The organism is Pseudorhizobium flavum (assembly GCF_044142885.1).
Taxonomy (GTDB): Bacteria; Pseudomonadota; Alphaproteobacteria; order Rhizobiales; family Rhizobiaceae; genus Neorhizobium; species Neorhizobium flavum.
The window spans coordinates 57,672-165,000 of sequence record NZ_JBIOKZ010000010.1; the positions used below are offsets into that span (position 1 = coordinate 57,672).

98 protein-coding genes, 1 tRNA gene and 2 riboswitches (2 of these 101 only partly in view) are annotated in these 107,329 nt (G+C 60.4%); of the genes, 43 read left to right on the plus strand and 56 right to left on the minus strand.

From position 1 onward, the window contains the following. From ACEPP2_RS17640 to ACEPP2_RS17710, 15 genes are all read left to right on the plus strand, one after another. Positions 1-546 carry the 3' portion of an ANTAR domain-containing response regulator gene (locus ACEPP2_RS17640; RefSeq protein ID WP_052640003.1) on the plus strand. 42 nt of this gene lie to the left of the window's left edge, so the window shows 546 of its 588 coding nt (coding positions 43-588); its start codon lies off the left edge, out of view; its stop codon occupies positions 544-546. Between the two features lie 36 nt (positions 547-582). After that, positions 583-1,866, plus strand: coding sequence for a CmpA/NrtA family ABC transporter substrate-binding protein (locus ACEPP2_RS17645; RefSeq protein ID WP_395517357.1), 1,284 nt, complete (start codon positions 583-585; stop codon positions 1,864-1,866). Between the two features lie 368 nt (positions 1,867-2,234). After that, the gene (gene nirB / locus ACEPP2_RS17650) at positions 2,235-4,691 is read left to right on the plus strand and encodes a nitrite reductase large subunit NirB (protein ID WP_395517358.1); all 2,457 of its coding nucleotides are present in this window, start codon (positions 2,235-2,237) and stop codon (positions 4,689-4,691) included. Then, positions 4,688-5,041, plus strand: coding sequence for a nitrite reductase small subunit NirD (nirD, locus tag ACEPP2_RS17655; protein ID WP_281978597.1), 354 nt, complete (start codon positions 4,688-4,690; stop codon positions 5,039-5,041). Before nirB ends, nirD begins: the two co-directional genes overlap by 4 nt. Before the next feature lie 30 nt (positions 5,042-5,071). After that, entirely contained in the window at positions 5,072-5,917 is an 846-nt protein-coding gene (locus tag ACEPP2_RS17660) for a formate/nitrite transporter family protein (protein ID WP_077545946.1), read from the plus strand. A 59-nt stretch (positions 5,918-5,976) separates the two neighbouring features. Further along, positions 5,977-7,716 carry a protein kinase domain-containing protein gene (locus ACEPP2_RS17665; RefSeq protein ID WP_395517359.1) on the plus strand — a complete coding sequence of 580 codons (1,740 nt, stop codon included), beginning with the start codon at positions 5,977-5,979 and terminating at the stop codon, positions 7,714-7,716. A 241-nt stretch (positions 7,717-7,957) separates the two neighbouring features. Continuing rightward, positions 7,958-8,401, plus strand: a complete 444-nt coding sequence (gene cynS / locus ACEPP2_RS17670) for a cyanase (protein ID WP_395517360.1) — start codon at positions 7,958-7,960, stop codon at positions 8,399-8,401. Positions 8,402-8,444: 43 nt separating this feature from the next. Beyond that, entirely contained in the window at positions 8,445-9,944 is a 1,500-nt protein-coding gene (gene cysG, locus ACEPP2_RS17675; RefSeq protein ID WP_395517361.1) for a siroheme synthase CysG, read from the plus strand. Positions 9,945-10,366: 422 nt separating this feature from the next. Next, positions 10,367-11,575, plus strand: coding sequence for a glycine betaine/L-proline ABC transporter ATP-binding protein ProV (proV, locus tag ACEPP2_RS17680; protein WP_395517428.1), 1,209 nt, complete (start codon positions 10,367-10,369; stop codon positions 11,573-11,575). Between the two features lie 24 nt (positions 11,576-11,599). Further along, the gene (locus ACEPP2_RS17685; RefSeq protein WP_077545941.1) at positions 11,600-12,481 is read left to right on the plus strand and encodes an ABC transporter permease; all 882 of its coding nucleotides are present in this window, start codon (positions 11,600-11,602) and stop codon (positions 12,479-12,481) included. A 61-nt stretch (positions 12,482-12,542) separates the two neighbouring features. Further along, the gene (locus ACEPP2_RS17690) at positions 12,543-13,412 is read left to right on the plus strand and encodes a glycine betaine ABC transporter substrate-binding protein (RefSeq protein WP_395517362.1); all 870 of its coding nucleotides are present in this window, start codon (positions 12,543-12,545) and stop codon (positions 13,410-13,412) included. 343 nt (positions 13,413-13,755) lie between these two features. Continuing rightward, the gene (locus ACEPP2_RS17695; RefSeq protein ID WP_152339126.1) at positions 13,756-14,016 is read left to right on the plus strand and encodes a DUF4212 domain-containing protein; all 261 of its coding nucleotides are present in this window, start codon (positions 13,756-13,758) and stop codon (positions 14,014-14,016) included. A 15-nt stretch (positions 14,017-14,031) separates the two neighbouring features. Beyond that, a complete protein-coding gene (locus ACEPP2_RS17700; RefSeq protein ID WP_152339127.1) occupies positions 14,032-15,798 on the plus strand; it encodes a sodium:solute symporter family protein in 1,767 nt (588 codons plus the stop codon). Between the two features lie 85 nt (positions 15,799-15,883). Continuing rightward, positions 15,884-17,710 (plus strand): DUF294 nucleotidyltransferase-like domain-containing protein, encoded by a 1,827-nt coding sequence (locus ACEPP2_RS17705; RefSeq protein ID WP_395517363.1) that lies wholly within the window; start codon positions 15,884-15,886, stop codon positions 17,708-17,710. 15 nt (positions 17,711-17,725) lie between these two features. Beyond that, the gene (locus tag ACEPP2_RS17710; protein ID WP_152339129.1) at positions 17,726-18,250 is read left to right on the plus strand and encodes a hypothetical protein; all 525 of its coding nucleotides are present in this window, start codon (positions 17,726-17,728) and stop codon (positions 18,248-18,250) included. A gap of 110 nt (positions 18,251-18,360) precedes the next feature. On the opposite strand, the gene ACEPP2_RS17715 is transcribed toward ACEPP2_RS17710, so the two are convergent. The 6 genes from ACEPP2_RS17715 to ACEPP2_RS17740 all read right to left on the minus strand — a co-directional run bounded on the left by ACEPP2_RS17715 (position 18,361) and on the right by ACEPP2_RS17740 (position 23,549). Continuing rightward, positions 18,361-19,668: a TRAP transporter large permease gene (locus ACEPP2_RS17715; protein WP_281978592.1), complete on the minus strand. Its 1,308-nt coding sequence runs from the start codon at positions 19,666-19,668 to the stop codon at positions 18,361-18,363. After that, the gene (locus ACEPP2_RS17720) at positions 19,665-20,180 is read right to left on the minus strand and encodes a TRAP transporter small permease (RefSeq protein ID WP_395517364.1); all 516 of its coding nucleotides are present in this window, start codon (positions 20,178-20,180) and stop codon (positions 19,665-19,667) included. The genes ACEPP2_RS17715 and ACEPP2_RS17720 overlap by 4 nt, the downstream gene beginning before the upstream one ends. Positions 20,181-20,244: 64 nt before the next feature. Then, positions 20,245-21,360 carry a C4-dicarboxylate TRAP transporter substrate-binding protein gene (locus tag ACEPP2_RS17725; RefSeq protein WP_395517365.1) on the minus strand — a complete coding sequence of 372 codons (1,116 nt, stop codon included), beginning with the start codon at positions 21,358-21,360 and terminating at the stop codon, positions 20,245-20,247. 41 nt (positions 21,361-21,401) lie between these two features. Then, positions 21,402-22,277, minus strand: a complete 876-nt coding sequence (locus ACEPP2_RS17730) for an amidohydrolase family protein (protein ID WP_395517366.1) — start codon at positions 22,275-22,277, stop codon at positions 21,402-21,404. Then, the gene (locus ACEPP2_RS17735; protein WP_395517367.1) at positions 22,277-22,744 is read right to left on the minus strand and encodes a MarR family winged helix-turn-helix transcriptional regulator; all 468 of its coding nucleotides are present in this window, start codon (positions 22,742-22,744) and stop codon (positions 22,277-22,279) included. The genes ACEPP2_RS17730 and ACEPP2_RS17735 overlap by 1 nt, the downstream gene beginning before the upstream one ends. 1 nt (position 22,745) lies before the next feature. Next, on the minus strand, positions 22,746-23,549 hold the full coding sequence (locus ACEPP2_RS17740; protein ID WP_281978587.1) for a crotonase/enoyl-CoA hydratase family protein: 804 nt from the start codon (positions 23,547-23,549) through the stop codon (positions 22,746-22,748). A gap of 110 nt (positions 23,550-23,659) precedes the next feature. Between ACEPP2_RS17740 and ACEPP2_RS17745 the strand changes: the two genes are divergently transcribed. The 4 genes from ACEPP2_RS17745 to ACEPP2_RS17760 all read left to right on the plus strand — a co-directional run bounded on the left by ACEPP2_RS17745 (position 23,660) and on the right by ACEPP2_RS17760 (position 28,802). Then, on the plus strand, positions 23,660-25,516 hold the full coding sequence (locus ACEPP2_RS17745) for a feruloyl-CoA synthase (RefSeq protein WP_395517368.1): 1,857 nt from the start codon (positions 23,660-23,662) through the stop codon (positions 25,514-25,516). Next, positions 25,513-26,274, plus strand: coding sequence for an SDR family NAD(P)-dependent oxidoreductase (locus ACEPP2_RS17750; protein WP_395517369.1), 762 nt, complete (start codon positions 25,513-25,515; stop codon positions 26,272-26,274). Before ACEPP2_RS17745 ends, ACEPP2_RS17750 begins: the two co-directional genes overlap by 4 nt. Positions 26,275-26,280: 6 nt before the next feature. Continuing rightward, positions 26,281-27,864 carry an acyl-CoA dehydrogenase family protein gene (locus ACEPP2_RS17755; protein WP_395517370.1) on the plus strand — a complete coding sequence of 528 codons (1,584 nt, stop codon included), beginning with the start codon at positions 26,281-26,283 and terminating at the stop codon, positions 27,862-27,864. Between the two features lie 107 nt (positions 27,865-27,971). After that, positions 27,972-28,802, plus strand: coding sequence for a phosphatase PAP2 family protein (locus ACEPP2_RS17760; RefSeq protein WP_395517371.1), 831 nt, complete (start codon positions 27,972-27,974; stop codon positions 28,800-28,802). A 31-nt stretch (positions 28,803-28,833) separates the two neighbouring features. Here ACEPP2_RS17760 and ACEPP2_RS17765 read toward each other — a convergent pair whose 3' ends face one another. From ACEPP2_RS17765 to ACEPP2_RS17780, 4 genes are read right to left on the minus strand one after another with little or no spacing between them, the layout of a single operon-like run. Further along, positions 28,834-29,901, minus strand: coding sequence for a 4-oxalomesaconate tautomerase (locus ACEPP2_RS17765; protein ID WP_395517372.1), 1,068 nt, complete (start codon positions 29,899-29,901; stop codon positions 28,834-28,836). After that, on the minus strand, positions 29,894-30,565 hold the full coding sequence (locus ACEPP2_RS17770; RefSeq protein WP_395517373.1) for a 4-carboxy-4-hydroxy-2-oxoadipate aldolase/oxaloacetate decarboxylase: 672 nt from the start codon (positions 30,563-30,565) through the stop codon (positions 29,894-29,896). The genes ACEPP2_RS17765 and ACEPP2_RS17770 overlap by 8 nt, the downstream gene beginning before the upstream one ends. 1 nt (position 30,566) lies before the next feature. Continuing rightward, the gene (locus ACEPP2_RS17775) at positions 30,567-31,523 is read right to left on the minus strand and encodes a VOC family protein (protein WP_395517374.1); all 957 of its coding nucleotides are present in this window, start codon (positions 31,521-31,523) and stop codon (positions 30,567-30,569) included. An 11-nt stretch (positions 31,524-31,534) separates the two neighbouring features. After that, positions 31,535-32,272 carry a PIG-L deacetylase family protein gene (locus ACEPP2_RS17780; protein ID WP_395517375.1) on the minus strand — a complete coding sequence of 246 codons (738 nt, stop codon included), beginning with the start codon at positions 32,270-32,272 and terminating at the stop codon, positions 31,535-31,537. A gap of 153 nt (positions 32,273-32,425) precedes the next feature. Here ACEPP2_RS17780 and ACEPP2_RS17785 point away from each other — a divergent pair, with 153 nt between their 5' ends. Together ACEPP2_RS17785 and ACEPP2_RS17790 are read left to right on the plus strand one after the other, a co-directional pair. Further along, on the plus strand, positions 32,426-33,313 hold the full coding sequence (locus ACEPP2_RS17785; protein ID WP_395517376.1) for an NAD(P)-dependent oxidoreductase: 888 nt from the start codon (positions 32,426-32,428) through the stop codon (positions 33,311-33,313). Continuing rightward, positions 33,310-34,485: a LysR family transcriptional regulator gene (locus ACEPP2_RS17790; protein WP_142589246.1), complete on the plus strand. Its 1,176-nt coding sequence runs from the start codon at positions 33,310-33,312 to the stop codon at positions 34,483-34,485. Before ACEPP2_RS17785 ends, ACEPP2_RS17790 begins: the two co-directional genes overlap by 4 nt. Positions 34,486-34,491: 6 nt before the next feature. Here ACEPP2_RS17790 and ACEPP2_RS17795 read toward each other — a convergent pair whose 3' ends face one another. The 14 genes from ACEPP2_RS17795 to rplU all read right to left on the minus strand — a co-directional run bounded on the left by ACEPP2_RS17795 (position 34,492) and on the right by rplU (position 46,523). Then, on the minus strand, positions 34,492-35,019 hold the full coding sequence (locus ACEPP2_RS17795; protein WP_142589245.1) for an RNA pyrophosphohydrolase: 528 nt from the start codon (positions 35,017-35,019) through the stop codon (positions 34,492-34,494). Beyond that, a complete protein-coding gene (locus ACEPP2_RS17800) occupies positions 35,016-36,221 on the minus strand; it encodes a divergent polysaccharide deacetylase family protein (protein ID WP_142589244.1) in 1,206 nt (401 codons plus the stop codon). Before ACEPP2_RS17800 ends, ACEPP2_RS17795 begins: the two co-directional genes overlap by 4 nt. Before the next feature lie 63 nt (positions 36,222-36,284). Next, a complete protein-coding gene (locus tag ACEPP2_RS17805) occupies positions 36,285-37,610 on the minus strand; it encodes a S41 family peptidase (RefSeq protein WP_281978574.1) in 1,326 nt (441 codons plus the stop codon). Next, a complete protein-coding gene (locus ACEPP2_RS17810; protein WP_281978573.1) occupies positions 37,600-39,000 on the minus strand; it encodes a murein hydrolase activator EnvC family protein in 1,401 nt (466 codons plus the stop codon). Before ACEPP2_RS17810 ends, ACEPP2_RS17805 begins: the two co-directional genes overlap by 11 nt. 62 nt (positions 39,001-39,062) lie before the next feature. After that, positions 39,063-39,545 (minus strand): 23S rRNA (pseudouridine(1915)-N(3))-methyltransferase RlmH, encoded by a 483-nt coding sequence (rlmH, locus tag ACEPP2_RS17815; RefSeq protein ID WP_142589241.1) that lies wholly within the window; start codon positions 39,543-39,545, stop codon positions 39,063-39,065. 104 nt (positions 39,546-39,649) lie between these two features. Further along, positions 39,650-40,036: a ribosome silencing factor gene (gene rsfS / locus ACEPP2_RS17820; protein WP_395517377.1), complete on the minus strand. Its 387-nt coding sequence runs from the start codon at positions 40,034-40,036 to the stop codon at positions 39,650-39,652. Between the two features lie 165 nt (positions 40,037-40,201). After that, positions 40,202-40,786, minus strand: coding sequence for a nicotinate-nucleotide adenylyltransferase (locus tag ACEPP2_RS17825; protein ID WP_281978631.1), 585 nt, complete (start codon positions 40,784-40,786; stop codon positions 40,202-40,204). A 42-nt stretch (positions 40,787-40,828) separates the two neighbouring features. Next, complete coding sequence (locus ACEPP2_RS17830) at positions 40,829-42,115, minus strand: glutamate-5-semialdehyde dehydrogenase (protein WP_395517378.1); 1,287 nt, start codon at positions 42,113-42,115, stop codon at positions 40,829-40,831. Continuing rightward, positions 42,108-43,286, minus strand: coding sequence for a glutamate 5-kinase (gene proB, locus ACEPP2_RS17835; RefSeq protein ID WP_395517379.1), 1,179 nt, complete (start codon positions 43,284-43,286; stop codon positions 42,108-42,110). The genes ACEPP2_RS17830 and proB overlap by 8 nt, the downstream gene beginning before the upstream one ends. Then, positions 43,283-44,344: a GTPase ObgE gene (gene obgE, locus ACEPP2_RS17840; protein WP_395517380.1), complete on the minus strand. Its 1,062-nt coding sequence runs from the start codon at positions 44,342-44,344 to the stop codon at positions 43,283-43,285. The genes proB and obgE overlap by 4 nt, the downstream gene beginning before the upstream one ends. Positions 44,345-44,564: 220 nt before the next feature. After that, the gene (locus tag ACEPP2_RS17845; RefSeq protein WP_395517381.1) at positions 44,565-45,143 is read right to left on the minus strand and encodes a GNAT family N-acetyltransferase; all 579 of its coding nucleotides are present in this window, start codon (positions 45,141-45,143) and stop codon (positions 44,565-44,567) included. Continuing rightward, positions 45,140-45,772, minus strand: coding sequence for a GNAT family N-acetyltransferase (locus ACEPP2_RS17850; protein ID WP_142589235.1), 633 nt, complete (start codon positions 45,770-45,772; stop codon positions 45,140-45,142). Before ACEPP2_RS17850 ends, ACEPP2_RS17845 begins: the two co-directional genes overlap by 4 nt. A 133-nt stretch (positions 45,773-45,905) precedes the next feature. Beyond that, positions 45,906-46,175 (minus strand): 50S ribosomal protein L27, encoded by a 270-nt coding sequence (rpmA, locus tag ACEPP2_RS17855; protein ID WP_093001793.1) that lies wholly within the window; start codon positions 46,173-46,175, stop codon positions 45,906-45,908. Between the two features lie 36 nt (positions 46,176-46,211). Beyond that, positions 46,212-46,523, minus strand: coding sequence for a 50S ribosomal protein L21 (gene rplU, locus ACEPP2_RS17860; protein WP_395517382.1), 312 nt, complete (start codon positions 46,521-46,523; stop codon positions 46,212-46,214). A 292-nt stretch (positions 46,524-46,815) separates the two neighbouring features. Between rplU and ACEPP2_RS17865 the strand changes: the two genes are divergently transcribed. After that, a tRNA-Ser gene (locus ACEPP2_RS17865) sits at positions 46,816-46,905 on the plus strand. Positions 46,906-47,108: 203 nt separating this feature from the next. Next, the gene (locus ACEPP2_RS17870) at positions 47,109-48,911 is read left to right on the plus strand and encodes a site-specific integrase (RefSeq protein WP_395517383.1); all 1,803 of its coding nucleotides are present in this window, start codon (positions 47,109-47,111) and stop codon (positions 48,909-48,911) included. Between the two features lie 125 nt (positions 48,912-49,036). Here the strand turns inward: ACEPP2_RS17870 and ACEPP2_RS17875 are convergent, their stop codons facing one another. Then, complete coding sequence (locus ACEPP2_RS17875) at positions 49,037-49,396, minus strand: hypothetical protein (RefSeq protein ID WP_395517384.1); 360 nt, start codon at positions 49,394-49,396, stop codon at positions 49,037-49,039. Further along, positions 49,393-50,310 carry a hypothetical protein gene (locus tag ACEPP2_RS17880; RefSeq protein WP_395517385.1) on the minus strand — a complete coding sequence of 306 codons (918 nt, stop codon included), beginning with the start codon at positions 50,308-50,310 and terminating at the stop codon, positions 49,393-49,395. Before ACEPP2_RS17880 ends, ACEPP2_RS17875 begins: the two co-directional genes overlap by 4 nt. Before the next feature lie 1,196 nt (positions 50,311-51,506). On the opposite strand from ACEPP2_RS17880, the gene ACEPP2_RS17885 reads away from it, so the two are divergent. Further along, on the plus strand, positions 51,507-51,737 hold the full coding sequence (locus tag ACEPP2_RS17885; protein WP_395517386.1) for a hypothetical protein: 231 nt from the start codon (positions 51,507-51,509) through the stop codon (positions 51,735-51,737). Between the two features lie 87 nt (positions 51,738-51,824). Here ACEPP2_RS17885 and ACEPP2_RS17890 read toward each other — a convergent pair whose 3' ends face one another. The 3 genes from ACEPP2_RS17890 to ACEPP2_RS17900 all read right to left on the minus strand — a co-directional run bounded on the left by ACEPP2_RS17890 (position 51,825) and on the right by ACEPP2_RS17900 (position 55,932). Next, entirely contained in the window at positions 51,825-52,592 is a 768-nt protein-coding gene (locus ACEPP2_RS17890; RefSeq protein WP_395517387.1) for an FtsH/Yme1/Tma family ATP-dependent metallopeptidase, read from the minus strand. After that, positions 52,585-54,504: an AAA family ATPase gene (locus ACEPP2_RS17895; RefSeq protein ID WP_395517388.1), complete on the minus strand. Its 1,920-nt coding sequence runs from the start codon at positions 54,502-54,504 to the stop codon at positions 52,585-52,587. Before ACEPP2_RS17895 ends, ACEPP2_RS17890 begins: the two co-directional genes overlap by 8 nt. 546 nt (positions 54,505-55,050) lie before the next feature. After that, a complete protein-coding gene (locus ACEPP2_RS17900) occupies positions 55,051-55,932 on the minus strand; it encodes a hypothetical protein (protein ID WP_395517389.1) in 882 nt (293 codons plus the stop codon). A 533-nt stretch (positions 55,933-56,465) separates the two neighbouring features. Between ACEPP2_RS17900 and ACEPP2_RS17905 the strand changes: the two genes are divergently transcribed. The 9 genes from ACEPP2_RS17905 to ACEPP2_RS17945 all read left to right on the plus strand — a co-directional run bounded on the left by ACEPP2_RS17905 (position 56,466) and on the right by ACEPP2_RS17945 (position 67,015). Then, on the plus strand, positions 56,466-57,692 hold the full coding sequence (locus tag ACEPP2_RS17905; protein WP_395517390.1) for a glycosyltransferase family 4 protein: 1,227 nt from the start codon (positions 56,466-56,468) through the stop codon (positions 57,690-57,692). Next, positions 57,685-58,575, plus strand: a complete 891-nt coding sequence (locus ACEPP2_RS17910) for a dTDP-4-dehydrorhamnose reductase family protein (protein ID WP_395517391.1) — start codon at positions 57,685-57,687, stop codon at positions 58,573-58,575. The genes ACEPP2_RS17905 and ACEPP2_RS17910 overlap by 8 nt, the downstream gene beginning before the upstream one ends. Then, entirely contained in the window at positions 58,568-59,578 is a 1,011-nt protein-coding gene (locus ACEPP2_RS17915) for a polysaccharide biosynthesis protein (RefSeq protein ID WP_395517392.1), read from the plus strand. Before ACEPP2_RS17910 ends, ACEPP2_RS17915 begins: the two co-directional genes overlap by 8 nt. Positions 59,579-59,620: 42 nt before the next feature. Beyond that, positions 59,621-60,790 (plus strand): non-hydrolyzing UDP-N-acetylglucosamine 2-epimerase, encoded by a 1,170-nt coding sequence (wecB, locus tag ACEPP2_RS17920; protein WP_395517393.1) that lies wholly within the window; start codon positions 59,621-59,623, stop codon positions 60,788-60,790. A 68-nt stretch (positions 60,791-60,858) separates the two neighbouring features. Then, positions 60,859-62,613 (plus strand): glycosyltransferase family 2 protein, encoded by a 1,755-nt coding sequence (locus ACEPP2_RS17925; RefSeq protein WP_395517394.1) that lies wholly within the window; start codon positions 60,859-60,861, stop codon positions 62,611-62,613. 3 nt (positions 62,614-62,616) lie between these two features. Beyond that, positions 62,617-63,426, plus strand: a complete 810-nt coding sequence (locus ACEPP2_RS17930) for an ABC transporter permease (RefSeq protein WP_395517395.1) — start codon at positions 62,617-62,619, stop codon at positions 63,424-63,426. Further along, a complete protein-coding gene (locus ACEPP2_RS17935) occupies positions 63,404-64,771 on the plus strand; it encodes an ABC transporter ATP-binding protein (protein WP_395517396.1) in 1,368 nt (455 codons plus the stop codon). Before ACEPP2_RS17930 ends, ACEPP2_RS17935 begins: the two co-directional genes overlap by 23 nt. A gap of 103 nt (positions 64,772-64,874) precedes the next feature. After that, entirely contained in the window at positions 64,875-65,696 is an 822-nt protein-coding gene (locus ACEPP2_RS17940; RefSeq protein ID WP_395517397.1) for a methyltransferase domain-containing protein, read from the plus strand. Positions 65,697-65,734: 38 nt separating this feature from the next. Further along, positions 65,735-67,015 carry a tetratricopeptide repeat protein gene (locus ACEPP2_RS17945; RefSeq protein ID WP_395517398.1) on the plus strand — a complete coding sequence of 427 codons (1,281 nt, stop codon included), beginning with the start codon at positions 65,735-65,737 and terminating at the stop codon, positions 67,013-67,015. Here the strand turns inward: ACEPP2_RS17945 and ACEPP2_RS17950 are convergent. The 5 genes from ACEPP2_RS17950 to cobA form a co-directional block, all read right to left on the minus strand. Then, on the minus strand, positions 67,012-67,995 hold the full coding sequence (locus tag ACEPP2_RS17950) for an NAD-dependent epimerase/dehydratase family protein (protein ID WP_395517399.1): 984 nt from the start codon (positions 67,993-67,995) through the stop codon (positions 67,012-67,014). The genes ACEPP2_RS17945 and ACEPP2_RS17950 overlap by 4 nt on opposite strands. Positions 67,996-68,006: 11 nt before the next feature. Further along, complete coding sequence (locus ACEPP2_RS17955; protein ID WP_395517400.1) at positions 68,007-69,950, minus strand: polysaccharide biosynthesis protein; 1,944 nt, start codon at positions 69,948-69,950, stop codon at positions 68,007-68,009. A 65-nt stretch (positions 69,951-70,015) separates the two neighbouring features. Beyond that, a complete protein-coding gene (locus ACEPP2_RS17960) occupies positions 70,016-70,582 on the minus strand; it encodes a sugar transferase (protein WP_395517401.1) in 567 nt (188 codons plus the stop codon). 318 nt (positions 70,583-70,900) lie between these two features. Beyond that, positions 70,901-72,223 (minus strand): cobyrinate a,c-diamide synthase, encoded by a 1,323-nt coding sequence (locus tag ACEPP2_RS17965; protein WP_395517402.1) that lies wholly within the window; start codon positions 72,221-72,223, stop codon positions 70,901-70,903. Further along, positions 72,220-73,011, minus strand: a complete 792-nt coding sequence (gene cobA / locus ACEPP2_RS17970; protein ID WP_395517403.1) for a uroporphyrinogen-III C-methyltransferase — start codon at positions 73,009-73,011, stop codon at positions 72,220-72,222. Before cobA ends, ACEPP2_RS17965 begins: the two co-directional genes overlap by 4 nt. Before the next feature lie 53 nt (positions 73,012-73,064). On the opposite strand from cobA, the gene ACEPP2_RS17975 reads away from it, so the two are divergent. Continuing rightward, on the plus strand, positions 73,065-74,174 hold the full coding sequence (locus ACEPP2_RS17975; RefSeq protein ID WP_142589218.1) for a cobalt-precorrin-5B (C(1))-methyltransferase: 1,110 nt from the start codon (positions 73,065-73,067) through the stop codon (positions 74,172-74,174). Here the strand turns inward: ACEPP2_RS17975 and cobM are convergent. Genes cobM through cbiE form a run of 3 tightly spaced genes read right to left on the minus strand, consistent with a single transcriptional unit; the run spans position 74,150 to position 76,580 of the window. Beyond that, a complete protein-coding gene (cobM, locus tag ACEPP2_RS17980) occupies positions 74,150-74,932 on the minus strand; it encodes a precorrin-4 C(11)-methyltransferase (RefSeq protein ID WP_142589217.1) in 783 nt (260 codons plus the stop codon). The two genes, ACEPP2_RS17975 and cobM, sit on opposite strands and share 25 nt — an antisense overlap. After that, the gene (locus tag ACEPP2_RS17985) at positions 74,929-75,315 is read right to left on the minus strand and encodes a cobalamin biosynthesis protein (protein WP_281979003.1); all 387 of its coding nucleotides are present in this window, start codon (positions 75,313-75,315) and stop codon (positions 74,929-74,931) included. Before ACEPP2_RS17985 ends, cobM begins: the two co-directional genes overlap by 4 nt. Then, a complete protein-coding gene (gene cbiE / locus ACEPP2_RS17990; RefSeq protein WP_395517404.1) occupies positions 75,312-76,580 on the minus strand; it encodes a precorrin-6y C5,15-methyltransferase (decarboxylating) subunit CbiE in 1,269 nt (422 codons plus the stop codon). The genes ACEPP2_RS17985 and cbiE overlap by 4 nt, the downstream gene beginning before the upstream one ends. Here cbiE and ACEPP2_RS17995 point away from each other — a divergent pair. Next, positions 76,567-77,319, plus strand: coding sequence for a cobalt-precorrin-6A reductase (locus ACEPP2_RS17995; RefSeq protein WP_281979005.1), 753 nt, complete (start codon positions 76,567-76,569; stop codon positions 77,317-77,319). The genes cbiE and ACEPP2_RS17995 overlap by 14 nt on opposite strands. On the opposite strand, the gene ACEPP2_RS18000 is transcribed toward ACEPP2_RS17995, so the two are convergent. From ACEPP2_RS18000 to ACEPP2_RS18030, 7 genes are read right to left on the minus strand one after another with little or no spacing between them, the layout of a single operon-like run. Beyond that, on the minus strand, positions 77,298-78,062 hold the full coding sequence (locus tag ACEPP2_RS18000; protein ID WP_395517405.1) for a precorrin-3B C(17)-methyltransferase: 765 nt from the start codon (positions 78,060-78,062) through the stop codon (positions 77,298-77,300). The two genes, ACEPP2_RS17995 and ACEPP2_RS18000, sit on opposite strands and share 22 nt — an antisense overlap. Continuing rightward, on the minus strand, positions 78,059-78,784 hold the full coding sequence (locus ACEPP2_RS18005; protein ID WP_395517429.1) for a precorrin-2 C(20)-methyltransferase: 726 nt from the start codon (positions 78,782-78,784) through the stop codon (positions 78,059-78,061). Before ACEPP2_RS18005 ends, ACEPP2_RS18000 begins: the two co-directional genes overlap by 4 nt. 8 nt (positions 78,785-78,792) lie before the next feature. Further along, positions 78,793-79,422 carry a precorrin-8X methylmutase gene (locus ACEPP2_RS18010; RefSeq protein ID WP_077546126.1) on the minus strand — a complete coding sequence of 210 codons (630 nt, stop codon included), beginning with the start codon at positions 79,420-79,422 and terminating at the stop codon, positions 78,793-78,795. After that, entirely contained in the window at positions 79,419-80,732 is a 1,314-nt protein-coding gene (gene cobG, locus ACEPP2_RS18015; RefSeq protein ID WP_395517406.1) for a precorrin-3B synthase, read from the minus strand. Before cobG ends, ACEPP2_RS18010 begins: the two co-directional genes overlap by 4 nt. Further along, the gene (gene cobN, locus ACEPP2_RS18020; RefSeq protein WP_395517407.1) at positions 80,729-84,052 is read right to left on the minus strand and encodes a cobaltochelatase subunit CobN; all 3,324 of its coding nucleotides are present in this window, start codon (positions 84,050-84,052) and stop codon (positions 80,729-80,731) included. Before cobN ends, cobG begins: the two co-directional genes overlap by 4 nt. Positions 84,053-84,063: 11 nt before the next feature. Beyond that, positions 84,064-85,101 carry a cobalamin biosynthesis protein CobW gene (cobW, locus tag ACEPP2_RS18025; RefSeq protein WP_152339198.1) on the minus strand — a complete coding sequence of 346 codons (1,038 nt, stop codon included), beginning with the start codon at positions 85,099-85,101 and terminating at the stop codon, positions 84,064-84,066. Continuing rightward, on the minus strand, positions 85,098-85,541 hold the full coding sequence (locus ACEPP2_RS18030; RefSeq protein WP_395517408.1) for a DUF1636 family protein: 444 nt from the start codon (positions 85,539-85,541) through the stop codon (positions 85,098-85,100). Before ACEPP2_RS18030 ends, cobW begins: the two co-directional genes overlap by 4 nt. A gap of 49 nt (positions 85,542-85,590) precedes the next feature. Continuing rightward, positions 85,591-85,793, minus strand: a riboswitch (cobalamin riboswitch). Between the two features lie 58 nt (positions 85,794-85,851). After that, positions 85,852-86,042: riboswitch (cobalamin riboswitch) on the plus strand. A 36-nt stretch (positions 86,043-86,078) separates the two neighbouring features. Here ACEPP2_RS18030 and ACEPP2_RS18035 point away from each other — a divergent pair. The 4 genes from ACEPP2_RS18035 to ACEPP2_RS18050 are packed head-to-tail and all read left to right on the plus strand — an operon-like array spanning position 86,079 to position 89,083. After that, positions 86,079-86,255, plus strand: a complete 177-nt coding sequence (locus tag ACEPP2_RS18035; protein ID WP_142589206.1) for a CbtB domain-containing protein — start codon at positions 86,079-86,081, stop codon at positions 86,253-86,255. Positions 86,256-86,266: 11 nt separating this feature from the next. After that, on the plus strand, positions 86,267-87,013 hold the full coding sequence (locus ACEPP2_RS18040; RefSeq protein ID WP_395517409.1) for a CbtA family protein: 747 nt from the start codon (positions 86,267-86,269) through the stop codon (positions 87,011-87,013). Then, complete coding sequence (cobO, locus tag ACEPP2_RS18045; RefSeq protein ID WP_395517410.1) at positions 87,010-87,624, plus strand: cob(I)yrinic acid a,c-diamide adenosyltransferase; 615 nt, start codon at positions 87,010-87,012, stop codon at positions 87,622-87,624. Before ACEPP2_RS18040 ends, cobO begins: the two co-directional genes overlap by 4 nt. 1 nt (position 87,625) lies before the next feature. After that, positions 87,626-89,083 (plus strand): cobyric acid synthase, encoded by a 1,458-nt coding sequence (locus ACEPP2_RS18050; protein WP_395517411.1) that lies wholly within the window; start codon positions 87,626-87,628, stop codon positions 89,081-89,083. Here the strand turns inward: ACEPP2_RS18050 and cbiB are convergent. Next, positions 89,067-90,035 (minus strand): adenosylcobinamide-phosphate synthase CbiB, encoded by a 969-nt coding sequence (cbiB, locus tag ACEPP2_RS18055; protein ID WP_395517412.1) that lies wholly within the window; start codon positions 90,033-90,035, stop codon positions 89,067-89,069. The two genes, ACEPP2_RS18050 and cbiB, sit on opposite strands and share 17 nt — an antisense overlap. 23 nt (positions 90,036-90,058) lie before the next feature. On the opposite strand from cbiB, the gene cobD reads away from it, so the two are divergent. Further along, positions 90,059-91,060 carry a threonine-phosphate decarboxylase CobD gene (gene cobD / locus ACEPP2_RS18060; protein ID WP_395517413.1) on the plus strand — a complete coding sequence of 334 codons (1,002 nt, stop codon included), beginning with the start codon at positions 90,059-90,061 and terminating at the stop codon, positions 91,058-91,060. Here the strand turns inward: cobD and ACEPP2_RS18065 are convergent. Genes ACEPP2_RS18065 through ACEPP2_RS18075 form a run of 3 tightly spaced genes read right to left on the minus strand, consistent with a single transcriptional unit; the run spans position 91,050 to position 94,938 of the window. Further along, positions 91,050-92,051: a P1 family peptidase gene (locus ACEPP2_RS18065; RefSeq protein ID WP_395517414.1), complete on the minus strand. Its 1,002-nt coding sequence runs from the start codon at positions 92,049-92,051 to the stop codon at positions 91,050-91,052. The two genes, cobD and ACEPP2_RS18065, sit on opposite strands and share 11 nt — an antisense overlap. Positions 92,052-92,054: 3 nt before the next feature. Next, positions 92,055-93,596: an L-piperidine-6-carboxylate dehydrogenase gene (amaB, locus tag ACEPP2_RS18070; RefSeq protein WP_395517415.1), complete on the minus strand. Its 1,542-nt coding sequence runs from the start codon at positions 93,594-93,596 to the stop codon at positions 92,055-92,057. A gap of 58 nt (positions 93,597-93,654) precedes the next feature. Further along, positions 93,655-94,938, minus strand: coding sequence for an NAD(P)/FAD-dependent oxidoreductase (locus ACEPP2_RS18075; protein ID WP_281979015.1), 1,284 nt, complete (start codon positions 94,936-94,938; stop codon positions 93,655-93,657). A gap of 97 nt (positions 94,939-95,035) precedes the next feature. On the opposite strand from ACEPP2_RS18075, the gene ACEPP2_RS18080 reads away from it, so the two are divergent. After that, positions 95,036-95,971, plus strand: coding sequence for a LysR family transcriptional regulator (locus ACEPP2_RS18080; protein ID WP_395517416.1), 936 nt, complete (start codon positions 95,036-95,038; stop codon positions 95,969-95,971). Between the two features lie 49 nt (positions 95,972-96,020). Continuing rightward, entirely contained in the window at positions 96,021-96,257 is a 237-nt protein-coding gene (locus ACEPP2_RS18085; protein ID WP_052639811.1) for an Lrp/AsnC ligand binding domain-containing protein, read from the plus strand. A 50-nt stretch (positions 96,258-96,307) separates the two neighbouring features. Here the strand turns inward: ACEPP2_RS18085 and ACEPP2_RS18090 are convergent, their stop codons facing one another. The 4 genes from ACEPP2_RS18090 to epmA all read right to left on the minus strand — a co-directional run bounded on the left by ACEPP2_RS18090 (position 96,308) and on the right by epmA (position 100,288). Then, complete coding sequence (locus ACEPP2_RS18090; RefSeq protein WP_395517417.1) at positions 96,308-96,505, minus strand: hypothetical protein; 198 nt, start codon at positions 96,503-96,505, stop codon at positions 96,308-96,310. Positions 96,506-96,946: 441 nt separating this feature from the next. Continuing rightward, the gene (purU, locus tag ACEPP2_RS18095; protein WP_395517418.1) at positions 96,947-97,831 is read right to left on the minus strand and encodes a formyltetrahydrofolate deformylase; all 885 of its coding nucleotides are present in this window, start codon (positions 97,829-97,831) and stop codon (positions 96,947-96,949) included. Between the two features lie 340 nt (positions 97,832-98,171). Beyond that, positions 98,172-99,221 (minus strand): lysine-2,3-aminomutase-like protein, encoded by a 1,050-nt coding sequence (locus ACEPP2_RS18100; RefSeq protein WP_395517419.1) that lies wholly within the window; start codon positions 99,219-99,221, stop codon positions 98,172-98,174. Further along, positions 99,218-100,288: an EF-P lysine aminoacylase EpmA gene (epmA, locus tag ACEPP2_RS18105; protein WP_281979020.1), complete on the minus strand. Its 1,071-nt coding sequence runs from the start codon at positions 100,286-100,288 to the stop codon at positions 99,218-99,220. The genes ACEPP2_RS18100 and epmA overlap by 4 nt, the downstream gene beginning before the upstream one ends. 173 nt (positions 100,289-100,461) lie before the next feature. Here epmA and efp point away from each other — a divergent pair, with 173 nt between their 5' ends. Beyond that, positions 100,462-101,031, plus strand: a complete 570-nt coding sequence (gene efp / locus ACEPP2_RS18110; RefSeq protein WP_052639801.1) for an elongation factor P — start codon at positions 100,462-100,464, stop codon at positions 101,029-101,031. 73 nt (positions 101,032-101,104) lie between these two features. On the opposite strand, the gene ACEPP2_RS18115 is transcribed toward efp, so the two are convergent. The 4 genes from ACEPP2_RS18115 to ACEPP2_RS18130 form a co-directional block, all read right to left on the minus strand. After that, the gene (locus tag ACEPP2_RS18115; RefSeq protein WP_395517420.1) at positions 101,105-102,556 is read right to left on the minus strand and encodes an efflux transporter outer membrane subunit; all 1,452 of its coding nucleotides are present in this window, start codon (positions 102,554-102,556) and stop codon (positions 101,105-101,107) included. A gap of 116 nt (positions 102,557-102,672) precedes the next feature. Beyond that, on the minus strand, positions 102,673-105,783 hold the full coding sequence (locus tag ACEPP2_RS18120; protein WP_395517421.1) for an efflux RND transporter permease subunit: 3,111 nt from the start codon (positions 105,781-105,783) through the stop codon (positions 102,673-102,675). 52 nt (positions 105,784-105,835) lie between these two features. Next, positions 105,836-107,041, minus strand: a complete 1,206-nt coding sequence (locus ACEPP2_RS18125) for an efflux RND transporter periplasmic adaptor subunit (protein ID WP_395517422.1) — start codon at positions 107,039-107,041, stop codon at positions 105,836-105,838. Positions 107,042-107,178: 137 nt separating this feature from the next. Next, positions 107,179-107,329: the end of a TetR family transcriptional regulator gene (locus ACEPP2_RS18130; protein WP_395517423.1), read on the minus strand. The gene runs 452 nt beyond the window's last position; 151 of the gene's 603 nt are visible here — the last part of the coding sequence; its start codon lies beyond the right edge, outside the window; its stop codon occupies positions 107,179-107,181.

Sequence of the window (107,329 nt, forward strand, 5' to 3'; positions counted from 1 at the left end):
GCCATTCGCGCCTCCATCATCGAGGAGGGACTGCGCGAGGCCGGGCATGATCGCGTCAACGTGATCCATGAGGTCAACGGGGTCGCGCGGACGATCGAAACGCTGCAGCCCGACGTCATCATCATCGACATCGAGAATCCGAACCGGGACATGATGGAGCACCTGTTCCAACTTACCCGAACCGTCGGGCGTCCGATTGCGATGTTCGTCGATCGGTCGGATACGGCGTCCATAGAGGCGGCCGTCGATGCTGGAGTCTCCGCCTATATCGTCGACGGGCTCAAGAAGGAGCGGGTGAAGTCGATACTGGACATGGCCGTCAGTCGCTTCAACGCCTTCAGCCGCCTGCAGCGTGAGTTGGCGGAGGCGCGCTCGGCGCTGGAAGAGCGGAAGGTGGTTGAGCGTGCGAAGGGAATTCTCATGAAGATGCGGGGTCTGTCGGAGGAGGAGGCATTCGCCCTCCTGCGCCAGTCCGCGATGAACGAAAAGAAGAAGATGGCGGACATCGCCCAGAGCATCGTAACGGCGGCACGGCTGCTCCTTTGAATGCGAGCCCGGCGAAAAGGCCTTGAGGAAACTGGAATGAACATGGTGACCAGACGCAACCGCACTGGACCTAGCTTGCCTGCTCCCGCAATCGTGCCTTCGGAAGGGACGCGTGTCCTCCGCGCCGGCTTTATACCGCTTGTCGATGCATCCGTGCTGATTGCCGCATCCGTCTTTGGTTTCGCGGAGCGGGAAGGCCTAAGGCTCGAACTTGTCCGGGATGTTTCCTGGGCCAATGTACGCGACCGTCTGGCTTTCCGTCAGTTCGACATCGCCCACATGCTGTCGCCCATGCCGGTGGCATCCATGCTTGGTCTCGGCTCAAACCCCTCGCCCACGATCACGCCTTTCTCGCTCGGACGGGGCGGCAACGCGATCACGCTCTCGACGAGGCTATTTGCCCGCATGCAAGACACTGCCGACATTGGCGATGATGCCAGCGCGCTCGATCATGCCCGTGCGCTTGCCCTGGTGGTCCAAACCATGAAAGCGGCGAGCGAGCAGCCGCCGACGCTGGGCATGACCTATCCTTTCTCTTCCCACAATTACGAGTTCCGTTATTGGCTGGCGGCCGGGGGGATTGATCCCGACGTGGACGTCAGGCTGGTTGTCGTGCCACCGCCGATGACCTCCGATGCGCTTGCGGCGGGCGCGATCGATGGCTTCTGCGTCGGTGCACCGTGGAACATGGTTGCCTCCCAGCGGGGTGTCGGCCGCATCGTGGCTGCCAAGCAGGATATCTGGCCCTCCGCGCCGGAGAAGGTGCTCGGCATGCGGCCGGACTGGGCCGAAAGCAACGCGGACACCGTCATGCGCCTGCTCGTGGCGCTCAATGCTGCAGCACAGTGGTGCGATCAGCCGGAAAACCATGATGCCCTGGCGGAAGCGCTGGCGGATCCGCGCCATGTCGGCGCGCCGGTCGAGATCATACGGCATGTGCTGTCGGGGGAATTCAGTCTGGACGCGCAGGGCACCCGCCGCGTCATCCCGAGCTACTTCTCGTTCCACGCCCAGCACGCCAGCTATCCGCGCCTGAGCCAGGCTCTGTGGATCTACAGCCAGATGATCCGCTGGGGCCAGGCCACCTGTTCCGAGAAGGGAATAGCCGCTGCCCTGGCTTCTTACCGGCCCGACATCTTCCGTTCGGCGCTAGGCGATGCTGCAGCCCCTGACGAGGACGACCTGCGGATGGAAGGTGACCGGCCGGGAGACAGGTTCATGGACGGGTATGTCTTCGATCCTCGAAGACTCCACGACTATGTTCGACACTTTCCGATCGCGCGTCGCGAGCTTGGTGGACGGGACGAGCACGAGATGTAGAACCTGCGCGCGATGCGCGGTCCGACGTTTTTGGGTCTGCGTCGTCGCTGCTCAATTGACCGGCATCAGAAATCGGCTGTTTCGCCCAAATGTTCGGCAATATCGTTGAGTGCTGCTCTCGGCGACTGCGGCGGATTCGGGAAAATTTCTTGCTTCGCCAATTAGTTAGACCTTTCCATCCAATCTGGCACAGGCTTTGCTTGGTATAGAGCAGGCCGATCAATGGAGATCGGACTTTAGGGCGCAACAGCCGCGCCCGCCACAGACATCGACGTCGCAAGGATTTTGCAGCACGGGCCCGTCCCGCAAGCGCGACTCCGAGCGGCGTTTTTTTCGTTTTCGACCCCCCCCTCCATCGAGGAGAGCCCATGACTACCACGACCGAGAAGCTCGTCATCATCGGCAACGGAATGGCCCCCGGACGGATGCTGGAGCATCTCTTCGAGCAGGCGCCTGGCCGATACGACGTGACCATCTTCAACGCGGAACCACGTGTGAACTACGATCGCATCATGCTTTCGCCGGTACTGTCTGGAGAGAAGAGCTATGAGCAGATCGTCATTCACGGCGATGGCTGGTACATCGACAACGGCATCACCCTCTACAAGGGGCATCGAATCGTCGCGATCGATCGGGGCGCCAAAACCGTCACTTCCGATCACGGCGTTATGGAGCCATACGACAAGCTGGTGATAGCAACCGGGTCGGTGCCGTTCATCATTCCCGTGCCCGGGGCGGATCTGCCGGGGGTGATTACCTACCGCGACGTCGACGACGTCAACGCCATGCTGCTTGCGGCGCAGTCGCGCGAGAAGGCGGTGGTGATCGGTGGCGGACTGCTCGGACTGGAAGCCGCAGCGGGTCTTGCTCATCGCGGCATGGATGTCACCGTCCTCCATGTTATGCCGACCCTGATGGAGCGGCAGCTCGATCCGGCCGCGGGCTATCTCCTGCAGAAGGCGGTCGAGGAGCGGGGCATCAAGGTTATCTGCAAAGCTAATACCAAGGCGATCGTTGGCGAGGGCAGGGTTGAAGGCGTCGCGCTCGACGACGACCGCGTCATTGGCGCCTCACTGGTCGTCATGGCGGTTGGCATCCGTCCGAACGTGGCGCTCGCTCGAGACGCAGGGCTTGCCGTCAACCGAGGCATTGTCGTCGATGCGGGCATGCAGACGTCCGACGGCAACATCCTCGCAGTCGGGGAATGTGCAGAAGTGGCAGGGCAAGTCTACGGCCTCGTGGCCCCTCTCTACGAGATGGCGAGGATCGCGGCGTCCCGTCTCGCCGGCGACCGTGGCCCAGCCTTCGTCCATTCCGACACCCCGACCAAGCTGAAGGTCACGGGGATCGATCTCTATTCGCTCGGCGATTTCGCCGAGGGAGAGGGCCGTGAGGAAATCGTCCTGCGAGATGCCACCGCAGGCGTCTACAAGCGGATCGTGCTGAAAGACAACCGGATTATCGGCACGGTCCTCTACGGCGACACGGCCGATGGCGCCTGGCTCAACAACCTGAAGAAGAAGGGCGCCGACATCTCTGCGATGCGGGACACACTGATCTTCGGGCAGGCATACCAGGGCGCCTCGCCGCTCGATCCTCTGGCCGCGGTTGCCGCCCTTCCGGACGACGCGGAAATCTGCGGCTGCAATGGCGTATGCAAGGGTAAGATAACCGGCGCCATCACCGCGAGCGGCTTGACTTCGCTGGAAGAGGTTCGCGCCCACACGAAGGCATCCGCCTCCTGCGGCACCTGCACGGGCTTGGTCGAGCAGTTGATGACGCTGACGCTTGGCGATCGCTACAATCCCGCCGCCGTGACGCCGATGTGCCCCTGCACCGACCTCGGTCACGACGACGTCCGCCGGCTGATCAAGGCGAAGGGCCTGAAGACCATCCCGGCCGTCATGCAGGAACTGGAATGGAAGACCTCCTGCGGTTGCGCCAAGTGTCGACCGGCGCTGAACTACTACCTCGTCTGCGACTGGCCGGACGAGTATGCCGACGACTACCAGTCGCGCTTCATCAACGAGCGCGTCCACGCCAACATCCAGAAGGACGGCACCTATTCTGTCGTCCCACGCATGTGGGGCGGAATGACTTCCTCGAAGGAATTGCGGGCAATCGCGGATGTCGTCGACAAATTCAAAATTCCGGCGGTGAAGGTGACCGGCGGTCAGCGCATCGACCTGCTCGGGATCGAGAAGGAAGACCTGCCGGCTGTATGGGCGGATCTCGGCAAGGCCGGCTTTGTCTCCGGCCAGGCCTATGCCAAGGGGCTGAGGACGGTGAAGACTTGCGTCGGGTCCGACTGGTGTCGTTTCGGGACCCAGGATTCCACGGGCCTCGGCATCCGCATCGAGAAATTCATGTGGGGATCCTGGACACCCGCCAAGCTCAAGATGGCCGTCTCCGGCTGCCCGCGCAACTGCGCGGAGGCGACCTGCAAGGATATCGGCATCATCTGCGTCGATTCCGGCTTCGAGATCCATTTCGCGGGTGCGGCCGGACTGGACATCAAGGGAACCGAGGTACTTGGCCTGGTCAGGACCGAGGACGAGGCGCTCCAGCACATCGTTGCTTTGACCCAGATGTACCGGGAGCAGGGTCGGTATCTCGAGCGCATCTACAAGTGGGCCAAGCGCATCGGCGTCGACGAGATCCGCCGGCAGATCATGGAGGATGGCGACAAGCGCCAAGCCTACTACGAACGCTTCGTGTTCAGCCAGAAGTTCGCCCAGGTCGACCCGTGGTCGGAGCGCGTCTCCGGCAAGGACAAGCACGAATTCAACCCGATGGCCGTCATCCAGAAGGAGGCAGCGGAATGAACGCGCATACCACTTTCGCCGAGACGGCGTGGGCTCTCATCGGAACGATTGACGACATTCCGCGCCAGGGATCTCGGCGCATCAAGGATGGTGCAAGACGGATCGCGGTCTTCAGGACCGCTGATGACCGCGTCTTCGCACTCGAAGACAAGTGCCCGCACAAGAACGGGCCGCTCAGCGAGGGGATCGTGCATGACGGCTGCGTCACATGCCCGCTCCACAACTGGGTGATTTCGCTTGAAACCGGGGAGGCCCAAGGCGCCGACGACGGAAGGACATCAACCTTCCCCGTACGGATCGAAGGTCGCAACGTCTACCTCAACCTCACTGCAACCACCGCGGCTTGCTGAGCCGTCTCCTGCATCGCGAAAGGAAACTCGATGTCCTATGTAGCACCCCAGGAATTCGCCACGAAAATGATCGATGCGGGCGAGTCCAAAGTCTTCATGTCCACAAAGGATACCCTCATAAGGGCCTATATGGCCGGTGCCATATTGGCGCTCGCAGCAGCATTCGCGGTTACTGTAACCGTCAATACCGGAAATCCGCTCATCGGCGCGCTGTTGTTCCCCGTGGGCTTTTGCATGCTCTACCTGATGGGGTTTGACCTGCTGACCGGCGTCTTCACACTTGCTCCGCTGGCGCTGATTGCCAAGCGGCCCGGTGTCACGGTGGGCGGTATCCTTCGCAACTGGGGTCTGGTCTTCATCGGCAATTTTGCCGGTGCAATGACAACCGCGGTTTTCATGGCCATCATCTTCACAATGGGTTTCTCGGAGGCACCGAATGCAGTCGGGCAGAAGATTGGGGTGATCGGTGAATCGCGGACGCTCGGCTACGCTGCCGCCGGCGCTTCGGGGATGCTGACGCTCTTCATCCGTGCGGTCATGTGCAACTGGATGGTCTCGACCGGCGTCATCGCCGCGATGATGTCGACCTCGGTGTCCGGCAAGGTGATTGCGATGTGGATGCCGATCCTCATCTTCTTCTACCTCGGCTTCGAGCACTCGATCGTCAACATGTTCCTCTTCCCCTCGGGCATCATGCTGGGCGGCCAGTTCACCTGGGCGGACTACTTCATCTGGAACGAAATCCCCACCGTCGTCGGCAATCTCGTCGGGGGACTGACCTTCGTAGGCGGGATGATCTACGCCACCCACTACCGCACATCGCCGAGCCGCAAGGTGACCGAGAAGCCTGCGGCGCGCCTCGTCGCAGCAGAATAACAGATAAAAACGAGGATCGGTCCTGCCGTGGGCGGGACCGATCCTATCTGGATCCCGTGATGCTCAACATTCGCGACACCGCTGCGCTACGCGTCAGCATCGGGCAATACTCGTCGGCCGGGCGCAAGCCGTTGAACCAGGATTTTCATGGTGCCGTCGTGCCGTCCGGCGTGGCGCTGACCATGAAGGGGGTAGCGCTCGCGATCGCCGACGGGATCTCTACCAGCCCCGTGGGGCATGTCGCGGCCGAGACGGCGGTGAAAAGCTTCCTAACCGACTATTACTGCACATCCGATGCGTGGACCGTGAAGACGTCGGCGAGCCGCGTCATCGACGCCACCAACTCCTGGCTGCATGCGCAAAGCCGACATGTGGAAGATCGCGACCGTGCCCATGTCGCAACCTTTTCCGCGCTGGTGCTCAAGGGCGAGCGCGCCCACATCTTTCATGTCGGCGATAGTCGTATTGCGCGGGTTTCGGGCAGCGAGGTCGAGCCGCTGACGCGCGAACATCGCCTTGTCCTATCCGGGTCGGATACCCAAATCGCCAAAGCACTTGGTCTGCTTCCGTCCATCGAGATCGACTATCGGCACGTTCCTTTGCAGGTAGGCGACGTCTTCATCCTGACGACTGACGGTGTTCACGATCATCTGAGGCCGAGGCAGATCGCAGCGGAGATTGCGGCGAACCCGGATCTGGATCGGGCGGCTGGCGAAATTGCCGCACGGGCGCTCGAAAACGGCAGCGACGACAACCTCACCATCCAGATCGTCCGCATCGATCAATTGCCGGAGCCGAGCTTCGAGCCTCTTCTCGACAGGATGGAGACACTGCCGCCCGCCTCGCTGCCGTCGGTTCCCGGCGAGTTCGAGGGCTACCGCGTCCACCGGCAGATCCATGCCAGCAGCCGCAGCCATGTCTTTCTTGCCAGCGACCCGCAAACCGGGGATGCCGTGGTGCTGAAGTTCCCGTCGGCGGACCTGCAGCAGGATGAGGCCTATCTGCGCCGGTTCGCGATGGAGGAATGGGTGGCGCGCCGGCTTTCCAGCGTCCATGTCGTAAAATGCAGGGATACGATCATTCCGCGCCGGTCTCTGTATCTCGTCATGGAGTATGTTGCTGGCGAAACGCTCTCGCAATGGATGAAGGATCATCCCCAAGCTGACCTGGCTTCCATGCGCGCGATCATCTCGCAGATCGCCGAAGGGCTGCGGGCCCTGCATCGCAAGGAGGTCATCCATCAGGACCTCAGGCCGGACAATGTGCTGATCGACAGCAATGGGACCGCCAAGATCATCGACCTCGGATCGGCCCGTGTCCAGGGGCTGGTCGAGGCGAAACATACGCCGGATGCGGAGGATATCCTCGGCACGTTCCAGTACACCGCGCCCGAATACTTCCTGGGAGAACGTGGAAACGAGCAGTCGGATCTGTTCTCGCTTGGGGTGATCGCCTACCAGATCCTGACGGGACGCCTCCCCTATGGAGCCGCTGTTGCAAGAACCGGCAATGCACGACAGCAAGCCCGACTGCGATACGCCTCCATCCGTGAGTGCCGGCCAGACGTACCGCAATGGATCGATGACGCTGTTCGCAAAGCCGTCCATCCGGACCCAGGGCGGCGCTATGAAGCCATTTCTGAATTCCTTTATGACCTGTCCCATCCGAAGCAGCACATCCTAAGAACGGCAAGAACGCCGCTGACGCAATACAATCCGCTGCTGTTCTGGCAGGTGCTGTCGCTGATACTGGCGCTGCTGCTGGTGCTTCTGCTGCTGTGGCAGCAGCTGTATGCCTAAGTTTTGGGCGGCAATCACGAAAGATTAGATCTTGTGCAGCCAGATCAGGTCTGGCACTATGACATCAACGGCGCAGGCCGTTTCACACCCGATCGACTGCAATGGCGCAGTCCGGGTAGCCACAAATCAGGCACCAGCATCGACGCTGTGGACATCATCGCTGCCACTTGAGGGCAGGGTGGGGACGCAGCGTTTTTTGTGCCTGGCGAAGCGTTGGCCACGAACACAGGAGCATGATCGCATGTTGACCAAGCAGGACGTCACGGATCTGATCTATGAGCGCAAGCGCGCGAGCGGGCTTTCCTGGGCCAAAATCGCCGAAGACATCGGTATGAGCGAGGTCTTCGTGACGTCTGCCTGCCTCGGCATGAACACGCTGCCGCGGGAAAAGGCCGAGGTGCTGGTGCTTAACCTCGGTCTGCCGCAGGAGGCGGCTGTCGTCCTTTCGGAGTATCCGACGAAGGTCTTTCCTCAGGCAGTTCCGACCGATCCCTGCATCTACCGCTTCTACGAGATTATCGGCGTCTACGGTCAGACCCTGAAGGAGTTGATCCAGGAGAAGGGCGGCGACGGGATCATGAGTGCGATCGACTTCGACATGAGCGTGGAGAAGGTCCCCTATCCGAAGGGTGACCGCATCGAGATCAGGATGAGCGGCAAGTTCCTTTCATACAACGCTTGGTGAACGTCCATCCCCGACGCATTCTCGCCCGTCAATGGAGATTTGCATGTTTGAACTGGAACACCCCGAGATCCAAGGCCGGACCGAGGCGCCCCGTCGGATCGAGCCGCTTGCCAAGCTTCCGATATTCTGGAGCCTCGCCGGCAAGCGAGTGGTGGTGGCAGGCGGTTCGGATGCCGCTGCCTGGAAGGCGGAGCTTCTGTGCGCTTGCGGTGGGGAAGTCTCCGTGTTCGCGCCGGTCAGCGAACTTTCCTCGACGTTCGAGGCACTGATCCGACGGGGTCCCCAGGATGGTGGCGGATGTTGCATCCACCACGACCGACCTTGGGCGGCCGATGTCTTCGAAGGTGCTGCAATGGCCATTGCCGATTGCGAGGACGACACCGATGCCGCCGCGTTCTTCGAAGCGGCGAAGGCGGCGGGGGTTCCGGTCAATGTCATCGACAAGCCGGAGTTTTGCCAGTTCCAGTTCGGCTCGATCGTTAACCGCTCACCTGTGATCGTATCCATCTCCACCGACGGCGCCGCGCCCATTCTGGCGCAGGCCATCCGCCGCCGCATCGAGACCCTGCTGCCCGCTGCTCTCAAGGGCTGGGCGATCCTCGCCCATAGGCTTCGTGACGTGGTGAGCGAGCGCCTGCAGCAGGGTGCGCCGCGCCGCGCCTTCTGGGAACGCTTCGTCGACCGTGCCTTTGCGGAGCAAGATGGGCCGGATGCCCAGGCAGAACTGGAACTGCTCTCACTCACGGCGGAAAATACAGCGGGACCGAAAATCGGTCGCGTGACTTTGGTGGGAGCCGGTCCGGGCGATCCGGAGTATCTGACCCTCAAGGCGGTTCGCGCGCTTCAATGCGCCGACGTGATCCTGTTCGACGATCTCGTTTCGGCTGAGGTTCTCGAACTGGCGCGTCGCGAGGCGAAGCGCATGCTGGTCGGCAAGCGCGGTGGAAGGGAGAGTTGCCGCCAGGATGACATCAACCGCATGATGATCGACTTTGCCAGAAGCGGCAGGCATGTCGTCCGGCTTAAGTCCGGTGACCCGATGATCTTTGGTCGCGCGGGCGAAGAGATCACGGTTCTGGACCGCGAGGGGATTGCGTTTGATGTGGTGCCGGGCATCACGGCGGCCAGCGCCATGGCCGCGCGTCTCGGCATCTCGCTGACCCATCGCGACCATGCTCAGTCAGTTCGTTTCGTGACCGGGCATGCCCGCGACGGCCGCTTGCCCGCAAACCTCGATTGGCGGAGCCTCGCCGAGCTTGGAACAACCAGTGTCTTCTATATGGGCGGCAGAACGGCCACCCAGATCCGAGATCACCTTCTGGGGGAGGGGATGCCGGGTGCGACCGCCGCGGTGATCGTCAGTTCCGTGGCGCGTCCGCAGGAGCGCCGGTGGATCGGAAAACTCATCGAGCTCGGGGCGGGTATTTCCGAAATCGGCTACGATGAGCCTGTTCTCATTGGTATCGGCGACGTTTTCTCGGGCGCATTGTCTGCAGAAGATCGCGGAGCGGGGAAAGGCGAGCAATATCTGAAGGTCGGCTGACTTCCGTGCAGCATGAGTAGGCGGCTGTCCGCAACCTGATTGGGCAAAATATTCCCAAGCCGCCCGCTGAACGAGGGTGTTTGAGAATGGAATATCGCGGATTGCGCGTTGTTCGTTCCGTTTTTTCATGGACATCGCAATTCCGTTTCTTTAGACAGGATAGTGTCTCCTGATGGGATGGCGTTTTGTCTGCTGGCGCTCAGCACATCGCATCTCGATTGGGATCTGACGTTCTTCCGTCAGATCCCAATCGAGATGCGATTAGAAATAGTATGATACGACCCTGTGTAACTTCAGAAAGTCTGCGCTTGGTCGTTCGTTTGTTGAGCGTATATTTTATACTGATGGAGGTTTGCCTCGCCGTGGTGCGAGGCCGTTGCAAGATGAATAATTCTACTTCTTCCGTGGTGTCCGCTGGCGATATGGCCGGCTCTGATGCCCCGCGAAAGATCACGTTGAGGAACGTGTTCAAGGTTTTTGGCGAACGACCGGATAAAGCCATGGAGATGGTCCGGGCTGGCAAGTCGAAGCCGGAAATCCACGCAGCGACCGGCTGTGCCATTGGTGTCAACGATGCCAGCTTCGACATTCGCGAAGGCGAGATCTTCGTCATCATGGGCCTTTCCGGTTCCGGAAAATCCACGCTGTTGCGACTTCTCAACCGTCTGATCGAGCCGACCGCAGGGTCGATCGAGATCGACGGGCGAGACATCACCAAGATGTCGCGTCGCGAGCTCATCGATATTCGCCGACGCGATATAAGCATGGTGTTCCAGTCTTTTGCGCTTCTGCCCAACCGGACCGTACTGAACAATGCTGCGTTTGGGCTGGAGGTCGCCGGTATCGGCGAGCGGGAACGGAAAGAAAAGGCCATGGTCGCCCTGAAGGCTGTCGGCCTCGAGGGTTATGCCGACAGTCGGCCGAACCAGCTTTCCGGCGGCATGAAGCAGCGCGTGGGGCTCGCCCGGGCGCTTGCCAGCGAACCCACGATCTTGCTGATGGATGAAGCCTTTTCGGCGCTCGACCCGTTGATCCGCACGGAAATGCAGGACGAACTTGTCCGCCTTCAGGCGGAGCATAGCCGGACCATCGTCTTCGTCAGCCACGATCTCGACGAGGCGATGCGGATCGGTGACCGGATCTGCATCATGCAGAACGGCAGCGTGATCCAGGTCGGTACGCCGGACCAGATCGTCACCCGGCCCGCCAACGACTACGTCCGGTCCTTCTTCCGCAACGTGGACGTCACCCAAGTCTTCAAGGCCGGGGACATTGCCCGCAAGACGCAGGTGACGATTATCGATCGTCAGGGCGTATCAGCGGCCGCTGCGCTTGAGCGGATGCAGAACTTCGACCGGGAGTACGCGATCGTCGTCGGTCGCGACAAGAAGTACCAAGGCATCGTCAGCCAGACCTCGCTGGTGGAAAAGGTCAGGTCAAAGGCTGCCGATCCCTACCGAAGCGCATTTCTGACCGACATCGAGCCGATCGCGGCAACCGAGCCCCTGTCGGATCTTCTCGGCAGGGTGGCCGGCAGTCCCTGGCCGCTCCCCGTGGTCGATGACGAGGGCCGCTATCTCGGCTCTATCAGCAAATCAATGCTTCTCGAGACGCTTGATCGCGCCAGCTGAGCAGATCACGGATAGGATGCAATCATGAACTTCGACATTGGTGACGGCGTCGATACGATCGTCAACTATATCCTCGACAACTTCTCTCCTGCCCTCGACGCGATTGCTGTAGCGATCGGGCTAGTCACGGGGGGCATACAGGACACGCTGACGGCCCTTCCGATGATCGTTGGCCTTGCCATCTTCGTTGCACTCTCGCTGTGGCGGGTCGGCCTGGGTTTCGCCATCTTCACTGCCGTCGCACTCTGGCTCGTGGACCAGATGGGTCTTTGGCCGGCGATGATGGAGACATTGTCGCTCGTCATAGCCTCCACGATCATCGCCATGCTCTTTGGCCTGCCGCTCGGGATTGCCATGGCCGCCAAGGACTCGGCGGCATCCGCCGTGCGCCCGGTGCTGGACCTGATGCAGACGATGCCCGCCTTCGTCTACCTTATTCCCGCCGCCATGTTCTTCGGGCTCGGCGCCGTGCCTGGCACGATCGCCACGGTCATTTTCTCGATGCCGCCGGTCGTACGCCTGACGAATCTTGGGATACGTCAGGTCGACGTGGAGTTCGTCGAGGCGGGCCACGCCTTCGGTTGCACGGCATCGCAGCTGCTCTTCAAGGTACAGCTGCCGAATGCGCTACCCTCCATCATGGCTGGCATCAACCAGACCATCATGCTGGCGCTGTCGATGGTGGTGATTGCCTCCATGATTGGCGCTGGCGGCATTGGCAATACCGTGCTGACCGGGATCCAGCGTCTGGACGTTGGCACGGGTTTCGAGGGCGGCCTGGCCGTCGTCATCCTCGCCGTGGTGCTCGACCGCATCACGCAGAGCTTCGGGAAGGAGCGGCCGGCCTTCTGGCGCACCCTCTTCCCCGTCGTGGCGCGACAAGAGACCAAGCAGGCGAACGCCTGAACGTCGCGCAGACCACACTTGGGCATTCCGCCTTATGCGAACCTTCAAAAAAGGAGCAGACATGATCAAGAAACTCGTATCGCTGAGCCTCGCGGCCGTTATCGCCGGCAGCGTTTCCACAATCGCCCTGGCCCAGGATGCAAAACCGGTGAAGATCGGTTGGGCGGCATGGTCGGATGCGGAGTTCGTCACCAAGCTTGCCGCGAAACTGATCAAGGACGAACTCGGCCAGGAGGTCGAACTGGTGCAGACGGATGTCGCACCGCTCTACCAGGGCGTCAGCCGCGGCGATCTCGACGCAATGATGATGGCATGGCTTCCGCAGACGCATGCCGACTACTATGCGAAGATCAAGGACGACGTGGAAACGCTCGGCACCGTCTACGAGAACGCCAAACTGGGCTGGGTCGTGCCGAACTATATCCCGGAAGACGCCATCAGTTCGATGGAAGACCTTGCCAAGGACGAGGTCAAGGAGAAGCTCGGCAACACTGTCCAAGGTATCGACCCGGGCGCCGGACTGACGCGCCTGTCTCAGCAGGCGCTGAAGGATTATGGCCTCGACGACTACAAGCTGCAGATCTCCAGCGAGGCGGGCATGTTGACCACCGTCGACCGCGCCGTTCGCTCCGAGGACTGGTTCGTAGCAACGTCCTGGAGCCCACACTGGATGTTCGGCAAGTACGACATCCGCTATATCGAGGATCCGAAGACCTCCCTGGGCGAAGCTGAACATGTGGACGTTCTCGCTCGCAAGGGCTTTAAGGAAGACAATCCGGAAGTTGCCGGGTTCCTCTCGAGGATGCAGCTGCCGATCGACGACCTGCAGGCGGGGATGTTCAACGCGCAGGAGACGTCCTACGAAGAGGCCGTGGCGAAGTATATCGGAGACCATCCGGACCAGGTGAACGCCTGGCTCGGCGAAGAGTGATCTGCCAAGTGCCGGCCGGCTTGTCCTGCCGGCACTTTCCATCTGGGGAGGGAGGCCTCGATGGAAACTCAATCTTGCGAATTGGGATGGCCTGGTCCGATGCGGCCTTTGCCGCGGACGGGGCAAAAGACTTTTGCGCCAGGCGCCTTTCGCTTGTTCCTGTGGAAAACTCGTCTTTCGAAGCCCAAAGTAAGGGGCTTTCGACAACTACGACTATCGGAGAATGTACGCACCCTAACCGATTAGGTACTTCTTGACACTTGTCCATTCGTGTTGGGATTCGGTGAGCGTTTGGGCAGGAGGTTGCGTCCTCAGGGGGACGCGAATTTTGGAGGAGGTACACGTGACGGACAAATCATCGTCCAATGCCTATTGGGCAGCAAATATTCGCATCATCACCATCTGCTTGGTGATCTGGGCAGTCGTATCCTACGGCTTCGGCATCCTTTTGCGTCCCATGCTTTCGGGAATCCCGGTCGGGGGGACCGATCTGGGCTTCTGGTTCGCACAGCAGGGCTCGATCATCGTCTTCATCGCGCTGATTTTCTATTACGCTGCCTACATGAACCGGCTCGATCGCGAGCACGGCGTAGAAGAGCAGTAAGGGACGGGGGGAATAATGGACCAGTATACACTCAATCTGCTGATCGTAGGCGCGTCCTTCGCGCTCTACATCGGCATCGCGATCTGGGCTCGCGCCGGTACCACGGCGGAGTTCTATGCCGCCAACCGCGGCGTCAATCCGGTCATGAACGGCATGGCCACGGCCGCCGACTGGATGTCGGCCGCATCCTTCATCTCGATGGCTGGCCTCATCGCCGGCGTCGGCTACGCCAACTCCACTTATCTCATGGGTTGGACCGGCGGCTACGTCCTCCTTGCCCTCCTGCTCGCACCGTACCTGCGCAAGTTCGGCAAGTACACGGTGCCGCAGTTCATCGGCGACCGCTTCTACAGCCAGTCGGCTCGCCTCGTGGCTGTGATCTGCCTCATCATCATCTCGGTCACCTATGTTATCGGCCAGATGACCGGTGCCGGCGTCGCCTTCTCGCGCTTCCTCGAAGTCAACGTCTCGACCGGTCTGTGGATCGCGTCCGCCGTCGTCTTCGTGTATGCCGTTCTCGGCGGGATGAAGGGCATCACCTACACGCAGGTGGCCCAGTACGTCGTACTGATCATCGCCTACTCGATCCCGGCGATCTTCATTTCGCTGCAGCTTACGGGCAATCCGATGCCTTGGCTCGGCCTGTTCTCCACCCACACAGAATCGGGCCTGCCGCTTCTGCAGAAGCTGGACCAGGTGGTCACCGACCTTGGCTTCAATGCCTATACCGCTCAGGGTAGCATGCTGAACATGTTCCTGTTCACCCTGTCGTTGATGATCGGTACGGCCGGTCTTCCGCACGTCATCATCCGCTTCTTCACCGTTCCAAAGGTGGCAGATGCCCGCTGGTCGGCTGGCTGGGCGCTGGTGTTCATCGCGCTTCTCTACCTCACGGCTCCGGCCGTCGGTGCCATGGCGCGCCTCAACATCATCGACACCATCTTCCCGAACGGCCCGCAGGAGCAGGCAGTTGAATACGAGCAGCGTCCGGACTGGATGCGAAACTGGGAAACAACCGGTCTTCTCAAGTTCGAGGACAAGAACGGCGACGGCCGAATCCAGTACTACAATGACACGGCTGCGGGCTTCACCGAAACCGCAACGCAGCGTGGCTGGTCCGGCAACGAGCTGACCATCAACAACGACATCCTGGTTCTCGCAAACCCGGAAATCGCACAGCTTCCGGGCTGGGTCATCGGCCTCATCGCAGCAGGCGGTCTCGCAGCCGCTCTGTCGACGGCTGCCGGCCTTCTGCTCGCCATCTCGTCTGCGGTCAGTCACGATCTGGTCAAGGACTGGCTCGTTCCGAACATCTCGGAAAAGGGTGAGTTGCTGGTCGCGCGTATTTCGATGGCTGGCGCAATCCTTGTGGCAACCCTGCTGGGTCTCAACCCGCCGGGCTTCGCTGCACAGACGGTGGCACTCGCCTTCGGCCTTGCCGCAGCAAGCATCTTCCCGGTCCTGATGATGGGCATCTTCTCGAAGCGCATCAACTCAATCGGCGCCACGCTCGGCATGCTCGTCGGTCTGATTGTGACCTGCCTCTATCTGTTCGCCTATCTGGGCTGGTTCTTCATCCCCGGTACGAACATGCTGGAGAACGTCCCGGCAAACTACCTGTTCGGCATTCCGCCGACGGCGTTTGGCCCGATCGGTGCGCTCTTGAACTTCGGCACCGCCTATGTCGTCTCCATGATGACCCAGGCACCGCCGCAGCACGTGCAGGATCTCGTCGAGTCGATCCGCGTACCTCGCGGTGCGGGTGCGGCGACCCACCACTAACAGCCAAGCTCTCGGAAGGCGGCAGTATCCCTGCCGCCTTTCTTTTTTCAGTCGAGGGTTGCCGGTACGGCCAGATGAGGGCTTCATGGGTGTAGAAACCCACGACATAGCGGGATTTCTGCAAACAGTTCATCCCTATGACAGCCTACCCCGGGACGAGCTCGACAGACTGATACCACGCTTCGAATGTCGCCATGTATCTGGCGGAGATCAGATCTATTTTCGCGGTGAACCTCTGCCCGGTCTCTTCCTCATCATGGAGGGTAGCGTCGAAGTTCGCGACGCGTCCGGCACGGTAATCTCGCAGCTGTTCCCTAGAAACTCCCTCGGCGAACGCGGTCTGATGGCCGATGGACGCGCCGCGACGACCGCCAATGCGCTGTCAGATGCAATCCTGCTTGTTCTGCCCACGGCCGAGTTCAAGAGGCTGATGCTGGAACAGCCTGTCTATGCCCGCTTCTTCACCCGCGGACGCACCACCGACCTTCGACGGGCTGACGTGACGATGCGGAAAGTCGGAGAACTGATGTCGGCGCCGCCGCTCACCTGTTCGCCCGAAGACAGCGTACGCCAAGCCGCCGAGATCATGCGGGACAGAAGGGTATCGAGCCTTGGCGTCGTCGATGGCGACCGCCTTGTCGGTCTGGTGACGACCCGCGACCTGACCTCTCGCGTCCTTGCCCAGGGGCTTGATCCGATCAGCACGAAGGTTGGCGCGATCATGACCGCGGAGCCGCTAACCCTCTCGGAAAACCACCTGGGGTCTGATGTTCTCAATCTGATGCTGGAGAAGAAGATCGGCCACCTTCCGATCGTCAGCGGTGAGCGCCTGAGGGGAATGATCACGCAGACGGACCTGACCCGTTTCCAGGCGCTCTCCTCCGCAATCCTTATCCGGGAGATTGCCAATGCGGAGGGCGTGGCCGAGCTTCGCGCGGTGACGGCGAAGATACCGCAGCTGCTGGTTCAGTTGGTTGGGGGCAACAATGCACATCACGTCGTCACGCGACTGATCACGGACATCACGGATGCGGTGACGCGCCGACTTGTAGCGCTCGCGGAAGCGGATCTCGGCCCACCCCCAGTCCCCTATCTGTGGCTTGCCTGTGGCAGCCAGGGCCGCCAGGAACAGACGGGCGTCAGCGACCAGGACAACTGCATCTTCATTGACGACCGTTTCCAGGAAAGCCAGCGACCGTGGTTCGAAAAGCTTGCCCGCTTCGTCAGCCATAACCTGGATGCCTGCGGCTATTTCTTCTGCCCCGGCGACATGATGGCCACCAATCGCCGGTGGTGCCAGCCGGTCAGCGTGTGGAGGGGATATTTCGGGAGTTGGATTCGGGAGCCGGAGCCGATGGCGCAGATGCTGGCGAGCGTCATGTTCGACCTGCGACCGATCGTTGGGGAAGCGAAGCTCTACCAGGACCTGCAGGCCGAGACCCTGGCGCAGGCGAGCCGGAACTCGCTATTCGTCGCTCACATGATCAGCAATTCGCTGAAGCATGCGCCGCCGCTCGGCTTGCTGCGAGGATTTGCGACCGTCCGGGTGGGTGAGAATCGCAACCAGATCGACATGAAGCACAGTGGCGTCGTTCCAGTGATTGACCTTGCCCGTGTCTATGCGCTGACGGGACGGCTGACACCCGTCAACACCCGCGCGCGCCTGCTGGCGGCCGAGGAGGTGGGGATTATCTCCAGCGCCGGAGGGCGGGATCTGATTGCCGCCTATGATCTGATCGCCGACTTCAGGCTGCGCAACCAAGCAAACCAGATCAAGGCTGGCGAAAGGCCAAACAATTATCTCGGACCCTATGAGTTCGGAGATTTCGAGAGGTCGCACTTGCGAGACGCCTTCGTGGTGGTGCGGACCATGCAGTCTGCGCTCGCCAATTCTGGAAGCGCTCCGGTGTAAAGGAAGAAGTCGGAAATGTTGTTCGAGTTGATTGCCGCCGTGGTGGCTGGTGTGGCACTGGCCGGTATCGCCATGAGCGTGAGATGGATCAGCCGGGGACGGCTGCCGAAATGGATCGTCCCCGCCGCGGCTGGCCTCGGGATGATCTCCTATGCCATCTGGAGCGAGTATAGCTGGTTCGACCGGATGCGGAATTCGTTCCCGCAGTCCGTGGTGGTGACGTGGTCGAACACGGAGCGCGCCATCTGGAGGCCGTGGTCCTATATCCGCCCGCTGACCACGCGGTTCACCGCGGTCGAAACCTCCACCGCCAAGCGGCATCCGCAACAGCCCGGCCAGGTCATGGTGTCGATGATTCTGGCCGCACGCTGGCAGCAGACGACCGTGATCAAGGCTGTTTTCGACTGCGATAATAACCGCCGCGCCGACCTCGTCGGCAATGACGTATCGATCGCCGATGACGGCTCGGTTACGGGTGCGCAGTGGATCGACCTGCCGGCGGACGATGCCAATCTGAAGGCGGCTTGCCGCCAGCCGTAGGGGCACGCTTCGCATGAAGTGCGGGCTGCGGTGAGACCGTTGCAGTCGTTCCGAGGAAGCGAGCGCCTTGCGTGGCGAGCATTCCGCTAGAAGTCGTCCCCCGCGTGCTTTTACTGCAAGAGAAGCGGCAAGCTGAGGATGATGCCGGGAAAGGCTATCACCACCGCTACCACCAGGATGTCTGCCAACAGGAAGGGAACTATACCGCGGAAGATCTGGATCACGGTAACGTAGCTGGACGCGACGTTCCTGATGACAAAGACGTTCAGCCCCACGGGTGGCGTGATCATGCCGATCTCCAGCATCTTGACGACGAAGACGCCGAACCAGACAAGGCTGATCCCTTCCGCCTTCAGTAACGGCAGCAGAACCGGCAGCGTTACCAGCATGGCCCCGAAAGGTTCCATGAACATGCCCAGAACGAGGTAGATCAGCACGATGATGCTCATTAGTTCGACGTAGCCGAGTTCAGATCCGGCGACCATGGAGCCGATGAAGCCGGACAGCCCCGTGATCCCGAGGAAGCGGGTGAACATGGACGCGCCGATGCCGATGATGAAGAGCGAAGCGCAGGTCGTCAGCGTCTCGAGCAGTGATGTTCGCAGAACGTGCGTGGTGAGCTTGCCCGTCACCAGCGATAGAAGGATCGCGCCGCCGGCGCCGACTGCGCCCGCCTCCGTCGCTGTGAAATAGCCGGAAAACAATCCGCCGAACACGAGAACCACGAGGATTGCGAGCGGCCAGATCCTCAAGATTGCCGGCAGCCCGCCGGCTTCGCGGAAGGTGCCGGCGCTGTTGCGTGGTACCACGTCAGGTCGCAGCCACCAGAAACCCAGCACCACCAGGCAATAGAACAAAGCGGTCAACAACCCGACGCCAATGCCGCCGATGAAGACCTGGGTTATCGAGGTTTCGGCAAAGACGCCGTAGATGATCATCAGGATGGACGGGGGGATCAGCGCGCCGATCGTTCCGCCCGCTGCAATCGAACCCGCCGCGAAGCTTGGCCTGTAGCCGGCCGCGACCATTTCCGGAATGGCGATCCGCCCCATGGCGGCCGCACAGGCGATCGAAGAGCCGGAGACGGTCGCAAACCCGGTGCAGGCGAAGATGGAGGAGATGGCCAGCCCTCCCGGTACCCGCCACAGGATCGCCTTGGCGGCGCCGAACAGGCTGGCGGTCAGCCCGGCGTGAAAGGCGACGAAGCCCATGAGCAGGAACATCGGGACGGCGCTCATCGTCCAACTGGCGACAAAGCTGTAAGGTGTCGAGGTGACGATGCCGAGCGCCGGCCTGATACCGAGGAGGCTGGCAATGCCGCCAAAGGAAACAGCGATCATGGCGAGCGCCACGGGTACGCGCAACAGCAGGAGCAGCAGCAGGATGCCGACGCCGTAGAAACCAACCTCGACATTCATTCGGGACTACCCCAGTCGGCATCTGTCTTGCCGCGAACGATCTTCAACAGCTGTACGATCATGATCAGCGCGGCGAGCGCGAAGCCGATCGGTGGCAGGAAATAACCTGGCCAGGTGATGATCTTCGTCTGCAGCGCGATGACGAAGGTGCCGGTCTGGTAGTTCTTTACCGCGGTCAGCCAGCTGGCATAGGCAATGACCGCATAGACGGTGATGGAGAAAAGGACGACGGCGAGGTCCGACACACGCCGCATGCGTGGCGTCAGCAGGAAGTCTAGAAGCTCTACGGAGATCATCCCCTCCTTCCGCTCCACCCAGGCCAGCGGAAGAAAGGCGACGAGCACCATGTAGTAATAGGACACGACCTCTACAGTTGCGGGCAGCGAGGCGCCGGTCATCGCGCGCGAGGCGACGTCGGCGCAGACATGCACCATCATCGCGAGCACGCCCGCTGCGCCAACGAAGGCGAGCATGCGCGCGAGCCTGTCAGTGAGCCTGGTGACGAGCAGCATCGCCGATCCCATTGAGAGTGGTCAGACGGGGGTGGGTCGCGGGGACGAGCCCCGCGACGGCGCGTTACATGCCGTAGGTCTCGAAGTCGACCTTGCTCCAGACTTCCTCGTCCAGGCGCTTGGCGATCTCCTGCGGATCGCTGTTGGCCTCCTTGACGATGCCTGTCCACTTCTCGACGAGGTCGGAAAAGCGAGCGACCCGCTCTGCGGCATCGGCGAAGCCGAAGCGTTCCTGAGACACTTTTGCAGCCGTCTCCTTGTCCGCCTCGGCAAAGGCCTCCACCGCCTCTACGAATGCCGGATCGGGCTCGACGAATTCGATGCCGGCCTTCTCGGCGGCGTCCTTTGCCTCGGCGGCCATCTCGTAACCCCACCTCTGGGTAAAGATGACGTTGGCCTGATTGGCGGCAGTCGCCAGTTGCTTGCGCTCCTCCGCGCTCAGGCTTTCCCAAGTCGTGTTGGCGACGGTGAAGTCGGAGGTGGCGTGGTAGGTGCCCAGCGGCACGAAGGTGATGTTCTTCACCAGTTCGACGAGCCGGAAGGACAGAAGGTCCCCGATCGACGCCATGGATCCGTCGATGACACCCTGCGACATGGACTCAAAGGTGTCGCCTACGCCGATATTGGCGGGAACAGCACCGAAGTTCTCTGCCCACCGCGAGAAAGGCGCTCCGCCGCTGCGCAGTCTCAGTCCCTTGACGTCTTCTGCCGTCCGCACCGGCTTGTTGGTGAGCAGGGCATAGACATCCGACGATCCCGAACCGAGATAGGTCACGCCGAACTTCTTCAGCTCTTCCTGGCATGTGTCGCAGGTGACCATGTATTCGGTCATCGCCGCTGCCATGGCATGGGGTTCGCGACCGGAGAGAGCCAACTCGCCGGCAAGCGACATGTTCGGAAGATCGGCGGGGAAGTACAACGGCAACAGGTTGCCGATCTCGACCAACTGGCTCTGGAGTCCATCCTTCATCTGCCCGAGGCCGACGACTTCGGGCCCCAGAACCTGGGCCGTGAGATTGCCGCCGGAAACCTCCGGAAGCAGTTCCGCCAGTTTCGAATAAAGGTGGCTGTGCGATGGATGCGCCGGCGGTGCGCCGGGTGCAATGCGAAGTTCACGAGCATCGGCGGTGGTTGCGGCAAGTGCCGCTATTCCCGCCAGTATTCCAAGCATGCGTCTCATGTTCGTTCCCTCCCAGTTGGAACATGTTGCAGATGGCAGTTCTAAAGCTTCAGCAGTTTGCGAGCATTCTCCTTGAGGATCAGCGGGCGGACTTCGTCGCGAATCTCGATCCCTTCGAAATCGGCGAGCCATCGGTCCGGTGTAATTGCCGGCCAGTCCGAGCCGAACAGCATCTTGTGCTTCAGCATGGTGTTGGCGTAGCGGACAAGGATCGGCGGGAAATATTTGGGGGACCAGCCTGACATGTCGATGTAGACGTTCGGCTTGTGGGTCGCGACCGACAGGGCCTCCTCCTGCCAGGGAAAGGATGGATGCGCCAGGATGATCGGCATGTCGGGAAAATCCGCTGCGACATCATCGAGATAGATCGGGTTCGAGTACTTCAGGCGCATGTTCATGCCGCCGCGCATGCCGGCGCCGACGCCGGTCTGGCCGGTATGGAAGAGAGTAATCGCGCCTTCCTCGGCAATTGCCTCGTAAAGCGGATAGGCACTGCGATCATTCGGATAAAAGGCCTGCATCGTGGGGTGAAACTTGAAACCCCGGACCCCGAATTCCCGCACGAGCCGCCGCGCCTCGCGGGCGCCAAGCCTTCCCTTGGCGGGGTCGATCGACGCGAACGGGATCATGATGTCAGCGTTCCGCGCGGCAATCTCGGCCACTTCCTCGTTCTCATATCGTCGGAAGCCGGTCTCGCGTTCGGAATCGACCGGAAAGATGACGCAGCCGACCCTGCGCTCGCGGTAGTAGGCAGCCGTCTCCTCGACCGTCGGCAGCATGCCCTTGGCGCCTGCCGGGTTCTTGAAGTATCGAGCCATCCCGGCCTGGAACTCGTCGTAACCGTCATCCCGCGGCCCACAGCAAGGCTCCTCGGCATGGGTGTGGATGTCGATCGCGATCAGGTCATCGACGTTCATTAGGCCTCTCCCTCCCGCAGTCCAACATACTTCTGCAGAAGCGATATCAGTTGCGTGCGCTCACCGTTACTCAAAGGCGCGCCTGTCGTTTCCTCGTAGGAGAAGAACTCGGTGCTCGACGTCTCCACCGCCTGCCGGCCCTTGGCGGTGAGCGTGAGCTCCACGGCCCGGCGGTCGGCCTCGGGGGTCCGGCGCGACACCAGTGCGAGATCCTCCAGGACGCGGATCAACTTGGTCATATGGGCGCGCTTGATCATCAGGCGCTGGCCGAGAAGGCTCTGCCGGATGCCGGGATTGCGCGCGATTACCCACAGGACCGAGAACTCCCCGGGCTTCAATCCGCGCGGGCCACGATCGGAGAAAAATTCCTCGAAGGCCCGCAACTGCGCAAGGCGCAGAAGGAAGCCAAGCGAACCGGATAGCTCACCAAGCTTCACCCTCTCGATACGTCGCGAGGAGACATCCATATCAGCCGCCTCCCGCCGTTCCGGGCGCCTTCACCCGCGCGGCCCGTTTATCGAGAAAGGCCCGAAGCCGTTCCTCCGCTTCCGGGCTTGTGGCGGTAAAGGAGGCGATGAAGGATTCGACGAACAGCCCGTCCTCCTTCGCCATGTCCTGAATGCGCGGAAGGGCATTGATGACGGCATAGTTGGAGATGGTCGCATTGCCGGCCGCCGCCAGGGCAAGTTCGTGCGCTTTCCGGCGCGCGTCTCCCGTATCGACGACATACTGGACGAGGTTCCAGCGTTCGGCTTCCTCGGCAGTGGCGACGCGGCCCGTCAGCATCATGTCCGTCATCCGGGCGGCGCCGGCGAGGCGCGCCACGCGGACGGAACCGCCGCCGCCAACGAAGATGCCCCGCTGCCCTTCCGGAAGCGCAAAGAACGCAGACCGCTCGGCAACACGGATATGGGTCGAGGCAGCCAGTTCGAGGCCGCCGCCGACCACGGCGCCATGCAACGCTGAAATCCAGGGGATGGTGCCGTGCTCGATTGCGCCGAAGACGGCGTGCCAACGGCGAGAGCCGCGTACGCCTTCGATGGGCGTCTTCTTTACATGTTCGGCGAGGTCGAGACCGGCGCAGAAGTGATCGCCATGACCATAGAGCACTGCCGCCTTCGCCTCACTTTCGGCGCGTGCGACCGCATCAGCAATCATCTCCACGAAGCTGTCGCTGATCGCATTGCGCTTTTCGGGCCGGTTGAGCCCGATGTGCGCAATCTCGCCCTGAAGTTCGTAGCTGACGAAATTGCGTGCCGGCTGGTCGGCCATTCTGTCGCTTCTCCCTCGTCACGGGCTCACCCGTTCTTCGTATAATTGTTTACGAGGAGATTGTTTCCTTGTAAACAAAAAATCGGCAGCAATCTCTGGGAGGAGGTGTCATGGCCAACAAAGCCGTGCGCGAGGCGCAGCTGTGGTCCCCCGTTCTTCGTTGGGAGAACCGTCCGAATGGTGAGATCCTGATCTGGCGGGAGGATCAGCTCGGTCCTTACCCGTCGAAGATCAACGAGCGGCTGGTACACTGGGCCAGCACGGCGCCCGATCGCGTCTGGATGGCGGATCGCGAGGGAACGGGCGACTGGCAGACCGTGAGCTATGGTGACGCGCTCAAGTGCGTCCGCAGCATCGGCCAGTTCCTCCTGGATCTCGGCCTTTCCGTTGATCGACCGCTCCTGATCCTCTCGGAAAACTCGATAGCGCATGCTCTGATGGCGCTCGGTGGCCAGCATGTCGGCGTGCCGTCGGCGGCGATCGCGCCGGCCTATGCAACCAGTGCAACAGGTATGGCCAAGCTTGAGGATATCGTCCGGCAGGTCACGCCGGGGCTCGTGTTCGCCGAAAGCATCGATGCCTTCCGCAATGCCGTCGATACGCTTTTCGGTTCCGAGTTTCCCGTCGCAGGTGTCAGAGATCTTCCGGCCAAACGGGCGAACACCTACTCGTTCAACGACATACTCCGCACCCAGCCTGGGCCCGAGGTCGACCGTGCATTCGATGCCGTCGGGCCGGATACGGTGGCGAAGTTCCTTTTTACCTCGGGGACGACCGGTTCACCCAAGGCAGTGATCCAGACCCAGAGAATGCTGTGCTCGAACCAGGAAATGATCGCGGACTGCTATCGGTACTTCCGCGAGGAGCCGCCGGTCCTGGTCGACTGGGCGCCCTGGAACCACACCGCGGCAGGCAACAAGTGCTTCAATATCGCGATCTACAATGGGGGGACCTACTACATCGATCGCGGCAAGCCCGCTCCCGCATTGATCGGCCAGACGATCGCGAACCTCCGGGACGTGTCGCCGACATGGTACTTCAACGTTCCGGCCGGGTTCGAGATGCTGGTTGAAGCCATGCGGGAGGATGAACCGCTGCGGAAAAGCTTCTTCAAGGATCTCAAGATGCTGATGTATGCCGGTGCGGGTATGGCGCAGCATACGTGGAACGCACTGCTTGAGCTCTCCGAGCGCGCGATCCAGCAGCATGTGCCCTTGTGCACCGGAATCGGCTCGACGGAGACCGCACCCTTCGCGCTCTTCTGCACGGAGCCGCAGGATCGGCCGGGCAATATCGGGATTCCGGCACAGGGCGTGACGATGAAGCTCGTTCCCTTCGACGACAAATATGAGCTTCGACTGAAGGGACCGAACGTCACCCCCGGCTACTGGCGCAATGAGACGCTGACCGCGGAGGCCTTCGACGACGAAGGCTTCTATCGCATCGGTGACGCGGTCCGCTTCGCCTGCCCCGGCGATCCGCGCAAGGGCTTTTACTTTGATGGTCGCACGGCCGAGAACTTCAAGCTGCAGACCGGTATCTGGGTGGCGGTTGGCGTGTTGAGAGCTCAGCTCGTCAACCAGTTCGGCGGCCTGGTGCGCGATGCTGTGATCGCAGGCGAAAACCGTGTGGAGCTGGGTGCGCTTCTCGTACCGTTCATGCCGGCGCTGCGGGCGTTGGTCGAGGATGAGGCGCGGATGAGCGACGAGGAGATACTGGACCATCCTGCGGTGCGGGCGGCGATCGCCGGTAAGCTTGGCGACCATCAGCGTGCTGCCAGCGGTTCGGCAACCCGTGTGATGCGTGTCATGCTGATGCGTGAGCCGCTGCGCTTCGAAAAGGGTGAGGTGACAGACAAGGGATCGATCAACCAGCGGGCCGTTCTTGCGCATCGTGGTGAGCTCGTCGAGGCTCTCTACAACGATGGTCGGGACGTCCTCCGGGCAGACAAGGAGCTTGCGGCATGAAGATTGAAGGATCGAGCGTCATCGTCACCGGTGCCGGATCCGGACTGGGCGAGGCGACCGCGCGACTGCTCGCCGTTCAAGGAGCGATCGTTCATGTCTTCGACAGGAATGAGAAGGCCGCCCATCAGGTTGCGAACGACATCGACGGCGTGCCGCTTGTCGGCGATGTCGCAAACGAAGAGGATGGAAAGCGGGCCGTGGAGACGGCTGCTAAGGCCGGGGATGGCCTGCGCATTCTCGTCAATTGTGCCGGCATTGCAGCTGCGGGACGGATACTGGGACGCGAGGGGACACTGCCGCTTGCGGATTTCGATCGGGTAATCCGCATCAACCTCGTCGGCACGTTCAACATGATGCGGCTGGCGGCGGAGCGGATGGCGGTTGCCGACGAACGAGAGGACGGTGCGCGCGGCGTGATCGTCAATACTGCCTCGGTTGCCGCGTTCGAGGGGCAGGTCGGCCAGGTGGCGTATTCCGCCTCCAAGGGAGGCATAGTCTCGATGGCGCTGCCCGCCGCCCGCGAACTCGGGCGCTTCGGGATCCGGGTCAATACAGTCGCTCCCGGGATATTCCTGACGCCCTTGCTCCTGGCGCTGCCGAAGGAAACCCAGGACAGCCTTGGTGCAGCCATCCCCTATCCCTCGCGGCTGGGAAATCCTGGCGAATTCGCCGAGACCGTCCGGTTCCTGATCGAGAATCAATACGTCAACGGCGAGGTAATCCGTCTCGACGGTGCCCTTCGGATGCAGCCGAAGTAGGCGCGGATGTCGTTTCGGGACCAGGTCGACAGGACGCTTGCCGCGCTCGCGGTGACGCCTGGCTGGCGGCGATTGCAGCAGTGCCGGCCAGACTGCGACGACGAGACCGTCGCCGAAATCCTCCGTCAGGCGGGAGGCTTCGCAGAGCGGGTGCTTGCGCCCCTCAACACTCCCGGAGATCGCCAGGGAGCACAACTGATTGAGGGCCGGGTGCAGACGCCCGCAGGATTCCGTGAGGCCTTCCGCAGCTATGCCGAAGCTGGCTGGCTTGCCGTCGATCTTGCCGAGGCCGGTGGTGGGCAGGGACTGCCGCTGACGGTCCAGGCCGCATGCGGGCCTCTGTTCGAACGCGCCTGTGTCGCGCTCATGATGGTGGCAGGGTCGACCCGTGCCGCAGCCCACCTGATATGGGAAACAGGGGACCAACAGCTCATCCGGGAGTGGGTGCCGAAGCTCGCCACGGGAGAGCGCACCGCAACGATCTGCATCTCGGAAGCCGATGCCGGTTCAGATGTGGGGCGGCTCCGGACAAAGGCGGAGAGGGTAAGGGACGATTGGCGGATCTCCGGCCGGAAAACCTGGATCTCCTTTGGCGACCACGACCTGACCGAGCGCATTGGTCACTGCCTGCTGGCGCGGACCGGAAGCGAGCCGGGGACAAGGGGGCTAAGTCTCTTCCTGGTTCCGAATTTGATCGAAGGGCAGCCGAACGGCATCACTGTAGAGCGGCTAGAGGACAAGATGGGGCTCCATGCCTCGCCGACCTGCGCGCTGAACTTCGACCAGTCACGAGGGACGTTGATCGGCGGGGAGGGGCGAGGGCTCGCGCAGCTCTTCCGCATGATTGAACTGATGCGCCTGCAGACGGCCTGCCAGGGGCTTGGACTGGCATCGGCATCCGTTGATATTGCAGAGCGATATGCGAAAGAAAGGCGTCAGGGTGGTCACTCGAGCAGTCCTCCGGTCCCGATCGCGGAGCATCCGGATGTTCGGCGCCAGCTGGAGGAGATGCGGCGACGGACGGAGGTTCTGCGGCTGGCAGTCCTCGAACTTGCAACCGCCATGGATCTTGCGGCCTACGAACCCAATGATGAGAGGCGCCGAGAGCTTGAAAGTTTCTGCGCCTGGATGCTGCCGCTGATCAAGAATTTCGGCGCGGATGCCGGCTTTGGCGTCGCCAATGCTGCGATCCAGGTGCTCGGCGGCGCAGGTTATACGCGCGACTGGCCGCTCGAGCAGTATCTCCGTGATGCGCGTGTCATGACCATCTACGAAGGCACGACGGGCATGCAGGCGCTGGACTTCCTCACCCGAAGGCTCTGGGGGGACCAAGAGAACGGTCTGCGACAGCTCAAGGCGCGAGTGCAGAACGATCTGTCGTCGGACGCGGATCTTCATCCCGAGGAGGCCAAGGTCGCCCAGAAGAGACTGGAGGCCTTCGACGAGTTCAGCCGACGGATGATGTCGTTGCAGGCCGAGCCCGAGATTGCGCTCTATCTTGCGCATGACTACTTCCTTTCCGGGTGGGAAGCCGTCTCCGCCTGGATGGACCTACGGCTCTGCCGCATCAAGGACCGTCTTCGACAGTAATGGTGGACGCTCTCAAAAGCCTGGAGTCCTGTTGAGGGGCGGTCAGCCGCCATTGCAAGCGGCGCGATATCTTCCTATCAGCATCATCGGAAGCTATGGGAGAGCACATGGGCGCCGCATTGGGGGACAGCAGACCGAGGATAGCCGCAGGTTTCGAACGCCTGTTCTCTCCCCCTGTCGTGTCTTACCCGAAAAGACGGGCGCCGCTGGAACGACCCGTCCTGATCCTTGGCATTTTTCTGTTGCTTTCAGTTTCGCTGATGCTTTCGGCAGATCTCACCCTTGGCCGCTGGATGAAAGACTTTCCTGCGGAGCTTCGCCCATTCGCCCAGTGGATCACGGACCTGGGTGAAGGCGTCGAGATCCTGGTGACGAGCGGTGTCGTGCTTATCCTCAGCGTTCTCGTCCCCTCCAGCCGCTTGCGAAGGCGGGTGGTGGTCGGCGCGAATTCCATCACTGCGGCAGCAGCATTCATCTTCCTGTCAGTCGCCGGAGGTGGGCTGACAGCTGCGCTGGTCAAGAACGTGATCGGGCGTGCACGACCCAAGCTTCTCGAAACCTACGGGCATCTGCACTTCGAGCCCTTCACGTTCGACTCCGACTTCGCCGCGTTTCCATCGGGACACTCGGCGACGGCCGGTGCGATGGCGATGTCGCTGGCGCTGGTCTTTCCCCGACTGCGCTCGCTTTTCATCCCCGTCGGCGTGTTGATCACGCTGTCACGACAGCTGGTCGGCGCCCATTGGCCCAGCGATACGCTAATGGGCTGGGCTGTCGGAGTGGCTTTCGCACTCTGGATGGCGCATGTGTTCGCCCGCCGCCGCATGATGTTCTTCTACGACAGGGACGGGTGCCTGCGGCGCAAAGAGGGTCGTCGGGTCATGCAGGCGCTCTGGAAGGCTGCGACCGGAGGCGCCGGAGTGGCGAAGCCAAGTTAAACCGAGCACGTGGTTTGGGACCGCGATCCGGTTACGGCGCCGGGAAAACCCTGCCATCGAACAGCTTGCGCGCCGTGCGGAGCGTCCCTACTCCGGTGATCTTCCCGTCCGGATCGCGATGAACGAGAACCTCGGCCGCACCGCTCGGATGCTCGACGAGAAATCGTTCGTCATCAGGCAGTTCGGCAATGCCGGCGGCGACCGAGCCGGGCAGCGTGCATGCAGTCGCGACGCTGACGGCTGCGAAGACTCCGATCGAAGCGTGGCAGCGATGCGGGATGAAGCTGCGGGTGCTGATCGTCCCACCCTGTTGGGGAGCCGAAACCAGTGTCATCTTGGGGACCGACTTTTCTGCAACGTCGCCTAGGTTCATCAGCGGTCCTAGCGCAAGCCGTATCGTTTCCAACCTGCGCTTCAGGTCGGCATTGCCATCCAGATCCTCCCGGCTTTCGCTGCCGGTGAGGCCGAAGTCCGAAGCGCGGAGGATGACGATCGGCATGCCATTGTCGATCAGCGTGCACTCGACGCCTTCAATGATATCGCTGACGTTTCCGGAGGGCAGGAGCGCTCCGCACATGGAGCCTTCCGTGTTCTGAAACAGGAGGGGGATTGCCGCATGATGGCCGGGAACGCCGTCGATGCGCGCGTCGCCCTCGTAGCTCACCCTGCGACCGGGAGTGGAGACTCTTGCAAGCGACACTTCCCCGGTGTTGAGCATGTGCACGCGGACCGGTGTCACGCCATCTTCGGCAGATACAAGGCCCCGCTCGATGGCTGCGGGGGCTGTGGCTGCCAGGATATTGCCGCAACCCTGGGCATCCGTGACCACGGCCTGATCCACGAAGACCTGCAGGAAGAGGTAGTCGATGTCCGCGTCGGGTCGCGAAGAGGGGGAGAGTATGGCCACCTTCGACGTGAGCGGATCGGCTCCCCCTATGCCATCGATCTGCCGTGCGTCAGGAGATCCCATGATCTTCAGGAGCAGGTTGTCTCGTTCTTTCGAGTCGGAGGGTAGATCCGAGGCAAGGAAAACGGCTCCCTTCGACGTTCCACCCCGCATCCAGAGACACGGGATGCCGTCCGCGTAAGGATCAGACATATTTCAGTCCTTTCTCCGCAAGCCTTTCGCGCATGGAGTAGATGTCGAGACCAAGCTCGCCAGACGCCAGGCGCTGACGCTTGGCCTCTTCGGCAGACAAGCGCTTCTCAGCGGCAATCGCGACGGTTTCGGCCTCGGCACGCTTGACGACCACCACGCCATCGTCGTCCGCAACGATGATGTCACCGGCTTCGATGGCAGCGCCGGCGCAGACGATTGGAACGTTCACTGAGCCAAGTGTCTCCTTCACCGTACCCTCGGCCGAGATTGCCTTGGACCAGACAGGGAAGCCCATCGCGGTCAGGTCGCGAATGTCGCGCACGCCGGCGTCGATCACCAGCCCGCGGCAGCCACGCGCCTTGGCGGAGGTCGCCAGAAGATCGCCGAAATAGCCATTGTCGCAAGGGGAGGTGGGTGCGAGCACGAGGATGTCCCCTTCGCGGAGCTGCTCGATTGCAACATGGACCATCCAGTTGTCGCCGGGAGGGGCGGAGATTGTCACCGCTGAACCGGCGACCTGTGCACCGGCGTAAATGGGACGCATGTACGAGGCGAGGCAGCCGCGTCGGCCCTGCGCCTCATGAACCGTCGCCACGCCAGCTGTGGCAAGCCGGTCGATCACAGAGGGATCGGCGCGCTCGATGTTTTGAACCACGACAGCCATCTTAGCGCTCCTTCTTTACCGGCGGCGTGCCGTGTGTATGGAATGTTTCGATCGTCTTGAGACCCCAGGCCTGCCCCTTCTTGCGGTCCGCCTCCGTCCACACGACCGGCTTCCAATCTGGTGCGAGGATCAGCCGGGCTCCGGCATTTGCCAGCTCGACCCGGTTTCCTGCGGGTTCCCAGACATAGAGGAAGAATGTGCCCTGGATGGCGTGCTTGTGCGGACCTGTCTCGATATGGACCCCGTTCTGCAGGAAGATGTCGGCTGCCCGAAGAATATCCTCGCGCTGGTCGGTTGCATAGGTGACGTGGTGCAGGCGTCCGCTGCCCCCCCCGTGTTCCTCAGTGCAGGCGAGGTCATAGGTCTTGTTGTTCACCGTGAACCAGCAGCCGCCGATACGCCCATTGTCGAGCTGGATCATCTCCGTGACGCGGGAGCCAAGGCAGGTCTCCATGAAGCGCCTGAACTCGGTGACGTCGCTCGATAGCAGGTTCAGGTGGTCGAGCCGGCGTGGCGCGGCGCCAGTGAAGGCTGACGCAGTGTTCTTCAGGGCAGCCCGCTCCGCCTCGATCTGCGGCTGGTACCAGTTGGTATCCCAGTAGATCTCGAAGATGTGGCCAAAGGGATCCTCGAAGCGGAACGCCCTGCCGTGACCGAGATCGCCGTCCGTCCAGCCATGGACTTTGTAGCCGGAGGCTTCGATCACCTCTACTCGCCGCTCAAGCGCTTCGGGTGAGGTCGCCCGGTAGGCAACGTGGCCTATGCCGGTTTGATGATGGCGCGTCAGCTTCAGCGAGTGGAACTCGTAGTCATCCCATGCCCGAAGATAGGCAGACGTCTCGTCCTCACCCGAAAGCTTCAAGCCATAGACGCGGGTGAAGAAGTCGAGGCTTTCTTCGTATCTGTCGGTGTACATTTCCACATGCGCGAGATGCGCGATGTCGTGGCAGGGCTCCATGCTCGCGCTCCTTACAGCTCATCCACTGTTCGCGGGAAGATCGACTGGAAGCCCTCTGCATACTTGCAGTCGCGGCCACCAGACTGGCCACCGGAGTTCCGCTTGAAGTGATTGGCGCGGTTGATGGCAACGCGCGTGTAATACTCCCAGAGGTGCTCCTGGCCCTCCATGCACTCGATTGCTGCCCGCTTCTTGGCCCAGACAGGGGTGATGTCGAGGAAGGTGTCCGGCTTCCAGCCCATCTGCTCAGTCTGGTGCGGCTCGAACAGATAGAGTTGCGGTGCGCCAAGAACCTTCTGGCCGGGATTGTGGCCCCAAGCCTGGGCAATCATCCGGCACTCAAGCGCGACCTGCGTCGCATACATGTGATCTGTGTTGTAGGGATCGTACTGCGAGTGGCTGAGCATGAAGCGCGGCTGGACCTGCCGAATGACGTCAACCAGCGCGTTCTTGTTCTCGCGCGTCAGTTCCAAAGGATAGTCGCCGAGATCCATGCATACGAGGTCGTGAACGCCAAGAGCCTCGGCAGCGCGCTCGGACTCTGCGCGCCGGGCGTCCTTGACGCGATCGAGCGTCATGCCCTCCTGCTTCCAGAGCTTGGCGCTTTCACCGCGCTCTCCGAACGAGAGGCAGACGACGGTGACGTTATAGCCAAGTTGCGCATGAAGCGCGATCGCGCCACCGCACCGCCAGACAAAGTCGGCGGCATGGGCACTGATGACGAGGGCAGTCTTATTCTCGCTGGGCATGAAGGCCTCCCTGGTTTTCCATTAGCTTAGGGTTGTTTCGTGTGCTCATCCAGATCAAATGGAAAGACGTCGGAAGCTCATAAGTTCAAGCTATAGGGTCTGGATTTGCTCGCTGCGCCTTGCCACACTCGCCCGCCAATGGAGGAGAGCCTGATGACCGATACTGCCGGAAATTTCCCGAGGATCGCCTTCGTAGGCTTCGGCGAAGCAGCGCATGCGATCGCCTCCGGCTGGCAAGCCGCGCCTGCACGAGGTGTTCGCGCTTATGATCTGAAATTGCAGGATCCGGAAGCTGCCGAGCAGGTGACGATGCGCTGTGTAGCGGCAGGCGTGGAGCCAGTGGCAAGTCTTGAAGAGGCTTTGGACGGGACGGGCCTAATCTTCAGCCTCGTGACGGCGGACCAGGCACTGGAAGCTGCCCGTGCAGCCGTGCCCTATCTGGCTCCAGGCGCCTACTGGCTGGACTGTAACTCCTGCGCGCCGCAGACGAAGCAGAAGGCGGCTGCGCTTATCGAGGAAGCCGGCGGCCGCTATGTAGATGTTGCCGTCATGGCGCCGGTCTATCCGAAAAGGCACCAGGTGCCGCTTCTGTTGGCAGGACCTCATGCAGGTGAAGTGGCTGGTCTGCTCGAACAATTGGACATGCGCCCGCGCCTCACGGGGAAAAAGGTGGGCGATGCGTCGAGCGTGAAGATGCTGCGCTCGGTGATCATCAAGGGCCTGGAGGCGCTGACGACCGAATGTCTGCTTGCGGCGCGAAGGGCTGGCGTCGAGGATGCGGTGCTTGCCTCGCTGCAAGCCTCCGATCCGGGCATAGACTGGCGCGCCCGGGGATCCTACAACCTCGAACGGATGATCGTTCATGGCGCCCGGCGGGCCGCCGAGGTCGAGGAAGTCTGCGTGACTCTGCGAGAATTCGGGTTGCCCGACTGGATGAGCAGCGGCACGGTCAGGTGGCAGCGGACCATCTCCGACCTCCGCCTCGATCCGGGCGACGACGATTTGGCACAGCGCTGCGACGGCGTGCTCCGCACCCTATGATTCCCCGCAATCTCAGACATCTGAGGTTCTTCGCCGCCGTTGCGGAATTGAAGTCGCTGACGGCGACGTCGGAGAAATGGCATCTTTCCCAGCCGGCGGTCACCCAGGCGATCAACAAGCTGGAGCGGGAGGCGGGCGGGCCGCTGTTCGATCGAACCGGTCACGGGTTCTTTCCCACACCGCGCGGAGAGATCCTTCTCAAGCGCGTCGAGAGCGCATTCGCACTTCTCGACCCGATCCTTGGCGAAATCTCGCCGCGGCTGCGGATCTCCCTGACCTATGCTCAACTGCAGGCTCTGATCGCTGTCAGCGAAAGCGAGAACTTCACCCTTGCGGCGCGGCGCCTCGGTCTGGCCCAGCCAACCGTCCATCGCGCGGTGACGCAGATCGAACAGGAGGCCGCGCGAACCCTGTTTGAGCGGACATCCTTTGGAAGCCTGCCGACGCGCCTGTGCCAGGCGCTGGCGCAGGCAGCGCGTCTTGCCATCTACGAGTTCGATCAGGCCGATGCGGAACTCGCACAGTTCGATGGAAGCGAGGCTGGTGCGGTCGTGATCGGCGCAATGCCGCTAGCCAGATCGATCCTGCTGCCGCGCGCGCTTGCGCGGTTCCGCCAACAGTACCCCGCAATCGCTGTCCGCATTATCGACGGAACCTATGATGCCCTTCTGGGAGACCTGCGGCGAGGCTCGATCGACTTTCTCGTGGGCGCCCTGCGCGAGCCTGCTCCCATAGAGGATGTCGTTCAGGAAAGGCTGTTCAACGACCGACTTGCGCTTCTCGCCCGGCCGGACCATCCGCTCGCAAAACAGACCTCGGTGAGCATAGATGATCTTCTTGCCTATCCCTGGGTGGTGCCTCGGCTCGGGACGCCGACACGAACGCAGTTCGAGACGCTGTTCACATCAGAGGGCAAGGCGACGCCGCAGCAGCTGATTGAATCCGGATCGCTTCTCTTGATGCGGGGCCTTCTCAGTGAAAGCGATCATCTCGGCTGCATCTCCCGCCACCAGTCGATGCCGGAATGCGATCACGGGCTGCTGGCGCAAATCAATTTCTCCACCGATCACCTCATTCGTCCGATCGGGCTCACCTATCGCGGGAACTGGCAGCCGACCCGGATACAGCAGCAGATGATGGAGATCATCTCGGAGCTTTCGCCAGACGGCTGAAGTTCGTCAGGCTGCCGTCTTGCCGAGGTGAGCGAACTCCGAGACGACGCGCTCATAAACGTTGCGCTTGAACGGGATGATCAGGCCGGGAAGTTCGTCCATGGGCTTCCACTCCCAAGCATCGAATTCGGGGGCGTGGTCGCCCGGCGGCGGGTTGATCCGAATTTCGCGCTCGTCGCCTTCAAAGCGGAAGGCGAACCAGCGCTGTGTCTGGCCGCGGTACTTTCCTTTAAGTCCGATGCCGATCAGGTGGGGCGGGAGGTCGTAGTTGATCCAGTCCCGGCTCTGCCCGAGCAGAGAGACAGTCTCGATGCCGGTCTCCTCATAGAGTTCCCGATAGGCAGCCTCCAGCGGATCCTCATCCTTGTCGATGCCTCCCTGCGGCATCTGCCAGAGCTGCGGCGAGCCATCATACTCGGAATTGCCCTCGGCAATGCGACGTCCTGCCCAGACCAGCCCGTCGTGATTGAGGACCATCACGCCGACGCAGCGTCGGTAGGGGAGGTCGTCGGCGGTTTTGGAGAATTGACTCATTGGTTCACCTCTGCGCGGTAGCCGGTCGGGTCGTCGGCCAAAGCCGAGACCCCGACGATCTCGATCCCGCGGCGGCTCGCCTCCTGAACCCATTGGCGGATTGCCTGCACGGACTCGTCGAAGGCCGAAGCGACACCGATAGCACTTCCCTTTCGCAGCGCAAGACGTTCCAGGTCGTCAAGCTTGCGCAGGATCGCCGCGGTTTCCACCTGACCGTCCAGCGTCATGTCGGCAAAGGCATGGGGCAAGTCGATTGCCTTGGCGAGTGTGCCGCTTGTGGATCGTGCGGATGAGCCATCGTCAAGGAACAGCAGGCCGCGGGCGCTCACGTCGCGCAGAAGGGGTTCCAGGGCATCGACGTTGGAGAGCAACCGTCCCCCGAGATGGTTCATGATGCCCGTATAGCCTGTGATGCTTGCCATCGCTTCATGCAGCCGCTCCAGGTTCTTCGCCTGCGGTGCGTCGACGAGCAAGGTGTTGGGATCGCTTTCCGGATCCGAGGAGCCGAAAGGCTCCATGGGGACCTGAAGCAAGATTTCGTGGCCTTGTCTGCGAGATGCCTGCATCCACCGCTGGAGGCTGTTTCCGCTTGCGGCGAAGGCGAGGGTAATCTCCGACGGCAGTTCTTCAATTGCGCGCTGCGTCCCCGTCTGGCTCAACCCGAGTCCGCCGACGATAATGGCGATGCGAGTTCCGCGCGCACCCGACCACGGGCGCGCATAGTGATCCATGGGCCGCAGTCCATCAGGGCCGACCACGGGCAAGGGACCGTAGGGAGAATCCTCCAGAAGATCCTCATTGGGCGTCCCGGCCAGCCTTGGGTCCTGTCCGACACGTGGCGCCTGGAGGATGAGCGGCTCACTGCCGCTGCGCAAGCCGGGCGAATATTTGGTCACCACCGCTCCGTCGTCGGTGGTCAGCCGTTCGACGCCTGGCCCCGTTTCGGATCCGCTCCGACGAGCGTCCCCGGCTTGTGACGGGGCGGATCGCGCGATCTCGGATTGAGGTGTCTGCTGCTGTTCCGACGGGGTGCCGGGCGAGGATGCTCGAAAGCGGCTTCCCTCCGACATCGTGTAGAAGGAGAGGGCCAGAACCGCCGTCGTAAAGGCTGCGCCCCCGGCAAGCGAGGGTGTGAGGCGAATCCACCGTCTTCTTCCGGCCGGTCTGTTCTGTCCGAGCGGGGCGTGAAGGTCAGGGTCCAAGGGAAGGTCCGGGATGGATGCCGAAGGTGAAGAAGCCGGAGGTTTGCTCCGGCTTCAAAGATCTTACTGCTTTACTGCTGCAGCCTTGTCGGGGCTTGGCGGGAAGCTCGGGTCGGTCTTGTTGCCGCGCAACAGATCGAGGGCGTAGTTCAACTGCACGTCGTCCTTTGCCTCCGGCGGGACGTAGGCGACTGAGCCGGAGCCTTCATCCGTCTCGTTCTGACCGGGGATATGGCCGCGAAGGCTCGATTCGCCTTCGGCACGAACCTTGCCCTGGAGCTCTTCGGGCAGCGGCTGATCGACCTTGATGTCCGGGTTGATACCCGTGCCCTGGATCGAGGTGCCGGAAGGCGTGTAGTAAAGTGCTGTCGTCAGTCGAAGCGCGCCGCTTTCGCCAAGCGGAATGATCGTCTGGACCGAACCCTTGCCGAAGGAACGGGTGCCGAGCACCGTTGCCCGCTTCAGGTCCTGCAGGGCGCCGGCGACGATTTCCGATGCCGAGGCAGAGCCACCATTGATCAGCACCACGACCGGCTTGCCATCCGTAAGGTCGCCGGGGCCGGCATTGAACCGGCGGGTCTCGTCGGCATTGCGGCCGCGCGTGGAGACCACCTCGCCGCGCTCAAGAAAGGCGTCGGAGACGTTGATCGCCTGATCCAGGAGACCGCCCGGGTTAAGGCGCAGGTCGAGGACGTAGCCCTTCAGCTTATCGGCCGGGACTTCCGCCTTGATCTTCTCGATCGCCTTCTCGAGGTCGTCATAGGTCTTCTCGGTGAATGAGATCACCCGGACATAGCCTACGTCTCCCTCGACGCGCGACTTGACGGCGCGAACCGCGATGATCTCGCGAGTGATGGTGATTTCCAGAGGCTTGTCGGCGCCCTCGCGAAGGATGGTCAGCTTAATCGGCGTGTTGACCGCGCCGCGCATCTTCTCGACCGCTTCCTCGAGCTTCAGGCCACGCACGGCCTCACCGTCGATTTCCGCTATCAGGTCGCCTGCGAGGATGCCCGCGCGGGATGCCGGCGTATCGTCGATGGGCGCAATCACCTTCACCAGTTCGTTTTCCATCGTCACTTCGATGCCGAGACCGCCGAACTCCCCGCGCGTCTGGGTCCGCATGTCCGCGGCGTCCTTCGCATTCAGGAAGCTCGAATGCGGGTCGAGGGAGGTGAGCATGCCGTTGATGGCGTTCTCGACGAGTTTGCTCTCGTCGGGTGGCGTCACGTACTGTGCCCGCACCCGCTCGAAGACGTCCCCGAAAATGGACAATTCCTTATAGGTCGAAGGACCGGCAGCCTGCGCTGGCACTCCCGCCGAGTAGATGACGCTCATGGCCGTGGCACCCATCAGAGCGCCGACGATCACCAGAGAAGCCTTACGAATCATTTCGTGCCCTTCCGAGTTCCTTGGCGGTCCACCATGGCCTAGAATCGACCGGCGACCCATCCTTCCTGAATTCAATGTAAAGTGTCGGGCGATCCGTTTCCAGCGTCAATGCCGTAGCGCTCGCCACTCTTTTGTTACCCATGACGGCGATCGGCTCGCCGGCAACAACAAACCTGCCCTGCCGCGTACGAACCTCATCCATTCCCGCCAGAACAAGATGATACCCGTCGCCCGCATTCAGGATGACCATCTGACCATAGCTTCGAAAAGCGCCGGCAAACACCACCCATCCATCAGACGGAGCTGTCACGACTGCACCAGGATTTGAAGCGACGGTCATGCCCACCGCAGAATGTCCCGTCCCGTCTGGTTCACCAAAGCTCCGCAAGATGTCACCCGTCACCGGAAGATCGAGCTTCTGCCTCAGGCTGGAAAAGGCATATGCGGGCGCAATGCGGTTTTTGTCAGGCAGAATGCTCTCGGCCCGTTGCTTCGCCCGCTCCCGTTCCTCCTCGGAAAGGCGACGCTGGCGCTCCTCTTCGAGCCGTGCCTGCTCCATCGCCTCGCGTACAGAGGATATCTCTCCTTCGAGGGATTGGATCAGGGCTTCAAGGGAGGTCGCCCGTCCCGCCAGTTCCTCCGACCGGCGGTGCTCGGCTGCCAGTTCCTCGGCATTCTGGCGGCTGAACTTTTCCTTCTCCGCCAGCAGCATGTCCATGCGCTTTTCCTCCTCGAGCCCTTCAGTGATGGTCTGGGACGCCGAGGCCTTTTCAGCCGTCGCTTCTGCCTGCAGCTTTGCAAGGGCCTCCAGGTCCGCCACCAGGCGATCCGCCTCGGCCCGCATGCCCGGCACGACGGCTCCAAGCAGGATGGCGCTCCGCACCGAGGCGAGCGCGTCCTCGGGGGTGACGAGGAGGGCGGGTGGTGGATTGCGGCCCATGCGCTGCAAGGCCGCCAGGACTTCCGCTAGAAGAGCGCGCCTTGCCACAAGGGAATGCCGGATTTCTTCCTCCCGCAGTCGAAGCCGCGCCAGTCTTTCCTCGCTATCCTGGATCTTCTGCTCCAGCTCTTTGCGGCGGCTCGCCGAGTCGACGAGCGCCTGGCGCAGGTTGGCCGTCGTTTTCTCCAGTTCGGCTATTGTCTGCTCGATCGCGTCCGTCTTCTCGACCGAAAGGCTGATCGTGTTGCCGAGGACGTTCAACTCCTGGCGCGCCTCGTCCCGCTTACGCTGGAGTTCCAGCGTCGGATCCTGAGGCGTCATCGGTTGCTCGAGAACCTGGGCACGTGGCGCAGATAAATGAAGCGCCGGCACCGTGAGAAGTGCCGTGGCTATCCCAGTTATTAGGACACGGCCCCCGCGCCGAATTGTCTGTCGTGACGTGAAGTTCATCTCTCTACCGTTCGCCGCGCAGTCAAGGTAAGCTGATTTGCGCGACATGACCACATGGCGGCCTAGGCCCTGTGATACGGGTGACCGGCGATAATCGTGACCGCCCGATAGAGTTGCTCGGCGATCAGGATGCGGACGAGCTGGTGCGGCCAGGTCATGATCCCAAGATTTACCACGGCGTCGGCCCTGGATTGGAGTTCCGGATCCAGTCCGTCCGCGCCGCCGATCGCGATCAACATGTCCCGTTTGCCGCTGTCGTTGAAGCGGCCGATCATCTGGGCGAAACTCTCGCTGTCCATTGATTTCCCGCGCTCGTCGAGCAGAACGAGGAGACCCCCTTCCGGCAAGGATTTCTGGAGGATGGCGGCTTCTTCCTTTTTGCGGGTGTCGGCATTTGATGCGCGACTTTCTGGCACCTCGATCAACCGCGAAAATTCAAGTCCAACCGCAGGGCCGGCCTTGGAGAAACGATCGAGGTAGCGAGACGCGAGGTCTTTCTCGGGGCCGGATTTCAGCCGTCCCACGGCAAAGAGGCTGATGCGCATGTCCTGTCCTGCAATAAGGCCGGCCTAATGCTGGCGGCTAGCGGGTGAGCGCAGCCGCGTCACTACGGTCGGCTTTACCGGGTCAGGGCAGCCCTAACAACCGGTCAGTGAAGTGTTTCTTCCTCGAGATCGGGAGCGGCCCACATCTTTTCGATGTTGTAGAACTCCCGGACTTCCGGTCGGAACACATGGATGATGACGTCGCCCGTATCGATCACAACCCAGTCGCCGCTCTCCAGGCCCTCCACCCGAGGGGTGCCGAGGCCTTCCGCCTTCAAATCGCGGATAAGGTGATCGGAGATCGCGCTGACGTGCCGGTTCGACCGCCCGGTGACTACGACCATGTAGTCTCCTAGCGCTGATTTTCCGGCGATGTCGATGGTGACGATGTCTTCTGCTTTGGAGTCCTCAAGGCTTGCGAGGACCAGTTCGAGAGCACGGGCCGCGGCATCGGCGCCACGTTCCAGTCTCTGCGGGAGGATGCCGGGCATCTTTCCCTTGGTGTGCACTGTTGTCAGGGTTCTTCCTTTCGTCCAAGTAACAGCTACAGCACTGTCAGCGAATCCGGACTCTCCGGCCGCTGTCTAAAGGTGGCATCGAAGGGGCTATCTTTCAAGCGACACGTGGGAAACATGATGAAGGGCTGGTGCGCGAGGTTAGGTTCCCGCCAGCCTCAAGCTCGTCGAACTGAGGGCGGAGCGGGGGCCATGGATGAAAGTCCATGCAGGAGCGGGTCTCCGCCACAGAACGCCAGCATCGTCTTCGTCAACACGCGCGTAGTCGAAGGTTCGCGTCAATCGTGACGAGAGGAAGGAAAGCGTGGAGCCGGGACGATCGATGATGGCGATCGGAAAGGTCTGGACGATCGAGCGCCACTTCTGCCACCGGTGGAACGTCCGAAGGCTGTCCGCGCCCATGATCCAGATGAAACGAATGCCCGGCCTGCGCCTTCTGACATGGGCGAGCGTGTGGGCAGTGTAAGGGCTCCCGAGGGCCTGCTCGAAGGCAGTAACTTTGATCCGCGGATCCTGCGCCAGCTTTTCGGAAAGGGCGATACGATCGGCAAGCGGCGCCAGTTCGGTTCGGCTCTTCAGCGGGTTCCCCGGCGTCACCATCCACCAGAGCTGGTCAAGGCCGAGGCGGCGAAGTGCAATCTCCGCCACCAGCAGATGGCCCTCATGAGGAGGGTTGAAGGAGCCGCCGAAGAGGCCAACGGCCATGCCGCGCTCCACATGCGGCATTGACAGATAGCGAGGGGCGATGGAGGCGCTCTCCACAGGCGGCTAGGGCCGGATCTGGCCGGTGCCGTGCACCAGGTATTTGAACGAGGTCAGCTGTTCGACGCCAACTGGTCCGCGCGCGTGCATCTTTCCGGTTGCGATCCCGATCTCGCCGCCCATTCCGAACTCGCCGCCATCCGCAAACTGGGTCGAGGCATTGTGCAGCAGGATCGCTGAGTCGATCTCGTTGAAAAACCGCTCTACGACCTTCGGATCCTCGGCAATCACTGCTTCCGTATGGTTGGAGGAATAGGTGTTTATATGGGCGATGGCGCCCGAAATGCCGTCAACGATGGCGACGGCGATGACTGCGTCCAGATATTCAGTCCGCCAGTCGTCCTGGGTTGCCGGCTTCAATCCGGGAAATACCTTCAGGACCGCAGCCGAAGCGCGGATCTCACAACCGGCAGCAGTCAGCGCCTCCAACAGAGGCATAAGATGGGTGCCGATTGCGGCACTGTCGATCAGCAGTGTTTCGGCGGCCCCGCAGATGCCCGTGCGACGCATCTTGGCATTGACCACGATGCGCTTTGCCATCTCGAGGTCGGCTGAGGCGTCGACATAGACGTGGCAGAGGCCTTCGAGATGCGCAAACACCGGCACCCGGGCCTCGTTCTGCACGCGTGCCACGAGGCTCTTGCCGCCGCGTGGGACGATAACGTCGATTGCACCGTTGAGACCGGTCAGCATGGCGCCGACTGCGGCGCGGTCACCGGTCGGTACGATCTGGATTGCATGCTCTGGCAGCCCGGCTGAACGCAGGCCCTCGACGAGGCAGAGGTGAATGGCGCGCGAGGAATTCAGGGAGTCTGAGCCGCCGCGAAGGATGACTGCGTTGCCAGCCTTCAGGCATAACGCCCCGGCATCCGCCGTCACGTTCGGGCGGCTTTCATAGATCACACCAATCACGCCGAGCGGCGTCCGTACCCTTTCAATTCGCAGACCGTTCGGGCGCTCCCAGGCGGCGATCGTTTCCCCGACGGGATCACGCAGCTCTGCGATTTCCCGCAATCCCTGCGCCATGGCCGCAATGGATTTGTCAGAAAGCGTCAGGCGATCGACGAAGGATGCCTGCAGACCCTTGCCTTCGACTGCGCGAAGGTCCTCTGCATTGGCGGCCAGGATCGCGTCCTTCGACGCAAGCAGCGCATCCGCCATCGCGTTCAGCGCCCGGTTCTTGGTCTCACTCGATGCCAGCGCAAGCTGCCTGGCAGCTGCCTTCGCGTGGCGGCCGATTTCATTCATGAGGGCTGTCACGTCGTCGGTCTTCGCAGTGACGAGGTCAAGCATGGGCAGGGTCCTTCACATCGCTATGGTGATCCCCCAAGCTGCTGCCGGACAGAGTCACCACGAGATCATCGCGGTGAACCATGGCAGCGCGTCCCGGATAACCGAGGATGGCTTCGATCTCGCCAGACTTGCGACCGGCAATCTGTCGGGCTTCGTCGGCATCGTAGCTGGCGAGCCCGCGGGCGACCTCGCGCCCATCGGTTCCTATCACCGCCACCGTGTCTCCGCGGTGAAAATTCCCAGCGACCGAGACCACACCGGCAGGGAGCAGGCTCTTGCCCATCCCAAGAGCAGCCTGCGCACCGGCGTCGACCACGAGTTTTCCCGCCGGCTGCAACTGGCCGGCGATCCACGTCTTGCGCGCGGCCACTGGGCTGCCCGAGGGCGCAAACCAAGAGGAGCGAGCGCCCTCGTCTATGGCGCCAAGGGGATGTTTGTCCTTTCCGGACGCAATGATCATTGCGCAACCGGCGCTCGTGGCGATCTTGCCGGCATCGATCTTGGTGCGCATGCCGCCCCGGGACAGTTCCGAAGCCGCGCCCCCCGCCATTGCCTCTATCTCCGGCGTGATTGCGAGGATTGAATCCAGGAAGCGCGCTTCGGGATCGAGATGTGGCGGTGCTGTGTACAAGCCGTCTATATCCGAAAGAAGCACAAGCAGATCGGCGCTGGTCATGGTCGCAACGCGGGCGGCGAGACGGTCGTTGTCGCCGTAGCGGATTTCGGACGTCGCGACAGTGTCGTTCTCGTTGATGATCGGAACGGCGCCGATCTTGAGCAACTGGTTGATTGTTGCGCGAGCATTGAGGTAGCGGCGTCGCTCTTCCGTATCCCCCAGGGTCAGGAGGATCTGTCCGGCTATCAGATTGTCGCGGGAAAGGCTTTCGGACCAGGCGCGTGCGAGCGCAATCTGCCCCACGGCCGCTGCTGCCTGGCTTTCCTCAAGCTTGAGCGCCCCGCCCGGCAGGCCAAGCACTGTGCGTCCGAGGGCGATTGCCCCTGAGGACACCACGAGGACATCAACGCCAAGGGCCTTGAGTGCAGCGATATCCTTGCAAATGGAATCCAGCCATTCCGACTTGAGCCCCGTGTTCCTGTCGACGAGAAGCGCCGAGCCGATCTTGACAACAATGCGCCGGTGGCTCGTCAGCGGCTTGCGGGAAGTGCTCATTGCGTCTCCCCGTCCGCGTCACCGGCCGCCCAACGGGAACTCCGGTCAGGCAGTGCCGTGTTCTCGCCCGCCTCTTCGACGATGACATCGCGAAGCGCTCGCAGGACCTCGGTCATACCCTTGCCCGCGACAGCAGAGATCAGGAACGGCTGCGACCCGCAAGCTTTCGCCAGTTCCTTTGCCTTCTTCTTCAGTTCCTTGTCGTCCAGGACGTCGATTTGTGACAGCGCCACGATTTCTGGCTTGTCTTCAAGCCCACCATCATAGGCTTCCAGTTCATGCTTGACCGTCCTGTAGGCCTTGCCAACGTCTTCTTCCTGAGCCGAGATCAGGTGGAGCAGAACGCGGGTACGCTCGACATGGCCGAGGAAGCGATCGCCTATGCCGACGCCCTCGTGTGCACCTTCGATCAGGCCGGGGATGTCTGCCAACACGAACTCGCGACCGTCGATCGTGGCGACGCCCAGGTTAGGGTGGAGCGTCGTGAAGGGATAATTGGCGATCTTGGGGCGAGCGCGGGTCACAGTGGCCAGGAAGGTCGACTTGCCCGCATTCGGCAGGCCAACAAGACCGGCATCGGCAATCAGCTTCAGCCGCAGCCAGATCGTCTTTTCCTCGCCCTCAAGACCGGGATTGGCCCAATTGGGTGCCTGGTTGGTAGAGGATTTGAAATGTGTGTTCCCAAAGCCGCCATTGCCGCCCTTGGCGAGCCTGAAACGTTGCCCCTCCTGGGTCAGGTCGACGATCAGCGTCTCGCCGTCCTCTTCCAGAACCTGGGTCCCCACCGGGACCTTTAGTGTCACGTCATCGCCGTTGGCACCGGTTCGGTTTCGACCCATGCCGTGCATGCCGACCTTGGCCTTGAAGTGCTGCTGATAGCGGAAGTCGATCAGCGTGTTCAGGCCGTTGACGGCTTCCACCCAGACGTCTCCGCCGCGACCGCCATCGCCCCCGTCCGGACCTCCGAATTCAATGAACTTTTCTCGCCGGAACGAGACTGCTCCCGCCCCGCCGTCGCCGGAACGTATATAGACCTTCGTCTCGTCGAGAAATTTCATCGTGCTGCCATTCGTCTCGTGTTGGCGACGGTTCCACCGGGTGTGGAACATCGTGGGTTCGATATAGGCCGTTCAGGCGGAGGTCAAAACATATCACGCAGCCCGTCAATAACACACCGTCCGGAATGGGCTGAACCGGTGGCGGGACAGGTACTTCCGTAGCAAGGCGTAGCTGTTGCCGTGGCAGTCGATCTTATTGGTCAGCTGCCACGGCAGGAATTCATGGCCGGCGGAGATCTTCAGGTTGAAGAAGCGTATCTATGTGCGCGACGATGGCGTTCCGTGAAAGGCCGTACATCTCGCTGCAACCGGTAATCCGAAAGCCGAGCTTCTGCTGGATCTTGAGGGATGCGGCGTTGTCGGCGAAGGCGCCGGATTCGATCGAAACGTCCGGCATGCGCCGGAAGAAGCGGTTCAAGAGGCCACCGGTCGCCTCGGTCATGATCCCGCGCCCCCAGTAGTAGCGATTAAGCCAATAGCCAAGGCGCCAGGCACCAGCCCGTAGCTCGAGTGAAACGGTGCCGATATGGACATCGTCCCCCATCGTGATCGCAGCGGACCAGCCGGCAACGGAGACGGAGACCTGGATCTGCAACCAGTCCAGCGCATCCTGCCGATCATAAGGTTGCGGCACCCGTGCCAACATTCGGGCCACTGCAAAATCGCTGAGCGATTCCGTAATGCTGTCGGCATCCGAAAGCCGGTGCGGGCGCAGGACCAGACGCGACGTGGCGACGACGGGGCAGGGCCCCGGCGTCCTTGCTTCCACCTGGTGGTGATCGAGAAGGGCAGAGCTCATCTGAGTTCTCCCCAGCTTCTGAGCGACATCCAGGTCTTCCGGTCAAGCCGGAACCACTCGACCGGAACCATGCCGCCCAGCGCCAGCGATCCGATCATGCCGGAGCTTTGGAACTGGAAGCCGCACTTCTGGATCACCCTTCGTGACGCGACATTGGTCACCCGGCAGCGCGCGTCGATATGGTCGATGTCGCGGGTGCGGAAGGCCATGTCGATCAGGACGTGGGCGGCCTCGGTTGCGTAACCCTTGTTCCAGTGCGGCTCACCGAGCCAGTAGCCGATCTCGACCGTCCTCTCGTCTTCCTGCGGCTCCAGGCCGCAACAACCGAGAAACGCCCCATTGTCGCCGCGCGTAATGGCATAGACGCACTTGCCGATCTCGCCGCTGTTCGTGCGTCGCACGAAGTCGGCTGCGTCTCTTGCCGTGTAGGGGTGCGGCATGCGGGACACCATGGTGGCGATGTTCGCATTGTTGGCGAGATGGGCAAGGGCGTCGATGTCTTCTTCGTGAGGAGCGCGCAGAACCAGTCTCTGCGACAGTAAGACAGGGCAATCGCTTCTTGACCGCTCGGGTCTCAGCCGTTCCTCAGGTGGCCGTGATTGGCTCACCCTTATCAATTCGCCTTGCATGGTTCAGTCCTCCTTGTTGGATCAAAAGAAAAAGGGAAGGTGGGTGGCGCCCCATCTTCCCTTTCTTCTGGACTGAAACCTGGTGGTGCCAGCCGGGTCGATGAGACGCCGGCTGTTTTAGAGCGCTACCGGCTTATTCCGCTGCTTCCGCTTTCGGCATTACAGACACGTACACGCGGCCATTGGCCTTCGTACGGTAGTTCACGTTGCCGGCGGTCAGCGCAAAAATGGTGTGATCCTTGCCGAGGCCGACATTGGCGCCCGGATGCCACTGCGTACCGCGCTGGCGCACGATGATGTTGCCCGGAATGACGACTTCGCCGCCAAACTTCTTCACGCCCAGGCGCTTGGACTGGGAGTCGCGACCGTTACGCGACGAGCCGCCGGCTTTCTTGTGTGCCATTGGTGTTCTCCTTAAACCTTAGAAACCCTGATCGACTTAAGCCAAGATGTCCGTGATGCGGACAACCGTGTGGTGCTGGCGATGGCCGCGAATCCGCTTGGAATTCTGGCGGCGGCGCTTCTTGAAGGACAGGACCTTCTTGCCGCGGTTGTGCTCGACCACTTCGGCCTTGACCGTCGCACCCTTTACGAAGGGAGCGCCGAACTTGGCATCGGCGCCTTCGCCGACAACCAGGATCTCGTTGAATTCTATCGTCGAACCGGTTTCGGCGTCGAGCTTTTCGATGGTGACGACATCGTTTGCCGCGACGCGGTACTGCTTACCGCCGGTCTTGATGACTGCGAACATTTTTTATCCTTTCATGTTCGTTCCGGCTCTGCCCGAAGACGGCCGTCTTTTTGTCAGTCGTTGAGCGGTCGGTTCTCACCTTCCGCCGGTGGAAGTCAGGCGCCTGCACATCGGCCTGCGCACAAAAGAAAGAGGCATGGAATCCATTCCACGCCTGATCGCTAGCGGGCATAGGCGAGGGTAGCGAAACTGTCAAGGAAAAAGCATGGCTAGACGCGGATTTGCTGCTTGCCAGCCTCGGCTTTCATCGCTAAGAGACAGCCCGCGCTTCAAAAGCGCCGACCAGCGAAGCGGAGAGGTGGCTGAGTGGTCGAAAGCACCGCACTCGAAATGCGGCATACGGGCAACCGTATCGTGGGTTCGAATCCCACCCTCTCCGCCATGGGTTGGTCACTCTCCTCCAGTTATCGCTAAGCTCCTGTACTTCCTGGCTTAATTCCGGCCCAAGGCCCGAACATCAGGAGTCTCGCGATGAATGTAACAAGCCATGTCCACCCTCATGTAACAGGTCGTGAGTGCGAATCAAAGCCGCCGCGCCGACTTGGCAAGCGGGGGTTGGGCTCTTATCTCGCTCGGCAGGGGACCGTGTATATCTTCCAGATGCGCCTGCCCAAAAAGCTCGGTGGAACGGCCGACACGCCGCCGGTCCGATTGAGCCTTGGGCCATGTGCCTATCAGCAGGCGCGCTATCTGGCGGATATCCTGGCTGCGGAAGCCCGGTTGTTTTGCGAGGGGTTAAGGGCATTGGACACTTCAGACGACACGCATTTTCCAATCCAGCCGCAGGAGCTGCTGACAGAGGAGACGCCCGAGCACAATCTCGTTGCGCTGAAGACCTTACTGAAGATCAAGCATCATGAGATGCGTTCAAGTTTCGATCCCCGGTCGCCGTCGCAGAAGGCGGCCATGGATGCCATGAAGGGGATCGTCCGGGTTCGGAGCGAAGCCCGCAAAAGGGAAGCAGGAGAGCCGTTCGACGAGGTCATCGTAGACAATGCCGATCTCCTCATCGACACCTATTCCAAGAAGCTGACGGCTTCGGTATCACCCGAATCCGTTGCTTCAGCGACGTCGGACCAGACGGTATCGGTTGCGCCTCTGCAGCCTCCAACCGTTCTACCGTCTCCACCCGCCGTTGCCACGCCTTCTCCGCCAGCTCCTCCAAGGCCAGCGGCTCCGGTAAACGTTCCGTTCGCCGTGTGGGTCAAGCCAGAGGAGCTGAAAAAACTTGGAAAGCGGGTGCCTGACGTCCTGCTTGATCGCCGTTATGTTTCGCGTCCTCCTTCGACTGCGCCTTTGTTCAGTGAGGTTGCAGACGAGTATCTCTCTGCCAGGGCAGGCGCGAATGAAGGCGACAACAAGGACATCGGGACCGCCAGAAAACGCCTCAAGCTGTTTATTGACGTGGTTGGCGATCATCCAGCAGACACATACACCTTTACTGATCTGCAGGCGTACACGAACGCCATCCAGTATTTGCCTGCGAAACTCGGTGCGCGTGCCGAGGAGGATGACCCGCTGCAGCTTATCAAGGCCAACCTTGATCGTTCCGAGAAAACCCTCGCGCTCAAGACCATTAGGGATGGCTATGTAACCGTAGTCAAGACAGCGATCCGAACTGGGGCAACAGAACACAATTACCGCTACCCTCTCACGGACCTCACAATCCGCTACCCGCGCATGGCTGAGCGGAGTCGACCTACCCAGCCGATGAGCTACGAGAGGATCAATGCCGTTTTCCGAACGGGCGTCAGCTCGGGCCTGATGGAAGATGTCATGCTTCCTCTCCTGGGACATCTTACCGGGCGGCGGCTGGGACTGCTGGTCCATATCTATGCAAGTGATATCGTGGAAAAGTATCCAGGGGTGTGGATTGTCGATACCACCTCAATCCGCCGCGTCGACGGCAAATTGAGGCGCATTCCGCTCAAGACGGATGCCAGCCTTACATTCTTCGTCTTGCATGACAAGTTGAAGGAGATCGGGTTCATCGATTGGGCCGTCTCACAGGGCGAGCAGCCACTGTTTCCAAACCTGATGAGGCTGACCGATCCAAGCAAGAGCGGTTCTCAATACATGGGACGTCTGTTCGCCAAAGCCGGAGTTCCTCGCGGCAGGCGCGAGGTATTCCATTCGCTTCGAGGGGGACAGATCGAAGAGATGCGGGATCACGAGGTGGATTCGCGCAGCCGCAAGCTTCAGGCGGGTCATGAGATCGGCAGCGATGAGCACGAACTCTACGGGTTTAAGTCGTTGACAGAGCACAAGGCGCGTGCGCTGGCGCGGCTTGAACTCAATCCGGAGATCGACTTCACCATCTTTGAGCGGCTGGATTTCGAGGCGATCTCCAAGAACACCCGGCAGGAAGGGCGGCGTTGGCCTTCCTGATCAACGGTCGCGTCCCATCAGCTTCTGCATGCTTCATCGGCGGGACGATGGTCCCCGCCGATTCTGGTGCAAACGCCGTTAGATGAAGTAATGGGGGGAATAGTCCTGTCGCAGCGCAAACACCGTTACTCGGGAGCATCCCGTTCCATCAGTATCTGTGCCGAGGAAGGAGGCTCCTCCTGCAGATGAAGTTTGCGACGGAAACTCCACCCGCCATCGACGTAACGGTCAATCAGTTCTCCCAGCACCTCGTCGGAAGCTCTTTTGTTGAAGCCCTGGGCGACCAGGCCCTTGAGCAGAGCATCTTCCACCAAATTCATCCGGGTAGGATCGTTCTTACGTACCACCAGCCTGGCCGTCTCTACGATCAACCAGTATAACGCCACCCGCGCGACGTCATCGCGCGTGGGCCGACGTTCCTCCTTGAGGCGGTCCCTGTACTCTTGCTGCCGCTTGCGCTGCTTCTCCCGCCGTCGCTTACTCATGCTCGCCTCCCGCAAACGCCGTTGCTCCGGGAATCGAAATTATCGATCTTAGAATCAAACGTCGGATTGGCTTGAGGAATAGACGGGACGGCGTCTGGGTGCGCCCCGCGACGATGCTGAACGAGATGAAGGGCGACCGGCGGCATCCCGGAAGACGCGTGTGTAGGGTCTCTCTCAAAGATCATCTTTGCCCTCCAGCCATGCAAGTCCCGTCCGACTTCGCCACGAGAACATCCGCCGGTGGGTAAATCCGCCAGGCGGCGCTGAAACGCATGGAGTTCCATCGGGTCCAGGTCCAACTGCGGAGCGGTCGTAAAGAAGCTGGGCCTATGTCTATCGATGCGAAGCGGCACCCAGATCAAGCCCTGGAAAATACCGGGCTTGACGGCCGCGTTGAGGAGTATCTGTGTGGCCTCCATCATAAGGATCGACGTTATCGGCAGGGACGCCTGGTCCAATAGAACCAGGAAGCGCGGCTGATCACTGCTGTCGCACTCGACAATCTGTTCGTCATAAACAAGTGCGTGCCGAGTTACCCCCTGCTGCAACGCCACTATCCGGTAGATGTCGATGAACCCAGGGAGATGGCTCTGACGCTGTACGTAGCGCCCGTCGAGGCGGATGGCATCGACATCCAGCTGACCGGTGATGGCCCCGTGCAGCTGCAGCAATCGGTGCAAGCCCTCGCTGCATTCGGACTGGGCGAAGGCGAGATGATCGCGGTCAGCGATATCACTGTGGAGAGTGACGGCATCAGGCGAGACACTGATCGAGAAGTCGATGCCTCGGATAACCAGGTGACTCAGCCACGCGCTTCCTCCGGACGCGAGGACGTCCGAGAGGCTGGGATGCGTGTCGGCAATAGTCGAGAGGGCGCGGGCCAGCGGTGGCCGCGTTAGATAATCTGTAGTCATTTTGGAGCGTAATCCCGTTGAAGAGATAACTATGCTCAATCGATATTTTCGAACCGTCAAGAACAAATACAGAGGCGTTGAAATTATATATGTGTCCATTGGATTAAACTGTTGACGGATGTAGATATGCCATAAGTTATTTTTCGTGATGGGGCGATGCGCCCGCGAGTAAGGTGAGCCTGCTAACGGCGTGAGGCGGTGAATCGAAAAGATCACCGGCGACCGGAAGGGGTGTCTCACCAAGAAACGGTGCAGCTGTCAGGGGCACTGTCGCCTCGAATGGCGATAAGAGAGGTGCAGCCCCATCGGAAACGGCGTTTCCACATGAATCGGATCCGTCGCTATTGGAATCGGTAATGCGCAAGTCATTCCGATGTGATCTAAATTGCGGGCGACTTAGACCACGGCAGCTAAACGTGTCGTGATTTGCCTGCGCGTCATCGCAGCTCTCCCGAAAGGTATCCGGTCGCATGGCAGCTGAGGCAGCTTGAATTCGACGGTCGTACGGTGCTTTGCTGATCGGCGATTTACCAAGCGTGGGAACGTCAACTCGTCAGCAGGTTGAGAGGGCCCTCGGGCGAGAAGGTTCAAATTGTCCACGGCGTCAACATATGCAGCCTGAGACCGCAGACTGTGCGATTGGGATGATCCGCGCCCCTGGAAGGCCCGCGTTTTGCTGTGGCGAAATGCAAAGGACTGATGAATCGCAGTGAACGCTGAAGCTATAGAGGACGCCTGATCTATAAACGACGTGGGGACCGGCAACGAATTGATCATCCTCTGAATCGAAGATGTCGCATTCGGAATTTACAACACAACCGTTTAGATCTGTACTCGATGTACCCGCCATGGGAGCAGCGGGTCGAACCTGAGATGTCTCTGGACCTGATGGGCAACCGAAGTCGCTGTGAGATCGTCAGCGACCTGTCGCATCGAGCCATTCCTAACATTGATCCCCAAAGCCCACGCCTTTGGTGACGATCAGGGTGCCGCGACAAAGGCCCGTCTATATTGGCAGGAAAGGTGGCCTCCGTGTCCGCTGATCAAGGACATGTGCGGCCAGTGATCATGTCACGGCTGCTCGGCTTGGAAATTGCTCCGATGCTGTCGGCTATTGACGCCGACGGAAAAATCTCCCGAAAATTGAAGTCTCGAAACATATCGCGAATGAAGCGAGCATAAGAACGGTGATTGTAATGAGTGAGGTCATATCAGCAGAACAGCTGCACACGGACACACTGAAATTCGTCTTGAAGGTGGCAAACCTGGTGACGGTCCAGGAGTACGCGGAGGAGCTTGTCGAAGAGCAAGGGTTGGATACACACGATGCCATCAAACAGGCTTATCAACGCTACGATGGCCGTGAGACGGTAGAGACCCTGATCCGCTGGGCGCGCAGCATCTGCGAGAAGCATGATGTTGAGTAGAGCTATTCTGAATCATTCCTCCGCCGACGCTGGCGCGGGCGGAGGAATGATTCAGAGCCTCGTGGCCGTGAGCCAACACTGCGGCGTCTACATGTTTCTCTGTCGCCTGGTTAGGCTCAGGATGTTCGCGACATGGCTGCCTTCGAGATAGGTCGCCGCATCCAGAGCTTTGGCGAGGCTTAGGAGCGCTTCGCGATGTTCGCGCATCGCATCGGACGCGATTTCCATAGCGGACTCGAGCCGCTGATGAACGCGTGCGGCCAAATGGGGATCGAATCGGAGATCGTGAGCCATTCGTTCTGGTGGTACGTAAAGCAGCGGCCTAGAGGTAGAGCACCCAAGCATTGTCTCCAGATGCGTCGCGTGAGCAGTGGCCAGTGCCAAGTCGCTGCGCTCGGATCCGCCACTCCCGATCATTGCCTCGCCCAGGATGGAGACTTCAGCCGCACGCCCGCCGAGAATACAAGCGATCAGCGACATCATCCCGGCCTCGGCCTGCGTTGCCTCAGTAGAGATCTCGACCCTTGTGTCGCCGCCACGCGCCTGTCCGGTTGTCATTGACACAACAGTACCGACTCCTGTGAGCGACCACATCAGTGCGTGCCCGGCTTCGTGGAGGGAGATCCGCCACCTCAGCTCGGCAGATGGTCGCTCTGCTGAGCCTGCAATCGCTGACTGAAGATCGCTAAAGGCGAGAGGCCGTCGTGATCGGCGTGCCGTCTGCCTCGCGTTACGTACCACACGCTCGATATCGGCACCCGTCATTCCTTGTGCAGCCAGTGCCAGGCGGCGGAGCGGTGAGGGGGTGATCATCGGGGATGTCTTGCTCCTGATGTCCTTGTGGTTGTTATCCATGAGCGGGCTCCTGCGGATGAGCTGGAAGTGCCTTGGCCTGAGCTGCGGTGGCCATCAATCGTTTGAAGTCGGGCCCCAAATGGTGCGCGAATATGCCTTCCAGGGCATCCAGGTCGGGCAGCTGTATTGGGATGTGTGTTTCTAACCTTCCGGAGCGCCTTAGGGCTGGATCGATGGCATCGGGCCGATTGGTCGCACCGATAATGATAACCCCCTCGGTCTTCGCCGCGCCGTCGAGTAATTCGAGGAGACGGTTTATTACCGACACCCAGTAGTCGTCGTAGTAACGACCACCGCCAGCATCGCGATGGCCGATCCCGTCGATTTCGTCGATCAACATGATCACGGGCTGCCGCGCCTGAGCAACCTCGAACACTGCCGCCATTCTACGCAAGACGTCGCCAAGGTAACCAGGCTCAAGCCAATCAGCGACGGATGTGGCGATCAGAGGGATCTGAAGCGAGTTGCAGAGAGCCTTGGCAAAGGTAGTCTTCCCGGTGCCAGGAGGGCCGGACAGTAGTAGTTTGACGCTCATGTCACTCCAGGAAAGCTTCTTCTTACTCCACAGCTGAAGGTCCGCCTTCAGATCCAAAGCCCATGGCCGCGCTTCGCCATATCCAGAAAGCGTTTCTACAAGCAGGGCTGACCTCTTCTGACTGGTCCGCCCCTTGCTGGTTGGCTCGGGCTCAATGATATCGATACTGTGCTTGCTGCTCTTGTCGCTCCGCGACCGCTCGCGCGACTGACTTTTAGCAGACGAGTTGGTACTACTCCTGCTCTCCTGCGTCTCCTTCTTTGTAGCAGCGGAATTCTCTGACACCTCCTCTTCGTTACCATCTCCGTCGGCCTTCCTGTTCTCCCTTCCCAACGCTTCGAGCCTGGTCAGAATATCCGGAAGCGTCCGGCCCGCTCTGATTGCGAGCGAGAGATCATCGAGGCCAAGGTGCAAGATCGGGATCGACCGAGATTGAATGGCTGCAATGACCTGTTCGATGGAAAAGCTGCAGCAGATCGCGATGATTTCCGCCAGCATCCGTACATCCAACATCGGTGTGTCGAGGATCAGATCCGCGCCAGCAGCAATGCGACCTGGTAAACGTATGCCGAGTTCCGTCATGATCAAGATAGGGGCCCCACACCGCCTGGCTTTTGCTAGAGCCTGCCTTCCACGCTCTAGCCCTACACTCTCAAGGTGCGTCAGCTTAAGCGTCAGCACCTTTGAGCTATCGACGTGCTCCAGAAGATCTCTCGAATACAGGTTGATCCCGTCCTGAAGGCTGACAGCTCTCGGCAACAGGGTGCCTGTTTCAGCCATTGAGGTGAAGACCGCCTCGAAATCGTGGATAGAGGCCCTGACACAGATCATCGGGGTTGGAGAAGCGAGGGTAGTCATGGCCTTTTCGAATGTGACGCCGGGACTGCGAAACGCTGAAGCCAGCAATAAGCAAACAGCAACCTCGGCTGCGGGCAATGGAGCGCGTAAGCTGCGGAGGACGTCAAGAAGCTGCTGCGGCACCGGCCTATGTGCGCCATCGACTGGCGAGCGTGCCAAGGTGTGCGGCGCATCATCTCCAGAAGCGTTAGAGAAGTCTTCAGGCTGGACCTCGATCCCGTCACGAAGCAGATCCCGGATTACCTCCTCATCAAAGCTGTCAGTTTGGTGCCTGTCGGGCTCGGGGAGCTGACGAGGTCGAGAAAGGAGCCGCCGAACGGTATCCTCGTTGGGAATAGCACGACCAACCAGCCGCTCTGAAGAAGAACCTTCCCTGTACCGCCGTAGAGAAATTCCGTGGACAGCCACCTCCTCTGGATGGAGAAGTCCGGCAGCGCAGGCCTGCGCGAATGTTGTGCGAAGCGCCCGTCGGTTGAGGCGGCGGAGTAGGTGAGTCTTGATACGATCAGTGGTACTCATGAGCGATCTCCTCCAAGAGCAGGCTGAGCAATTTGAGGCGACGCTGTTCATCCCGCCGCAAGAGGATTGGGTTCCCCGGGCGCCAAGGCCGCCCGTGCCGCCAGATCCGTTCGCCCATCCGGGTGGGGCTGGTCTCTGACGGGCAGCGCATCTCACGTCTCACTTCGGCGGGCGTATAGGGCATACCGACTGGTGCAGTGCCTCGCAGCCAGTGCGACAGGAGCGAAGCGGTGGGATCTCCTTCAGAGCACAGGTCACTGAGCGCTCTTTTTACCAAAATGGGGAGTGACACGCTTTCGCGGCCAAGCCGACGGCAGCGGCGGATGATGTAGGCGGCAAGGATGGCACTTTCATCCATGGGTAGATGGTTGACTCGCGCAGGGTTCCTCCATGCCCTTCGCTTGGTAGAGGCGCGTGACATATGAGGCGAGGACTGGTGAAGCGACGCGGTTGTTCGCACATGGGGGGATGTGTCAGATGACATGGCAAAAGATCTCCACGCGCCGGAGCGTGTCCGGACGCTGAAAGCAGGAATGGGGGAAATGATTAGTGAATCCGCCCGCCAGGGCGGTAGAAGCCTACAGTTATGGCAGCAGGCGGCTGATGCTTCCGTGGCCTTCCACGCTTGCGTGGGATCTGCTTTTCTGCTGAGGGCAATGACGGAGCTTCGTCTGGTGGTGAAGCCAACGGTCCATTGGTGGCAGATGACGGTAAGGCAGCCTCCCAGCGGGTCTTCAAAGCTTCACGAAACGCAAGTATGCAAGATTGTGCTGCGCTTCCAGCTCCTGGCACCCCGAGAAGGTCGTCCAGCCGATCAAGCGACCAGATGCCGTCATCGATATCGCTGGTAGTCTTCGAACCGTCGATAATTGCGATGCCGACCGTCTCCACAGCAAGTCGTTGGTGATGCCGCCAGAGGATTTCCGGGAGCACCCACGCCGCAGCTTCCATTCGCTTCTGAAGTTTCAGAAGGCTACCGCTTCCCGAATATCCGGCTAGCGACCGCTTGACGTCGATGATGATCGCGCTTCGCTCTGTTCGGTCGACGAGCACGAGGTCCGGATAGTAGGAGCTGTGGCTTTGGCTTTCCAAATCGAGGGAGAGGCGATGGTAGCTCTCCAGCTTGTTGCGCTTTGCGATGTCTGCGGCGATCTTTAAGACCGGGAGCTTCATCCCAACGAGCACCTCGTTGCCTGTGCTCGTTCGAGCGAGCGAGATGGCAGCCGCCTCAAGCAGGCGGCCCTCCTCGATGGCAAGCATTCGACCGACGGCCTCTATTGCGTCGAGATCGCCGCCGACTGCAGACGCGAGCTGCGTTGGCTTCAGTACCCGTTCACTTGCCAGTGCGACAAGAGCGTCCAGGTGCGGCGGCAGGTGGATTTCGGGAAGGGGAGAACGTTCGGCCGAAAGGCCGTTGTGCTTATTCATCGGATGATCCTGTTCTTGATGGCAAGAGGGTCTGTCGCGATACCACCCGGCATCCAGCCGAGGGTCATGACAAATCGGACAAGCTCAATCAGTTGATGGTCGAGAGAAGATGCCGAATGAAGGCACTAGGTCTGTCGCATCAAGGACAGGAATAAATGCGGGAGCTTTCCCCGGAGGAAGAATCTGGTTATGGGTCATGGTAGCCCGAAAGCCTTTCACGAGAAGGTTGAGGGTTAGACCTCCGCCGGTGTTGGCGCACCGACGGAGGTCGCGTGATTACACCGTGTAGATATAGCTCAAGCGTCAAAACCTCATCAATAGGGAAGTGAGTAGATAGTTAACAGCAACTGAAGCTGACGCTGGATCCGCTCCTGGATTTCGCAGTTGACAGAGCAACCTCCTCCGCTTATTCGACCTGCAGAAGCAATCTCGGTGTGTGGTCCACATCGACTAGCTACGCGTCGCCGCCGCTGGCTGGACGCATTTCAGTGAGATGCGCTTGCGATCTCACGTCATCGCGTCTGACGGAAGCTATGCGAATATTAATAGTCTCTCAGTACTTTTGGCCTGAGCAGTTCGTAATAAATGACCTTGCGGTTGCACTGGCCTCCTCAGGGCACGTGATCACTGTAGCCACAGGTAAACCGAATTACCCAACTGGACGTATCTGGCCGGGCTATCATAAAGAAGGCGTTACTTGGGAAACCTATTCAGGTAGCATAGAAGTGATCCGTGTGCCGCTTCGACCTCGTGGGAGAGCTGGTGCTTTTGATCTGCTCCTTAACTACGCTTCGTTCGTCGTTTCCGGCCTCAAGCTCCCCCGATTGTTGCGCGGCCGTAGTTTTGACGTGGTGTTTTTTTTCGGTGTCTCACCTATGACGGCCGCGATACCAGCGGTAATACTCGCGCGGGTAAAGAAAGCGCATCTGGCACTATGGCTCCAGGATCTTTGGCCGGAAAGTCTCGTCGGATCCGGCCTAGTCACGAACCGAATCGTCCTGAACGGGGTCGAATTGATGATGCGTCTCATCTACCGTTCGGCGCAAACATTGTTGCTGCAATCTAGAGCATTCTCCGCATCGGTTGAGCGTTTAACATCTAGAGAGAAAATATTCTACCTCCCTAATCCTGCGCCGATTGAAGGCGATTACCAAGAAGATATTCCTAGGGAAGTGAAGGGATTTTCGAATAGTCACTTTACTGTAGTTTTCGCGGGAAATCTTGGACGCGCTCAAGCGCTAGACACGGTGCTTGGAGCGGCTTCCCTCCTTCGTGTTCACCCAAACATTCGCATAATGCTTGTAGGGACCGGAAGTGAGGCAGATAACGTTCGGCGTAAGGTTATAACGCAGGGTTTGGATAATGTTGTTCTGGCCGGCCCGTTCGAGCGATCAGCAATGGCAGCAGTATACAGAAATGCGAACGTGCTTTTGGTTACTCTCCGGGATGAGGTAGCCCTCAATAGCGTTATCCCGAGCAAGATACAGGCGTACATGCAAGCAGGGAAGCCTATCATTGGTGCTTTGAATGGGGAGGGCGCACGCTTAATTCAGGAGAGTAAATGTGGGCTTGTTGTCAAGGCTCAAGACAGCGAGAGTCTCGCCAGATGCATCTTGACCATGTCATCTATGCCCGCCAGTACGCTGGAGGCTATGGGGCAGGCGGGGAGGAGTTTCTTCTTGGAAAACTTCGAAGTAGGTAATGTCGCCCAGAAGTTGACAGCAATTCTAGAGAACAGGTTGGGAAACAAGAGTGACTAAGGAAACTACGCTCGTAATTGGTGCCAGTGGGATGCTCGGCAGCGAAGTGTTTCGAGCATTGGCGGGAAAATCGGACCATTGCGTGTTTGCCAGTGTGCGAAACTCTTCAGCACTACAGTATTTCGACGCAGAGTATCACAATAAAATCGCGACAAACGTAGATGTACTCGACAATGATGCCTTGATATCGCTCCTAAACTGGTCGAAGCCCACGACGGTCGTGAACTGTGTGGGGTTGATCAAGCAGCTGCCCGCATCGAAGGACCCACTTGTCGCTCTCCCGATAAATGCGATGTTTCCCCATCGCCTCGCACGCCTAGCCGCCCTTGTAGGCGCTCGCTTGATTCATGTTAGCACGGATTGTGTCTTCTCCGGGTCCAAAGGGGGGTACACTGAGGATTGTGAACCAGATTCCTCCGATCTGTACGGCGTATCCAAGCGCTTGGGAGAGGTCTTGGACGTCGAAAATGCTGTGACACTCCGCACCTCCATTATTGGCCGAGAACTTAATTCTGCCCATTCACTTGTTGAGTGGTTTCTCGCTCAGCACGGAGAGGTGATGGGATTCAAACATGCGATTTTTTCCGGCTTACCAACGTGTGAATTGGCAAGCGTAATTCGAGATGTCGTAATTCCACATAAAGAGCTAAATGGGCTTTATCATGTGTCTGCAGAGCCCATTTCCAAATTTGAACTCTTGCAACTCATCGCGTCAGAATATGGGAAGGACATCAGGATCTTGCCTGACGAACGAACAGTTATTGACCGCTCTTTGAACTCTGCTCGTTTTTCGTGTGCTACAGGCTATGTAGCTCCACCATGGCCTGAATTAATCAAGAGAATGCACCGAAACGAGCGAATGGGAGGCCCGGCAGATGTTTGACGGAAAGACGCTCCTTATCACGGGTGGGACGGGCTCTTTCGGTAACGCGGTGCTGCGCCGGTTCCTTAACACCTCCGTGCGAGAGATACGCATCTTTAGCCGCGACGAAAAGAAGCAGGAGGATATGCGGCTTTCATTGAACAACGATAAGTTGAAGTTTTTTATCGGCGACGTCCGTAACTATGATAGCGTGCGCGACGCGATGTCCGGCGTCGACTACGTATTCCATGCTGCGGCCTTGAAGCAGGTGCCTTCCTGTGAATTTTATCCGATGGAAGCAGTGCGCACCAACGTTCTTGGAACGGAGAACGTAATGGCAGCCGCTGCAGAGAAATCTGCTAAACGCATGGTCTTCCTGAGTACGGACAAAGCCGTGTATCCCATCAATGCGATGGGTATCTCTAAGGCTATGGCTGAAAAGGTGGTGATTGCAAAGTCCCGGGTGTTGAGGTCTACCGGCCCGGTCTTGTGTGCTACGCGTTATGGCAACGTAATGGCTTCCCGGGGTTCCGTTATCCCCCTGTTTATCAACCAGATCAAGTCTGGCAAACCTCTGACCATAACCGATCCGAAGATGACACGTTTTTTAATGTCACTGGAGGATTCGGTCGATCTGGTTATCCATGCTTATGAACATGGCGACCAAGGCGACATATTTGTTCAGAAAGCGCCAGCCTCTACTCTTGAAGATCTGGCCCTGGCGCTCAAAGATCTTTTCAATGCCAGCAATCCAATTAGGACTATTGGAACCCGACACGGGGAGAAGCTATACGAGACGTTAGTGGCGCGCGAAGAAATGGCGAAAGCTGTGGACATCGGGAGGTATTTTCGGATCCCGTCTGATAACCGAGATCTGAACTATAACAAGTACTTTGTTGAAGGCGAGCACAAGATATCGGTAGTAGACGACTATACGTCACACAATACCGAGCGCCTTAACGTAGACCAAGTAAAGAACCTGCTTTTGTCGCTGGACTACGTACGAAAAGAGCTTGATTTGTAACGGTGCGCGGCTTCTTCTCTGGAAAAATAGAAGACAGGAAGTATGATGTTGAAGGTAATGACTCTGGTCGGCACGCGACCGGAACTTATAAAGATGAGCCGGGTCATCGCCGAGTTCGACAAGTACGTTAATCATGTCCTGGTTCATTCAGGGCAAAACTATGACTACGAACTCAACCAAGTCTTTTTCGATGAACTAGAAATACGGAAACCAGACCACTTTTTGGGTGTAGTCGGGGAAAGTCCATCTAAGGCTATCGCGGATGTTATCTCTAAGGCGGATGATGTACTAGATCAGGAAAAGCCTGATGCCCTGTTGCTTTACGGCGACACCAATACCTGCCTAGCCGTTATAGCTGCCAAACGCCGAAAAATACCGGTCTTTCATATGGAGGCTGGCAACCGGTGTTTTGATCAGCGAGTTCCTGAGGAACTAAACCGCAAGGTGCTCGATCACCTTAGCGACATCAACCTGGTGCTTACGGAACATGCGAGGCGCTATCTTGTCTTAGAGGGGATAAAGCCGGAGACCATTATCAAGACCGGGTCTCATATGAAGGAAGTCCTCAACTTCTACATGCCTAAAATTACAGCTTCGGACGTGGTCTCGCGGATGGGGCTCCGTCCACGAGGTTACTTCCTCGCCAGCATTCACCGAGAAGAGAACGTCGATACAGCGGACAATTTGCGAGACCTTTTGCGAACGTTGCGCGATCTCGCAGAGCACTATGAGTATCCGGTGCTGATCTCTACCCATCCCCGCACGCGAAATCGACTCCAGCAGCTAGGTGAGCCACTTGATCATCCACTGTTGCGTTTCACAAAGCCATTTGGCTTCATCGATTACGTAGCCTTACAGATGTCCGCTTTCTGTGTTCTTTCTGATAGCGGGACAATCACAGAAGAAGCCTCGCTCTTGAATCTTCCGGCTGTAACCTTGCGGAATGCACACGAGAGACCGGAGGGAATGGACGTGGGGACGCTTATTATGAGCGGCTTGCGCAGCGAGAGAGTGCTCGAAGCCGTGTCCATAGTGACAGCTCAACCACAAATGGACAGTTGGGTTTCGCCGAAGATCGCCGATTACGAACAGGATCAGGTCGCTAGCCAGATACTTCGCGTGGTGGTTAGCTATGTAGATTATGTGAACCGTACGGTCTGGCGCAAAGAGGCGCAGCACTTGGGTGCAGGGCATTCTCGTTCGCTCGTCTAACAGCTAAGAGCTAAATGTAGGAAGCTGTAAATGCCCTACTCCACGCTGTGCCAAGAAAGATAATTTGGATGGATCCAGCACGTAAATTCCCCCTCGTTTCCATTGTAATTCCCGTCTTCAACGGGAAGAACTACATGCGAGAAGCTATCGACAGCGCATTGGGACAAGATTATCCCAACATTGAGATTATTGTCGTAAATGACGGGTCAAATGACAATGGAGAAACGGATGCCATAGCAAGAAGCTACGGGGACAAAATAGTATACATTGTAAAGGAAAACGGCGGCTGCGCGTCAGCTCTAAATGCTGGGCTAGCTGCCATGAAGGGAGAGTATTTTTCTTGGCTTAGTCACGACGATAAATACAAACCGAACAAAATCTCTCATCAAATTTCCTTACTAGAGAGGCTTGATAATAAAAAGACAATTATTTTTGGTGGCTATGAATTGATTAACGCCGAATCAAAGGTCACGGGATCGGTGAGACCTGATGCCGTTTTGACGTGTGATAGGCTAAATATTCCCATGCTTCCATTGCTTCGGGGGCTTATTCACGGCTGCTCATTGATCATAGCGAAGGAGCACTTTGATGCTGTCGGGAGGTTCGACGAAAGCCTCCCTTCTACTCAGGACTATGCGCTTTGGTTTGAAATGTTCCGCGTTGCGCCACTGCATTTCGATTCCGAGATTTTGCTTCAGTCACGGGTGCATGCTGAGCAAGGCACGCATCGAATTTCGAAGCACGTCGAAGAGTGCAATGCGCTATGGGCCGGCTTCCTGACGAGGTTAACCGAGGCTGAAATGACGGCAATGTCTGGATCAGCCTATCATTTCTTGATGGAAACAGCTGAATTTTTGGAAAATACCCCGTACAAAGATGCAGCCAGGTTGGCGAGAGAGATGGCGTCAACTGCGAGGGATGAGATTGTCGTTTCTGTTGTGATCCCATTTCAAAATCGCATCTCCTGGACCATTGAAGCGATCCAGAGTGTTCAGGCGCAGACGCATCAAAAGTTCGAGATCATTTTGATTGATGACGGCTCGACCGAAGATGTTTCTCGAGTCGCGGAGTTGGTCTCTTCGGATGCTCGGATCCGGTACGTGCGCCAAGAGCAGTCCGGTCCCGCCAAGGCTAGAAATCTCGGGGTAGGACTTGCAGTGGGCGCTTATGTGGCGTTTCTTGACTCTGATGATCTTTTCATTCCCAGCAAATTGGCTCGTCAGCTTCAGTTCATGTTGGATCGTCGATGTGTCTTTTCGCACTCATCTTACGAACGGATTAGTTTGGATGGAGAGATTCTGCAGAAGTGCCCCTCCGGATCATTTTCGGGGCAAGTTTTCCCGGCAATAATCGCTGGCTGCACCATCGCGATGCCTACAGTGATGGCACGTACTGATGTTTTGAAATTGAATCCGTTCCCAGAGAACTATGATATCGCAGAGGATGTATGCCTTTGGATAAAGCTCGCTGGCCAATACGAAGTCGGCGGAATTGATGAGGTCCTGTCAAGGGTCCGAATCGGGCCAGAGACTGCAGCTTTGAATCGACGGAAGCAGCTGGAGGGCTACATCAATATCGCTCAATATTGTATAAGAGATCCATATCTTGCTCAGTTCGAGCGCGAAATAAGATCGCTACTTTCCAGCGCCAGTAGCCTACTTTCTCCGGCGGCCGGGGCCTCGAAGCAACTGAATGTTGCTCCTATGGCGCCTCGCCGAGCGGTGCGTCCCGTACTGGCGTCGCTAAGCAAGGTTCTTTCCTCCATCAGAACACATGGTCTCTTGGTGACCCTTCACCGTGTTCGTCAACGCGTTGGGTGGTGAAGAATGTTGACTTCCTTTCTTCCGTCGTCGGTAGCTAACGTCGTTCGCTACCGGAACCTCCTGTACCAATTGATCAGAAGGGATATCTCATCGCGCTATCAAGGGACTTTGATCGGTATCGGATGGTCCCTGATGCTGCCATTGCTTACGTTGGGCGTATACGCTTTAGTGTTTGGTTTCATATTGCAGCCTCGATGGCCCAATGTGTCCGATCCCGCTATGTTCACGGTGTTGCTCTTTTCAGGTCTGCTTGTTTTCAATTTTTTCTCAGAGTGTATTAGTAGGTCTGCTTCGGTAATCGTGAGCAATCCGAGCTATGTAAAGAAGGTCGTATTTCCAGTGGAGCTGTTGGTGATAGTACCGGCGGGCACTGGCGTGTTCCACATGTTGTTGGGGATATCGGCTTGGGTTATTCTAGTGATGATGTTGGGGGGGAGCGTGTATTGGACGTTGCTGCTGTTTCCTTTCGTCCTGCTGCCGCTCGCCGTAATGTGTGTCGGCATCAGCTACTTCACCTCGGCAGTGGGGGTATACGTTCGAGATATCGGTCAAGTGATTGCAGTCGCAGTGCAGCTTTTGATGTACCTCGGACCTGTGATTTATCCCAGAGAAGTTCTCCCTCAGTCCTTGCAAACGCTGATGGTGCTGAATCCAATTACAATTCCAGTAGAGCAGTTCCGGAAGGTTATGAACTACGGAGAAGCTCCGGATATCGGTGCTTTGACAGCCTACTTCGTTGCTGCTTGCGTCATCGCGTGGGCTGGTCGACGATTTTTTGACAAAACCAGGCATGGGTTCGCAGATGTCATCTAAGGCCGATAAGGGATTAATTTCCGTCAACGAACTGAGTAAGAGCTACCACATATATGAGAAGCCTGCTGATCGTCTTAAGCAGATCATTCTAGGAAGCGAGACTAAAAAGTACTATCGGGAGTTCAAGGCCCTAGAGAATGTCTCCTTTGACGTTCAAAGGGGTTCGTCGTTCGGAGTGATAGGGAAGAACGGCGCAGGGAAAAGCACGTTGCTGCAGCTCATCACCGGGACATTGGAGCCGTCCAGTGGGAGTATCTACGTTAATGGGAAGGTTGCAGCGGTCCTGGAGCTAGGCGCGGGTTTCAACACAGAGTTTTCCGGGCGGGAGAATATCGAACTTTATTGCAATTTGCTGATGATGGATCCGAAGTCCATCAGGCAGCGATTCGACGCAATAGTAGAATTCTCGGATCTGGCCCCCTTCATCGATCAGCCTCTAAAAACATACTCAAGTGGGATGGTGGCTAGATTGGCATTCTCGGTGATTGCACACGTTGATGCTGATATACTAATTGTTGATGAGGCGCTATCGGTTGGTGATGCAGCCTTCTCCCAAAAATGCATGCGTTTCTTGCGAGAGTTTAAAAAGAAGGGAAGCATTTTCTTCGTCAGTCATGACCTGGGCGCTGTGAAGGCATTTTGTGACAGCGCGATATGGCTCGATAATGGCAAGATTAGATCTTTGGGAGAGGCGGCAAAAGTGTGCGATGAATATCTCGCTGAGGTCTATCCCAACAATTCGATAAGCTCAGACGAGACTTTAGAGGCGGTTTCACGACCTGAAAGTGCGCGTAGGAAGCCACGGGTCAAGCCAAAGAACAAGAAAACTCAGCGTACTCTTGACGCCGGGGCATTGCGATTCGAGGGTTTCAGTTTCAATTCCGAATCTGCAGCTTTCGGCAACGGAAAAGCTGAGATCATCTCGGTACAGATCACTGATGATGACGGTTTTGAGTTGCACCAATGTCGTGGCCAGTCTGATGTACATTGCACCGTGAGAGTACGCGCTAACGCCACAGTTGCGCGCCCTATTGTCGGTTTTTTTGTGAAGGATCGACTTGGGCAGCCCTTGTTCGGGGGGAACACTTATAGCGCATACGAAGATGCTGCGCCCACGGTTGCCCCAGGTGAGATCTTCGAGGCCACCTTCAGCTTCAGGATGCCGACCTTGTTGGTTGGAGAATATTCTATCACTGCTGCTGTAGCAGCTGGCACCCTACAGTTTCATGAGCAGCTACATTGGATGCACGACGCGGCACTGTTCAAAGTGACATCGAGCAGTCTGGATGGTGTATTGGTGGGTATTCCTATTGACTCGGTCGAACTGACCGTTGCCACCAGTTAGGACAGGCACTTCTCGTGATGTGCATCTCGGACGCTCCGAGTTGCACTTCGCATCGTACAACATTGAAAACAAAACGTCTATGGGTTCGTCTGGAAGGATTTAGATGCGTCGTCTCGAAATAACCAAGTTCCCCGATGCTGACAGCTTACTTAAGGGCGCGAAGGATCGTATTAATGAAGCTGATGTAGTGCTGGACATCGGCTGTGGTATAATGCCCATGAATTACTTTCGGCCACGGTTGCACATCATGGCTGAGCCGTGGGAGGAATATGCAAACATTCTAGAGGAGAGATACCACGGTGATAAGAGCGTGCTTATCATTAAAATCGGTGCGCTCGAAACGTTGCAGGCCTTGGTCGACGATTCAGTAGACAGCATTTTCATGCTCGATGTGATTGAGCACTTGGATAAGTCGATGGGGCTGGAGGTACTCCGTGAGATTGATCGTGTCTGCCGTCAACAGGCTGTTCTATTTACGCCACTCGGATTTATGCCGCAACACATGGATGAGGGAGAAAAAGATGGATGGGGCCTCTCAGGCGCTCAGGTCCAGGAGCATAAATCGGGTTGGCTTCCAGAGGACTTCAACGATGGATGGGAGTTTCTCGTCTGCGATACCTTTCATACGCAAGCGTACGATGGTGAAGCTCTTCCGGTACCATTCGGTGCTTTTTTCGCGATCCGGAACTATGGCCACAAAGTTTATCAACCCAAAGGTGATTTGAGTGATATCCGCCGTCCATTGCCGTCGGAAATAGCGCTAGCGCAGACGCGAACAGAGTTGGAGAGTGCGCGAGCTGAGATGGAGAACGTGCGAGCTGAGTCCCTTGAAATGAAGATGCGACTTGAAGCCTGCGAGCAGGCCTTGAACAGCTTGAACAAGCGTATTCCGATTCGGGTACTTAGAAGACTGAAGTTGGTCTAGATTTTCAAGCTGTAATGGCGGTTAGGGGCGGGGACGCTATGCAAGGCAAGGTCAAGGAATTACTTGCACGGATTGTAGAGCATTCGCGCAAATTCAGAGCATCGAAACCCCGTGAGCGCGGTCTCGACGGTAGAATTGTATTGGCCGCGAGGTTAAGTCCGTCTGTTCGCCGACTGCTAGAAATTGCTGAGTTCTATTTTGAGAGCGGTGATTTAGAGAACGCTGCCCGTGCTGTAAAGAGAGCTGAGGAGCTGCCCGGCTCGGAGCAGGCATTCGATCTGTGGTTCTTGAATGGTCTTATCAAAGCACGCCAAATCGATCTGGACGGCGCAGTTGCATCTATACGGAAAGCCCACTCCATACTTCCTGACAATCCCCACGCGGTATATTGTCTCGGCAGTCTACTCGCTTGTACGGGAGAACTGACGGAGGCGGACATGCTTTTTGCAAGAAATGTTCCGGTCCTAACTGGTGCAGGTACCCCAACCTATACCTGCGCGCTGAGGTTTTTCCCAGAGAATGTAGATGGAAGTATCAATAGAGTACTTTCGAGCGTTGTAGAGCCTAACGAAAAACACAACGCCGCTGTATATCTTGTTGCTACGGACAGTGTCTATCTCGGTCGTTATGGTGGCGCATTAGCGGAATCGGTTCGCCGGAACTGTGGAGAGAATTGGTTGTTGCATTATCACGTGGTTAATCCAGATGAAACAGCGTACAGGACAATACAGGCGATATCCGAGGCTCACAAAAATATTCGCGTAACTGTGGAGGAGGCCGATTTATCAGAATACGATGATGCTGAGAAAAAGGTTTACTATTCATGCGCTCGATACCTTGTTCTGGAAGACTGTCTCAGAATGCAGAAATGCCCGATTGTCGTTGCTGATATTGACCAAATGGTGATGGCAGACCCATCTCCCCTTATGGAGACGCTAGGGGATCGGGATGTTGCGGTCCTTCGTTTCAGTGATCAGGCCAATAATTTGTTCTCCTATCTGTCCGCCACACTGATGGTAGTATCTCCTACCGCTAAAGGACATCAGTTCAGCAGGGCTTTAAGGCTCTCGACAGAATTGGCCCTAGTCGATAAAGCAAAGCGTACGTGGCATCTCGACCAAGCGATTCTAGCGGTAACTTATTTGAAGGCGTCCGACACAGCTTACGCAGATATATCACCGACCATGATACACCTCGGTGTAGGCGAACCTCCTGTGGAACGAGAACCCGCAGTGGGTGTGTTCTGGTCGATAACCAATTCGCTAGAAGAAAACCTTCAAAAGCTGAACTTGCCAAGCTTTCTGAGCCTGATGCGCTAGAATGGCGGTCGAGTTCGCTTTTTGTCAGTTGGTGTCCCGAGTTGATGGGCGTCGGCAACTGGGGCGCATACCGTTATTCTCAATGCCTCTCTCGTATCGTACGGAGCATGCCAAGAAAGTCGCTGGCGAGTGGCTTGGTCGTCAATCTCTAAATTGTGCAACAGGCGTATAAGCGCGTGTTTCCTTCGGAGCAGCACACCCCCGAGGTAAAGGATAGTCGGAGGGATTATTACGCTGGGAGATCTCCGCCCAAGTGCGGTGGCGAGGCCTAAAATCAATTCATGGGTAGAGACTGCTGGTCCATCGGACACAAGTAGTATTCCGTTTAGCTGCGGGTGCGTGATCGCCTTAATGATTAGGTCGCATAAGTTCCCCACGAAGATCAGAGACCGCCGATTTCGGATGCCGGCGAAGATGGAAGGAATGCCGTAGGAAGCCCACTTAACAAGATTCCTAAAGTTCCCTCCCACACCTGGCCCATAAACGAGGGGAGGACGTACTATCACGATCTCCATGGGACTTTTCTGCCCGAGGTCAATCAAAGCATCCTCGGCCTCCGCTTTGGATATAGCGTAGGGATTCTGTGGATTGGGTGGGTCATCGGCCGTGAAGGGCTTCCCAGGCTCAGTGTTCTCTCCGTTTACCTTGATAGTGCTGACGTAGATAAAGCGTCTAATGCCTGCGCGAGCCGCCTGTCGCGCAAGATTGAGTGTGGCGCCCACATTTGCCGCGCGGAACTCCGCAAGCGGGTCCCTGGCGGTCTCCCGCATCACATGAACCCGGGCTGCCAGGTGAACAACGACATCGACGTCTGCAAGATACGCAGTCCAATTTACCTCGGGGCCATAAGATGGGATTGTCACCAGTCCCGGCCTTTTCTGCCGACTGACGCCCCGTACAGGAAGCCCACGCTGCCTCATCTCCTGGACAAGATGGGTCCCCACAAAACCCGATGCTCCCGTTACGAGCGTCAATCCCATCTCTGGTCCCTTCAGGTCGCGGCGTTGGCCCGAACGTGCACAACGTGCGTTTTATCTTCCGTTGAGATGAGCCTGAACAAGATCTCCCGAGCCCGGGCTTCGTCTTCGCCTTTCAAGGCCTGCTCCAGTTCCTCAAGGGCGCCCACCAGATCATAGCCTAAGATTGCAGCGGAATCCGCTCTCAGGATCTTGGGATGACGTGTAGGCTCGGCATTGTTCCGGTCATAGAAGAGTTCCTCGAAGAGCTTTTCGCCCGGACGTCGCCCAACCACTTCGATGGCAATACCCTTCTCGATGTCGCTGTTCGGGTCGCGAACCTGGAAACCGGCCAGCCGGATCATGTTCTCGGCGAGATCGCCGATACGGACAGGCTCACCCATGTCAAGGAGGAAGACATCGCCTCCGGCGGAGAGACTGCCCGCTTGAACGATAAGTTCGGCTGCCTCCGGAATAGACATGAAGTACCGCGTCATGTCCGGGTCTGTGACCGTGACGGGTCCCCCATTGGCGATCTGCTGCTTGAAGCGAGGAACGACGGAGCCGTTTGAGCCAATGACATTCCCGAAGCGGACTGCACAGAAGCTTTGGCCATCAGGCTTAGCTTCCACCTCCTTGGCCTTCAGTCGAACGATGAGTTCAGCCCAGCGTTTGGTGGCGCCCATGACATTGGTTGGTCTGACCGCCTTGTCGGAGGAGATCAGGACGAAGTTCGCGACCCCTTCTTCCACGGCAGCCGTGGCAACGGTAAACGTACCGAAGACGTTGTTGCGGATGCCTTCCAAGACATTCGCCTCCACAAGAGGGACATGCTTGTGAGCTGCGGCATGGTAGAGAACGTGTGGCGCATGGCTCCGGAGCGCACGTCTTATCGTCCTCTCGTCCGTGACGGAGCCGAGGACAGGGACGACCTCGACATCGCTTTTGCTCAAGAGTTCCTGTTCGATCTGATAGAGCGCGTATTCGCTGGCTTCCAGCAGAATGAGTTTAGCGGGCTTCCAGCGGATAATCAGTCTGCAAAGTTCAGAACCGATAGAACCTCCGGCACCGGTGACCATGATGACCTTGCCCGTGATCGCTTGCGCCAGCAGCTCCTTGTCTGCAGGCACAAAGGAACGCCCAAGCAACTCATCGAGTTCGATTTCACGGATCTGGTTGACGATATAGCGTCCATCGACGATGTCAGAAATATCGGGCAGCGTACGGACACGCACATTCAGCCCCGTTACCTGCGCGATCACCTTCTGTCGGCTTTCGGCTGGGATGGCCGACATACTCAGTACGATTTCCTTGATACCGTAGCGGTCGATCAACGTCGGCAGTTGGCTGGATGGAAAGACCCTGTACCCAGCAATCTCCGTGCCGTGGTTGCGTGAGTCGTCATCGACCAGACCCATGACATAGCGATTGCCATGCCCCTTCAGGGCGCGAGCGAGCTGCGCCGCACTCGGACCGGCGCCATAGATCAGGATCGGCTCCTCGTCACGGCGCAGGCCAGTGCCTGTCGTGACGATCCATTTCAGGCCGAAGCGAATGGCGCCAATCAACAGCGTGCCGAGGATAAAGTAGAGGAAGGGAACCGAACGGGGGACGATCCCTTGCCCAGCCATCTCCATGAGGAAGATTAGGATCACCCAACCAGCGGTCGAAATCATCATCGCTTTGAGGATCGTCCAGATCGCCGCTTCGGGGAGATACCGGATGACCGAGCGATAGAGGCCGAGGCGGATAAAGACCGGGATGGCAATCACAGGAGCAAGTGCGGCAAGGGTCACGCGCTCCATGGTGATGACAGGCGTCCAGTCTGCGAGGCGGATCGCATAGCTCGCCCAGAGCGCAAACATCAGCGTCGCGACGTCAAGAACAATCATCGTCACCCGCTTCCAGACGCGGGGGGTGTTGATGATCCAGTCTCTGAGCAGGTGTACGACACGGCTGTCGTTTGACTTACCAGTCATCGATTACTCCGTTCCCACTAGCCTCTGATTACCTTCGGTCTCTTGATCACCATCACGGAGCACTACTAGTGTTTCACGCCTGAGGCTCCGACAACCTTTAGCGCGGTGACGCCAAGGATACGAAGGTCAAACCAGAAGCTCTGCCTTCGCAGGTATTCCGCGTCCAGCTTGACCTTTTCAGGTATGGCAAGTTCGTCTCTGCCATTGACTTGGGCCCAGCCCGTCAGGCCTGGAAGTAGCCTATGCACGTTTTCCTCGGTGCGCGCTAGAATTAGATCGTCCTGGTTGAACAGCGCAGGGCGCGGCCCAACCAGGCTCATGTCACCTTTAAGGATGGACCACAATTGCGGCAACTCATCGAGGCTGGTTTTACGCAGGAAGCCGCCCACCGGAGTGAGATGCTGCGCTGGATCGGCAAGCAAGTGGGTCGCCACCACAGGCGCGTCGGTCCTCATGGTCCGGAACTTTGGCATCCAGAATAGCTGGTTGTCACGCCCAACCCGTTGGGACCAGTAGAGCGCGGGTCCTGATGATGTCCCCCTCACCATTGCCCAGATGAACAGCATCGGGACGGCGAACACGGCAAGTGCCAGGGCCGCTACGGCAAAATCGAAAACGCGCTTGAACCACATTCTTGAAGTCTCGGAGAGTGTTTTGAGGCCTCTACGATAAATGTGGGGCGCATGCCAGCGTTACCCGCGAAAGACGTTAAGCCGAGATATGACGAAGGAAGGGGGGCGGTTTACGCTGCGTCCTAATGGTCTTCGGCGGACTTCTTGACCGCGCCCAACCACGCATTTCGAGCGTGGCGCAGCCCAAGCCTCTTGCCATCAATGTATCACGTCATGTAACAAGCGGTGTACAAAGAAATCCGCTATTGGGTCAGATGCTTAGGCGGCGCAGGCGCTTTCGCGGTAACTGGAGGAGAGTCCCACCCTCACCGGCCAAATTTATCCGATTTCTCCTCTCGCGATTGCGTGGAAGAAGCTGCCGCTGACGAGGCCGCGGCGGGTGCCGGAGGGGCCGATGGGGGTGCCGAGGCCGTCGGCGATATGGGCAAGCGGTTCGTCGTGGCCGGGCGCCACGACCCGGGCATAGTGGAATTCGTGGCCACGGAGCCTGTCGCCCTTGTGCCCGAGCGGACCATCGACAAGGAGCGTTGCCTGTCGGTAGCCGAGGTTCATCTTGCGCTTTGCAAAACTCGTGCCGTGCGAGAGCAGTCCCGTCATCCGGTGCGTCACGCCCTCGGCATCTTCCAGCGTCTCGCCAAGCACCATATAGCCGCCGCACTCGCCATGAACGGGATGTCGCTCGGCAAAGCGCGCAAGCCCGGTACGGAAGTTGTCGGCGCCGGCAAGGCGGCCGGCATGGAGTTCAGGATATCCTCCCGGTAGCCAGCAGACGTCGCATCCGTCCGCAGGGGCCTCGTCCGCCAGCGGCGAGAACGGCACCAGTTCGGCACCGCAGGCTCGCCAATGGCGACCGAGGTGAGGGTAGAGAAAGGTGAAGGCTGCGTCCTGTGCCAGTGCGATGCGCTGACCTGGTGGCGGTAGGGCAAGTTCCGCGGAGCCGGTGGGTATATCGAGCGGGGCGGCCGCGGCAAGGATCGCATCCAGATCCAGCGAAGCCTCCATGGCATCCGCCAGCCTGTCAATATGGGCGTCAACCTCCGGATGCTCGTTGGCCTGAACCAGACCCAGATGGCGCTCCGGCAGCGTCAGCGACGGATCCCGGAGAACGGTGCCGACGACGGGCAGTCCAATGTCGTTGATGGCGTCTGAGCAGAGGAGACGGTGACGCTCGCTACCGGCGCGATTGAGGATGCAGGCGGCAATGCGGACCTGTGGGTCGTAGCGGGTAAATCCGCAGGCGATAGCTGCGGCCGTCCGCGACTGACCCGACACATCGAGCACGAGCAGGACGGGGATCCCGAAGAGGCCTGCGAGATCGGAGGCGGCACCAGTACGGCCTGGTTCGCTTCGTATGCCGTCAAAGAGCCCCATGGCACTTTCGATGAGCAGAAGCTCTGCGTCCTTGGCGTGTTCGCTTGCCAGGTGGCGAAGCAGTTCGGGCGCCATAGCCCAGCTGTCGAGATTGAGGCCGGGTACGCCGGTAGCTGCTTCATGAAAGCCCGGGTCGATGTAGTCCGGGCCGGTCTTGATGCCGCGAACCTTGACGCCGCGGCGGGCAAAGGCCCTCAGCAAGCCGATGGTGACGCTCGTCTTGCCGGAGCCGGATCGCGGGGCACCGATGATCAGCGCGCGCGCACTCATGAGCCGTCCCCTGTATTGAGTACGTCCCGCATGGAGACGATGTCGCCGATGACGATGAGGGCGGGTGCGGCGAAGTCCTGCCGCCGCACCTCCGCTTCCACAGTTGCAAGCGTGGCAACGAGAAGCCGTTCATCCGGTGTCGTGGCGGACATCAGGACTGCCGTCGGTGTCTCTGGCGAAAGTCCGCCTTCGATCAGCAGCCGGCTGATCTCGCCGATCATCTTCAGCCCCATATAGATGATGATCGGCTCGCCGACCCGAGCGAGCGCGCGCCAGTCCAGATCATCCGGAGTGCCGGCTGCGTGGCCGGTGGCAAGCGTAATGGAGCGACTGATGCCACGCATGGTGACGGGAATATGGGCTGACGCGAGGGCGGCGAGCGAGGATGTCAGGCCAGGCAGGATGCGGAATGGGATCCCGGCCTTCGCCAGTGCCTCTGCCTCCTCTCCGCCCCGGCCGAAGACGAAGGGGTCGCCGCCCTTCAAGCGAAGGACCCGTCGACCGGCGCGGGCAAGTTCGATGAGCATTGCGGTAATGCTCTCCTGTGTGGCCGAGGGCTTGCCGCCGCGCTTTCCGGCGAAATGCAGCTCCGCGGTTCCTGCGAGGGCGAGAACCTCGGCCGAAACCAGCGCATCGTAGACGACGCAGTCGCATTTCGCCAGCGCGTCCGCGACCTCGAGGGTCAGGTAGCGCGGATGCCCCGGCCCGGCGCCTGCGAGCCAGACATGGCCCGGTTCGAAATCGGGCGTTGCGGCGCAGGCCGAGGCGATCATGTCAGTCAAGCTCATGCGGAAACCTTTTGCCGGTGACGGTCGCGGCCGGCCCAGTTATAGAAGCGATCATGGATGTCGAAGGCAAGAACCTGCGCCGCGGCTGGACGACGGGAACCTGTGCGGCTGCGGCCAGCAAGGCTGCCTGTCAGGCGCTGCTTGGGGGCGAGTTTCCTGGGCTCGTCGAGGTGACGCTGCCGGGAGGGCAGCGGCCGGCCTTTGCGCTTGCCATGGAAGAGCGCGAAGAAGGGCTTGCTCGAGCCGGCGTGATCAAGGATGCGGGCGATGACCCTGACGTCACCCACGGCGCCCTTATCATCAGCACGGTACGAAAAGGGCGCCCCGGTTCGGGCATCACCTTCCGAGCCGGCCAAGGAGTGGGCACGATAACGCGGGCAGGCCTGCCGCTGCCGGTCGGGGAGCCCGCCATCAATCCAGTTCCCCGGAAGATGATTGCCGCGGCGATCGCTGAAGTGGCGGGACCCATGGCAGATCTGGAGGTGGAGATCTCCGTCCCCGGTGGTGAACTGCTGGCGGAAAAAACCCTGAACCCGCGGCTCGGTATCCTCGGCGGGATCTCCATCCTCGGCACGACCGGAATCGTCATTCCATTCTCCTGCGCGGCATGGATCCATTCGATCTGGCGAGGCATCGATGTCGCCCGTGCTGCAGGACTTGCCCATATTGCAGGCTCGACCGGCAATACGTCCGAGAAGGCCGTGACAGCCTATCACGGCCTGCGGGAGATCGCCCTGATCGATATGGGAGATTTTGTCGGCGGTATGCTCAAATATCTGCGCAGCCATCCGGTCGAGCGGGTGACGATCGCCGGCGGTGTCGCGAAGATGACGAAGCTCGCCCAAGGCATGCTGGATGTACATTCCAAACGCGGCATGGCCGATCTTGCAGCCCTTGCGGAGCTCGCGAAAGATGCCGGAGCTTCCGGGGCCCTGGCGGCGCGGATCGCCGCGGCCAATACGGTAGCCGGCGCGTTCGAAGAGGCCGAAGCAGAGGGATTGGACCTCGGAGCACGGGTCGCGAGACTTGCCTGGCGAACCGCGGCCAAGGCCCTTTGTCACTCCGGCATCGCACTCGAGATCCTGGTGTTCGATCGTGAGGGCAGGCTGAAGGGAAGGACACCGTTTACGCCGACCGATCATTCCGACGCCTCTTCCTCCTGAGGCCATCCCGGGCGGAATCGACGGACGTAATCCGCATCATAAAGCCGGCTCTCGCGAAAATCCGTTGCACGCAATCCTCTGCCGACGAAGATCAGAGCCGTTCGTTCCACCGGTTCGGCTGCCAGCCTTGCTTCGATATCCTTCAGCGTGCCCTCGATGATCCTCTCTTCCGGCCATGAGGCCTTTACGACGATCGCGACCGGGCAATCCTCGCCATAATGCGGGGTGAGTTCGGCCACCACCCGATCAAGCGCCTGGATCCCGAGATGAATGGCAAGCGTGGCGCCTGTCGCGCCGAAGGCGGCGAGGGTTTCCCCTTCCGGCATCTTCGATGCGCGGCCGGAGATTCGCGTCAGGACAACGCTTTGCGCCACTTCCGGGATTGTCAGTTCCCGCCGCAGAGCGGCAGCGGCGGCGGCGAAGGAGGGCACACCCGGCGTCAATGTGTAGTCGATGCCGCGCTTCTCGAGGCGCCGGATCTGCTCCGCAACGGCACTCCAGACGGAGAGGTCGCCGGAATGGAGGCGGGCTACGTCCTGTCCTTTCCGGTGGGCCGTCAGGTACTCCGTCTCGATCTCGTCGAGGGAGAGAGAACCCGTGTCCACGATTCGTGCGTGCGGCGGGCAATAGGCCAGCAGTTCCCGCGTCATGATCGAGCCGGCATAGAGGCAGACGGGCGAGCGGGAGAGAATGTCACGTCCGCGTACGGTGATCAGATCGGCGGCACCGGGGCCAGCGCCAATGAAATGAACTGTCATGGTACGGTTCTCGATTGAGCAAGAGCACATGTCGCGCCTTCGGCGATCACTCGGGCTACCAGCAGGACGGCCGGACCATCTACTCCAGCCAGGGCCGCGGCTTCGGAAAGGCTGGGGGAGGATGTTTTCGCAAGGCTGTGTCGCGAGACGGTCTGCGTCAGCGGCGCAGCTTCTCGCAGTTCGTCGTCTCGGACAATATGAAGTGGCAGGTTCAGCCGTGTCGCGAGTTGCAGAATCCCCGGCTCGTCCTCCTTGATTGTACCCGTTGCCAGTGCGTCAATCGACGACAAGTCGATCCCGGCCTTGCTGCAAGCAATGATCAGCGCTGCCTCAACGCCGTCCGCGCTCGTTCCCCTGCGACATCCGAGCCCCGCGACGATCATCGGTTTTCTCCCGGCTTTGTCCAGATCCATTGCGTGACTGGCATGGCCGAGCGCCAGCCATGCATCGTGCCAACATCACCGAGGCGACTGACCTGAAGCCGCACCAGACTGCCGCCAAGCCGGGCCTGGGCAGCCAGCAGAACCGCCTCCATCTCGCTCGTCACGGCGTTTGCCACCAACCGCCCAAGGGGTTTGAGCTGTTCGACAGCTGCATCCAGTACGCCGGGTGCGCTGCCCCCACCGCCGATGAAGATCGCGTCAGGTTTTTCGGGGTCGGCGAGCACTTCAGGTGCCTTGCCCTGCACGATCCTGAGACCGGGAACGCCGAAAGCCTGGGCGTTCCGCAGTGCGCGTTCCGCTCGAACAGGGTCAGCCTCGAATGCGATAGCGCGCATGGAGGGATCGGCGAGCATCCACTCGATGCCGATCGAACCTGAGCCGGCGCCGATGTCCCAGAGCAGTTCTCCGCGACGCGGTGCGAGCGCGGAGACCGTCACTGCGCGGATCTCTCTCTTGGTGATCTGGCCATCATGTTCGAAGAGATCATCGTCAAGGCCAACGGTGAGCGGAAGGATACGCGCATCCGCCCGTGCCTTGACTTCGACTGCGACGAGGTTGAGGTCGTGGATATCGGAGAATGGGAATCCAAGGGCCGTGTGGGCGCGGATACGCTCGCCTGGACCTCCCAGCGCCTCCAGTACCGTGATTGCCGAACGTTCAAAGCCGAGGCCACACAGGAGTTCGGCGACGGTCGCCGGGCCGGTCCCGTCCGACGTCAGCACCAGCAGGCGCCGGCCCGGATGCAGCAGCGGCCGGATGAGGTCGTCGGGCCGGCCGTGCAGCGACAGCGTCTCCACCTCCTGCAGGGCCCAGCCGAGGCGTGATGCGGCGAGCGAGAAAGCCGAGGGAGCTGGGAATGCCACGAACTCATCCGGCGTGACTTGCCGGGCGAGGGTCACGCCGACGCCGAAGAAGAAGGGATCGCCCGAGGCGAGCACGCAGACGGGCTTCCCCCTCAGAGCCAGTAGGTCTTTCATCGACGCGTCGAAGGGGCTTGACCAGGCCCGGGCTTGGCCCTTGATCAGAGGTTCTGCCAGTTGCAGATGCCGTCGCCCTCCGAAGACTACTTCGGCGGAGGCAACCGCCAGCCTGGCGTTTTCCCCCAGCCCCGCGTCACCGTCCTCGCCAATGCCGACGATGGACAGCCAGGGCCTGCGCGGTGCATGGTCGGCGGGTGATTCAGGAGGCACTTTGAAACACTCCATCCTCATTCTGGGCGGTACGGGAGAAGCGCGCCGGCTTACAGGCCGCCTTGCGGACGATCCTCGTTATACTGTCAAGCTCTCGCTTGCCGGTCGAACCCGAACTCCGATCGAGCACCCGGTTCCCGTTCGAGTGGGTGGCTTTGGCGGAGCGGAAGGTCTCGCGCAGTATCTTCGGGAGAAGAAGATCTCCATCCTGATCGACGCGACGCATCCCTATGCCGCTCGAATATCGGCGAATGCGGCGGAAGCGACGAAGAAGGCAGGTGTGCCGATGATCGCGCTCCGCCGTGCCCCTTGGCAACGACAGCCGGATGATCGATGGACCGAGGTGAGCAGCATCCCCGAGGCGGTCGTACTGTTGGGCGAAGAATCGCGGAGGGTATTTCTGACCCTTGGTCGGCAGGAACTCCTGCCGTTCGAAGCCGCGCCCCACCACCACTATCTCGTACGTAGCGTGGATCCTGTCGAGCCGCGACTTGCGGTGCCCCTTGCGGACTACCTGACGGAGCGCGGACCGTTCGAGCCGGCAAGCGAGAAGGCGCTGTTGCAGGAGCATGGCATCGAGGTGATCGTAGCAAAAAATAGCGGAGGCCCCGCCAGCTATGGGAAGATCATCGCTGCCCGCGAGCTGGGCATTGAGGTGATCCTGATCCGACGCCCCCGGCTTGCGGAGGTTCCGGCAGTCGAATCCGTGGAAGCGGTCCTGGATCACCTCGCTCATGCACTGCCACCCCTGTAGCTGCGCGGTGAATAGACCAAAGGCTGCTTCCCGCCGCGTTCGATGACCCGCGTCTCGCTTGTCCCCACAATGATGCAGGTCGCCATGTCTGCCATCTCCGGCGCGGCATCGGCGAGGGAAACGGTCCTGATTGCCTCATCCGGGCGTCCAGCAGCCCTGCCGAAGATCACCGGCACCGAGGGAGGCAGATGATGCCGAAGGAGGTCGAAGGCCGCGCCGAGCTGATTCGGGCGGGCTTTGCTGATCGGGTTGTAGAAGGCCATGACGAAGCCAGCCTTGGCCGCCGCGACGATGCGCTCTTCGATGACGTGCCAGGGCTTCAGGTTGGTCGAAAGGGATATGGCGCAGAAATCATGCCCCAGTGGTGCGCCGGCTCTCGCAGCCACCGCGAGCATGGCGGTGACGCCGGGAATGATGGTAAGATCGATGTCCCGCCATTCCTCGGGCCCTGCTTCTAGTGCTTCGCAGACTGCCGCTGCCATGGCGAAGACGCCGGGATCGCCGCCCGAAACGACGCAGACCTTCCCTCCTGCCGCGGCCATGGCGAGCGCTTCCCGCGCCCGCGCCAGTTCCTCACGGTTGTCGGATGCATGCCGACGCTGGTCATGGCGCAGGGAAAGCCGGTCGAGGTAGGGGAAATAACCGAAGAAATCCTCAGCCGCGGCAATGGCGGCGGCGGCCTCCGGGGTCATCTGCTCGGGGTTCCCGGGCCCCGTTCCCACCACAACGAGCGATCCGGTCATGGACGTGTTTTCCAGCCGGGAACGAGGATTAGCGAGAAATATGGGGCCGGGCTTTCATCCCGTTCCTCGAGCCGGCACACCTTGCCGCTCGCCATCGTGCCGCGCTCGACATAGACAGCCTGTGACAGCTTGCCGGCCGACTGAAGGGCACGCCGGATTTTCGGGAGGTTGCGGCCAACCTTCATGATCACGGCGCCGTCCGTTCCTGCCAGCCGCTCTGCCAGTGATCCCTCCGGCAGCGTTCCCGGCAGGATGCTGAGGATATCATCGCCCTGCACCAGCGGCAGCCCGGCGACCGACCAGCAGCCCGACATGGCAGTGACGCCGGCAACGACTTCGGTCGTATAGCGGTGCGCGAGCCGCACATGAAGATGCATGTAGGATCCGTAGAAGAGGGGATCACCCTCGCTGAGGACCGCGACATTTCGCCCTTCCTCCAGATGCCGGGCGACATCCTCCGCTGAGCGATCGAAGAAGGCGGCGATCGGCTCTTTGTAGTTTCTGTCTTCCTTATGCGTTTCCGTGGTCAGCGGATAAACGAGCGGCAGTTCAATGACCCCAGGGCGGAGATGAGCGTCCACGATGGCGCGGCCATTTCCGGCGCTGCCCTTCTTGCAGAAGAAGGCGACGACATCGGCTTCCTGGAGCGCACGCACCGCCTTGAGGGTCAGCAGTTCCGGGTCGCCGGGACCGGTGCCCACGCCCGTCAAGCGGCCTTTCATGCTGGCTGTCAAAGCCCGCTCCTCGCGAGCGCGTTCACCGCTGCAGCTGTCATCGCAGATCCCCCCATGCGTCCGCGGACGACTGCGTAGGGAATTCCGAGGGGAGCTGCCATCAGGGCTTCCTTTGATTCTGCGGCTCCCACGAAGCCCACAGGCATGCCGATGATGGCGGCAGGCCGGGGCGCGCCGGCATCGAGCATTTCGAGCAGCCGGAACAGCGCGGTCGGCGCGTTGCCGATCGCCACCAGCGCCCCTTCCATCTCGTCCCACAGGTCCAAGGCCGCGGCCGAGCGGGTGTTGCCAATTGTCTTCGCCAGTTCGATGGTGCGGCTGTCACGAAGCGTGCAGATTACCCGATTGTCGGCGGGCAGCCGGGCCCGCGTGATGCCATGGGCGACCATCTCCGCGTCGCAGAAAATCGGCTTGCCGGCATGCAGCGCACCGCGGGCCTTCGATACGAAATCAGGAGAGAATCGGAAATGCGCAGCAGCTTCTACCAGGCCGCAGGCATGGATCATCCGGACCGCGATATCGGCTTGATCTTCGCTGAAGGACGACAGGTCTGCCTCTTCACGGATGATCGCGAAGGATTTCCTGTATATGGCGTCGCCCTCGCGAATATAGTCGTAGGTGGTCATGTGCGTCCTGACGTGAGGGAGAGGGCGAGTTGCTCTCTGCCGAGCCTTGCGATGCAGGCCGCCGAAGTCTCGTCCTTGAGGCGCTCCTTGCGGACGAGCGCGGCGATGCTGCGCAGTGCATTAGCGGATTCGGCGGCCGGAATGGAAGCGAATGATGGATCGGACGCCTTGCCCACGATGAAGGAGATGTCGCTTCCGCCGCCGCATAGCGCAAGTGACGTCGCCTGGGGATGGGCACATCCCTTGGCGCAGCCGGTCACATGCAGGTTGAAGGACCCGTCGAGAAGGTCTTCGAGGTGCTCCAATGCGAGATGCGCCAGGCCATGAGTGTCGATGGCGGCAGAGGCACAGGAAGGGCTGCCAGGGCAGGCGGCAATCATGCCCCGAGCATCGGTGGACTCGGTGATGAAACCGCATCTGCCGGCAAACACCTGTATGGTTTCGCAGGCAGAACGGTCACCGAACAGGATCAGCGCGTGTCCGAAGGCCGGTCTGACGGCTCGGATATGTTGCTTCTTAGCCTCGGTGCACAGAGCCGCGAGCTGCACGGCTGTTGTCTGGCCGAAGGGGAGGCCGATACCGACGGCGGCTTCGTCCCCCTCAAGCAGTGTGACACCCAAGGATGAGAAGCCGTCCTCCATCATCGCGCATGGTGGCATGGCATCGGTCACAAGATCGCGGCCACGGGACGTGGGGCCGAGGCTTGTAAGCCTCTGCAACAGGCTCAGTGCCTCGTCTACGGCTTGTTGGGCCGGGAATGTTCCATGGACGCGGCTGCCGGCTTGCGTGTCGCCAAGCAGGATCTGCCAGCCCACCTTGTCACCCAACCTTGCCGCAACGAGCCTGATATCGGCCAGTAGTTGAGAAAGGCGCATCCGGCCGCTGCCGTCCACGACCACTGAGATCTTCGGCGCAAGTCCTTCCAGACTATGCGCCCGGGCGCGGATCGCATCGGCCAGCGGGCGAGGGTCAGCAATTTCTGCCGGATCGAGGCCCGCCAGGGGAGGGACTTCGACCGCCAGACCCTCCCGAAGTGGCAGGTTGAGGCTTCTGATGTCGCCTTCAAGCTTTCCGGCTGTTTCGGTGGTCAGGCCCCTGACCTGCAGATTCCCACGTGCGGAAATGTTGATCACGCCGTTGCCGTGTGCTTCGCAGAGGCGGCAGATCGTCGCCAGTTCGGCCGGGCGGATCGATTCGGCAAAAGATATGCGCGCCAGCAAACCGTCGCCGGTCTGCATGGGGGCGGACAATGCGGGGCAGGCTCCTCTGCGAAGGTCGCGCTTGTCAGCGTCAGCTGCGAGCAGGTTCATGACACCGGCTCCGCAAGCAGCATTTCGAGTTCCGCATCGACGGCGTTCCGACGAGGATGCCAGAGACCGCGACGCAGGGCGGATCTGAAACGCTCGGCCATGAAGCGAGCGCCCTTGGGATTCTGCGTCAGCAGGAAGTCGAGCACCTCTTGGCTGCCGAGGTAGGCGTCATAGAGCGCCTCGATCAGCGACTGCGGGATGGCCTCGGTCGTCTCCGCGAAGCCGATCAGGCGGTCGACGGCTTCGACGAGTTCAGCCGCACCGCGCGGACCATGGCGCATCTGCCCTGCGATGAAGCGCGGATTGACCGCTCGGGCACGCACCACGCGCGAGATGGCTTCCGTGATCGAGCGGGCGCGGGGCCGTGCCGGATCGGTCGTGTCGAGCGCAATCACCTCGGCGTTGTTCCCAAGTGCGGCGGCGGCGGCCGCAAAGCCGCCGATGAACGTCACGTCTGCGGAGCCATCAAGAAGATCGCGTCCAGGGTCATCGCCCGTGTGAACGAGCAGGTCTGCTGCTTCCACCCGGCTCGCGAACTGTCCGCGCGCCTCCGTCGCCTCGCCGTCGGCACCCGTAAACGCGTGGCTAGTGGCATCAAGATACAGGCGGCCGAGTTCTTCCCGCTCGCTCCATGTGCCGTTGGAGAGTTTATCCTCGAGGCCGGCCCCGAAGCTTCCGGGGGCGGATCCGAAGATGCGCAGGGGCACATGGCCAAGGCGCCGCGCGTCTTCCGCCAAGGGATTGTCGCCAGGCGCTTCATCGCGGCCGGCGATCGCTCGCACTGCCGCATCCAGCAAGGCAATCAGCGCCGGAAACATGTCCCGGAAGAGACCGGAAATGCGCAACGTCACGTCGACCCGCGGACGACCGATTGCAGCAGGAGGCAGGACCTCGACCCCCGTGACACGACCGGTCGCGGCGTCATGGACAGGCCTCGTACCCATGAGCGCGAGCACCTGCGCAACCTCTTCGCCGCCGCTTCGAAGCGAGGCGCTGCCCCAGAGGTCGAAGACGAGGCTCGTCGGCCATTCCCCATGGTCCTGAAGATAGCGCCGAAGGACTTCATCTGCGGCCTTCTTGCCGAGCTCGAAGGCCGTCGGCGTCGGCAAGGTGCGGGGATCGGTAGCAAACAGGTTCCGCCCCGTTGGCATCACATCCCGGCGGCCGCGCGAGGGGGCACCGGACGGCCCGGGCCGGACATGCCGGCCGTCCAAGGCAGCGAGGAGCCCCTCCCGCTCGCTCGCCGCGCTTTCGACTCGCAGAGCGTCATCGTCCCCCGGCGCAACCGACCCAAAGACATGCTGACCGTCCTTGATGGCGAGGTCCTTCAGGTCACAGAGAAACGCGTCGATACGGGTGAGGGCGCTGTCTGGATCGTCGTCGGGGGAAATGCCCACGTCCGCTGCGATGCCGATCTCGTGGGCCTGCTCGACGATCAGCCTTGCCAGACGATCCCGACGGCGACCATCGAGCCCGTCCGCCTGACTGTACTCATCGACAAGCAGCTCAAGCTTTTTCTGATCGTCGGACAGTCCAGCATCGGTCAGGACGGGGGGCAGGTGGCCAAGGGTAACGGCTGCGATCCGACGCTTGGCAACGGCTGCCTCTCCCGGATTCGAGACGATGAAAGGATAGATGACCGGCACACCGCCGGTCACGATCTCTGGGAAGCAGTTCCGTGAAAGCGCTACATTCTTGCCCGGCAGCCATTCGAGCGTTCCGTGAGCCCCTATGTGCACGATGGCGTGAGCGCCCCAGTCATCCGCCATCCACCAGCCGAAGGCCAACAGCGCATGGCGCGGGGGGAGAGCCGGATCATGATAGTCGGCGCGGCGATCGGCATTGCGCCCGCGATCCGGCGCCAGCGCAACGGTGATGTTACCGAAGCAGGCGCCGCGAACGTGGAAGGAGTCCCCGGTGAGGTCCGGATCCTCATCGGCCGGTCCCCAGGCAGCTTCCACCGCGTCACGAGCATCGGGGGGGCAGGCGGCAAGCCGCGACCGGTAGGTTGCCAGCGAGAGCCCTCGGCCGCCTTTCTCTACCTGGTCGAGCAGATCACGCGGCGATAGGGGCAGGTCGTCGACGTGATAGCCGGCCTCCCGTAGCATGCGGAGGATCTCCAAGGCGCTTTGCGGCACATCCAGACCCACGGCATATCCGGTTCGGCCAGGGGCGCTCGGATAATCCGGCAGGATCAACACCAGCTTGCGCTCCCGTCGTGGCGTTGAGCGGAGCCTCAGAAATCGGGCGATCCGGTCCGCGACCGCTTCTATGCGTTCCAGCTCCGGGCTGTTCACCAGATTGGATGAATTGGTGCCGTGCTTGAAGGATATGGCACCGGCCAGAATCCGTCCGTCGAGTTCGGGCAGGACGACATGCATGGCAAGATCGGAAGGATTGAGCCCGCGCCGTCCCTCAAGCCAGCCGCTGCGTTGTGTGGTCGCGACGATGATCTGGAAGACCGGGACGCCGATGTGATCGAAGAGCGTGTGTCCATCGCCGTCGGTTCCGCTCGCGAAGGCGGTTGCCGCGAGAATGGCATCGGGGCGGACCGATCGAAGGGCCTGCTCCGCGAACGTGAGCGAGCCGGCATCCTTCAATCCGCCGACGAAGATCGGAAGGGGAGCAAGGCCCCGCCTCTCCAGCTCGGCGAACAGGGCATCTATCGGCGCCACATCGTCGGCGAGAAGCATGGAACGGTAGAAGATGATCGGTAGCCGCGGCGCAGTCTCCTCGCGTCCTTCCAGCAGCTCCGTGAGTTCGACAATACCCAGCCCAGGCCGGTAGAAGCCAGCCTTGGGCATTGCGGTAGCAGCAGCCGGTTCGACAGTCTGATCTGTCGCGAGGGCGACCAGTCGATGCGCGAGCACGCGCATATTGTCCGGGCCGCCCTCACGGAAGCAGGCGAGGATCGCCGTCTGCTCCTGCGAACTCACAGTTGATGCGGCCGCCAAACGATCATCCCGGACACTGCATTCGCCGGGTAGCAGAACGAGCTTCAGGTTCTTCTGGCGGGCAAGCCGGGACAGCTCCTCCACTCCGTACTGCCAGCGGTCATATCCTCCCAGAATGCGAACCAGGATGACCTTCGCCCGCGACGCCGTCTTGTCGAGCCAAAGATCGACCGACATGGGATGCCGCAGCTCGCTGAGGTTGGCCACCGACAGCGACACCATCCCCTGTCTATCCCAGCCGGCGGATAGCCCGTTTAGGTCGCTGCCGGAGAAAGACAGGACCACCACGTCTGCCGGTGACTGATCAAGGTCCACGGGTTCGATAAGGTCATCCAGAGACGACGATGTGGTGGCCAGGATATGCATCTTTCAGAGCCTCAGGCGGCAAGCATCCTTTCGATGGCGGCGCGATCCATCCCCTTTTCGCCAATAACGACGAGGCGGCTTTCGCGCTTCTCGCCAGGCGTCCAGGCACGATCGAAGTAGTGATTGACGCGCGATCCTACTGCCTGGACCTGCAGGCGCATAGGCTTGTTGGTGACATCCACGAAGCCCTTGATGCGAAGCACGTTCTCTGCCTCGGCGGTGGCTGCGATCTTAAGCGCAAGCTCTTCGGCATCCGTCACGGAAGAGAGTTCCACCACGAAGCTGTCGAAATCGTCATGCTCGTGATCGAGCTCGTCGTCATGATGGGTCTTGCGGTTCTCGATGTCGTCCTCGACGGCGAGGCCGAGGCCGATCAGGACTGCGGGGTCGACGGCACCGTTGGCGCTGACGACGATCTTCACCGCCCGTGGCAGGTGCGCTGCGACGCGCTCCCTTGCGGTTGACAATCCGTCGCTGCCGAGAAGGTCACTCTTGGTCAGCACGATCATGTCGGCGCATGCGATCTGGTCTTCGAAGACCTCCTCGACCGGATTGTCGTGGTCGATCGAATCGTCGGCCTGCCGTTGCGCCTCCAGTGCTTCATGATCGTCGGCCACTCTGCCTTCGGCCAATGCCAGTCCATCGACGACGGCAACGACCCCGTCCACCGTCACGCGCGCCTTTACCGCCGGCCACTGGAATGCCTGGACAAGCGGCTTTGGCAGCGCAAGGCCGGAGGTTTCGATAAGGATGTGATCAACGCGGGGCTCGCGTGCCAGGATCTGGTCGATCGCCGGCACGAAATCATCGGCGACTGTGCAGCAGATGCAACCGTTGGCCAACTCGATGATGTTTTCTTCCGGGCAGCTTTCGATGCCGCAACCCTTCAGGACGTCGCCATCAACGCCGACATCGCCGAACTCATTGACGATGATCGCCACGCGCTTGCCGTCCAGGTTCTCGATGAGGTGGCGGATCAGGGTTGTCTTGCCCGCTCCCAGGAAGCCGGTGACGACGGTGCATGGGACTCGCTTCAGGTTGACGCTCATACGGGCATATCCTCGTGATGATGGAAGGGTGGAATGCGCGCTGACATCCCGTTGCCGCGGAGGCAGGCGGGGCGGCCGCGAAGCGGAAGGAAGCCGCGCTCGTCGTCCGCAAGCATCATGGCGCCGGTGACAATGTCCTCGACATTTTCGACGCTCAGATGACCAAATACGTACGACCATCCGGTGCGGTGGGAGAAGGCGGCGCTGGGGCTCTTCTGGCAGTTTGCGAGGCAGGTTACCGGCTTGACGCTCAACGGCTTATCCGCGACCGCTTCGCGCAGGGCTGCGATCAGGGCGACGCCCGGACGCAAGTCGCTATCAGACGCATCACGGCAGTTCGTGCATACGAAAATAGTAACATCTGCTTCGCTGGATCGGTCGTCACACATGGCCGCGTTCCTGCCAGAATCGATATTGGTGAGGCGCGGGACGATCAGCAACGCCGATCATCGTGATGTCTCGCCTCGCCCGGAGCACCCCGCCCGGAGAAGCGTATTTTTGTCGACGGCAGGTCTCCTGGCTCTCGGGTCTTAACCTCCTGCTGCCTTCCCGGGTTTGCCCAGTGGCTCGTTTGCAGTGGCTCGCCGATTACAGTTGCGGGGGCAGCCGCGGCATTGTTCCTTGAAGGATCGCACCGCATTCCCTTTTAGCCTGTTCCGTTGCCGGACAGGACCGTCTGGAATGTCAGTAAGCCTGCTGCGGCTCTCGTGTCAATGCGGCGAAGGTGATTGCCCGGGCGACCGTTTAGGCTATAGTGACTTTGTCGCTGGTGCCTGTTCGGGCCCTGAGGGAACGTGGTGAGACAAGAGGTCAATGCCACGGCTGCCCCCGCAACTGTAAGCGGAGAGCTCGCGTCCACAAGCCACTGGGAGATCCCGGGAAGGCGGGCGTCGAGTGCATGATCCGCAAGCCAGGAGACCTGCCGGCGGCGAGTGAAGATCAACGACCCTCGGGTGGAGGGTGAAAGGACAAGATCCATGACGACCAAATCGGCTTCAAACATTGCCGTGACCTCAACTTCCAGGACGCTCTCTCTCAGCATGTCCGCCCTGCTTGGGCTGTTCGCCGTGGGGTTTGTCGGCTTTTCACACATGGACGTAGTCCACAACGCTGCTCACGATTCGCGCCATTCTCTGGCCTTTCCCTGCCACTGAGGATTTCCAACATGTCGCTGTTTCGTAACATCGTTTTCACGGCGGTGGTCGCCGGGCTTTTGTCCGGGCTGCTGCTGACGGCAATGCAGAGCTTCTCCACAATTCCCCTGATCATGGAGGCCGAAACCTTCGAAGGCGCCAGCGATGCTGTTGCTGCGGGTGAAGGGATTTCTGCCACGGAACCTGCTGCCCTGGAAGCAGAGGAAGAAGCCTGGATGCCCGCGAATGGCGCCGAACGCCTCATCTATACGGCAGGCGCAAACATGCTGGCTGGCATCGGTTTCGGTCTCGTCCTTTTATCCGTTGCAGAAGCACTGGGCGGCATCAGAGGTTGGCGCCGGGGTTTCCTGTTCGGGATTGCGGGCTTCGTGACCGTCAGCCTTGCGCCTGGCCTCGGCCTGCCGCCTGAGTTGCCGGGGATGCCTGCTGCCGAACTCGGGCCGCGTCAGGTCTGGTGGATGGCAACGGTCGTTTCGACCGGTCTCGCTTTCGGCCTGCTTGTCTATACCCGATCGGCGGGACTGGCGGCGCTTGCGATCGTGCTGCTGATTGCTCCCCATCTCGTTGGGGCGCCGCTGCCGGTGAGCCACGAGACTGCCGTGCCACACGAACTGCATGCGCGTTTCGTGAACGCCGTCTATGCGACCAACCTGGTCTTCTGGGCCGTGCTCGGTGCCTCCGCCGCGCTGTTGCGTGAGAGGTTCCGGTCCGGCGAGGACGTGGTTGTGGCGAACTCCGACCGCGTGGCCGTCCGGTGAAGCCGGTCGACGATGCAACGGTCGAGCGCCACCGGACAAAGATGGCGAACCGCAAGGCTGTTCAGGATGCGGAAGTGGCCGAGAAGACCCTGGAGAAGGGTCTTCTCATGGTTCATACCGGCCCGGGCAAGGGCAAGTCGACGGCAGCCTTCGGGCTTGCATTGCGGATGCTCGGCAATCATCGCCGGGTCGGTATCGTCCAGTTCATCAAGGGGGCTTGGTCCACGGGTGAACAGCCGGCCTTTGCGGCGTTTGGAGACCGCGTCGTCTGGCACACCATGGGTGAAGGCTTCACCTGGGAAACCCAGGACCTGAAGCGCGACATCGCCGCGGCCGAACGCGCCTGGGACAAGGTGCGGGAACTGATGGCCGACGATAGTATCGGCCTGCTGGTCCTGGACGAGCTCAACATCGCACTTCGCTATGAATATCTCGACCTGGAGAAGGTTGTGGCGGAGCTGACGGCGCGACGACACGATCTCCACGTCGTGGTAACGGGCCGCAATGCAAAGCCGCTGCTGATGGAAGCAGCCGATCTCGTGACGGAGATGACGCTGGTGAAGCACCACTTCAAAGCCGGCGTGAAGGCCCAGGCTGGTATCGAGTTCTGACATGGTCGCGCGGGCGCTGATGTTCCAGGGGACAGGCTCCGATGTGGGCAAGTCTCTGGTCGTGGCTGGGCTTGCCCGCGCCTTCACGCTGCGCGGGCTGAGAGTCTTGCCGTTCAAGCCGCAGAACATGTCCAATAATGCCGCCGTCACTGAAGACGGCGGCGAGATCGGCCGTGCTCAGGCCCTGCAGGCAAGAGCAGCCGGCGTTTCTCCGAGCGTCCACATGAATCCGATTCTGCTCAAGCCGCAAAGCGAGGTGGGTGCGCAACTGGTCGTCCAGGGGCGCGTGTCGGGGAATGCAAAAGCAGCGGAGTACCAAACGATCAAGCCGACGCTCATGCCGCGGGTGATGGAAAGTTTCGGCATCCTGAAGGAGCAGGCGGATCTTGTTTTGGTGGAAGGAGCCGGCAGTGCTTCCGAGGTCAATCTCCGCCGCAATGACATCGCCAATATGGGTTTCGCCCGTGAGGCGAATGTCCCGGTCATCCTGATCGGCGACATCGACCGCGGCGGCGTGATCGCCAGTATTGCCGGCACCAAGCTCGTCCTCCCAGAGGACGACGCCCGGATGATCGTGGGTTTCATCGTCAACCGCTTCCGGGGCGATCCCTCCCTGTTTGCTGATGGGATGGCCACGATCGGCAGCCTGACAGGCTGGGAGGCCATCGGCCTGCTACCGTTCTTCACGGATGCGGTCCGTCTGCCTGCGGAGGACGCACTTGGCGTCCATAATCAAAGAACGAGGAAGACTGGCGCCAAGGTCAGGATCGCAGCTCCGATCCTGTCCCATGTCTCCAACTTCGACGATCTCGACCCGCTCGAGCTCGAGCCGGACGTGGAGCTGATTCGTCTGCGGCCGGACCAGACCATACCAGGAGACTGTGATCTCGTGCTGCTCGTGGGTTCCAAGGCGACGATTGCGGACCTTCAGGTGTTGAAGGCGAGCGGACTTGACGTCGACATTCGCGCACATGTGCGCAGGGGAGGGCGGGTGCTCGGTCTGTGCGGCGGCTATCAGATGCTCGGGCGTACCATCGCCGATCCCGAGGGCATTGAAGGCACGCCTGATCGCGTCGAAGGGCTCGGTCTGCTTCAGGTCGACACGGTGCTTGCCGGCGACAAGAGACTGGAGTCGGTAACAGGACGAAGCTTTGACGATGAGCCGTTGCAGGGATACGAGATGCACATCGGGCGAACCACGGGGCCGGATTGCGCGCGACCCTTTGCCGAGTTCTCGGGATCGGCGGACGGAGCCATGTCCGCGGATGGTCAGGTTGTAGGCACCTACCTGCATGGGCTCTTCACAAACGACCGCCAGCGGACGGCTTGGCTGCGGCGACTCGGTGCCGAACCTGCTGGGATAGACTATGAAGCTGGCATCGATGCGATCCTGGATCGGCTTGCAGCCCATATGGAACAGTATCTCGACCTGACGGGACTGCTCAGGCTGGCCAGATAGCCAGCGCTGCCAACCCGAAGATCACGATCAGCAGCGCGTCGGCGACCCTGGCGAGCCGGAGGGCGCGACGGATATCGGAGACGTCGAGATTCGTCCGGCCACCTTCGCCCATGAAGCGGGCCTCGATCATGTGGCCGCCATAGCTTCGCGGTCCGGCAAGAGCAACGCCCAATGCTCCGGCCATCGCTGCCTCCGGCCAACCCGCGTTCGGCGAGCGGTGGTATCTAGCATCGCGCCGGATTGCAGCGATCGCGCGAGTTGGCGAGGCCCCCGGGACCAGGCAGGCCGCGGCGACGAAAAGTGCGCCGCTCAGGCGTGATGCGGGGAGGTTCACCAGATCATCGAAGCGCGCCGACGCCCAGCCGAACGCCTCATGACGGTCAGTCCGATGGCCGATCATGCTGTCAGCGGTATTGACGGCCTTGTATGCTGCACCACCCGCAAGTCCGCCGACCCCGAGCCAGAACGCCGGAGCAACGATGCCATCCGAGAAGTTTTCTGCAAGACTTTCAATCGCTGCGCGACAGACGGCGGGTGAGTCGAGGTTCTCCGGATCGCGCCCGACGATCATCGAGACTGAACGCCGCGCGGCGGGCAGACCTCCCGTCTCCAGCGCCGCTGCAACAGCCTCGACATGTTGCTCCAGGCTCCGCTGGGCAGGAAGACTGGCCGCAACCAACACGACCAGAATCAAGCCAAACGGGACGGCCAGCAGCAGGCTCTCGAGCACCAGCGACAGCGAAACAGCCACTGCCAGTACAACGGCGAGAGCGACGATGCCCCACAGCCTGCGATGCGGGGGCGTATCGCCCTCCTTGTTCCATCGTTCATCCAGCGCTGAAACCAGCGCGCCAATCCAAGTGACGGGATGCCCGATCAGGCGATATACCCAGTCGGGATAACCGAAGACGCGTTCTGTCAGCAGGGCAAGGAATGCGAGAAAAAGGTACATGGTCGATGGCAGCTGGAATTTCTTTGGGCGGTAGAATCGAGCACGGCGGCAACCTTGCACGTGCCCGTGCGCTGTTTCCCGACGCGCCCGAGCCCTGGATCGATCTCTCCACCGGTATCAACCCGAATTCCTATCCGCATTCACCCCTGCCGGCCAATGCTTTCTGGAGATTGCCGGACCCGGAGGACCTGGGAAGGCTGAAGGAAGCGGCCGCCCGTTCCTACGGCGCACCATCCGCCGCGCATGTCGCAGCGGGACCGGGCACGCAGATCCTTCTGCCCATCGTGGCGAGACTTCTAAAGAATGGGGGGAAAGCCGCGATCCTCTCTCCGACCTATGCGGAGCATGCACGGGCGGCCAGGTTGGCGGGATACGACGTAAGGGAGGTCAACGAACCCGAAAGGCTTCTCGAGGCGGATCTTGCAGTTACCGTCAATCCCAATAACCCGACCGGGCGGATCGTCCCTCGGCTGCAGCTTCTCGAAATCGCAGCGCATTTACGTGGGAAGGGGGGGCTTCTCGTGGTCGACGAGGCCTTTCACGAAGTCTCCGAAAGCGAGAGTGTCGCGGATGCTGTGGATAGCGGAGGACTGCTGGTGCTGCGGTCTTTTGGCAAGTTCTACGGGATGGCAGGCGTCCGGCTGGGCTTTGCGATTTCGCATCCCGATCTCGTAGCGCGCATAGAAGATGAACTCGGGCCCTGGTCGGTGTCCGGGCCGGCGCTCCACATTGGGAGCGAGGCGCTAGCGGATCGAGAATGGAGACGCGCGATGCGGGAACGGCTGCATCGGAGTGCGGTGCGGCTCGATGCGTTACTCGAACAACGAGGAATATCCGTGGCGGGCGGAACATCCCTGTTTCGCTTCGTTCGTCACGCCGAGGCCCAGCGGATCTTCCATGCCTTCGGGCAGGAAGGCGTCTTCGTCCGACGTTTCGAAGATCGACCGGAGGAACTGCGCCTTGGCCTTCCAGCCGACGATCAATGGGGGCGTGTGGAAATTGCTCTGGCGAAGCTCACTTGCTGACGCTGCTGCCGAAGCAATCTCGCCATGACGGCTGAGCGTTCGCCACCGGCAAAGCAGTTGCCTCGAAAACCCCGCGTGCGATGGCGCGCGAGGTAACCAGCGCCGCCAGATGGAGTATTTCCATCAGGTCCCGCGCCTCCTTCACCTCTTTCTCGGCGGTTGCCGCAGAAAACACAGTGTCGCCGTCAAAGGGCAGGTGGACCGGCATGATGGCACGTGCGAGGCCATCATGCGCAGCGAGGGACAGCCGGTGGGCCTGAGCCTTGGTCAGGACCGCATCGGTGACGACCACGCCGATTGTCGTCGCCGTGATTCTCACGCCCTTGATCCGCAGTCGGGTATCGGTGGGGAATGGCAAGCCCTGTCCGCCAAACTCTTTGTCGACCTCGTAGGGCGCTGCCCAGAAATGCGGTCCATCGCCAACGGTCGCGGAACCCAACGCGTTGGTTGCGACCAATGCGGCGACGACATGGCCGCTGGAGGTCACTGCGCTGGCGGATCCCAGGCCGCCCTTTACGGTTGCGGTCGTCGCCCCCGTGCCGGCACCCACCGTACCAAGGGGGAAAGCGCCGCCCGTTGCCGCCTTGAATGCTTCATAGCCCATGCCGCGATAAGGCGAATGAAGACCCCAATTCTTGTCGCCGCCGTTCAGGAGGTCCATCAGGATCGCCTGCGGGACGATGGGAACACGAACGTCACCGACGGGAAAGCCGCGGCCGATCTCCCGAAGGCCCGATTGGACGCCACCGGCGGCGTCGAGGCCGAATGCAGAGCCACCGGACAGAACGAAGGCATCCACAGTCTCGACGGTCATCGAGGGGTCGAGGAGCGACGTTTCCCGTCCTCCGGGAGCGCCGCCTAGGACTGTCCCCGAAGCCATCGCCGGCTTGTCGAAGACAACCGCGGTCACACCTGAGCCGAGAGCGAGATCAGTGGCGTGGCCGACGGTCACGCCCTCGATATCGGTCAGGAGGTTGAGCGGTCCCGGCATGCCTCAGATGACGTCGAACTTGACGCCCTGGGCAAGCGGCAGGGTGCGCCCGTAGTTCAAGGTATTGGTTGCACGACGCATGTAGGCCTTCCAGGCGTCCGAGCCGGACTCGCGCCCGCCGCCCGTTTCCTTCTCGCCTCCGAAGGCGCCGCCGATCTCTGCACCGGAGGGGCCGATGTTGACGTTGGCGATGCCGCAATCGGAGCCTCGGTCGGAAAGGAAGGTTTCGGCCTCGCGCATGTCGTTCGTGAAGATGGACGAAGAGAGGCCCTGCGGCACGTCGTTGTGAAGCAGCAAGGCGTCCTCAAAGTCGCTGTACTTCATGACGTAGAGGATCGGCGCGAAGGTTTCTTCCAGCACAGGCCCGGTCTGCGCGGGCATTTCGACGATTGCGGGGCGAACATAATAGGCGTCAGCCGCACCATCCTGCTCCACCCTCTCGCCACCGGTGACCTTGCCGCCGGCGGCCTTGGCGGCTTCCAGCGACTTCTGCATCTTCTCGAACGCGGCCTTGTCAATCAGCGGTCCTACCAGGTTGCCTCCTTCGAGCGGGTTGCCAATGGTGACCGACTGATAGGCCTTGGCGAGGCGCGGTACGAGCGTTTCGTAGACGCTGTCATGGACGAAAAGGCGCCGCAGCGTGGTGCAACGCTGGCCAGCCGTTCCCATGGCGGCGAAGGCCACACCCCGGAGCGTCAGGTCGAGATCTGCCGTCGGAGCGACGATGGCCGCATTGTTGCCGCCCAGTTCGAGCAGCGAGCGCGCAAAGCGCTGCGCCAGACGCGGGCCGACCGCGCGGCCCATGGCCGTTGAACCGGTTGCGGAAACGAGCGGTACCTTCTCATGGTCGACCAGTACCTCGCCGATCTCCCGTCCCCCGATCAGCAGGGTGGAAAGATTCTCCGGAGCCGTATTGCCTTCGGCGACGTAGCGGGAAAGTGCCCGTTCGAAGATCGCCTGAGTTGCCAGTGCGGTCAGCGGTGTCTTCTCAGATGGCTTCCACACCGTCGCATCGCCGCAGACGAGTGCCAGCGCTGCGTTCCAGGACCAGACCGCGACCGGGAAGTTGAAGGCGGAGATGATGCCGATGGCGCCAAGCGGGTGCCATGTTTCCATCATGCGGTGATCGGCCCGTTCGGTCGCGATCGTCAGGCCGTAAAGCTGGCGGGACAGACCGACCGCAAAGTCGCAGATGTCGATCATTTCCTGAACTTCGCCCAGACCTTCCGAGGTGATCTTGCCGACTTCGATGGACACCAGACGGCCAAGGGCTTCCTTGGAAGCACGCAATTCCTCGCCCAGAAGGCGGACCAGTTCGCCCCGCTTCGGCGCCGGCACGAGGCGCCACTCGAGGAAGGCCGCATGCGCTTTTTCGATCGCTGCAGCGGCATCCGTGGCCGTGATCTCCGGAAGCCTGCCGATCTCCCGACCGGTGATCGGGGAGCGAACAGCAAGGGTCCCACCGGTGTAGCTTTCGGACTTGATGCCGAGTTCGCTGAAGATCTTCTTTACGTCCTGGGCGAGATCGAGATTGGCAAGCGTCATGTCAGTCCTTCCGGATGTCGAATTGCGGTCAATTTACTGATCGGCGGCGCTTCTGCAATCAGAAGCGCTCACCAGCGAAGTGCGCGACCTGCGCACCGAGTTCGTAATAGGCCTCCTTGACCGAGCGGACCGCCGGTAACTTCGGATCGGTGATCGGCAGCGGCAGATCCTTCTCGGCAACGCGGCCGAGGATGTGCTCCGCAAGGATCTTGCCGAAGGTCGTGCCGGGGGAAATGCCGCGACCGTTATAGCCGCAGAAGCCGAGAACATTCGGCGCGAACTTGTGGAGGCGTGGCAGGGCGTTGTCGGTCATTCCGATCATGCCATACCATTCGGCCTCGAAGGGGATATCGGCAATCTGCGGGAAGATCCGGCGGATGGATCGGCGAGCCCATGCCTTGTGAATGGATGTTCCGGTGCCGCGCAAGGCGCCGACGCTGCCGAAGACCAGCCGGCCCGCCTGGTCCATGCGAAACGAGGAGAGGATTTCCCTGGTATCCCAGCAGCCCTCGCGGCCGGGCAGGATTACCTGTTGCTGTTCCCGGGGCAGCGGAGTGGTGGCGAGATTAAAGTAGGGGAGGTAGACCTGCTCCTTGCGAATGACTTCCCAAGGGCCGGAACTATAAGCTTCGCTGGCAACGATGACCCAATCCGCCCTGACCTCGCCCTGCGCGGTGCGCAGGAGGTGAGCGCCGCTCTGTTTCTGATGATCAAGTACCGCACTTTTGCTGTAAAGCCGGGCACCCGCGTCGATGGCGGCCCGTGCTAACCCGCGGGCATAGGCAAGGGGCTGCAGGGTGCCGGCCCGCATGTCGAGCATGGAGCCCGCATAGGCAGCTGACCCCACCCGGCGTTCGGTCTCGACAGCATCCAGCAGGGAAACCGGTGCACCTCGCCGCTGCCATTGCGCCGCCCGTTCCGAGAGTTCCTTCAGCCCCTCGTCTCCGACAGCGAGATGCAGGGTCCCATTGCGCTCGAGCTCGCAAGAAATGTTGTGACGGTCGATGAGATCGCGCACGAGGTAGGGACCGTTACCGAGCAGTTCCAGCAAACGCTCTCCGTACTGCGGTCCCAGTTCCTTCGGAAAATCGTCCGGCATGACCCACATGCCGGCATTGATCAGGCCGACATTGCGCCCGGCTCCCCCGAAGCCGAACTCCTGAGCCTCCAGAAGCACAACATCGGTCCCGGCTTCGGCAAGATGCAGCGCGGCGGACAGCCCTGTGTATCCGCCGCCGACGATCACGACCTGAGCGAATAAGCCCTCCTGCAGTATGTCCGTGGAGGGGGCTGGCGGTGCGGTCATTTCCCACAGTCCGTGGGAGCGCGGGTCATTGAGCATTGCAGAGGTTCCGGATGAATTCCGAACGGACTTTACAGAGGCCGCACCAACGTGAATATCGACAGTTTCTCAATAGGTCATTCAACGGAGGAATGACGTGCTGCCGCCCAGGCGATTTCTGCCCTCGTTCTCTCTGCTGGCTGCCTTCGAGGCGGCTGCCCGCACCGGAAGCATCACTGCGGCTGCCAACGAGCTTGGCCTTACCCAGAGCGCCGTCAGCCGTCAGATATCATCCCTTGAAAAGCAACTGGGGGTCTCGCTTTTCCGGCGGGAGCGGCAGACGATCAGGTTGACCCTGGCAGGCGACGGATATGCTCGCGAAATACGGGAGGCGCTTCGGCGCATTTCCACCGCCTCCCTCAATTTGCGGGCCCATCCGAAGGGGGGCGTCATCAATATCGCTGTCCTGCCGCTGTTCGGAGCCCGCTGGCTTGCGCCTCGGTTGGGCCGCTTCTTGGACCGTAATCCGGACGTGGCAGTCAACCTCATCAGCCGCCTTGAGCCCTTCGATTTTCGCTTCGACTCGATCGATGCTGCCATCCATTTCGGCCAAGGGCGTTGGCCAGGCGCGGAACTGCCCTTCCTGATGAAGGAGAAGACGGTGGCGGTGTGCAGTGCCGACTTCCAGGCACGCTTCAAACTGCGTCGCCCTGCTGATCTTCTGGAGGTGCCCCTGCTGCATCTGAGCAGCCGCCCCGATGCCTGGGAGAACTGGTTTAGGTGTGAGGGCGTCTCGTTCGATCAGCTTCACGGGATGCTGTTTGATCAATACATGACCATCGTCGAAGCCGCGGCAGCCGGAATGGGGGCTGCACTTCTTCCGGCATTCCTGATTGCGCCCGAGCTCGATACGGGCCGTCTGGTGATGGCGACGGATGCAAGATCCCAAGAGACGGGGAGTTATTATCTCGCCCATCCTGCCGAGCGGGCTGATTATCCGCCATTTGCCTCGTTCAAGACATGGCTCCTGAACGAAGCTGGCGGGGAGGGGGCGCAGGCCCGGGTTGAAGTGGACGAAGGCATGGGCCAATAGTTGATCGAAAGCGTGCCCTCGCGGCCGCGGCAACCGGTAAGGACAGAACATGAAGCCGATCTTCGTTCAGCTCAGGTGCAAACCAGGAAAGACGTATGAGGTGGCAGACGCTATCTACAAGACCGAACTGGTGTCCGAGCTCTATTCGACCAGCGGTGACTGGGATTTGCTGCTCAAGATCTACATCAAGGAGGGCGACGAGGTCGGGCGCTTCGTCAACGAAAAGATCGCAGCAATTCCGGGGATAGAACGATCTTTGACGACGCTAACCTTCACGGCGTTCTAGAAGACGCGACGCCGCCCGTTTTCCGGAGGGCGTCGCGGATGAGACAGGCACTAGACATGGATTGCCGCGTTGGCATTGCGGCCGCGCACCAAATCCCGGATTGCCAAGCGGACCTCGTCCGCCGAGGTGAACCGGCGTTCGTCGAGATCGATGACGTGGAACTTGACGGCGATGAACTTCAGCCTGTCTTCGTCCGGAACGACGATCCCTACCGGCTCGCCACCGTATTCAATAACTTGCTTCTGCATGAGCAGACTCCTCTGTGGCTGTCGGCGACAGCTCTGACGAATGAATTGTTCTGGAAAGTGTGATCCGGATCGTTACATTCGACAGCACATGAGAGATGCAAGCTCCGTGCCATTCACTTTGAACGCTACCTGACGAAAGGTGGCGACGCGCATCATATCAAACATGTCACTCTCCCTAAGTGGTTGCGTTTCTGCGGGCGAATGCAAATCGCCAACAATCCGGACGCTAACCCGGATTGGATTCATCGGCAACGAAATTCACCTTACAGAGGATATTTTTCTTTCCGATGACAGAACTACGGCGGGAATGAGGATTCTATTGCGCATCCACCGCGGTTACTGCCAGAGATAGATAAGGCCACAGGACGCGCCTGCAAGGCTTGCGACAGGATAAATGTCAGTTCCGCCCGCAGGTCTCATGCTGCTGATCCGTGTGCCTGATCAACCCATGCGCTCTGACGCGTAGCTTCCAGGGCTTGGAGGAAAGACGATCGTGCGGTTACCGTTCAGGAACACCCGACGGTGGATGTGGGCATGGATTGCGCGGGCAAGGACCTGGCTCTCCACATCCCGGCCGAGCGAGACGTAATCATCCGGGCTTTGCGCATGGGTGATGCGTACGGTGTCCTGTTCGATGATGGGGCCTTCGTCGAGATCCGCAGTGACGTAATGCGCCGTCGCGCCGATCAGCTTCACGCCGCGCTGGTAGGCTTGCTTATAAGGGTTCGCACCCTTGAAGCTTGGCAGGAATGAATGGTGTATGTTGATGATCCTGCCCGACATCTTCGCGCACAACTGGTCGGAGAGGACCTGCATGTAGCGGGCGAGAACGATGAGTTCGGTGCCGGTCTGCTCGACCAGTTCCAGGAGCTGCGCTTCCGCCTGCGGCTTGTTCTCCTTCGTCACCTTGATGTGGTGGAAGGGGATGTCGTGATTGACCACAACCTTCTGATAATCGAAGTGGTTGGAGACCACGCCCACGATGTCGATAGGCAGTGCGCCGATTTTCCATCGATAGAGTAGATCGTTGAGGCAGTGACCGAAGCGCGACACCATCAAAAGGACCTTCATCCGGTCGGAGGCGTCGTAGATTTCCCAATCCATTCCGAACCGGCCGGCGACAGGATCGAAACCTTCCACCAACTCGCGATGGGTTGCTCCCTCCTCGGATATGAAGGAAATCCGCATGAAGAACCTGCCGGTATCGAGGTCGTCGAACTGCGAGGAGTCGATGATGTTGCAGCCCTTTTCCGCCAGGAATCCCGAAATGGCGGCAACGACGCCACGGGTCGAGTCGCAGGTTACGGTCAGGACATAGCTCGTCATAGAATTCTCTCCGACATCCCAATAAGGGAATTGTATACATCAATGTGGCGCCCGATCAATTCCACTGCCTCGAATCAGGTGTGGCCGCATGCGCGCAAGCACGGAGCATACTAGGGTCTCAGCTCTTGGCCGTGAAGGTTCCCGATTGGTAACGCTGGACGGCCTCCTGAAAATATTTGTCTTATCCTGGAAGCGTCCGGAGGTGGCGGCCCCGCAGCGACCATTGCTTCGCGGTACAAGCGCGATTTGTGCGATCGTTCGAAGGCGCTCACCGAGAAGAGGATTTGCAGACTTAACGTCGGCGGTCTGAGTGATGTATACAACTTGGCTTGGTAGCTACTCATGGATTCGGCGGGTAAACATGCTCCGCTCCTGAAAAGTCGATCACCCGATAGGCGCCGCCCTCGGCGCGGATCGCACATTCGCCGATCGGAGCCTTTCCATGGCCCCCGGGGATGTCGAGGACATAGGTCGGCTGACAAAGTCCTGATAGCCGACCGCGGAGGACGGCCAGAATGCGCTGCCCTTCGGCAATATCGAGGCGAAAATGGCTCGTGCCGGGGGCGAGGTCTGGATGATGCAAGTAGTAGGGCTTCACGCGCGTCTCGACGAAGGCCCGCATGAGGTCAGCCAGAAGCGCCGGGTCATCGTTGACGCCCTTGAGGAGAACGGTCTGGCTGACCATAGCGATGCCGCGATCGATCATCCGCGCGCAGGCGGAGCGGGCCGCTTCCGTCAGCTCCCGCGGGTGGTTTGCATGAAGAGCGACGTAGGTCGTCTTCCCGCTGGCCGTGAGGGCATCGATGAGATCGTCGTTCACCGCCCGGGGATCGACGACAGGCACCCTTGTGTGAAAGCGCACTATCTTCACATGCGGGATGGTGGCCAAGCCATGCATTATCTCTCGCAGCCGGCGAGGGGACAATACAAGCGGGTCGCCGCCGGTGAGGATGACCTCCCAGATCTCGCCGCGGGAGCGGATATAGACGAGAGCAGCCTCCAGTTCCTCGGCCGTCATCATGCCATCGCCCTGCGGCCCGACCATTTCCCTTCGGAAGCAGAAGCGGCAATAGACCGGACACACATGCACCGCCTTCAGTAGCACGCGGTCCGGGTAGCGGTGCACCAACCCTCTTACCGGGGTGTGAGCATGGTCCCCGATCGGATCGGCACGTTCTTCGAGCGTGGTTTCGAGTTCGCGGGCACTGGGGACGAACTGCCGGGCGATCGGATCTTCCGGATCGGCAGGATCGATCAGCTTCGCCACATCGGGAGTGATCGCCAGGACATATTGTTGTGTGACCTTTTCGATTTCCTCAAGGCGGGCAGGATCGAGGAGCCCTGCTCCAGCAATATCTTCTGCCGACTTAAGTGTGGTGGATCGCGTCATTGTGGCGGTTCCGCAACTGGAGCCCACATCACCTGGTCGATCCGGCTCGCGCCTGTCGCAAGCATCACGAGGCGGTCGAACCCCAAGGCGGCACCGCTTGCTTGCGGCATGCTCCTCAAAGCCACCAGAAAGTCCTCATCTATCGGATAGCTGTCTCCGTATATACGCGCCTTCTCGGCCATCTCATGCTCGAAGCGCCGCCGTTGCTCGGCGGCATCGGTGAGTTCGCCAAAGGCGTTCGCCAGTTCCACGCCGCAGGCATAGAGTTCGAAACGCTCGGCAACCCGCAGATCATTCGGCGAAGGTCGCGCAAGCGCTGCCTCGGCCGCGGGATACTCGCAGAGGATCGTGGGCCGCTCCATCCCAAGGTTCGGCTCGATCTTCGCCACAAGGACGCGACTGAAGAGATCGGACCAAGTATCGTCATCGGCAAATCGGATACCCGCCTGGACGAGCCCGGCGGCTAGCTGTCCGCGGTCGGTCTGCCCATCGTCTGTGGTGGAGGCTAGAAGATCGATGCCTGCAAAGCGGTGGAAAGCCTCCGCCAGCGTGACGCGCTCCGGTTCCGCAAAGGGATCTATACTGGCGCCTCGATAGCTGAAGCGGCGCCTCCCGGCTGCCTCTGCTGCCAGTGCCAGCAGATCGGCGCAGTCGTCCATTAGTTTGCGGTAGTCTGCATCAACGCGGTACCACTCCAGCATGGTGAACTCGGGGTGGTGAAGCGGACCGCGTTCGCGATTGCGATAGACGTGGGCAAAGGAGAAGATCCGCCGTTCGCCGGCAGTCAGCAGCTTCTTGCAGGCAAACTCGGGAGACGTGTGCAGATAGAGAGGAGACGGGCGCCCGTCGATCGTCACTGCCTCTGTCGCAAAAGCATGAAGATGCGTCTCGTTTCCCGGCGAGACCTGAAGGGCGGCGGGATCGACCTCGATGAAATCCTCACCATGAAAATGTGCTCGCAGGCCGGCCTGTATGCGATTGCGCGCCAGGAGAAACGGGCGACGGTCGGCATGCACCTGCGGCTCCCACCAGGGAGAGCGACCGGATGTGGAACCTGAGCGGGGCATGCGATGATCCTGATCGTCAGCTTTTATGGGATGCCTTGCTGGCCGAGGCTTCCTATTTGGCGGTTTTTAAGCTAGGTGCGCCGAGAAAGTCTTATCCGTCCGCTGGATCGGCCTGCCGGTCCTCTACGACGCATCTCCGGCGGTGACAAGCCGGCAGCTAAAAGGGAATACTCATGGTCAAGGTCATCGCTTCCTCCGTCCGCAAGGGCAACGTTCTCGATGTGGACGGCAAGCTTTATGTGGTGCTCACGGCGCAGAACTTCCATCCGGGCAAGGGCACGCCTGTTACCCAGGTGGACATGCGCCGCATCGTCGACGGGGTGAAGGTTTCGGAGCGCTGGCGTACGACTGAGCAGGTCGAGCGCGCCTTCGTGGAGGACGTCAACTTCCAGTTCCTCTACGAGGATGGCGAGGGCTTCCACTTCATGAACCCGGAAAGCTACGACCAGGTGGTCGTCGATGTCGAGACGATGGGTGACCAGAAGGCCTATCTCCAGGAAGGCATGACCTGCATCCTGTCCATTCATGAAGGGGTGCCGCTGGCTGTGGAGCTGCCGCGGCACGTGACGCTGGAGATCACGGAGACGGAGCCGGTGGTGAAGGGGCAGACCGCTTCCTCGTCCTACAAGCCCGCCATGCTCTCGAACGGCCTTCGCACCATGGTGCCGCCGCACATCAACGCCGGCACTCGCGTCGTGATTGCCACGGAAGACAATTCCTACGTCGAGCGCGCCAAGGACTGAGCGACAGCCAACCGATCAAAAAAACCTCCGGCGCGGGAGCGCCGGAGGTTTTTTGTTGCCTAAGATGCTTCCGTTATTTCGTCGGCATGGCCGCGGCTGAGGCAACTACGGTCGCAGTTGGCGCGCCATAGGCATAGCCGCCGCCCACGGCGACGTTTAAGGCCACGAAATCCTGCGCCATCTGCTGGACGGCCTGCGCGAGGTTGGCCTGGGCCGTCGAAACCTGCCGCTGTGCATCGAGTACGTCAAGCAGCGACGAGGCGCCATCGCGATAGCTGGCCGTCGCCAGGTCAAGCGCCTCCTCGTAGGAGCGGACGGTATTGCGAAGGGCATCCACCGTCCGCGCGTCGCGTGCTACGGCAGCGAGCGCGTTCTCGACCTCCTCGACCGCACCAAGCACTGTTTCCTTCCAGGCTAGATAGGATTCTCGCGCGGAGGACTCGGCGCTGCTCAGGTTCGCCTTCAGCGCGCCGCCGTCAAAGATCGGCAGGGAGAGGCCCGGTCCAAATGACCAGCTCAGGATCCCGCTTTCTGAACCGCCGGCGATGCGGGTGTAGGAGGGGCGGATCGAGCCGCCCAGGCTGATCGCCGGATAGAGCTGGGCCTCCGCGACGCCGATCTCGGCGACCGCCGCTGCCAACTGCCGCTCGGCGGCGCGGATGTCCGGACGGTTGCGGATTAGATCAGCAGGAACGCCGGCGCTGACCTTGAAGCGCGCCACGGGCTGACGGGCACCCCTCTGCAGTTCGGGAAGAAGGGAAGACGCGGGAACACCAAGCAGGGTAGCAACCCTATGGGCTGCCCGTCGGAACTGCGTTTCCAGGTTGGGCAACTCAGCCAGCGTACTGTTCACCAAACCTTCCGACTGGACGACGTCAAGGCGCGAGGCGGCTCCGGCTTCCAATTGCAGACGGGTCAGGTCGAGCGTTTCACGGCGCGAAGAAAGGTTCTGGCGCGCCAGCGCGATCCGCTCCTGATAATAGCGCACGTCGATATAGGCCGATACCAGCTGCGACAACAGTGTCAGCCGGGCGACATCGACGCTTGCATATGCAGCGTCCAACTGAGCCAGCGCGCTCTGCTTTGAGCGCTTGTAGAGGCCGAAGAGGTCGAGGAACCAGGACGCGTCTAGCGAGCCGGCGACGGTCGTCTGCGCGGAAGTCGACGAGGGGCTGAGAGGGCCGCCGATGTCCTCGGTTCCACTCCGCTCCGCCTGTGCCCCGAAATCAAGCGAGGGCAGGGCTCCTGCTCCGGCTTGGACAACGCCTGCCTGAGCCTGATTGATTCTCTCGAGCGCTTGCAGAACGTTGAGGTTCTGCGCGAGACCCTGATCGACATAAGCATTGAGCCGGCTGTCGCTGAAGGCCTTCCACCACGCTACTGTTGAGACGTCGCCATTGCTGGTCCTCGAACCCTCCGCATACTTGGCGGGGAGGGCGATTTCCGGTGGGCTGTGCTCAGGCCCGACGACGCAGCCGGAAAGGAGGAGCAAGGCGAGCGGAGCCGCTGCGTGGATCAATTTCATAATCTTTGTCCCAAATGCCCTATCAGAAAAAGAATGCGACTGCACCGTCTGAGCCGAGTCCCCGTATGGGCCGAAAGCCCGCTGGCGAGGACACGCTACTCATCCGTTAACGGATCTCACGATGTCATCTCGCCTTTTTCACGCTTTGATAACCGCCTGACCACAACAAAGAAGGACGGAACGAAGAAAATTCCGAGCAGTGTTGCAGAAAGCATACCCCCCAGAACGCCGATGCCGATGGCATTCTGCGCCGCAGAACCGGCGCCGGTCGCGATGGCCAGGGGCACGACGCCCAAGATGAACGCAAGCGACGTCATGACGATCGGGCGCAGGCGAAGGCGTGCTGCTTCAAGCGTCGCCTCGATAAGGCCCTTGCCCTGCTCTTGCCGGTCCTTTGCGAATTCGACGATCAGGATCGCGTTCTTCGCCGCAAGGCCGATCGTCGTGAGTAGCCCTACCTTGAAGTAGACGTCATTCGCCTGGCCGAAGAGATAGGCGGCCCCTAAAGCGCCGAGTACGCCGACTGGAACGGCCAGTATCACAGAGAAAGGTACCGACCAGCTCTCATAGAGCGCTGCAAGGCAAAGGAAGACGATCAGCACCGACAGGGCGTAGAGAAGTGGCGCCTGCGAGCCCGACAATCGTTCTTGGTAGGAGATGCCCTGCCACGCGACAGAATAGCCCCCGGGAAGCTCGGCCGTCAGCCGTTCCATTTCTTCCATCGCCTGACCAGTGCTCACGCCGGGGCCAGCAGCGCCCTCGAGGGAAATCGCGCTGGTACCATTGTAGCGGGCCAGCTGCGGCGTGCCGCCTACCCATTGGACGGTACTGAACGAAGAGAAGGGCACCATCTCACCCGCGCTGTTTCGCGCATACCAGTATTTCAGGTCGTCCGGCTGCATCCTGAAGGGAGCGTCCGCCTGCACGTAGACTGGCTTCAGTTCGTTATTGAGCGTAAAGTCGTTGACGTCGCGCCCGGCGAAGATGGTGGCAAGCATGGAGTTGACCGTTGCAAGATCAACCCCCATCGCACCGAGCCTTTCCTGGTCGAGCAGGATCTTGAGCTGCGTTTCCGATCGCTGGCTGTTGGTGCGCAGCGAGCTGATGTTCGGATTTGTCGTCGCGGTCTGCATCAGCTGCTGCGAAACGGCGGTGAGCGCATCGTTGCCGTTGCCCCCGCTATCCACCAGATACATGGAGAAGCCGCTCGACGTGCCGAGGCCTTGGATCGCAGGCGGAAGGAGTGCGAAGACCTGTGCGTCGCGAAGCGTGAAGAAATAGCCGCTTGCTCGCTGCACGATCTCCGCCGCTGACTGGCCAGGGCCTGTCCGCTGATCGAAGTCGGTCAATTTGGTAAAGACGATGGCATTGTTCTGGCCACTGCCGCCGAAGCTGAAACCGAGAACGCCGAAGACGTCAGACACATTCTCTTTTTCCTGTTCAAGAAAATATTGCTCGACCTGCTTGACGACCGCATCGGTCCTCGCCGTCGTTGAGCCGGCCGGCGTCTGGACGATGGTCAGCAGGACGCCTTGGTCTTCCTGCGGCAGGAATGACGTCGGCAGGCGGGTGAAGAGCCAGGTGCAGCCGGCAATGACAAGGGCGAAGACCACCACGACCCGCAAGGGACGCTTGAGAAGGTAAGCGATCGTCGAGACATAGCCCTTCGTCGAGCGGTCGAAGCCACGATTGAACCAGGCGCCGATGCCGCGACCCTTCTTGTGATGATCGATCGGCTTCAGCATGGTGGCGCAGAGTGCCGGGGTCAGAACGATGGCAACCACCGCGGAGAGCAGCATCGCCGACACGATCGTCACCGAGAACTGGCGGTAGATGATGCCGGTGGAGCCCCCGAAGAAGGCCATCGGGATGAACACTGCCGTGAGGACAAGGGCGATGCCGATGATCGCGCCGGTGATCTCACCCATGGATTTTTCCGTCGCCTCCAGCGGCGGCAGCCCTTCTTCGTCCATGATGCGTTCGACGTTTTCAACGACAACGATTGCGTCGTCCACCAGAAGGCCGATCGCCAGCACCATGGCGAACATGGTGAGCGTGTTGATTGAGTAGCCGGTGAGGGCCAGGATGCCGAAGGTGCCAAGCAGCACCACTGGGACCGCGATCATCGGGATCAGTGTCGCGCGAAGGTTCTGGAGGAAGATCAGAAGCACGACGAACACGAGAATGATCGCCTCGATCAGAGTATGCACGACCTTCTCGATCGAAAGCTCGACAAAGGGGGTCGTATCGTAGGGATAAGTGATCTCCACGCCTTCGGGCAGGGTAGGAGCGATCTCTGCCAAGGCAACCTTCACACGATCCGCAGTATCCAGCGCGTTCGCGCCCGTCGCAAGATTGACGGCGAAACCGGTGGAAGGAAGGCCGTTCTGCCGCGAGCTCGAACCATAGCTTTCCTGCCCGATTTCGACGCGTGCCACGTCGCTCAACCGTACCGTCGCTCCGTCCTGCTCAACCTTGAGGATGATCGACTCGAAGTCGTCGACGGTGGTGAGCTGGCTCTGGGCGGTCATGGTAACGGTCAGCTGCTGGCCCGCCACCGACGGCTGGCCGCCGAGGGAGCCGACCGACACCTGCGTGTTCTGTGCCTGAATGGCGGATGTCACGTCCGTGGGGGTAAGCTGATACTTCTGCAGCTTCAGCGGATCCAGCCAGATCCGCATGGCATAGCCGGAGCCGAAGATATCGATGCTGCCCACACCCTCAAGCCGCTTGATCTGGTCTTCGATCGAGGTTGAGAAGACATCCCCGAGATCTACGGAACTGCGCTTGCCGTCGGTCGACACGAGGGCGCCGACCATCAGGATGCTCGACGTCGACCGCGTCACCGAGATTCCCGCCTGCTGAACAACGTCGGGAAGCTGCGATTGAACGAGTTGCAGCTTGTTCTGCACCTGCACCTGGGCGATCTCCGGATCGACCGTGGTGCCGAAGGTCAAGGTGATCGAGGCGCTCCCGGTGCTGGATGACGAGGTCATGTATGTCAGGTCATCGAGGCCGGTCATGCCGTCCTCGATGATGCTAGTGACCGACTTCTCGACGGTCTCCGCACTTGCGCCCGTATAGAATGCGCTCACGCGAACGGTCGTCGGGGCGATGTCCGGATACTGCGAGATCGACAGCGTCGAGATGGCGAGCGCACCACCGAGCATGATGACGATTGCGATGACCCAGGCAAATACGGGCCGCCGGATAAAATATTTGGCCATTTGAAAATCCCTTGGCGCTGGGCTTACGGCATCTCTGGAAGGACGAGGATCGTTACTGGGCGGCGGGTTCGGCGGCCGCGTCCGTCGGCGCGGTCACAACGAGACCATTTTCATCCACGGTGGCCTCGACGGGTGCAACCGTGGCGCCATCGCCGATCCATTGAAACCCGTCGACGATCAGACGATCGCCATCGGCGACACCATCGGTGACGAGCCAGTTATTGCCAGAGACCTGGCTGACCGGGAACACGCGCGTTTCCACCTTGTTATCGGCTGTCGCGAACTTGGCGGACAGCTCTCCGCGCGCATTGCGCGTGGCAGCTCTCTGCGGGATCAGGTATCCGGCTTCCGTGCCGAGCGTGACCTCCGCCCGTACATACATGCCGGGTAGGATGATCTCGTCAGGGTTCGGAAAAACTGCACGGATCTGGTAGGTGCCGGTTGTCTCGCTGACCGCCATTTCCGACATGTCGAGCTTGCCCGTGTGGGGATAGATGGTTCCATCCTCAAGCTTAAGGGTCATTTCTGCCTGGCTCGGATCGCCGGTCAGTCGCCCCGAGGCCATTGCCGTGCGGAGCTCTAGGAGATTGGTGCTGGATTCAGTCAGGTCGATGTAGATCGGATCAAGCTGGCGAAGCGTGGTCAAGGCATCGGTCTGGTTTGCAGTGACGATATTGCCGATGCTCACCTTGGAGATGCTTGTCACGCCATCGAAGGGTGCGCGGATCTTTGTGAGGTCGAGATTGATTTCCGCGGTCCGCAACGCCGCCTTGGCCTGTGCCACGTCCGCTTCCGCCTGCAGCAGGGTGACGCGGGCGTTCTCAAATTCGATCTGGGTTGCCCCGCTGTTCACCAGCCGCTCATAGCGAGCAAGATTGGCCTGGGCACTCGGAATCGAAGCCTCGGCCTTGGCGACAGAAGCGCGAGCCTCTGCAAGCGCGGCGCTGTATGTGTCGTCCTCGATCTGGAAGAGCAGGTCGCCGGCCTTGACCACGCTTCCTTCCTTGAAAGCGATCTCGCGGATGGCGCCCGTAACCCGCGGGCGGATGCCAGTTTCCTGGAAAGCCGCAGCCCGGCCCGGCAGAATTCGGGTAATGGGAAAATCTCCCTTCTCCATCGTCACGACGCTGACGGTGGTCGGAGGGCGCTCCTGCGCCGCGCTCCCTGCTGCAGGTGCGTCGCTTGCCTGGTTCGCATCGCTGCAGGCCGTCAGAGCAAGCGACAGAAATAGAGGAAGGAGAAAGGTACGTCTGGTCATCAGCGTCATCCAAAGACTGCGGCAATGTAATGTGAGCGAACCTTAGCCGCAAGAAACTGGCGGCCTTGGTGGAGTATGATTGGCTTGAAAGCGGCTCAGGAAGATCCTGTTCTAGAAGTGACGTATATTGGAAATCGTCACTTTGCAAGCGGACTTTGCAATGCAGCATTGACGAGCCCCGCTATGCCGGCGCACCGGGCCTTCAGTTCCTCTTCGGTCGCTTCCGCGAGGAAGACCGGGTGCAGAACGCTCGCAAACGCCGCGCTCACATGCCGGGTCACGGCGTCG

Coding starts and splice junctions, on each gene's coding strand:
- rlmH (WP_142589241.1), bottom strand. CDS start 39,545: ATGCGCATCAGCCTCTTTGCCGTGGGACGGCTGAAATCCGGCCCCGAG.
- ACEPP2_RS17775 (WP_395517374.1), bottom strand. CDS start 31,523: ATGGAGCCCTGCCACGACATCGCGCATCTCGCGCATGTGGAAATGTAC.
- ACEPP2_RS17960 (WP_395517401.1), bottom strand. CDS start 70,582: ATGTGGTTCAAGCGCGTTTTCGATTTTGCCGTAGCGGCCCTGGCACTT.
- ACEPP2_RS17730 (WP_395517366.1), bottom strand. CDS start 22,277: ATGAACGTCGATGACCTGATCGCGATCGACATCCACACCCATGCCGAG.
- ACEPP2_RS18000 (WP_395517405.1), bottom strand. CDS start 78,062: ATGACCGGATCGCTCGTTGTGGTGGGAACGGGGCCCGGGAACCCCGAG.
- ACEPP2_RS17830 (WP_395517378.1), bottom strand. CDS start 42,115: ATGCTTGACCTCGTCACTGCGAAGACCGACGACGTGACAGCCCTCATG.
- wecB (WP_395517393.1), top strand. CDS start 59,621: ATGATGTTGAAGGTAATGACTCTGGTCGGCACGCGACCGGAACTTATA.
- ACEPP2_RS18010 (WP_077546126.1), bottom strand. CDS start 79,422: ATGACCACCTACGACTATATTCGCGAGGGCGACGCCATATACAGGAAA.
- ACEPP2_RS17915 (WP_395517392.1), top strand. CDS start 58,568: ATGTTTGACGGAAAGACGCTCCTTATCACGGGTGGGACGGGCTCTTTC.
- proB (WP_395517379.1), bottom strand. CDS start 43,286: ATGAGCACTTCCCGCAAGCCGCTGACGAGCCACCGGCGCATTGTTGTC.
- rsfS (WP_395517377.1), bottom strand. CDS start 40,036: ATGCCCGGCATCCTCCCGCAGAGACTGGAACGTGGCGCCGATGCCGCG.
- purU (WP_395517418.1), bottom strand. CDS start 97,831: ATGACGAGCTATGTCCTGACCGTAACCTGCGACTCGACCCGTGGCGTC.
- ACEPP2_RS18125 (WP_395517422.1), bottom strand. CDS start 107,041: ATGACCAGACGTACCTTTCTCCTTCCTCTATTTCTGTCGCTTGCTCTG.
- ACEPP2_RS18005 (WP_395517429.1), bottom strand. CDS start 78,784: ATGAAAGGCCGCTTGACGGGCGTGGGCACCGGTCCCGGCGACCCGGAA.
- ACEPP2_RS17965 (WP_395517402.1), bottom strand. CDS start 72,223: ATGAGTGCGCGCGCGCTGATCATCGGTGCCCCGCGATCCGGCTCCGGC.
- ACEPP2_RS17785 (WP_395517376.1), top strand. CDS start 32,426: ATGACCGATACTGCCGGAAATTTCCCGAGGATCGCCTTCGTAGGCTTC.
- cynS (WP_395517360.1), top strand. CDS start 7,958: ATGTTGACCAAGCAGGACGTCACGGATCTGATCTATGAGCGCAAGCGC.
- ACEPP2_RS18085 (WP_052639811.1), top strand. CDS start 96,021: ATGAAGCCGATCTTCGTTCAGCTCAGGTGCAAACCAGGAAAGACGTAT.
- ACEPP2_RS17825 (WP_281978631.1), bottom strand. CDS start 40,786: ATGCCGCATGTGGAGCGCGGCATGGCCGTTGGCCTCTTCGGCGGCTCC.
- ACEPP2_RS17985 (WP_281979003.1), bottom strand. CDS start 75,315: ATGATCGTCGCGGGGCTCGGATGTCGCAGGGGAACGAGCGCGGACGGC.
- ACEPP2_RS17780 (WP_395517375.1), bottom strand. CDS start 32,272: ATGCCCAGCGAGAATAAGACTGCCCTCGTCATCAGTGCCCATGCCGCC.
- ACEPP2_RS17810 (WP_281978573.1), bottom strand. CDS start 39,000: ATGAACTTCACGTCACGACAGACAATTCGGCGCGGGGGCCGTGTCCTA.
- cobM (WP_142589217.1), bottom strand. CDS start 74,932: ATGACAGTTCATTTCATTGGCGCTGGCCCCGGTGCCGCCGATCTGATC.
- ACEPP2_RS18050 (WP_395517411.1), top strand. CDS start 87,626: ATGGTCGCGCGGGCGCTGATGTTCCAGGGGACAGGCTCCGATGTGGGC.
- ACEPP2_RS17880 (WP_395517385.1), bottom strand. CDS start 50,310: ATGACTACAGATTATCTAACGCGGCCACCGCTGGCCCGCGCCCTCTCG.
- ACEPP2_RS17700 (WP_152339127.1), top strand. CDS start 14,032: ATGGACCAGTATACACTCAATCTGCTGATCGTAGGCGCGTCCTTCGCG.
- ACEPP2_RS17750 (WP_395517369.1), top strand. CDS start 25,513: ATGAAGATTGAAGGATCGAGCGTCATCGTCACCGGTGCCGGATCCGGA.
- ACEPP2_RS17975 (WP_142589218.1), top strand. CDS start 73,065: ATGGATGTCGAAGGCAAGAACCTGCGCCGCGGCTGGACGACGGGAACC.
- ACEPP2_RS18035 (WP_142589206.1), top strand. CDS start 86,079: ATGACGACCAAATCGGCTTCAAACATTGCCGTGACCTCAACTTCCAGG.
- ACEPP2_RS17790 (WP_142589246.1), top strand. CDS start 33,310: ATGATTCCCCGCAATCTCAGACATCTGAGGTTCTTCGCCGCCGTTGCG.
- ACEPP2_RS18115 (WP_395517420.1), bottom strand. CDS start 102,556: ATGAAATTGATCCACGCAGCGGCTCCGCTCGCCTTGCTCCTCCTTTCC.
- ACEPP2_RS17950 (WP_395517399.1), bottom strand. CDS start 67,995: ATGGGATTGACGCTCGTAACGGGAGCATCGGGTTTTGTGGGGACCCAT.
- ACEPP2_RS17765 (WP_395517372.1), bottom strand. CDS start 29,901: ATGTCTGATCCTTACGCGGACGGCATCCCGTGTCTCTGGATGCGGGGT.
- ACEPP2_RS18075 (WP_281979015.1), bottom strand. CDS start 94,938: ATGCTCAATGACCCGCGCTCCCACGGACTGTGGGAAATGACCGCACCG.
- ACEPP2_RS17710 (WP_152339129.1), top strand. CDS start 17,726: ATGTTGTTCGAGTTGATTGCCGCCGTGGTGGCTGGTGTGGCACTGGCC.
- epmA (WP_281979020.1), bottom strand. CDS start 100,288: ATGCCCCGCTCAGGTTCCACATCCGGTCGCTCTCCCTGGTGGGAGCCG.
- ACEPP2_RS17935 (WP_395517396.1), top strand. CDS start 63,404: ATGGGTTCGCAGATGTCATCTAAGGCCGATAAGGGATTAATTTCCGTC.
- ACEPP2_RS17720 (WP_395517364.1), bottom strand. CDS start 20,180: ATGCTGCTCGTCACCAGGCTCACTGACAGGCTCGCGCGCATGCTCGCC.
- ACEPP2_RS17885 (WP_395517386.1), top strand. CDS start 51,507: ATGAGTGAGGTCATATCAGCAGAACAGCTGCACACGGACACACTGAAA.
- proV (WP_395517428.1), top strand. CDS start 10,367: ATGGCCGGCTCTGATGCCCCGCGAAAGATCACGTTGAGGAACGTGTTC.
- ACEPP2_RS17705 (WP_395517363.1), top strand. CDS start 15,884: ATGGGTGTAGAAACCCACGACATAGCGGGATTTCTGCAAACAGTTCAT.
- ACEPP2_RS17760 (WP_395517371.1), top strand. CDS start 27,972: ATGGGCGCCGCATTGGGGGACAGCAGACCGAGGATAGCCGCAGGTTTC.
- nirD (WP_281978597.1), top strand. CDS start 4,688: ATGAACGCGCATACCACTTTCGCCGAGACGGCGTGGGCTCTCATCGGA.
- cobG (WP_395517406.1), bottom strand. CDS start 80,732: ATGAACCTGCTCGCAGCTGACGCTGACAAGCGCGACCTTCGCAGAGGA.
- ACEPP2_RS17660 (WP_077545946.1), top strand. CDS start 5,072: ATGTCCTATGTAGCACCCCAGGAATTCGCCACGAAAATGATCGATGCG.
- cobN (WP_395517407.1), bottom strand. CDS start 84,052: ATGCATATCCTGGCCACCACATCGTCGTCTCTGGATGACCTTATCGAA.
- obgE (WP_395517380.1), bottom strand. CDS start 44,344: ATGAAATTTCTCGACGAGACGAAGGTCTATATACGTTCCGGCGACGGC.
- ACEPP2_RS17850 (WP_142589235.1), bottom strand. CDS start 45,772: ATGCAAGGCGAATTGATAAGGGTGAGCCAATCACGGCCACCTGAGGAA.
- ACEPP2_RS18120 (WP_395517421.1), bottom strand. CDS start 105,783: ATGGCCAAATATTTTATCCGGCGGCCCGTATTTGCCTGGGTCATCGCA.
- ACEPP2_RS17740 (WP_281978587.1), bottom strand. CDS start 23,549: ATGGCCGACCAGCCGGCACGCAATTTCGTCAGCTACGAACTTCAGGGC.
- ACEPP2_RS17745 (WP_395517368.1), top strand. CDS start 23,660: ATGGCCAACAAAGCCGTGCGCGAGGCGCAGCTGTGGTCCCCCGTTCTT.
- ACEPP2_RS17755 (WP_395517370.1), top strand. CDS start 26,281: ATGTCGTTTCGGGACCAGGTCGACAGGACGCTTGCCGCGCTCGCGGTG.
- ACEPP2_RS17715 (WP_281978592.1), bottom strand. CDS start 19,668: ATGAATGTCGAGGTTGGTTTCTACGGCGTCGGCATCCTGCTGCTGCTC.
- ACEPP2_RS17685 (WP_077545941.1), top strand. CDS start 11,600: ATGAACTTCGACATTGGTGACGGCGTCGATACGATCGTCAACTATATC.
- ACEPP2_RS17845 (WP_395517381.1), bottom strand. CDS start 45,143: ATGAGCTCTGCCCTTCTCGATCACCACCAGGTGGAAGCAAGGACGCCG.
- ACEPP2_RS17955 (WP_395517400.1), bottom strand. CDS start 69,950: ATGACTGGTAAGTCAAACGACAGCCGTGTCGTACACCTGCTCAGAGAC.
- rpmA (WP_093001793.1), bottom strand. CDS start 46,175: ATGGCACACAAGAAAGCCGGCGGCTCGTCGCGTAACGGTCGCGACTCC.
- ACEPP2_RS17930 (WP_395517395.1), top strand. CDS start 62,617: ATGTTGACTTCCTTTCTTCCGTCGTCGGTAGCTAACGTCGTTCGCTAC.
- ACEPP2_RS17665 (WP_395517359.1), top strand. CDS start 5,977: ATGCTCAACATTCGCGACACCGCTGCGCTACGCGTCAGCATCGGGCAA.
- ACEPP2_RS18090 (WP_395517417.1), bottom strand. CDS start 96,505: ATGCAGAAGCAAGTTATTGAATACGGTGGCGAGCCGGTAGGGATCGTC.
- ACEPP2_RS17890 (WP_395517387.1), bottom strand. CDS start 52,592: ATGGATAACAACCACAAGGACATCAGGAGCAAGACATCCCCGATGATC.
- ACEPP2_RS18100 (WP_395517419.1), bottom strand. CDS start 99,221: ATGACGCGATCCACCACACTTAAGTCGGCAGAAGATATTGCTGGAGCA.
- ACEPP2_RS18065 (WP_395517414.1), bottom strand. CDS start 92,051: ATGCCGGGACCGCTCAACCTCCTGACCGATATCGAGGGCGTGACCGTC.
- ACEPP2_RS17690 (WP_395517362.1), top strand. CDS start 12,543: ATGATCAAGAAACTCGTATCGCTGAGCCTCGCGGCCGTTATCGCCGGC.
- amaB (WP_395517415.1), bottom strand. CDS start 93,596: ATGACGCTTGCCAATCTCGATCTCGCCCAGGACGTAAAGAAGATCTTC.
- ACEPP2_RS17805 (WP_281978574.1), bottom strand. CDS start 37,610: ATGATTCGTAAGGCTTCTCTGGTGATCGTCGGCGCTCTGATGGGTGCC.
- cobW (WP_152339198.1), bottom strand. CDS start 85,101: ATGAGCGTCAACCTGAAGCGAGTCCCATGCACCGTCGTCACCGGCTTC.
- rplU (WP_395517382.1), bottom strand. CDS start 46,523: ATGTTCGCAGTCATCAAGACCGGCGGTAAGCAGTACCGCGTCGCGGCA.
- ACEPP2_RS17735 (WP_395517367.1), bottom strand. CDS start 22,744: ATGGATGTCTCCTCGCGACGTATCGAGAGGGTGAAGCTTGGTGAGCTA.
- cobA (WP_395517403.1), bottom strand. CDS start 73,011: ATGAGCTTGACTGACATGATCGCCTCGGCCTGCGCCGCAACGCCCGAT.
- ACEPP2_RS17875 (WP_395517384.1), bottom strand. CDS start 49,396: ATGAGTAAGCGACGGCGGGAGAAGCAGCGCAAGCGGCAGCAAGAGTAC.
- ACEPP2_RS17945 (WP_395517398.1), top strand. CDS start 65,735: ATGCAAGGCAAGGTCAAGGAATTACTTGCACGGATTGTAGAGCATTCG.
- cbiE (WP_395517404.1), bottom strand. CDS start 76,580: ATGGAGTGTTTCAAAGTGCCTCCTGAATCACCCGCCGACCATGCACCG.
- nirB (WP_395517358.1), top strand. CDS start 2,235: ATGACTACCACGACCGAGAAGCTCGTCATCATCGGCAACGGAATGGCC.
- efp (WP_052639801.1), top strand. CDS start 100,462: ATGGTCAAGGTCATCGCTTCCTCCGTCCGCAAGGGCAACGTTCTCGAT.
- ACEPP2_RS17645 (WP_395517357.1), top strand. CDS start 583: ATGAACATGGTGACCAGACGCAACCGCACTGGACCTAGCTTGCCTGCT.
- cbiB (WP_395517412.1), bottom strand. CDS start 90,035: ATGTACCTTTTTCTCGCATTCCTTGCCCTGCTGACAGAACGCGTCTTC.
- cysG (WP_395517361.1), top strand. CDS start 8,445: ATGTTTGAACTGGAACACCCCGAGATCCAAGGCCGGACCGAGGCGCCC.
- ACEPP2_RS17725 (WP_395517365.1), bottom strand. CDS start 21,360: ATGAGACGCATGCTTGGAATACTGGCGGGAATAGCGGCACTTGCCGCA.
- ACEPP2_RS18040 (WP_395517409.1), top strand. CDS start 86,267: ATGTCGCTGTTTCGTAACATCGTTTTCACGGCGGTGGTCGCCGGGCTT.
- ACEPP2_RS17940 (WP_395517397.1), top strand. CDS start 64,875: ATGCGTCGTCTCGAAATAACCAAGTTCCCCGATGCTGACAGCTTACTT.
- ACEPP2_RS17795 (WP_142589245.1), bottom strand. CDS start 35,019: ATGAGTCAATTCTCCAAAACCGCCGACGACCTCCCCTACCGACGCTGC.
- ACEPP2_RS17905 (WP_395517390.1), top strand. CDS start 56,466: ATGCGAATATTAATAGTCTCTCAGTACTTTTGGCCTGAGCAGTTCGTA.
- ACEPP2_RS17900 (WP_395517389.1), bottom strand. CDS start 55,932: ATGAATAAGCACAACGGCCTTTCGGCCGAACGTTCTCCCCTTCCCGAA.
- ACEPP2_RS17895 (WP_395517388.1), bottom strand. CDS start 54,504: ATGAGTACCACTGATCGTATCAAGACTCACCTACTCCGCCGCCTCAAC.
- ACEPP2_RS17925 (WP_395517394.1), top strand. CDS start 60,859: ATGGATCCAGCACGTAAATTCCCCCTCGTTTCCATTGTAATTCCCGTC.
- ACEPP2_RS17770 (WP_395517373.1), bottom strand. CDS start 30,565: ATGGCTGTCGTGGTTCAAAACATCGAGCGCGCCGATCCCTCTGTGATC.